This is a genomic window from Aromatoleum sp., from assembly GCF_035254505.1.
Lineage (GTDB): Bacteria > Pseudomonadota > Gammaproteobacteria > Burkholderiales > Rhodocyclaceae > Aromatoleum.
The window spans coordinates 1-113,559 of record NZ_DATFAO010000051.1 but is presented as its reverse complement, the minus strand read 5'-3'; the positions used below and the strand labels follow the sequence as shown (position 1 = coordinate 113,559).

The window sequence follows — 113,559 nt, the reverse complement described above, 5'->3', positions numbered from 1 at the left end:
ATCAGCCCGCCGTAGAACACCGACAGGCGACCCATGAAGGGCACTTCGAACCACTGGGTCGCGATCAGCAGGATCACCGTCGCCTGGATGATGCCGATCACGAGGCCGGGCACGGTCTTGCCGATGAGGATTTCGGCGGGCCGCAGCGGGGTGACGAGAAGCTGGTCGAAGGTGCCTTGCTCGCGTTCGCGCGCGACGGTCAGCGCCGTCACGAGCATCGTCACCATCAGGGTCAGCATGCCGATGATGCCGGGGATGAAGAACCAGCGGCTCTCGAGGTTCGGGTTGAACCAGTCACGGACCTCGATGCGTGCCGGCGGCCCGCGCAGACCTCGCGCGGCGATCCAGTCGTCGTTGAAGCGGTCGACGACGCTGCGTACGTAATTGAGCGCGATCATCGCCGTGTTCGAGTTGCGGCCGTCGATGATGACCTGCAAGGGGGCAGGGCGGCCGGCCTCCAGGTCGGCGCCGAAGCGCGGCCCGAGGTGGATCGTCACGAGCACGTCGCGCGCGTCGACGAGAGGCGCGATTTCGGCTTCGGACCGGATCTCGGCCACCTGACGGAAGCTGGGGGCGCCGGTGAAACGCGCCATCAGCTCGCGCGAGGTGACGCCGCGGTCCTCGTTGTAGACGGCGTAATGGATCTGCTTGAGGTCGAAGCTCGCGGCGTAGCCGAACACGAGCAACTGGATCAGCGGCGGCACGATGAGCACCGTGCGGCTCTTCGGGTCCTTGAGCAGCGCCAGGAACTCCTTGTGGATGAGGGCGAGAATGCGTTGCAGCATCAATCGAGCCGCTTTCGGGAATTGCGCCAGGTGACCGTCAAAAAGATCGCCGCCATCACGATGAGCGCCAGCGCGTTGGGAACGATCACCGACCACACGTTGCCGGCGAGGAAGAGGGTCTGCACGATCGAGACGAAATAGCGGGCCACGATGAGGTGCGTGATCGCCTGCACCACGGGAGGCATGCTGCCGATGTCGAAAATGAAGCCCGAGAGCAGGAAGGCCGGGAGGAAGGTGGCGATGATGGCGATCTGTCCGGCGACGAACTGGTTGCGGGCGAGCGTCGAGATCGTCAGCCCCATGCCCAGCGCGGCGAGCAGGAAAAGGCTCGAACACAGCCACAGGACCCAGAACGAGCCGCGCAAGGGCACCTCGAAGACCCACACCGCGAGCCCGACGGTCAGCAGCATCCCGCCGGTGCCGAGGATGAAGTAGGCCGCGAGCTTGCCCACTAGCACTTCCGTCATGCTGACCGGCGTCACCATCAGCCCTTCCATCGTCCCGCGCTCCCACTCGCGGGCCATGACCAGGGCCGTGAGCAGGGCGCCGATCAGCGTCATGATGATGGCCACGAGCCCCGGCACGAGGTAATTGCGACTGCGCAGCTCGCTGTTGAACCAGATCCGCGGACGCAGATCGACAGGCATCTCCAGCTCTTCGCCGCGTGCGGCCGCGAGGCTACCCAGCCAGCTTCCCCATGCGCCCTTGACGTAGCCCTCCACGAGACGGGCGGTGTTCGCATCGACCCCGTCGACGACGAGCTGGATCGGCGCCCCTTCGGTCTGGCGCATCCGGCGCGAGAAATCCGCCCGCAGGCGGACAACGGCCCTGATCTCGCCGGCCCGCAGCGCCTGCTCGGCCATGGGCATCGAATCCGCAATCCGGGTCGCGAAATAGTGGGAGCCCTGCAGCGTGGCAAGGAAGTCGGCACTGTCCTGCGAAGGGGCTTCGGCGACCACGGCGATCGGAACGTGGTCCGCGTCCAGCGAGACGCCGAAGCCGAACAGCATCAGCAGGAAGATCGGCATCAGGAAGGCAATCGCGATGCTGCTCGGATCGCGCATGATCTGCAGGAACTCCTTGCGGACCAGACCGCTGACGCGCATTGCGGCGCCGCCCCGCTCCGCGCTCATGCGGCCTCCTTGGAGGACGAGGCCTCGATGAGCTCGATGAAGGCATCCTCGAGACTGGGCTCGGGGTGCTGCGGGCTTCTCGCGTGGGCCTTGATCGCCGCGGGCTCGTCGGTCGCGAGGATGCGGCCCGCAGCCATGATCGCCAGCCGATCGCAGTATTCGGCTTCCTCCATGAAATGGGTGGTCACGAGCACCGTCACGCCCTGACGGGCCAGCGCGTTGATGCGTTGCCAGAACTCGCGTCGCGCGAGCGGATCGACGCCCGAGGTCGGCTCGTCGAGAAAGAGGATCTCGGGCCGGTGCATCAGCGCGCAGGCCATTGCGAGACGCTGCTTGTAGCCGAGCGGCAAGTCGCCGCTGATCTGGTCGGCGGTCGTGCCGAGCGCAAACTCTTCGAGCGCCCAGGCGATACGTTCCGCGCGGGCGGCACCAGTGAGGCCGTAGGCGCTGGCGAAGAACTCGAGGTTCTGGGCGACGCTGAGGTTCGCGTACAGCGAGAACTTCTGCGACATGTAGCCGATGCGTGCGCGGGCCGCGGAAGCCGCGCGGCGAAGGTCGAGCCCGGCGACCTCCAACTGCCCGGCACTCGCCGGCAGCAGGCCGCAGAGCATGCGGAAGGTCGTCGTCTTGCCGGCGCCGTTGGCGCCCAGCAGGCCGAAGATCTCGCCGCGGCGGATCTCGAAATCGACGCCATCCACGGCCCAGAAATTGCCGAAGCGGCGCTTCGCCCCCTTGACCCGAATGACGGGCTCGTCGCCGTTGGAGCGCTCTTGCGGCACGGTGCCGTTGATGTGCGGCGAACGGACGCGCCCGTCCTGGCCGCCGCGCAGCAGGTCGATGAAACAGTCCTCGAAGCGCGGCGGCACCTCGCGCGCGACAGTGCCGGGTACTTCCGCAATCGCCTGCGGCAGGGCAGTGCCGGTCGTCACGACCCGCACATGCTCCCCTTGGACGAGCGCGTCCACGATGCCCGCTTGGCCGTCCAGTTCGGACTGCAGGTCCCGGTGGTGCGTGCCCGGTCGCGACACGGCCCAGGTGCGTCCCTTCATCCGCGCACTCATTGACGCGGGCGGGCCTTGTTCGAGCACCTTCCCGTCGTGGAGAAGGATCACCTCGGCGCAACGCTCGGCTTCGTCGAGGTAGGCCGTGGAGAGCAGCACGCTCATGCCTTCGTTTTGCACGAGCCGATCCAGGATGGCCCATAGCTCGCGGCGCGACACCGGGTCGACGCCCACCGTCGGCTCGTCGAGAAGCAGCAGACGTGGCGCGCGCACGAGGGTGCAGGCGAGGCCGAGCTTCTGTTTCATGCCGCCCGAGAGCTGGCCGGCGAGGCGCTGGGTGAATCTCGCGAGGCCGGTCATATGCATCAGTTCCGCGTAGCGTTCGGCGCGCGCCGGCGGCGGGATGCCTTGCAGGTCGGCGTAGAGATCGAGGTTCTCCTGGACCGTCAGATCCTCGTAGAGGCCGAAGCGTTGAGGCATGTAGCCGAGCGCCGCCTGAACCTTCAGCGCATCGCGCGTCGAGTCGAGCCCGAGCGCACTGACCTGCCCGGCGTCGGGAACGAGCAGGCCGGCCGCGAGCCGCATGAAGGTGGTCTTGCCGGCGCCGTCCGGGCCGATCAGCCCGGTGACGGATCCGGCGGCCACGCGCAGGCTGACCCCATCGAGGGCGGTTACGACACGGCCGCCGGCGCGGAAGGACTTGCGCAGATCCTCGGCAGCAAGGACGGCGTCGGCGGGCATCACTGGCCCTTCGCGCAGGGTCTCCCCTCGGGGGGCGGCTGGTCGTAGTCGACGGTCACCGTCACCGGCATGCCCTGACGCAGCTCCTCCTTGCCGTCGCACACGAACACGCGCGCCTGATAGACGAGGCTGGTGCGCAGTTCCGGCGTCTCGACGTTCTTCGGCGTGAATTCGGCCGTCGGCGAGACGAAACCGACCCAGCCCTCGTACTTGCGGTCTGGGTGGCTGTCGGTGGTGATTGTGGCGCGGGCGCTCGCGGGGACGCGGCCCAGGGCTTTCTCGGGGAGATAGACGCGGGCCCAGACTGGGTCCGTCAATGCCATCGTGAGCACGGTTTTTTGCGGCGAGGCCATGTCCCCGGGCTGCAAGACACGGTTTTCGATCACGCCGTCGTCGGAAGCGTACAGATCGCCTTCGGCGATGTCGTGCATCAGGCCCGCAATCGCCGCGTCCTGAGCGGTGAGGGTTGCTTGGGCCGTGACCAGGTCCTCCTTGCGCGGACCGAGGACCGCGAGCCGGTAGGCTTCCTCGGCCGCTTTCACCCGCTGCAGGGCGCCATCCAGCGCGTTCTTCGCGCTATCGGCCTGTTGCTGGGAAACGAAGTGCCTGGCGACCAGATCTAGCTGGCGCTCGTGGAACTGGCGGGCGTCGTGGGCGGCGGCCTGGGCAGCGTCGCGTTCGGCGGCCGCCCGCCTGATCTCCTCGGGACGCGAACCCGTCTTGAGTTTCGCGACCTGGCTGCGCTGGGCCTCGGCAAGCGCCTTCGCCTGGTCGAGGGCGAGCCCGGTGCGGGTGGTGTCGAGCTTCGCGAGCAGCTGTCCCTTGAGCACCCGGTCGCCTTCATGAACGACCACCTGCTCAATGCGACCGCTGGCGTTGAAGGCGAGATTGACCTCGCGGATATCGACGTTCCCGTGGAGCACCAGGGCGCTTTCTTTTTCGGGATGGTCCCGCCGCGCCAACCAGACGGCGCCGGCGAGCGCAACGAGGACGACGGGTATCGCAAGCAGCTTCTTGTTCATTCTGGATTCTTCTTCTCGCGGATCCGTGACCCGGCGGCGAACATGACGGACAGCTCATGCCAATGGTACGCCCCGGGCATCCCGTCGGGAAGTCGCTACTGGCTGGATGCGAGCTTCGCCCCGAAGCCGAGCAGCATCACGCCCGCGATGCCGTCGAGGCTGCGCGCGACGCGAGGCTGCGCCAACCACAGGCGCGCCCGGTTTACGAGCACGACGAGCAGCCCCTGCCAGACGTTTGCGATGGTGAAGTGCAGACCCGCCATGAACAGCGATTGGCCCAGCGGCGATTGCGCCGGGTCGATGAACTGAGGCAGGAAGGCCATGTAGAAGACGATCGGCTTCGGGTTGAGCACGTTCGACAGGAAGCCTTCGCGCAAGGACACCCAGGGGCTGACCGCCTTGGCCGCCACGTCGGGAATGTTCATGCCCTTGGCTTGCCACGCCGACTTCAGACTCTGAAAGCCCAGCCAGGCCAGATAAAGCGCGCCGGCGAGCTTCAGCGCGATGAAGGCCTGGGCCGAGCCGAGCAGGATCACCGACAAGCCCGCCGCGGAAATCGTCGCGTGGACGAAGAGACCGCAGCAGATGCCGAAGCTCGTCAGGAAGCCATCGCGCCAGCCACCGCGAGCCGCGTTACGGATCACCATGAAGGTGTCGACTCCCGGCGTCATCGTCAGCAGGGTGATCGCAAGCAGGAAGGGGATCCACTGGAAGTGCTCTAGCATTGCTCGGCTCCGGATAGCTTGGGTTGCAGCTTACGAATGTTCGCACTGCGACTGCGTCGGCGTCGAGTACGTCGTCGCACGCCTTGCATGCCAGCGCGAAAAGCCCGGCCATGCGTGCCTTCCCGGCCAGCGCGCATTCCTTGTTGCGACGTCCGCCACTCGTCATTTTTATGCGAATGGCCGCTCAACCTGGATGGCATCTCCGGCCCTGTCGCCACGACAAGGTCAAGTTGGTATAGTCCGCGCCGCCGGCGTGGCGAGCAAGAACGCGAAAAGGGGAGGAATGATGACTGAAGCGGCAGGCGGATTCGGAGAGCAGCGAGCCTGGGGTCTGGTGTTTGCGGCCTGGCTGATCGCCACGGTCTCCACGCTCGGTGCCTTGTTCTTCGGCGAGGTCATGCATCTGCCCACCTGTGTTCTGTGCTGGTACCAGCGGATCTTCATGTTCCCGCTTGCACTGATCCTGCCGCTCGGCCTGTTTCCTTTCGACCGCAAAGTGATCCGCTACGGACTGGTCCTGGCCGTCCCCGGCGCACTCGTGGCGCTGTTTCATCAACTGCTTGTTGCGGGCGTCGTGCCAGAGAGCATCAAGCCCTGCGTGCAAGGCGTGCCCTGTTCGCAGACGGTGATTTCCTGGTTCGGTTTCCTGACCATTCCGCTGCTGTCGGTCGTGGCGTTCTCTGTCGTCGTCGCACTGCTGGCGGCAGCCCAATTGCGGAGTTCTAATGAATAAGAAGACGGTTTTCCTGGCAAGCTTGACGGCGCTCGTGCTCGCTTTCATCGGAGCTGTGTGGTTCTACTCGGCGCAGCAGGAAAAGACGGCGGCAGACCGTGCCGCGGCGAATATGGCCTCGCTCATGCGCGACCATGCGCCCACCCTCGGCCCTGCCGACGCCCCGGTCGTGATCGTCGAATTCCTGGACCCCGCCTGCGAAACCTGCCGCGAGTTCTATCCGCTCGTAAAGCAGATGATGGCGGCGAATCCCGACAGGATCAGGCTCGTGATGCGCTACGCGCCCTTCCACAACGGGTCGGATAAAGTCGTTGCCGTTCTCGAAGCCGCACGGCGTCAGGGAAAGCTTTGGCCCGCGCTCGAGACGTTGTTCGCATCGCAAGAACAATGGGTCGTCCAGCACACGGCTCGCGTCGACTTCGCCTGGAAAGCCATCGAGGGTCTGGGCCTCAACATGGAGCAAATGGCGTTCGACGTGACCGACCCGCAGATCGCCCGGCTGATCGAGCAAGATCTGGCGGACGCCCGGACCTTGAACGTGACGCAGACGCCCGAGTTCTTCGTCAATGGGAAGCCGCTGCCGAGCTTCGGTGCGGAGCAGCTCAAGAAACTTGTGGACGACGCACTCGCCAGCAGTACCGCTCACCGTAAGTAAGCAAAGTCTTGCCCCGCGGGAGCCGAAAAGCGCCACGCCACGCGACCGCTGCCGGCTCTCCTGTCTTCGGGAAGGAGCCGGTCGGTTTGAAGAACGTCGACCAGAACGCCCGCTCCCCGGCCAAAGCGCAGCCCGAGGCGGATCGCGGCCGCTTCCATGCGCTAATTTGCCGGCGGCAGCGCCTCGATTGGCAGGCCGCTGGCCGCCCAAACGGTGACGCCGTCGGTGATTTTGAAGGCGGTGTAGCCTCGCGTCCGGAGGAGTTTCACGGCCTCGTCGGACATCAGGCAGAACGGCCCCCGGCCATAGGCGATGGCGCGATCCCGTGGCAACTCGGCCAGCGCCTCTCCAACAAGCGGCAGGGACCGGGCATTGGCAGATGGCCGGCGGCGAACTCGCTGTCGGGCCGCACATCGATGACGATCACCTCGCCGCGCTGAGCCTTGGCCAGCACCGACTCATCCAGAACTGCGAGGCGAGCCGGAAGGAGATGCGGGATTCCGTCCCGATCCGCGCGCCGATATGTTTTGCTGCGATGCAGCACGAATTTCCTGCTGATAGCGGATACCGCTCCCTGACCTTGTCTCTTTAGTCTCCTCATCACGACTCGCCGACGAGCGAGCGACAAGAATGGGCTGATGCATCCAAGCGAGAGCCCCGATAGAGGAGACAAAATTCAATGGGCAAGCCATTTCTCGGCCGGTCGACCGATGTCGGCGGCAGCGCTGCGACGGCTTCGAATGCCGGAGCCAGACGAAATTTTCTCGAGGTCGCGCCCGCGGCCGCGGCAGGCAGCGGCAAACCGGACCTTGTTTGTCATCTCTGGCGACTTTGCCGGTGTGACGGCCGCGCGTGAACTGACTCATGCCGGTGCATAGGCGCTGTCGAGTTGGGCGGCACCCGGGTGCATTGCGGGGATCTTTCACCCTTACAAAATTTCAACGCTGAAAGTGAGCGAACAATGAGAGTGCTTAAATTAATTCTTCGGGCGATGCTGGTTATGGCAGGTGCTTCTGCCGGAATGGCAGGTGCGGCCGTCGATAATCCAAATGAAATGGCCAATGAGTACATTACCATTGGAGACATGGCCAAAGGTTTTAGTGAATACAATCTGCCGCAAATAAACTCACTGAGCGGAAAGAAGATAACGCTCTATTTTGGCGACGGCGAAGGCGGTTTTGCAGTTGAACACGATTTTGTCAGCGATAGAGTTCTGCAATGGAAGGTGATCGCCGGGCCGGAGAAGGGAGCCTCCGGCTACAGTGAGTATATCGCCACGAACCCGAAAGACGGTTATTACTATGTGGAATTTATTACGGGATCCAACCAAGCGAAGATGGTGGCCCTTGTACTGGATACAAGGCGCAGTATTGCAACCGCGGTGCTAGGACATTTCCCGAAAGAAAAGGATGACCAGCTGTCGATGTATCAGCGTTCATCAAAAAAATTGCCTCTCGCTGCTTCTCGCGTACAAATCCTAAATGCCAGCATTGGGGTGCCAATGAGCAAGAACACTGCGCGCCACGACCTTGACAGCAAGGATTTGGTCGGGAAACGTAAGCTTTACCAATACAGTGCGAATGATGCCTATGAGCACATCTATCACGACAACAACAATTTCTCATGGCATTGCGTATCTGGCAATGAAAAAGGGTTGGCGGATACGGACTACTCCAGAATCATAAAATTTGAAGATAATTTCTATATGATTGTCTGGGTGGAGAAGGTCATGCATGTCGTGTCGGCGATCACGTTGAATTTTGACACCATGCGCAGCAGCGGCGCGATGGCTTCATTTTCGGAATGGGATTATGGGGAAGTTGTAAATGTTTCTTCTGGAGCGATCATCAAGAACCTTCCGGGTGTTACCTCAAAGGATCTCGAACTGCCAGGAAAGAAATAGGGCTGGGTGTATAGATCAAGTATCCATATGACACCGGCCCCGAGCCGGTGTTGTTGTATGCGCTTTGGTCAGGATGGTGCTGCGGGGATGCGACTCCGCCGTCGAGTTGTTGGGATTGCAGAGAGGAGCAGCCTCTAGAATGGGTTGTTGCGCGGTGCGTGTTGGGCGTACGATGGATCTGTTTTTCCCTTCAGTCCTGATTCGCCGACGTTATTCGCAACAACGATGAACGTACAGGTCTCTTCAACTACTTTGTCCCCCGGCGGGCTTCGTCTTGCCCACGTCGAGGACGTGACTGAATTCGGGGCGGGGTTGGAGGCTTGGAACGTCGTCTACGAGCAACTTTCGCCCGGGCGCTTCGAAGGGCAGATCAGGGAGATCTGGATCGACGAGGGCCTCGAGATCTTGCGGGAGGCCGGCAGTCGATCGGTCTGGACCTCCGGTTGCAACATCGACGGTGTGGTGTCCTTCGGTGCGCCGATTGCGAACGGCGGCGCGGGCCTTTACTACGGCGTGCCTCTAGACGACGGTGCGGTGACCTACCTTCCCGGTGGCGGAGAGTTCGAAATCTTCTGTCGTGGCACCATGGACATGGTGTCGGCCACGATATCCGAGCAGTTGCTGCAAGGCTTTGCTTCGGCCGATTCGCCACAGCTCTCGGAGAAGCTTTTCCGTCAGCCCTTGATCCGTCAGCGGCCGCAGGAGGCCGCGAGATTTCGTCGTGCGCTCACGGAAATCGTTCAAGCTGTCGAACGCCACCCCGACCTGCTTAGCATCGAGGCGAGCCGGAAGGCGATGCGCGACTGTGTACTCGCGATCGCGGTTGAAACGCTCGATCCAGGTACGCGGAAGCTCGCCTGGAGCCTTCATCCGAGCGCCAAGGCGTGGATTGTGCGTTCCGTGCGCGAATATGCGCTCGATCACCCGCAGGACCCGCTCAATATCGCCGACTTGTGCCAGTTGTTCCGTGTCTCTCGACGCTCGCTCCAGTACGCCTTTGAGGATCTCACCGGGATGGGCGCTGTGCAGTTCCTTCGCAACGTTCGCCTGAATGCAGTGCGTCGTGAGATTCGGCGTCTCGCCAAGAACTCCTCCGAATCGATCGCAAATATCGCTGCGCGTTGGGGATTCTGGCACTTGCCCCGTTTCGCCGAATACTACCGTGCCTTGTTCGGTGAACTGCCTTCTGAAACGCGACAGCGCGATTACGGGTGCAATCTGATCAGGCCCACTGCCGACGATTGATAGCGTGATGCGGCTCAAGGATTGCTGCGACGCAGCATCAATTTTGTGCCGATAGCGGATACCTCCATCTGAACGTCCCTCTTTAGTCTCCTCATCACGACTCGCCAACGAGCGAGCGACAAAAACGGGCTGATGCGCATCCATGCGCGAGTCCCGATAGAGGAGACAAAATTCGATGGGCAAGCCATTTTTCGGCCGTCCGACCGACGTCGACGGTAGTCCCGCATCGGCTTCGAACGCCGGATCCAGACGGAATTTCTTCAAGGTCGCGTCCGCGGCCGCAGCGGGTTCGCTGTTGCCCGTTGGCAGCTCGGTCGCAGCGACAACAGGCGGCAAGCCGGACGTGGTCGTCATTGGCGGGGGCTTTGCAGGTGTCACGGCGGCCCGCGAGCTCGCACATGCCGGAGCCCGCGTGCTGTTGCTCGAAGCGCGCAACCGGCTCGGCGGCCGAACGTTCTACACCCGCTTCGGCGACAAGAAAGTGGAGCTGGGCGGCACCTGGGTGCATTGGTCGCAGCCGCACGTGTGGGCCGAGATCATGCGCTACAACCTGGATCTCGCCGAAACGCCGGGAGCCGCCAATCCGCAGCGCGTGATGTGGATGTCCGGCGGCAAGGTCCAGGAGGTGCCGATCGACGAGAGCCTGAAGCTTCTCGTCGACGCGAACAACCGCTTCCATGAAGGCTCCGAAAAGGTCTTCGCGCGGCCTTACCTGCCTTACCTGTCGGAAGAGGGCGCGAAGCTCGACGGCATGTCGATCGCGGACCGCATGAAGCAGCTCGATCTGCCGCCGCTGCGGCGCGACCTGCTCGGCGGCCTGATGGCGACGAACTGCCACAACCGCACGGGCGAAGGCGCGTACACCGAAATGCTGCGCTGGTGGACGCTCGCCGATCGCGATCTGATGCGGCTATTCGATGCCTGTGCGCACTACAAGCTGAAGGACGGGACCTCGGGGCTGATCGAGCGCATGGTCGCGGACGGGGGCTTCGAGGTGCGCCTGTCGACGGCGGTGTCCGAAGTGAAGCAGAGCAGCACCGGGGTCAGCATTACGACGGAGTCGGGTGAAAGGATCGATACCCGCTTCGTCGTGATGGCGGTGCCGGTGAACACGGTGAACGCCATCGACTTCCAGCCGGCATTGCTCGCGGGCAAGCAGGCGATGGCGCGCGAGCATCATGCCGGGGCCGGTCACAAGGTGTACATCAAGGTCAAGGGCGAGCTGGGCTCGGTGATGATGCTGGCCCCGGACTCGGAGCCCTTGAACCTCATCTTCACCGATCACGAAGGCAAGGATGGCGGCACGCTGATCGGCTTCGGCGTCCCGGCCGCGCAAGGTTTCGACGTCCACGACCCGAAATCCGTCGAGCCCTTCATCCGCAAGTTCCTGCCCGACGTCTCGGTCACCGATGTCCTGGCCTACGACTGGCACCTCGACCCGTACTCGCTCGGCACGTGGTGCACCTACAAGCCGCGGCAGTTCAGCCGCTACATGCACGACCTCAGGGCGCGGGAGGAGCGTCTCTTCTTTGCGGGCTCCGACATCGCCTCCGGATGGCGCGGTTTCATCGACGGCGCGATCGAATCCGGCTTGCAAGTGGCGCAAAGCGTCGCGGCCGCGCTGCGCCAGAACGCGTGAGGGGGTCACATGAAGGCAAGAGCAATTTCCCGTGCCGTACTGGCGCTTCTCGCGCTGAGTGGCGCATCGGCAGTCTGGGCGCAGGCGGCCTCAGGCGTGTTTGCACAATGCGTCGCGTGTCACACGGTTGAAAAGGGTGCGGCCCACGCGGTCGGTCCCAACCTGAACGGCGTGTTCGGCAGTCCTGTCGCCGGCGCAGCGGGCTACGTGTACTCGAAGGCCCTGCGCAACCTCGGCGGCGTCTGGACCGAGGAGACGCTGCACCGATGGCTCGAAGCGCCGCAGGCGTACGCCCCCGGCACCAAGATGGCCTTCGCCGGCCTGAAGGATCCGGCGGCCCGCCAGGAAGTCATCGACGCGCTGAAGGGGCTGCATTGATGGCCCGCCTCGAATCCCGCACATCCAAGGAGAGACTCAGCATGAAGAGCAGGACCATCGCCGCAATGTTCGCGGCGTTCAGCGTGGCAACCGGCGCGCACGCAGCCGGTCAGCAGGACTTCGGCAAGGCGGTGGAGCAGCGTTACCGCGCGGTCGAAGGGACGATCAAGGCGCGCGACGGCGCCCGTTGGCTGACGGAGTTCTACAGCCCCGAAGCGGTCGTCGTCGGCGAAGGCTCGAAGGAGGCGCTGCGCGGGCATGACGCGCTGCGGCCGGTCGTGAACGGCATCGTGAAGGACACCCGTAGTTGCACGATCCGGCCGGACGCTGCGCGCCAGGCATCGGCCGACCTCGGCTATTCCTTCGTCACCTACCAGTGCAGTCCCGCCGACGCCGCGGCGGCGGACTATCAGGTGCGCGCCCTGTTCGTGTGGAAGAAGACCCCGGCCGGTTGGCGCGTCGTCGCCGAGAGCTACACGATGGGCAGCATGTAAGCCCGACTCGCGGGCGCCAAGGCGTCCGACCAAAACGACAAGTACGCACGAAGATGCGGAGGAGACAAAGATGAACCGATTCAACACCCTGAGTGCGCTCACGCTGGCCTTGCTGGCGAGTGGCGCGATTGCAGCGACGCAGGACGCCGAGCACCTCGGCAAGGACCTGACCCCGCTGGGCGGCGACAAGGCCGCCAACAAGGACAACGCGATTCCCGCCTGGCAGGACGGCGGCGCCCTCAACCCCGGCTGGACCTACGGCAAACCGCGCGTGCAGTTCTTCAAGTATCGCGACGACAAGCCGCTTTTCACGATCGACGCGTCGAACGCCGAGAAATATGCCGACAAGCTCAGCGAAGGACAGCATGCCCTGCTGAAGACGCTGAAGAACTACCGGCTCGACGTCTATCCGACCCGCCGCCACTGCTCGGCGCCGGACTTTGTCCAGGAGAACACGAAGAAGAACGCCGCTGCAGCGAAGATCGGCAGCGACGGCTGGAGCCTGGCCGAGGCGATGGTCCCCGGGGTTCCGTTCCCGGTGCCGAAGAGCGGCATCGAGGTATTGTGGAACGCCAAGATGAAGTACGCGGGCGTGGGCGTCACGATGCCTTCGCAATGGACGATGCTGTCGCCGCGCGCGAGCGGTGGCGACTGGATCGAGGCCAAATCGACGCAGAGCTACTACTACCCGTGGGGCCGTAAAGGCTCGCACAAGCTCTCTGAGCTGCCGCCCGTCGAATACAACACCTATTTCGCCTACGCATCGCCAACGGCATTGGCCGGCCAGGCGTTGCTCGTGACCTCCTACACCAGCAAGGCGAGCGACACCTTCTACTACTTCCCCGGTCAGCGCCGCGTCCGCCGCATGCCCAGCTATGCCTATGACGCCCCGCAGATCGGCTTCGAAAACCAGTACACGATGGACGAGCCGCGCGTCTTCAACGGCACCGCGGACCGCTTCGACTGGAAGCTCGTCGGCAAGAAGGAGATGTACGTCGCGTACAACGCCTTCGGCATGTACGACCCTGCCGCGGATCGTCGCAAGGTCGTCACGCCCGACGGCGTCGATTCGAAGGCGACGCGCTACGAGCTGCACCGCGTGTGGGTCGTCGAGGCCACGGTGAAGGAGGGCGTGCGCCACGTCGCGCCGAAGCGCCGCTTCTATGTCGATGAAGACTCGTGGGGCTTGATGGCCGCGGAGGACTACGACGCGCAAGGCAAGCTCTGGAAGGTCCGCGAGAGCTTCCTGATCCCGGTCGCCGAAACCGGCGCCTGCGACAACCCCGCCTTTGTCCAGTACGACCTTGCCTCGGGGCGCGTGCTGTACGACCAGGCATCGCTCGGGGCCGGCCAGGACATGATGTGGGCGACCGAGCCGAACGATCCCAAGTACCGCGACGACTTCTACACGCCGGATAACCTCCGCGCGATCAGCGACCGCTGACTCTTCCGCCTTTAGGGGCAATTCCGACATTCCTCCGCAGCGACTGGGGCAAGGGCCGCAGTCGCCGGGGATCCTTTCGAGGAAGAAAGATGAGCATGCAACTGAAGCGCACGGTGTCGAGCCTCGCCCTGGCGAGCCTCTGTGCCCCGGCGGCGCACGCCTTCCAGTTCGAGACCGGTTCCATCAAGGGATCTTTCGATTCGACCCTGACGCTCGGCTTCGGCCAGCGCGTCGAAAGCCAGCGTTGCGACCACATCGGCGACCCATCCACGGGCTGTGGCGCACGGGCCAACACCGTGCAGTGGGGCAACGCCGACGACGGCAACCTGAACTACAACAAGGGCGATTTCTTCACGACCCACCTGAAGGGCTCGCACGAACTGCTGCTGAGCTTCCCCGACGAGTGGAAGTTTATGGGGCGCGTCGGTTGGCTCTACGACTTCGTCGCGGACGACACCCAGCGCACCGATCTCGACAGCGAGGCGAAACGCGCGGTCGGGCGCTATGCGCGCCTCTATGACTTCTGGGTCAGCAAGGAATTCAACGTCGGCGACCAGCGGGGGAGGGTGCGCCTCGGCAACCAGGTCGTGAGCTGGGGCGAGAGCCTCTTCATGGTCGGCGGCATCAATTCCAACGTCGCGATGGACCTGCAGCGGCTGTCCTCGCCCGGCGTGCAGTTGAAGGAGGCCTTTCTGCCGTCTCCGATGGTGAGCGTCGCGAGCGGTCTCGGCCGTGGTGTGAACTTGGAGGCCTACTACCAGTTTCAGTGGAAACAGTACGAGTTCCCGCCGTCGGGCACCTACTTCTCGATGGGCGACACCTTCGACAAGGGACGCGACAATCTGCTGTATTTCACGCCGGATGCCGCGAGCCGCATCCGTACCCCCGGCGATCCGCTCTTTGGTCAGTCGCTGCAGGCGGCACGGGCAGGGATGCTCGCTTCCGGCGAGGCGATGCGCGTCGGGAAGGACATCGACCCGCGGAACGGCGGCCAGTACGGCGTGTCGCTGAAGATCCGGCCCGAGGGCTGGGACACCGACTTCGGCGTGTATTACCAGCGCTTCCACGACAAGACGCCGAACTTCCAGTACTGGAACGCGCAGAACACGACCAAGGTGTACTTCCTTGAGGATCGCGAGCTGTATGGCCTCAGCGCGAACACGTCGATCGGGAACTGGGCGGTCGGCGCGGAGCTGTCCTATCGCCCGAAGGACGCCGTGTCGACGAGTGTCTGTCTCGACCCGGCCACCGGGGGGCTGGCGGCCGTCGACCAATGCAACGGGTCGATCGACAAGGAACGCTATCAGTTCCATCTGACCGGCATCCTCAGCCTCACGCCGAGCGACCACGGGTGGTTCCTCGATCTCGTCGGCGCGCAGACCGGCACCTTTCTCGGCGAGGCGGTCGCGATCGCCTATCCCGGTGTGAATTCGAACAAGGTCTTCACCCGCAGCCGCAATGGCGTGACGTATCAGCAGTTGCCGGCGGCGGGGGCGTGGACCTACCTCGACTCCAACGGCGCCTTCAAGGGTGTCGGCGACGAGTTGTCCTGGGGCTACATGTTCGATTTCAGCCTGACCTACGACAGCACGCTGATTCCCGGCTGGCAGGTGATCCCCGGCGTATTCCTGTCGCATGCGGTGAAGGGCAATACCCCGAACTTCATGGCGAATTGGATGGAAGGCGCGAAGTCGGCGAACTTCTACGTGTTGTTCAACCGCAATCCGGCGACCTGGCAGGCGGGCATCGACTACACGAAGTTCTGGGGCGGCGACATGCCGGTCAGCTCTCCCTTCCGCGACCGCGACTTCATCGGTGGCTTCATTTCGCGAAATTTCTGACGACTACAAGATCATGTTGAATCCACTCAGCGTCGACGAGGTCGATGGCTTTCTCACGCGCAGTCTGCGGCGGCTGGAGGCGGTCTGCTTCCGGCATCGTCGCAGCATCCTCCTCCTGCTCGGATTATTCACCACCGTCATGGGCTGGTTTGCGCTGCAGTTGCGCATGGATGCCGGCTTCGAAAAACAGATGCCGGTCGGCCACGAATACATCCAGACCTTCAACCAGTACCGCGACGACGTGCTCGGCGCCAACCGGCTGAACATCGTCGTCAAGGCGCGCAAAGGCACGATCTGGACGCCGGCAGCGCTCGGCCGCCTGTATGAGGTGACGCAGGCGGTGAGCTTTCTGCCGAACGTCGACCGGCTGGGCGTGCAATCGTTATGGACGCCGAATTCCTTCGTCAACGAGATCACCGAGGAAGGCTTCCGGGCCGATCCGCTGATCGCCGGAACGATCACGCCGAAGGACCTGACGGCCGACGTCATCGCGTCGATCCAGCGCGCGGCGAGCCAGGGTGGCTTCGTCGGAACCCTCGTCGCCCGCGATCAGACGAGCGCGATGATCGTCGTCGAACTGCTCGAGCACGACCGTGACGGCCATCGCATCGACTATGTCGCCTACAACCACATCCTCGAAGAGCAGCTGCGCAGCAAGTTCGAGGACGGCGATTTCGAGATCCAGATCATCGGCTTCGCGAAACAGATCGGGGACATCGCCGACGGTGCATCTGCCGTGCTGGAGTTCTGCGCGATTGCGCTGCTGCTGACAGCGCTCGCGGTTTACTGGTACTGCCAGTCGGTGCGCTTCACGCTGTTGCCGATTGCGTGCTCGCTGACCTCGCTGGTCTGGCAGTTCGGGACGCTGAAACTGCTCGGTTACGGCCTCGATCCGCTGGCCGTGCTGGTGCCCTTCCTCGTCTTCGCGATCGGCGTCTCGCACGGCGTGCAGCAGATCAACTTCATCGTGCGGGAGCTCTCGCACGGCAGGACGACGGAGGACGCCGCCCGCGCGAGCTTCACCGGACTGCTGATCCCCGGCACGCTGGCGCTCGTCACGGCCTTCGTCTCTTTCGTCACGCTGGTGCTGATCCCGATTCCGATGGTGCGCGAGCTCGCGATCACCGCGTCGTTGGGCGTCGGCTACAAGATCGTCACGAACCTCGTGATGCTGCCGCTCGCCGCATCCATGTGCCATTTCACGAAGGACTACGCCGACCGGGCGATGCTCAAGCGCGAGCGTCGCTCGACCTGGCTGCGCGTGTTGGCACGAGTCGCCGAGCCGCGCAACGCGGCGGTCGTGATCGGCCTCACGGCGGTCGTGTTCGCATTGGCTGTCTGGCAGAGCAGCGACCGCGTCGTCGGCACGGTGCAACCCGGCGCACCGGAGCTGCGGCCCGAAGCACGGTTCAATCGCGATGCGGTGGCGATCTCGGGCAGTTACGACACGGGGCTCGACTGGCTGTCGGTGATCTTCGAGGCGCCGCCGGAGTCCTGCGAGAACGTCTCGGTGGGCCTCTATCAGGATCGCTTCGTCGCGGCGATGCAGTACGTGCCGGGCGTGCTGTCGGCGCTGTCGTTCTCGGGGCAGCTGCGCACCTATAACGAGGGCTACAACGAAGGCAATCCGAAGATGTCGGTCGTGCCGATCGATCCGGGCAACTACGCGTCGCTCGCGACCGAGATCGGGCGCGTGCGCGGCTTCATGAACAAGGACTGCAGCATGACCGCGGTGCACCTGTTCCTGACCGACCACAAGGCGACGACGATCGAGCGCGTGATCCACGAGGTCAAGGCCTTCCGCGATCGCGATCGGGAGGAGGGGATCAGCATTCGCCTGGCTTCGGGCAACGCCGGCGTGCAGGCGGCGGTGAACGAGGAAGTGCACAAATCGGAGCTGCCTATGATGCTCTACGTGTACGCGGCGATCGTGATCCTCGTGGCGCTCGTATATCGCGACTTCCGCGCCGTGATCGCGTGCTGCCTGCCGCTGACGGTCGGCACCTTCATCGGCTACTGGTTCATGAAGGAGCTGGAGATCGGGCTGACTGTCGCGACGCTGCCGGTGATGGTGCTGGCGGTCGGGATCGGCGTCGATTACGCGTTCTACATCTATAACCGCCTGCAACTGCACCTCGCGCAGGGGCAGAACATCGTGAAGGCGATCGAACACGCGATCCTCGAAGTCGGCACCGCGACGATCTTCACCGCGATCACGCTCGCGGTCGGTGTCGCGACATGGATGTTCTCGGAGCTCAAGTTCCAGGCCGACATGGGCAAGCTGCTCGCCTTCATGTTCATGGTGAACATGGTGATGGCGATGACGGCACTGCCGGCACTCGCGGTCTGGCTCGAAAGACTGTTCCCCCGTCGCGGAGCCGTGCGTGCGCCCGGCATCCTGGCGCACTGAGCGGAGAGACGTGATGATGAAGAAATATCGCATGCTGCTCGGGGCAACGGGGATCGCCATCGCCGCGTCCGCGGTGACTCTGCCGGCATGGGCGGCGGAAGGTGCAGGGGTCGTGCCGCGCGCGGCCGAACGCTCTGCGTCGGCGAGTCGATCGATGATCCTCGCAGCCACGCAGGCGGGGCAGCGCCTCGTCGCGGTGGGGGATCGGGGCGTCGTGCTGCTGTCGGACGACCAGGGAGGCAGTTGGCGGCAGGCGGCCAAAGTGCCGGTGAATGCGACGCTGACCGGCGTGTCGTTCGCCGACGAGCGCAACGGCTGGGCGGTCGGCCACTGGGGCGTGATCCTGCACACCGACGACGGCGGAGAAACCTGGACCAGTCAGCGCGTGGAGACCTCCGAGGATCGGCCGCTCTTCGCCGTGCATTTCAGCGATGCGCAGCACGGCACCGCGGTCGGGCTCTGGTCCTTGCTGCTCAGGACGGCGGACGGCGGCAAGACCTGGGACAAGGTCAGCCTGCCGCCCCCGCCCAACGACACGCGCGCCGACCGCAACCTGATGCACGTCTTTGCGGATCGACGTGGCGCGCTCTTCGTCGTCGGTGAGCGCGGCACGGTACTGCGCTCCAACGACCACGGGCAGACGTGGGCCTATCAGGCCACCGGCTATCGGGGCTCCTTCTGGAGCGGTACGTCCCTACCCGACGGCACCTTGTTGATCGCCGGCCTGCGCGGCAGCCTCTATCGCAGTACCGACGGCGGAGACAGTTGGCACAAGGTCGACACCGGTACGCAGAGTTCGATCACATCGATCCTCCCGCTCGCGGACCGGGTGCTGGCGGTCGGGCTCGACGGCGTGACGCTCGAAAGCCGCGACGCCGGTTCCAGCTTCGAAGCGCGTCAGCGTCCCGACCGCCTGTCGCTCACGGCCGGGGTCGCCACGGACCCGACCCATGTGGCCCTTTTTTCACGCGCCGGCATCGTGCCGCCACAATGACATGCGCCTGAAAGGCAGCGTCGCGGATGCCGATTTCGGCTAACGCCTTCCGCGAGCGCGCCCGTACTCTTCCCGCACGCGCCTTGAGGCGATGTGCAGGACTCGGCAAGACATTCGAAAAACGAAGCGAGGAGACGCAATGCAAGTATTCGACATGATCATCAACGGCCAGCCGGTGAAGGCTGGTGGTACGTTTGACGTCATCAACCCCGCGACCGGGCAAGCCTTCGCCCAGGTGCAGGCCGGCAACGCGACCCATGTCGACGCCGCGGTCGCCGCCGCCCGTGCGGCTTTCCCGGCCTGGAGCCGCACGTCCGACAAGCATCGTCAGGATCTGCTGCACGCGCTGGGCGTGGCGCTCGAAGAGGACATGCCGGCGCTGATGGAGCTCGTGACCAAGGAAAGCGGCAAGCCGCTCGGCGGCCTCAATGGCATCGGCTCGGGCATGGAAGTGGGCGGCGCGATCGCGTGGACGCACGTCACGGCGGACCTCGAACTGCCGGTCGAAGTGATTCAGGACAACGACGAGGCGCGCATCGAAGTGCATCGCAAGCCGCTCGGCGTCGTCGCGTCGATCACGCCGTGGAACTGGCCGCTGATGATCGCGATCTGGCACGTGATCCCGGCGCTGCGCGCGGGCAACACGGTCGTCATGAAACCCTCTGGCCTGACGCCGACGGCGACGCTGCGCTTTGCCGAGCTCGCCAACCGCATCCTGCCGCCGGGCGTGCTCAACATCGTCACCGGCGAGAGCGGCGTCGGCTCGGCGATCGCCAAGCACCCGGACATCAACAAGATCGTCTTCACGGGCTCGACGCCGACCGGCAAGAACATCATGCAGAACGCCGCCGGCAACCTGAAGCGGCTCACGCTGGAACTCGGCGGCAACGACGCCGGGATCGTGCTGCCGGACGTCGACCCGAAGGTGGTTGCGCCGAAGCTCTTCGGCGTCGGCTTCCACAACAACGGCCAGACCTGCGCCTGCCTCAAGCGCCTCTATGTGCATGACTCCATTTACGAGGAAGTCGTCACCGAGCTCGCCCGCATCGCCCGCCACACCGTCGTCGGCGACGGCCTCGCCGAAGGCACCCAGCTCGGCCCGGTGCAGAACCGCGCCCAGCTCGACTTCGTGAATGAACTCGTCGAAGACGCCCGCGCGAACGGTGCGCGCATCCTCTCGGGCGGCAAGGCGAGGGCGGGCAACGGCTACTTCTACGAACCGACCGTGATCGCCGACGCGAAGGACGGCATGCGCGTCGTCGACGAGGAGCAGTTCGGGCCGGTGCTGCCGGTGATCCGCTACTCGGACATCGACGAAGTCATCGCGCGCGCCAACGCCAACGAGAACGGTCTCGGCGGCTCGATCTGGTCGAAGGACCGTGCGAAGGCCGCGGCGCTCGCGCTGCAGCTCGAATGCGGCACCGCCTGGGTCAATGAGCACGGCGCGATTCAGCCCGATGCGCCTTTCGGCGGCGTGAAGCAGTCGGGCCTGGGGGTCGAGTTCGGGCGTTACGGCCTGGAGGAGTACACGTCGATCCAGACGCTAAAGGTGATGAAGAGCTGAGGCTTCGATTGCGCCAGGGCGGGGGACGGGAAGGGCACGCCTGTCCCCCGACGGCTGGGCCGTCCATTGACGTCGGTCGGCAGGAATGCTTGGATAGCCTCATGGCACCTCCTGACCGCCCCCCCATCGAATTCCGCGACATCCCTTTCCAGGGAATCATCGAGCAGTCCCTGGCGGGCGTGTATCTGGTCTTCGACGAACGCTTCCAGTATGTGAATGCCACCTTTGCCGAGATGTTCGGCTACACGCGGGACGAGTTCGTCGGCACCTCGATCCGCGACCTCGTGCTTCCGGATTTTGTCGGCGAGGCGATGGAGTACTACCGCCTTCGCGTTCAGGAGGGCGTGCCGTCGATCCGTTATTTCACGCACTGCAAGCATCGGGATGGCCACACGGTCCACATCGAGGTGCACGGCGCCCGGGTCGACTACCACGGTCAGCCCGCATTGGCCGGGGTCGTGATCGATGTCAGCGAGCGGGTCCGCCGGGATCAGGATCTCCAGCGTTCGCGCCGACGGCTGCGGGAGCTGGCGTCCTATCTCAACAGCTCGCGCGAAGAGCTGCGAGGCCAATTGGCGCGCGAGGTGCACGACGTCCTGGGCGGGATGCTCAGCTCGATCAAGCTCGACGTCTTCCGCATCCAGCGGCGGGTTTCCGATCCCGCACTGGCCGAGATCCGCGAGATCACGGAAGACCTCCTCCCGCTGATCCAGGATACGATCGATACCGCCCGACAGATTTCGGACGAACTGCGACCACGGATGCTCGACACGCTCGGTCTCGTCGCCGCGATGCGCAGTGAGCTCGAAGCCTTCGGCCGTCGTAATGAAATCGTGGTCGGATTCACTGTGGAGGGAGGCGAACCCGCGCTGTCCATGGAAACGGCCACCGAATGCTTCCGGGTGTTCCAGGAGGCGCTGACGAACATCGGGCGGCACGCAGACGCGGCAACCGTTGAGGTCTGCGTGCACAACCGGGACGGCCGCTTCGAGATGCAGGTTCGTGACGACGGGAAGGGGATCGACCGTTCCTCGATGCGGGAAGGGTCGATCGGCATGCTGAGCATGGCCGAACGCGCCCGCACCATAGGCGGATCGCTATATGTCAATGCACGCGCCGGCGGTGGTACGGTCGTGCTTCTCGCAGTACCGGGCTACATGGGGCGACGAAGCAATGATCGAACTGCTGATCGTTGATGACCATACGATCTTCCGCTCCGGTCTGAAGCGGATGATGTCGGACGAAGGGGATCTCCACGTCGCGGACGAGGCGAGCGACGGGGCGAGTGCGCTCGCGAAGATCCGCGCGGGCAAGTTCGACGTCGTGATCATGGACATCAACATGGCCGGCCGCAGCGGACTCGACACCCTCGAATCGATCCGCGCGGAGCGCCCGGACCTGCCAGTGATCATGCTGTCGATGTACCCGGAGGAGCAGTACGCCGTGCTCGCGCTGCGCGCCCGCGCGAACGCCTACCTGTCGAAGGACGTGGAGCCGCAGGAGCTGCTGGCGGCGATCCGGCACGTGGTCGGGGGAGGGCGTTACGTCTCGCCGCGCAGTGCGGCGAATCTGCTGATGCAGATGGACAAGGCACGCGAGGGGGCCCCGCACGAAAAGCTCACGGCGCGCGAAATGCAGGTGATGATGAAGATCGTGCGCGGCATGTCGCTGACGGACGTCGGCGTGCAGATGTGCCTGTCGGTGAAGACCGTTAGCACCTACCGCGTGCGCATCCTTGAGAAGCTCGGGCTTGCGAGCAACGCGGAGCTTGTGCAGTACGCGATGCGGAACGGGTTGCTGGATTGAAATGCCAATCGGGTCTTCGGCTGACAGCCTCATCCTTGGCCAATCGGGACTCTCGCAGGGAGATCCTGGAAACGAGAAAGCGGACTGCTTCGCGAAAAAATACTCTGGTTCCGACTCAGACCGGACACGGCTCGCGGCAACTCGGTAGTCCTAAGTCTGATAAGATTCAAAGTTCACGATAAACCCGAGAAACGCCGTTATGCTTACTCGAGCCTTGGAAAAGGAAGAAGCAATCTCCATTCTCATTCGTGGGGAGAGTCATTTCTTTGACAAAAAAATCATCGCGACTGTCGGGTGCAGCGTTACAGAAAATTGCAGTGGCACTGGCCAATGCCGATGGCGGCGATATATTGATCGGAATTGAAGATGACAAGACAACGGCGACGCCGGAGGAGCGTTGGCGCGGTCTTGCTTCAATTGAAGATTTCAACGGATTGCTCCAGGCATTGCATGAAATTTCGCCTCAAGTTCCGGCGGCCATGGAATTTTTGGTTGCAAGAAACCTCCCCGGTTATGTGTTAGCTATAACGATAGATAAGAGTCCTCAAGTTCACCAAACATCTTCAAAGGAAGTTTTCTTGCGAAAAGGAGCCCAGTCGCTCCCCATTAAGAATCCAGAGCATCTAGTGGCCCTCAAGTTCGCAAAAGGGTTAGCTTCTTTCGAAGACACCGCGGTAAACAATGTTCCAACGGAACTTATCGTTGAGTCCGATGAGATGCGCTCATTTCTGTCCGATTTTTCGCCAAAGACAGATGCATTGAATTTTTCGGTCAACGAGAATTTGATTGATCTGAAGACATGGGATCCCAAAGTCTGCGGACTCGTCCTGTTCGCCCCGAATCCATCTGCGGTAATTCCAACGCGCTCCGGTGTACGGATTACCCGTTACGAAACAAAGGATGATGACCCAGAAAGAGACCATCTTGCTTTCTCTGAATCGCTGGAAGGGCCCGCATACCAGCTAATTCAGAGCGTCGTAAATAGAATTGCTGCAATTATGTCCGAGATTAGCATTTGGACAGTGGATGGGCTCAAGAAGGTAACTTACCCGCCTGAAGCAATATGGGAAATCGTCGTTAACGCCATTATTCATAGGGACTACTCTATTGGCGATGATGTTCATATTCGCATCTTTGATAATAGAATCGAAGTCCAAAGCCCGGGGCGCTTGCCCGGATTTGTGACGGTAGAGAATATCCTTGATGTTCGTTACTCGAGAAACAAGCAAATTGTTCGGACGTTGGCGCGTTACAAGACTCCACCGAACAAAGACATGGGCGAAGGGCTTAATACTGCTTTCCAGAAGATGAAAGAATGGAAGCTCAAAGACCCGGTAATTGAAGAGGCTCAAAACACGGTAGTTGTTACCATACCGCACACATCTCTGGCAAAACCAGAAGAGCTTGTAATTGAATTCCTCGAAAAGAATGGAAAAATTAACAACAAACAGGGACGAGAAATAACCGGTATTAAATCAGAAAATGCAATGAAAAATGTGTTTTATGCGCTGCGGGACGATTCTGTTATCGAAATGATCCCTAAAGGCAACAAAACCGAGTGGATTCTGATTAGGAAATAAGCTGTAGCAGTATCAAGAGCGAAGACAGCGCCACTGCACGCGGTATTTCAGTTTGCTCAGCAAGGGCGTCCGATATTTTCGAAAGCTTCAAATTTTGGCGCATATGGAAGCGGACATTACTGAATTGCCGCTTCCGACGGCGAATGACTCGCTCCTTCGGCGAACGAATTGCCGGTCGATGTGATCGCGACGACGAGCAGGCTGACCGCCGGAGCGGTCGCTTGGTGAAGCGGAAAACGCAACGGGTACCGCTACGCTAAGCAGTCATCAGAACACTGTTTCTGGTAACACAGCGTTTAGCAGATATAGGGCGATTCACTCAGACCTCTCAGCTTCGAGCGTTCACCATGCCGGCACCGGCCTGCCGAGCGTCACTTGCATGACGAGTGAGTTAAGTTGGTGCTCAGATCGATTGGTCGACGAAGCTCTCCCACGCGAACTGTTCTCTTTCCTGCTGATGTTCTAGGTTCAACTCAATGAACGGTTGAAAGCCCAAAGTCATATGCAAATGCTCTGGCGCCTCTATGCCGGCAATGGTGTTTACAATCCGCAACAGTTCTTCAGTCCACACCACGCCCAGTTTTCCGTCGATGCCGTGCGCACATAGCGAGACCAACGCAGTATGTTGCTCACCACACATTTCTAAGACAGTCACGACGTGCTTGTGCTTGTTGATTGAGATGAAGTAATCGAAGGCTGCGTCGTCGAACGTGCCTAGGCTTTTGTTGCCCGCGGCCTCAACTCTGGTTGTTAACGCGTGTTCGCTTTCGCTTCGATGGGGCCATGTGATTAGCTTGGTGTTCCCGGTTTGGTTGTTTACGAGGCAAAGAACATCGTCGCGGACCATGGTGGCACACATGATCATATCTGCAGGATTCGGAACCGCGTCGTGAATCACATACAGATGATCACCCTGCCACCGTGCGCCGCTGGGTGTGACCCAAGCGGCGACAAACGCTCCACCGACCCCTCTCGGGAGCAGATAGTCATGGACGCTGTAGCTCTGCATTAATGCGACGAGCTGGGTAAAGATTCGTTCTGCGTGAAGCGGGTGAGGGCCAAATCGATTGAGCAAGTCTAAAAATGCAGAGACGTAGGAGGCCGTCCATTCGCGTTGACTGGGCGGAACACTTCCGAGCTGAACCAATCCCTCGACCTCTGAAATTGCGTTTCGAGCGGTATTGGCATGCAGCAGGCGCGGTTCGTTATCTTCATAGAAGCCAAACAGCACTTCGCTTTGCTCGGTGCATGGACATACGCTGTTTAGCGCTTGGCGAACACCATCACGTGCGCCACTCCCTGTTTCTCGCGCGACAAAGTATGCGGCGATCAGCGAGCGGGCGGTAGCTACGTCTCCCGCGAAACCGACAACGGAGTTAGCACCGACGGCGAGTTTTAAACCCTTTTCGTTCACATGCCTCCAAGGATGTTGCCCTACATCTCCTTGAAGCTCACCAAAGACGGTCTTAGTCTCTAAGGCGTGATCCAGCTTTGACGATGATAACGAGCTGATCGCGCTATCAGCAGCGACAAACACACCTCTAGCCGTTCGTAGGCCCAAACAGTAAGTCACTTCACACCGCTCCGCGAGAAAACAATGCCCACAGTATATTACCATTAACTTAAACTGTGGCGCTGTGTTCGCGGTAAGAAGTCGAACCGTAAACTTAGCCATATAGGCTCTTGAACTTGGGGCGCTATTCCATGACACTACTTACCTGTGGATTCCGCCGCAAAATTTCATTTGCCCCTGCACAAGAATGAACAATCAACTGATCGTCGTCGCACCTGATGAAGTAGTCGCTGCATCAAGAGCGGCGGAAGCTGCTGCACGAGAGCCCAAGAAAGGCATCGACTTCTACGATGTTGCGAAGATGGCTGTTCGGGCTCTCAACGGTTCAAGGCTTGTTGATTTGGTTATTGATGGAGCCGACACGTTAATCGCGTGGGGAAAGGCCCGTCAGAACGGGCTGGATATCACACAGGTAAGTCAGACCGAAGCTCAAACGTTGACATTTCCGCCCGGTCATCCACGTGACGGGATTCTGTATGTTGCGCACCCGGCGGCAAGTTCTGTTTATTTTACTGTCGCCACCTTTCATCGACTCGCTTTTGAACACAAATTCTCCGAAGCCATCGAACTACTGATGAGCTTGGGGGCTACCGAAATTAGGGTTGAACATGTCAGAGGCTGGTCACGTGAGTTCGCGGCGCACCTGTCGGTTCCAATGCCAGAGATGACGACAGGGATAGACGCATCCGGTAAGCAGGCGAGCGCTTCATCATTGCTGTATGAGGCACATCTTCGAGGAAGCGCTCAGCCTCGGCTACCGGATTCTCTAGTTTGGTATCCACACGAACCTACTTGGCAGTCAATTGCCAAAGGAAGACTCAACTTTGGACTGACGGAATTTTCGTTAACTGTGAATTACGAAGACGACTTCGGGATTAACGCGGGACTCAAGGTGATGGCAGGTAAGTCGGGCTTGGATTTAGGAGGATCGTTTGAGGACCACCAAGCCACTACTTGGAAAATCCAAGGAAAATTTCTCCCACAGTAGTAACGTTCTGAGGTGCGTTTGTTCGCTTGAGGTTGGCACTCCAACCGACTTGAGCGAAAGCTGTCAGTCAGCACCGCCGTGTGCCGAATGGCGGGACTAGCGCGCAATAGAGCCGTACAGAAGGTTGAAACCTGAACGGCCGTTCTGACCGAATAGCTCGCATTGGCGGACCGACAGGTTCCGGAACGAAGCTGTCGCCTGAACAGCGGCTATGCCGGGTGGGCGGCTGGCAGCGAGCTCGGTCGGCTGTCTCGTTCGGCCTGGGTCGAGGCGCTCGCGGCGTTCGAAAAACTGCCGTACGACTTTTTCCTTGCCAGCGCTATTCAGGGCGCCGGTGCCCCCTTTGCCGCCACCCACAGGGAAACGCAGCCGCGCCTACGGTTCACGACCGGGATCGCGCCGAATCTGAAACAAGTACGGCTTCTGTAGATAATGCTTTTGTATCACCAGCACTTGCTCATTCCCCTCATGTGTTTGTGGCATTGCGCTTTCTCGTTCTACCGTCCTTCCCGTTTCGTCGATCAGAAAATTCCTACAAGACGTCGAGAACCCACCGACAGTCACCCCTGATCCGCTCCCCTAGGATTCACTCCAACGCGCTCATGTCATGAGTCATCAGAGACAGACGACGCGCTGGAAAACGTATCACGTCTCGCGACGGATGCACGGACCCGGACAGAGGAGGAAGGACATGTACGCCCAGATGGTGGATACAGGGATGAAGCGGGTGCAGGGGCTCGACGAGATGTCGGCCGAGGAGCGCGCGTTTCAGGAGCGGATCGACGCGGGCATCAAGATCGAGGCGAAGGACTGGATGCCCGAGGGCTACCGTCGCACGCTGATCCGCCAGATCTCGCAGCACGCGCATTCGGAAATCGTCGGCCAGCTACCCGAAGGCAACTGGGTGACGCGTGCCCCGTCGCTCAAGCGCAAGGCGATCCTGTTGGCGAAGATCCAGGACGAGGCCGGCCACGGGCTGTACCTCTACAGCGCCGCGGAAACGCTCGGCGTGACGCGCGACCAGGTCTATGCGGACCTGCTGTCGGGCAAGGTCAAGTACTCCAGCATCTTCAATTACCCCACCACCAACTGGGCCGACATCGGCACGGTCGGCTGGCTGGTCGACGGCGCGGCCATCATGAACCAGATCCCGCTGTGCCGCTGTTCCTACGGTCCGTATTCGCGGGCGATGGTGCGCGTGTGCAAGGAGGAGTCCTTCCACCAGCGCCAGGGCTACGACCTCGTGATGGCGATGGCGAAGGGCACGCCGGAACAGAAGGCGATGGCGCAGGACGCGCTGAACCGCTGGTGGTGGCCGGCGCTGATGATGTTCGGGCCGCCGGACAGCGACTCGGTGCATAGCGCTCAGTCGATGCAGTGGAAGATCAAGATCCTGTCGAACGACGAGCTGCGCCAGAAGTTTGTCGACCAGACCGTGCCGCAGGCCGAATACCTGGGCCTGACGATCCCCGATCCCGACCTGAAGTGGAACGAGGACACCGGCCACTACGACTTCGGCGCGATCGACTGGGAGGAGTTCCGCCAGGTCGTCGCCGGCAACGGCCCCTGCAACCGCGACCGCCTGCGCACCCGTGTGAAGGCCTGGGACGACGGCAAGTGGTTCCGCGACGCGCTGCTCGCACATGCCGAGAAGAAATCCGAAAGACAAGCCGCGACCGCCAAGGCCGCCTGATAACGAGATCGAGAGGAGAAGAGAAATGAAGGAATGGCCCCTTTGGGAAGTGTTCATCCGCAGCCAGCATGGCCTCGCCCACAAGCACGTCGGCAGCCTGCATGCGCCGGATGCGGAGATGGCGATCAACAACGCGCGCGACGTCTACACGCGTCGCAACGAAGGGCTGTCGATCTGGGTCGTGCCCGCCGCCGAAGTGACCGCGAGCAGCCCGGCCGACAAGGAAGCGCTGTTCGAGCCCGCGAACAACAAGATCTACCGCCACCCGACCTTCTTCCCGGTTCCGGAAGAAGTGAAGCACATGTGACCGGCAGAGACGGAGACCGAGATGCTGCTTGATGACAAATTCATCTACCTGCTGCGCATGGGCGACAACGCGCTTGTGCTGTCGCAGCGACTTTCCGAATGGTGCGGCAAGGGGCCGGCGTTCGAAGAGGACATGGCGCTGACCAACACTGCACTCGACCTGATCGGCCAGGCCCGGATGTGGCTGTCCTACGCCGGCGAGGTCGAGGGACGCGGCCGTGACGAGGACGCGCTGGCCTTCTGCCGCGACGCCCACGATTTCACGAACCTGCTGCTGGTGGAACAGCCGAACGGCGACTACGCCGATACGCTGGTGCGCCAGTTCTTCTTCGACGTGTGGCACCACCTGACGCTGGATGCGCTGACCCGCTCGGCCGACGACCGCATCGCCGACATCGCGTCGAAGGCGATCAAGGAAGTGGCCTACCACCTGCGCCGCAGCAGCGACCTCGTCGTGCGCCTGGGCGACGGCACGGCCGAGAGCCGCCGCCGTGTGCAGGACGCGATCGACGAGCTGTGGATGTTCACCGGCGAGATGTTCAAGGCCGACGAGACCGAAGAGCTGCTGGCTGCCCAAGGCCTCGCCTGCGATCCGGCGAGCCTGAAGGACGCGTGGCTGGCGATGGTGGGCGAGGTGTTCGACGAGGCGACGCTGACGGTGCCGGCCGGCGAATGGATGCAGAAGGGTGGCAAGCAGGGGCGCCACGGCGAGCATCTGGGTCTGCTGCTGGCCGAGATGCAGTTCCTGCAGCGCGCCTATCCCAACGCGAGCTGGTGACAACGTGGTCAGTGAGGCGGTGATGACGGACCTGCGCGAACGCAACGAGAAGGTGTGGGGCTGGCTGGCCGATGTGCCCGATCCTGAAATCCCGGCCATTTCCATCGTCGATCTGGGGATCGTGAGGGAGGTGAACTGGCACGACGAGCCCGCCGGAGCGGTGTGCGAGGTGGTGATCACGCCGACGTATTCGGGATGTCCGGCGACGGAAGTCATCGGCCGCTCGATCGAGGAGGCGCTGCGCGAGCGGGGCGTGGAGCGGGTGCGGCTCGAAAGCCGCATCGCCCCCGCGTGGACCACGGACTGGCTGACCAGCGAGGGGCGCCGGAAGTTGAGCGAGTACGGAATCGCTCCTCCGGCCCGCCGCGCCGACGGACGCCAGGTGATCGACATCAGCGGGCTGCGGCGCCATGCGGCCGAGGATGCACCGGTCGCGTGCCCGCACTGCGGCTCTGCGCACACCGAGTCGATCAGCCGCCATGGTTCGACCCCGTGCAAGGCGCTTCATCGCTGCGTCGACTGCCGCGAGCCGTTCGACTACTTCAAGTGCCACTGAGAAAGGCACTCCGAGAGGAGCAAGAGACATGAGCAAGTTCCACGATATCCGGGTCGCCACCGTGCGCCCCGAAACCCGCGACGCGATCGTCGTTACCTTCGACGTACCGCCCTCGCTTGCGGAGTCGTTCCACTACACCCCGGGCCAGCACCTGACCCTGCGCACCGAGATCGGTGGCGAGGACGTGCGCCGCTCGTATTCGATCTGTTCGGGCGCCGGCGAGCGCGAACTGCGCGTGGCGATCAAGCGCGTGCACGGCGGCCTGTTCTCGAACTGGGCGAACGACTTCCTGAAGCCCGGTGTAAGCGTGCAGGTGATGCCGCCTTCCGGTCATTTCGGCATCGTGCCGGACGTCCACACGGCGCGTCGCTACGTCGGCTTTGCGGCGGGCAGCGGCATCACGCCGATCCTGTCGCTGATGAAGACGCTGCTCGCCGGTGAGCCCGGCAGCCGCTTCACGCTGGTGTATGGCAATCGTTCGTCGTCGAGCGTGATGTTCCGCGAAGAACTCGCCGACCTGAAGGACCAGTACGGCGAGCGCCTGAACCTGGTGCACGTGCTGTCCCGCGAGCAGCAGGACATCGACCTCTTCAACGGCCGCATCGACCGCGAACGCTGCGACGCGCTGCTGGCGAAGTGGATCGACCCGAAGCGCATCGACATGGCCTTCATCTGCGGGCCGATGGACATGATGGAAGCGGTGTCGGCGTCGCTGCAGGCGCACGACATCGAGAAGTCGGCGATCAAGATGGAGCTCTTCGCGACGAGCCTGCCGAAGGGCCCGCGCCCGGCGCACGCGCATCCCGTCAAGGGCACCGAGGAGTGCGAGGTCACCGTGATCCAGGACGGCCGTGTGCGTCAATTCACAATGCCGAAGAACCGCGACTCCGTGCTCGACGCCGGCCTCGCGCAGGGCATCGAGATGCCTTACTCCTGCAAGGGTGGTGTGTGCTCCACCTGCCGCTGCAAGGTCATCGACGGCGAGGTCGACCACGACACCAACTTCGCGCTCGAGGACTACGAGATCGCCCGCGGTTTCCGTCTGTCGTGCCAGAGCTATCCGGTCACCGACAAGCTGGTGCTGGACTTCGACCAGGAAACCTGAGGCCTTACCCGAAGCATCACCGGCAGCGGCCCGAAAGAGGCCGCGCCGAGCCCCCAATGCCCCTAGAGAGAGAATTCAGATGACCCACCCGATGTTTGCTCGCCATCAGGCGATGCTCGAGCGCGCCGTCCAGGCCGCCGCCGAGCGCGGCTACTGGAGCCCGTTCTCCGAAATGCCCAGCCCCAAGGTCTATGGCGAGAACGCGATGGCCGAAGGCCGCGCCGCTTTCGACGCCTATTGCGGCACCGACTTCCAGCTCGACCAGCCGGGCTGCACCGGCACCGCCGGCGCCGAGCGCTCGCCCTACGGCGTGCCGATGAACATCCGTTACCCGCGCTGCAGCGGCGAAGCGTTGATCGAGGCGTCGCAGGCCGCGCGCGAATCGCTGCAGGCGCTCGGTCCGCAGGGCCGCGTTGGCGCGCTGCTCGAAGCGCTGGTGCGTCTCAATCAGCGTAGTTTCGAGATCGCTCACGCCGTGATGTTCACGACTGGCCAAGGCTGGATGATGGCTTTCCAGGCCGGCGCCGCCCATGCGCAGGACCGCGCGCTGGAAGCCGTCGCTTACGCGTGGCGCGAGATGTCCGCCATTCCCGCGGAAGCCGTGTGGGAAAAGCCGCAGGGCAAGAACCCCGCGCTGATGCTGAAGAAGCGCTACGAGATCGTTGGACGCGGCACTGCGCTCGTCATCGGCTGCGGGACCTTTCCGACGTGGAACACCTATCCGGGCCTGTTCGCGGCGCTCGCGACCGGCAACCCCGTGATCGTGAAGCCGCACCGCAACGCCATCCTGCCGGCGGCGATCACCGTGCGCGTGCTGCGCGAAGTGCTCGCCGAAGCCGGTGCGGACCCCAATGCCGTGCTGCTCGCCGTCGATGATTCGCGCGAACTGACGCGCTTCCTCGCGACGCACAAGGCCGTGAAGTCGATCGATTTCACGGGCAGCAACAGCTTCGGCAACTGGCTGATCGAGAACTGCCGTCAGGCGCAGGTGTATGCCGAGCTCGCGGGGGTGAACAACGTCGTGATCGAATCGACCGACGACTATAAGGGCATGCTGCGCAACCTCGCCTTCACGCTGTCGCTGTACTCGGGCCAGATGTGCACGACCACGCAGGCGATCCTTGTGCCCGCCAATGGCATCGACACCGATCAGGGCCACAAGAGCTTCGACGAGGTCGCGGCGGATCTGGGACGTTCGATCGACAAGCTGCTGGGTGACCCCGCCGTCGCGGCCGCGGTCCTCGGCTGCATCCAATCGTCCGACACGCTCGGCCGGCTCGACGAGGCATCGCGCTGGGGCGAGGTGGTGCTGGCGTCGAAGCCTGTCGCGCACCCCGATTTCGCTGAAGCGACGGTGCGCACGCCGGTGCTGCTGAAGTGCGACGCCGCTGACGAGGCCGCCTACATGGAAGAGCGCTTCGGCCCGATCGCATTCGTCGTGCGCACGGCGGACGCCGCGGCAGCCGTGGCCTTGTCGGAGCGCATCACGACCGAACACGGCGCACTAACAGTCGGCGCCTACACGGCGAAGCCGGAATTCGCGCAGCAAGTCGTCGAAGCGACGCAGCGCGCAGGCGTGGCGCTGTCGCTGAACCTGACCGGCGCCGTCTATGTGAACCAGTCGGCCGCGTTCTCGGATTACCACGGCACGGGCGCGAACCCATCGGCCAACGCGAGCTATTCGGACAGCGCCTTCGTCGCGAACCGCTTCCGCGTAATCCAGCACCGCTTCGCCGCCTGAGCGGCAAAAAACCGTACCCGAACCAAGACGTACCCCAGAGACCGGGCGGCGAAGCGGATCCGGACAGGAAGATCCGCCGCCGTCCCAACCCAGCAGAGAGAGGACTAGGACAATGAACGCACGCATGGAACATGGCATCGGCTTCGACCCGATCGAGACCGCGAGCCGTGACGAACTGAGCGCGCTGCAGCTCGAGCGCCTGAAGAAGACGGTGCAGCACGCCTACGACAACGTCCCGCATTACCGCCGCAGCTTCGAGGCAGCCGGCGTTCATCCGTCGGACCTGAAGACGCTCGCGGACCTGTCGAAATTCCCCTTCACGGTGAAGAAGGACTTCCGCGACAATTATCCTTTCGGCCTCTTCGCCGTGCCCCGTGAGGAAGTCGTGCGCGTGCACGCTTCCAGCGGCACGACCGGCAAACCGACCGTCGTCGGCTACACACAGAACGACATCAACAACTGGGCCAACCTCGTCGCGCGTTCGATCTACGCTGCGGGCGGGCGCAAGGGTGACGTCGTGCACATCTCCTACGGCTACGGCCTCTTCACCGGCGGCATGGGCGCGCACTACGGCGCCGAGCGTCTCGGCTGCACCGTGGTGCCGATGTCCGGCGGCCAGACCGAGCGCCAGGTCCAGCTGATCCAGGACTTCAAGCCGAAGGTGATCATGGTGACGCCGTCCTACATGCTCAACATCCTCGAGCAGTTCGTGCGACAGGGGCTCGATCCGGCGGAGTCGTCGCTGAAGATCGGCATCTTCGGCGCCGAACCCTGGACTGAGGCGATGCGCCACGAGATCGAGGCGCGCGCCGGCATCGACGCGGTCGACATCTACGGCCTGTCCGAAGTGATGGGGCCGGGCGTAGCCAGCGAGTGCATCGAGAGCAAGGACGGTCCGGTGATCTGGGAAGACCACTTCTACCCCGAGATCATCGACCCCGAGACCGGTGAAGTGCTGCCTGACGGCGAGGAAGGCGAGCTGGTGTTCACCTCGCTGTCGAAGGAAGCGCTGCCGGTCATTCGCTACCGCACCCGCGACCTCACCCGCCTGCTGCCGCCGACCTCGCGCTCGATGCGCCGCATCGGCAAGATCACTGGCCGCTCGGACGACATGCTGATCATCCGTGGCGTGAACGTGTTCCCGAGCCAGATCGAGGAGCTGATCCTGAAGCAGAAGGAGCTCTCGCCGCACTACCAGATCGAGCTGACCCGCGACGGCCACATGGACAAGATGGAAGTCGTCGTCGAGCTCTCGCCCGAAGCGGCCGACCTCGGACCGGCGCGCCAGCAGGAGATCGGCAAGCTCCTGCAGCACAACATCAAGTCCTACATCGGCATCAGCACGAAGACGACGATGGCGCAGCCCGGTGCGCTGTTCCGCTCGGTCGGCAAGGCCAAGCGCCTGATCGACAAGCGCAACGTGACGGCCTGAGGAGGGGACGTCATGAACAACGCCTACATTTGCGACGCCATCCGCACCCCTTTCGGCCGCTATGGCGGCACGCTGTCAGCCGTTCGTGCCGACGACCTCGCGGCGCTGCCGATCCGCGCCCTCGTCGAACGCAACCCCGGCGTCGACTGGGCCGCGGTGGATGACGTCATCTACGGCTGCGCCAATCAGGCCGGCGAGGACAACCGCAACGTGGCCCGGATGGCAGCCCTCCTCGCAGGGCTGCCGCAGGATGTCCCCGGCACGACGGTGAACCGCTTGTGCGGCTCCAGCCTCGATACGGTCGGGATGGCCGCGCGCGCGATCAAGTCCGGCGAAGCCGACCTGGTGATCGCCGGCGGCGCGGAGAGCATGAGCCGCGCGCCTTTCGTGATGGGCAAGGCGGACACGGCCTTCTCGCGCAGCGCGAAGATCGAGGACACCACCATCGGCTGGCGCTTCGTGAATCCGCTGATGAAGGCCCAGTACGGCATCGACTCGATGCCCGAAACCGCCGAGAACGTCGCGACCGACTTCAACATCAGCCGCGCCGACCAGGATGCGCTCGCGCTGCGTTCACAGCAGCGCTGGGCGGCCGCGAACGAGGCGGGGGTCTTCCAGAGCGAGATCGTGCCGGTGGCGATCCCGCAGAAGAAGGGCGAGCCGAAGCTCTTCACGACCGACGAGCACCCGCGGCCCGAAACCACGCTGGAGACGCTCGCGAAGCTGAAGGGGGTCGTCCGCCCGGATGGCACCGTCACTGCGGGCAATGCCTCGGGGGTGAATGACGGCGCGTGCGCGGTGCTGCTCGCCTCCGCAGCGGCGGTGGATCGCTATCGCCTGAAGCCGCGGGGCCGTGTCGTGGCGATGGCGGCTGCAGGACTTGCGCCGCGCATCATGGGCTTCGGCCCGTCGCCGGCGACGAAGAAGGTGCTCGCGAAGGCCGGGCTGACGCTCGCCGACATGGACGTCATCGAGCTCAACGAGGCGTTTGCGGCCCAGGCCCTGGCCGTGACGCGCGACCTCGGCCTGCCGGACGACGCCCCGCACGTGAATGCGAACGGCGGTGCGATCGCGATGGGCCATCCGCTCGGCGCCTCGGGCGCCCGGTTGGTGACGACCGCGCTCAACCAGTTGGAGCGCACCGCCGGCCGCTACGCCTTGTGCACGATGTGCATCGGCGTGGGGCAGGGCATCGCGCTGATCATCGAACGGGTTTGAGCGGGAGACACGCGTGGCCAATCTCCACGATTCGAAGGACGTGCTGGCCGAAGCGCTGGTCCTGGCCGAGCGCCGGGGCCGCGTCGGGCTACTCACGCTGAACCGTCCCGCCCAGCTCAACGCACTGAGCGACGCGCTGATCGACCAGCTCGGCGACGAACTTGAGGCGATGGACGCCGACGAGAACATCGGCGCCATCGTCATCACCGGCGCTGGCAAGGCCTTCGCCGCCGGGGCCGATATCGGCGCGATGGCGACATGGAGCCACATGGACGTCTACAAGACGAACTACGTGTCGCGCAACTGGGACCGGCTCGCCCGCATCCGCAAACCCGTCATCGCCGCGGTTGGCGGCTTCGCGCTCGGGGGCGGGTGCGAGCTCGCGATGACCTGCGACATCGTCATCGCCGCCGACAACGCCCGCTTCGGCCAGCCGGAAATCCGCGTCGGCACGCTGCCGGGCGCAGGGGGGACGCAAAGGCTGCCGCGCGCTGTCGGCAAGGCGAAGGCGATGGATCTGTGCCTCACCGCCCGCTTCATGGACGCTCAGGAGGCCGAGCGCGCGGGACTCGTGTCGCGTGTCGTGGCTGCCGACCGCCTGCTCGACGAGGCGCTGGAAGCGGCCGCTCGGATCGCGGCCTTCTCGCTGCCGGTCGCGATGATGATCAAGGAATCGGTGAACCGCGCCTTCGAGTCGGGGCTCTCCGAGGGGCTGCTCTTCGAGCGCCGCAGCTTCCACGCGAGCTTCGGCTTGCAGGACCAGAAGGAAGGCATGGCGGCCTTCGTCGCGAAGCGCGAAGCCTCGTTCAAGCATTGCTGACCGGCGCGATCCGCCGCAGGCAACGCAGAAGACTGGAGACAAAAGTGAAAGATGCAGTGTCTGTAGAACGTCACGATGACGTCCTCGTGCTCGTGATCGACAATCCCCCGATCAACGCCGGCTCGGCTGCGGTCCGTCGCGGGTTGATGGAAGGGATCGAGCTGCTCGGCCGCGACGGCACGCTCCGCGCCGCGGTGATCGTCGGCGCCGGCAACACCTTCATTGCCGGTTCCGACCTCAAGGAGTTCGGGCAGCCGCTCGAACACCCGCAGCTTCCCGCGGTGATCGCGGCCATCGAGAATTGCGGCAAGCCGGTCGTCGCTGCGCTCGACGGCGCGGCCCTGGGCGGCGGTTTCGAATTCGCCCTCGGCTGCGACGCCCGCGTGGCGACACCGCGCGTTGTCGTCGGGCTGCCGGAAGTCACGCTCGGCATCATTCCGGGCGCCGGTGGCACCCAGCGTCTGCCGCGCATCGTCGGCGTTCCGCGCGCGATCAAGATGATCTGCAGCGGCGAGCGCATGTCGGGGGAGGGGGCCTTTGCGGCGGGGCTGGTAAACGAACTCGCGGCCGGCGATCTCCTCACCGCGGCGATTGCCTACGCCCGTCGTTTGAATGGCGCGAAAGCGCCGCTCCGCAATGTGGCCGCCCCGCAGGCCGAAGCCGCGGAGATTGAAGCCGCGACCCGTGACGCCCTTCGCGCCGGAAAGAACCGGCCGGCGGTCGTCGCCGCGATCGAATCCGTGAAGGCCGCCGCCAAGCTGCCGATCGACGAGGCGCTGGCCAGCGAGCGCGCTGCCTTCGAAAGCCTGCGCCTGTCCCGCGAAGCGCATGCACTGCGTTACCAGTTCTTCGCCGAACGGGATGCAGCCCGCCATCCGCGGCTGAAGGGCGTGGCTACGCGTCCCGTCGCCCGCATCGCCGTCATCGGGGCGGGTACGATGGGTTCCGGCATCGCGATCGCAGCGCTGGAAGGCGGCTACGACGTCCTCCTGCTGGAGCAGGACGAAGCCGCCCTCGGGCGCGGCGCGACGCGAATCGTCGAGCACTACCGCGGTCGCGTGAGCGCGGGCAAGCTCGATGCCGCGCGCGCCGATGCGGCGCTCGCGCGTCTCGAAACCAGCGTCGATTGGGATCGCGTCGCCATGGCGGACCTCGTCATCGAGGCCGTGTTCGAGGATCTCGGCGTCAAGCAGGACGTCTTCCGCCGCCTCGATCGCCTCGCACGCCCGGGCGCCGTCCTCGCGACGAACACGTCCTACCTCGATCTCGACGCGATCGCCAACGCGACCTCCCGACCGCAGGACGTCGTCGGCCTGCATTTCTTCAGCCCGGCGCATGTGATGCGGCTGCTGGAGGTCGTCAGCGGGGCCGCGACTGCACCCGACGTGCTCGCCACCGCGTTGGAGGTGGGGAAGCGACTGCGCAAGATCTCGGTGCTGGCAAGCAACGCGTTCGGATTCATCGGAAACCGGATCTACGCGGCCTATCGCAAGCAGTGCGAGTTCATGATCGAGGAGGGCGCCTACCCCGAGCAGGTGGACGCCGCGCTCGAAGCTTATGGTTTTGCCATGGGTCCGTTCGCCGTCGCCGACCTATCGGGGCTCGATATTGCTTGGCGAATGCGCCAGAACACTGCGGGCAGCCGCGACCCGGCGCACCGCTACGTGCATATTCCCGACCTCCTGTGCGAAGCGGGGCGGCTCGGGCGGAAGACCAGCGGCGGCTACTATGCGTATGACCCGGAAGGCCGGCGCAAGCCTGATCCGGACGTGGGCCGGCTGATCGACGAGGCCAGCGCCGCCAAGGGCATCACACGACGCGAGCTCGATCACGACGAAATCCAGCGTCGCGCAGTGCTGGCGATGATGAACGAAGCGGCACGACTGCTCGCGGAAGGCATCGCACAGCGCCCCAGTGATGTGGACGTCGTTCTGGCGAACGGCTACGGCTTCCCGCGCTGGGAGGGTGGAGTCGCGTTCCATGCGCGGGAGCAGGGGGAGGCCGCCTTGGGCAAGGACCTTGACTGGCTTGCGGAAGTCAGCGGACCGGGCTTCGTTCGCGGCGATCTGCGCTATCTGGTGGACTGAGGCTAGCCGCACGCGCATCCAGGGCGAGCGCCTGCGGCTGGTGCTGGCCAGCAACAGCGTGATGGTCGTGCTCTACGGGGACATCGGCGGGCGCATCCTGCGGGAGCAGGCGGAGCAGGGTTACGGCGCCCGCGCCTCGGCACGTAGAGGTGGGCGAGCATCGGGGTGCCCATCACCGTTGTTCTATCACTCCTCTGCCATTGATCTGTATGATGTACAAAATCATGCACAATCAGACGGTGAGACTCATCATGTCGATCTCTGCCCGTGACGTCATCCCTTTCTCGCAGGCCCGCGCCAACCTCTCCGACTTGGCTGATCAAGTCAAAGCCGGTGCCGAAAAGATCATCACAAAAAATGGTGAAAGCTACGTTGCGCTGATCGACTCGGATCGGCTGGACTATTACCACCAGTTGGAGCGGGAACGCATCCACCTGCTACTCATCAGCGAAGCAGGCAAGGGGCTGGACGATATTGCGGACGGGCGTTCCAGCGACGCGCGTACGGCTTTGCAATCCATCAAGCGTCGCCGCAAGGGCGGCGCCTGATCGTGCCGCGCCAGGAATCCCCGAAGGCCACCGTCAAGCTCACAGCCAATTTCGAACGCAACCTCGAAGAGATCGAACGCTTCCTGACCGGAGCCGAAGCTCCCCAGGCCTTCGATGCACTGCTCGATGAGCTGACGGACACCGTCATCCCCAACCTCGAACGCTTTCCTGCCATGGGGCGCTCGTTCCTGAGTCGCTCGATCCGTTCGGTCGAGGCCAGTAATGGCGTCGACATCCTTCGGGGCAAACTAATAAAAATCGGTGAAAACGCTGAAATTCGTGAATACGTGCTTCAGCACTACCTGTTGCTGTACGCCTGCATCGAATCGGAGATCCACCTGCTCTCCATCCGGCATCACAAGCAATTGTCGTTCGACTTTCAGCATCTCTGGACAGACCGTTAGATTAGGTCTCTCCGACCGGAGAAAGCATCGCGACCGCCTCCGCGACGAGCGGGGTGATGCCGAGGTGTGCCGCGCCGCCGGCGCTGACCCGCTCGATCAGCGCCGTTCGCAGTCGTGGCTCCCAGAAGCGGGTGAGGTGGTCCGCCACCTCCTGGCGCGCCGCAGCGCGGTCCGGCCAGGCTTCGAAGAAGCGGCCGATCTGGTTGGCCATTTTGACGAGATTGTCGATGTCCATCGATCAGGTTCCGATGAGTTGATCCGGGTGGGTGTAGGCCGTCAGGCGTCCGGGACGGGCGAGCCCGATCAGCGTGACATGGGCGGCGTCGGCGACGCGCACCGCGTAGGCGGTCGGGGCCGAGATCGCGGCGAGGACGCCGATGCCGGCGCTGGCAGCTTTCTGCACCATTTCGTAGCTGGCGCGGCTCGTCACGAGGGCGAAGCCGGTCGCGGGATTGATGCGGCGGGTGGCGAGCGCGCCCGCGAGCTTGTCGAGAGCGTTGTGACGGCCGACGTCTTCGCGCACGAGTTGTAGTTTGCCCTCATTGTCCGCCCAGGCGGCGGCGTGTGCGGCGCCGGTCGCGCGATGCAGCGGCTGCCAGGTGCCCAGCTCCGTGAGGGCGCGCTGGATCGCGGAGGCACGCACGGCGCTGCGGGGTGCGACGGGGGCGGGCGTGCGCACTGCGGCGTCGAGGCTGTCCACGCCGCACAGTCCGCAGCCGGTGCGGCCCGCAAGGTTGCGCCGTCGCTCCTTCAGACCGAACATTCGTTCCGTGGCGATATCGAGGCGCACTTCGATGCCGCTTGCGCCATGGACGACTTCACAATCGTACAGTTCGCCGGGGGTCTGCAGGATGCCTTCCGACAGGCTGAAACCGAGCGCGAAGTCCTCCAGGTCGGCCGGGCTCGCGAGCATCACCGCGTGTGAGATGCCGTTGTAGACCAGCGCGACGGGGACTTCCTCGATCACGTTCTCCACGCTCGCGAGCACTTCGCCGTCGAGGAGCCTGCATGCCAGGACGGTTGCGCGGGCGGGCCAGGGCGCGGCATCCAACACAGGGCAGGCCTCGACTTTCGCCTGGGCGTTCATTGGACGACCCTCCTGTCGCTGCGCGACGTTCTCCCCAAGGGAGGGCGAGCGCCCCCTTCGGACGGCCGCGCGGGCGCGCTCACGTGCGTTCTCCGCTGCCGGCCAGCGCCCGCGCCGCTGCGTCACCGCCAGGCAGCAACCCTGTCTGCTTGCGGTGGTGCTGCCGGTAGCGCTCCTGCCATTCGGAGGGCTGCGCAACTGGCATCACCTCGACGGCGGTGACCTTGTACTCGGGGCAGTTCGTCGCCCAGTCCGAGTTGTCGGTGGTGATGACGTTCGCGCCGGACTCGGGGAAGTGGAAGGTCGTGTAGACGACGCCCGGTTGCACGCGCTCCGTGATCGTCGCGCGCAAGACGGTCTCGCCGGCGCGGCTCGCGATGCCGACCCAGTCGCCGTCGCGGATGCCGCGATCCTCGGCATCCTGCGGGTGGATCTCCAGTCGGTCCTCGCCGTGCCAAGCGACGTTGGCGGTGCGCCGCGTCTGCGCGCCGACGTTGTACTGCGACAGGATGCGGCCGGTGGTGAGGATCAGCGGATAGCGCTTCGTCACCTTCTCCTCGGTCGGCACGTACTCGGTCGGCATGAAGCGGCCCTTGCCGCGGACGAAAGCGTCGATGTGCATGATCGGCGTGCCTTCGGGCGTGGCGTCGGTGCAAGGCCACTGTACGCTGCCGAGCCGGTCGAGTTTCTCGTAGCTGACGCCATGGAAGGTTGGGGTCAGCCGCGCGATCTCGTCCATGATCTGGGAGGGATGCGCGTAGTCCATCGGGTAGCCCAGCGCGTTGGCGAGATCGACCGTGACTTCCCAGTCTTCCTTGCCGGCGAGCGGCGGCATCGCCTTGCGGACGCGCGAGATGCGCCGTTCGGCGTTGGTGAAGGTGCCGCTCTTTTCGAGGAAGCTCGCCCCGGGCAGGAAGACGTGCGCGTATTTCGCGGTTTCGTTGAGGAAGATGTCCTGCACGACGACGCATTCCATCGCTCGCAGCGCCGCCTCGACGTGGTGCGTGTTCGGGTCCGACTGCGCGATGTCCTCGCCTTCGCAGTACAGGCCGAGGAAGCTGCCGTCGAGGGCCGCTTCGAACATGTTCGTGATGCGCAGCCCCGGCTCGGCGTCGAGCGTCACGCCCCAGGCGTTTTCGAAGAGGCCGCGTACCGAGCCGTCCGAGACGTGGCGGTAGCCCGGCAGCTCGTGCGGGAAGGAGCCCATGTCGCAGGAGCCCTGCACGTTGTTCTGACCGCGCAAGGGATTCACGCCGACGCCGGAGCGGCCGACGTTGCCCGTCGCCATCGCGAGGTTGGCGATCGCCATGACCATCGTCGAGCCTTGGCTGTGCTCGGTGACGCCCAAACCGTAATAGATCGCGCCGTTGCCGCCGCCGGCATAGAGGCGTGCCGCGCCGCGCACCGCTTCGGCGGGGACGCCGGTGATGTCGGCGGTTGCCTCGGGGGAATTTTCCGGGCGGGCGACGAACTCGCGCCACATCGCGAAGGAGGCGTCGTCGCAGCGTTCGGCGACGAAATCTTCGGCGACGAGCCCTTCGGTGACGATCACGTGCGCGAGCGCGTTGGCGATTGCGACGTTGGTGCCGGGCCTGAGCTTCAGGTGGTGGGCGGGTTCATAGTGCACGCCCTTCAGGAGATCGATCTCGCGCGGGTCGATGACGACGAGCTTCGCGCCCTGGCGCAGGCGGCGCTTGAGCTGCGAGCCAAACACGGGGTGGCCGTCGGTGGGGTTCGCGCCGATCACGAGCACGACGTCCGAGTCCATCACCGAATCGAAAGTCTGCGTGCCGGCCGACTCGCCGAGCGTCTGCTTCAGGCCGTAGCCGGTGGGCGAATGGCAGACACGGGCGCAGGTGTCGACGTTGTTGTTGCCGAAGGCCGCGCGGACGAGCTTCTGCACGAGGTAGGTCTCTTCGTTCGTGCAGCGCGACGAGGTGATCGCGCCGATCGAGCTGCGGCCGTGCTTTGCCTGGATACGGCGGAATTCGGAGGCGGCGTGGGCGATCGCTTCTTCCCAGCTGACCTTGCGCCACGGCTCGTCGATACTCGCGCGGATCATCGGCGTCGTGATGCGGTCGGGGTGCGTCGCGTAGCCCCACGCGAAGCGGCCCTTGACGCAAGAGTGGCCGTGGTTCGCGCCGCCGTCCTTGTGCGGCACCATGCGCACGACTTCGTTGCCCTTCATCTCCGCCTTGAAGGAGCAGCCGACGCCGCAGTACGCGCAGGTGGTGATCAGGCTGCGCTCGGCCTGGCCCATTTCGATGACGGTCTTCTCCATCAGCGTCGCGGTCGGACAGGCCTGGACGCAGGCGCCGCAGGAGACGCATTCGGAGTCCATGAAGCTCTGACCCTGGCCGGGGCTGACGCGCGATTCGAAACCGCGGCCGGCGATCGTCAGCGCGAACGTGCCTTGCGTCTCTTCACAGGCGCGCACGCAGCGGTTGCAGACGATGCATTTCGACGGGTCGTAGGCGAAGTAGGGGTTGGAGGTGTCGACAGGGGCGCGGCTGGCTTCGTCGAAGTGGTTCTTGTTATGGATGCTGCTCGGCGTGGTGTAGCGCACCTCGCGCAGGCCGACGACGCCGGCCATGTCCTGCAGTTCGCAGTTGCCGTTCGAGGGGCAGGTGAGGCAGTCGAGCGGGTGGTCGGAGATGTAGAGCTCCATGACGCCGCGACGCAGATCGGCGAGCTTGGGCGTCTGCGTGCGCACGACCATGCCGGGTTCGACGGGCGTTGTGCACGACGACGGGTAACCGCGGCGGCCGTCGATCTCGACGGCGCACAGCCGGCACGAGCCGAAGGGCTCGATGCTGTCGGTGGCGCAGAGCTTGGGGATGGCGATGTCGATTTCCTGGGCGGCGCGCATCACCGAGGTGCCGGCCGGCACGGTGATCTCGACGCCGTCGATCGTCAGGCTGACCATTTCGTCGGACTCGCGTTTGGGCGTGCCGTAGTCCGTGTCGCGGGGAAGGGACATGTTGTTCTCCTGGGCGGCTTCAGGCTGCCGCCTGGTCGTTGGCGCGCGGGACGCCGAAGTCTTCGGGGAAATGCTTCAGCGCGGACTGCACCGGGTAGGGCGCCATGCCGCCGAGCGCGCACAGCGATCCGGCGAGCATCGTGTCGCACAGCGAGCCGAGCAACGCGATGTTCTTTCCGCGCTCTTCGCCGGCGATGATGCGGTCGATGACCTCGACGCCGCGCGTCGAGCCGATGCGGCAGGGCGTGCATTTGCCGCAGGATTCGACGGCGCAGAATTCCATCGCGTAGCGCGCCATCCCGGCTATGTCGACCGTGTCGTCGAAGGCGACGATGCCGCCGTGACCGATCATCGCGCCGATGCCGACGTAGGCTTCGTAGTCGAGCGGCACGTCGAACTGCGACTCGGGCACGTAGGCGCCGAGCGGCCCGCCGACCTGCACCGCGCGGATCGGCCGTCCGCTCGCGGAGCCGCCGCCGTAGTCGTACAGGAGTTCGCGCAGCGTGAGTCCGAAGGCGCATTCGACGAGGCCGGTGCGCTTGAGGTTGCCGGCGAGCTGGAAGGGCAGCGTGCCACGCGAGCGGCCCATGCCGTAGTCGCGGTAGAAGGCCGCGCCGCGCGCGAGGATCACCGGCACCGAGGCGAAGCTCATGACGTTGTTGATCACCGTCGGCTTGCCGAAGAGGCCCGCGATGGCTGGCAGGGGCGGCTTCGCGCGCACCGTGCCGCGCTTGCCTTCGAGGCTTTCGAGCATCGAGGTCTCTTCGCCGCAGATGTAGGCGCCGGCGCCCATGCGGACTTCGAGCTCGAAGGCCTTGCCCGAGCTCATGACGTTGGAGCCGAGGTAGCCCGCGTCGCGCGCGCAGCTGATCGCCGCCTGCAGGGTGCGGAAGGCATGCGGATATTCCGAACGCAGGTAGATGTAGCCTTGCGTCGCGCCGACCGCGACGGCGGCGATGGTCATGCCTTCGATCAAGCAGTAGGGGTCGCCTTCCATCAGCATGCGGTCGGAGAAGGTCCCCGAATCGCCTTCGTCGGCGTTGCAGACGACGTACTTGCGATCGGCCGAGGCGTCCGCCACGGTGCGCCACTTGATGCCGGTCGGGAAGGCCGCGCCGCCGCGGCCGCGCAGGCCGGAGTCGGTGACCTGCGCGACGGTATCGGCGCCGGCCTGAGCAAGCGCGCGGGTGAGGCCTTCGAAGCCGCCGTACGAGCGGTAATCGTCGAGCGACAGCGGGTCCGTGAGGCCGACGCGCGAGAAGGTCAGGCGCTGCTGGCCGGCGAACCAGGGCTGGTCTTTGACGCAGCCGATCGCGAGCGGGTGGGCGGCGCCAGCGAGGAAGTCAGCTTCAAACAGTCCGGACACGTCGTCCGCCTGCACCGGGCCATAGGCGACGCGGCCGGCCGGGGTCTCGACTTCGACCAGCGGTTCGAGCCAGAACATGCCGCGCGAGCCGTTCCGCACGAGGGTGACGTCGAGGCCGCGCTTGGCGGCTTCCGCGGCGATTGCGCGGGCGACGCGTTCGGCGCCGAGCGAGAGTGCGGTCGAGTCGATCGGGACGTAGATGCGGGTGCTCATGCAGGCTCCTTCGCGGCACGCAGCGCGGCGATCTCGGCGTCGAAGCGCTTCGCGTCGACGCGGCCGACGATCTCGTCGTCGATGCGGATCGAGGGCGAACAGGCACAGTTGCCGAGGCAATAGACCGGTTCGAGCGTTACCGCGCCGTCTCCGGTGGTCTCGTGGAAATCGACGCCGAGGCTCGCCTTCGCGTGTTCTTCGAGCGCCATCGCTCCCATCGAACGACAGGACTCGGCGCGGCAGACCTGCACGACGTGACGGCCGGCCGGGCGAGTGCGGAAGTGGTGGTAGAAGCTGATCACGCCGTGCACTTCGGCGCGGCTCAAGTGCAGCGCTGTGGCGATGGTCGGCACCGCGTCGTCCGGCACCCAGCCGATTTCGTCCTGGATCGCATGCAGGATCGGCAGCAGCGCGCCGGGCAGCGTGCGCCGGTCCTCAACGATGCGTCGGATCGTCTCCGCCGTGGTTTCGTCCGCCATGAAGGGTCTCCGTCGGGGGCAAGTGAGGCGATGAGAAACCGATCGGAGCGCGAGGCGACTCGGGAGGGAGGGAGGGTGAGACGGTTCGCGTCATCCGATCGGGTGACGCGAGCTTAGGCGCGGGCTGCGGCGAGGGAAATCGGGAAATTTTGGACGCATATTCGCTTTTTCCGAACACACGTCGAGATCACGCAGATTCGCGCAGTCCCGCCTTCAGATATCGACGGAAAGTCCGACCTTGACCCGATCGAGCACGACAAGGCTGCGATAGGTCAAGACGCTTTCGTTGTCGGCGAAGAGGCGACGTGCCAGCGCTTCGTAGGCTTCCATATCCTCCACCAGGACGACCAGGATGAGTCCGCCGTTGCCGGTGACGTAGTAGCACTGCTGAATCTGCGGCACGCTCTTGAACAAGGCCTTGGCGGGATTCACGACAGAGGATTGGTCGCTCTTGAGATGCACTTCGACGATGACGGTGATCGCCTGACCGGCTGCTTTCGGATTGATCACCGAAACGTTCTTCTCGATCACGCCGCTCTTCTCCATCTCTGCGATCCGTCGCTGGACCGAGGCCGCAGACAGATTCACCTGGTCGGCAATCGAGCGTTGCGGTGTCTTGTTGTCCGCCTGAAGTATCCGCAGGATCGTCCGGTCAAAGGCGTCGAGCTCTGCCCGCTTTGTCGTCTGGCTGGCCATTTGCCTTCCGTTTTCGAGTGGTTGTTTCATTCTTGCACCGCAAATCGAGAAAAATCATCCGAGTTCCGATTTTATGATTCGATTCATGACTCGGAGCAATTCAACGTTCGAATCGCCTGCCTGGATGGGCCCAGCGATCGTATTTCTGTCCCTGGCGATTCAGAACCTCGGCGCGGCATTCGCGAAGTACCTCTTTCCCTTGGTCGGCGCGGCGGGGATGACGACTCTTCGTATCGGGCTGGCAGCCATGCTCCTGCTGCTCATTCGACGCCCGTGGCGATCAGTGCCCGGACGCGAGCACGTCGGCGCAATCCTTCGCTATGGCGCGATGCTCGGCTTGATGAACCTCGTCATCTATCAGGCGTTTGCAAGAATTCCGATCGGGATCGCGGTTGCGATCGAAGTCCTGGGACCCTTGGCGGTGGTTCTTGCGGGTGCGAAACGTCGAGCCGACTTCGTGTGGCTTTTCGCAGCCTTGCTGGGGCTGGGACTGTTGCTGCCGCTCAAGGCTCAGACTTCCAGCCTGGATCTTCTGGGCATCGCATTCGCGCTCGCTGCTGCGGCTTCGTGGGCGCTCTATATCGTATTCGGCAAACGACTCGCGGGCGCATCGAGTGTCGACGGGGTCGCCTGGGGAATGCTCGTTGCGGCCATTTTCACCGCACCGCTGGGGATATGGCAGGCGGGCAGCACCTTGCTGACTCCCAACATTCTGCTGATGGGACTGGCGGTCGCCGCACTCTCGAGCGCGCTGCCTTATTCGCTCGAAATGATCGCATTGCGACGAGTCCCGGCGCACGTGTTTGGCATTCTTGTCAGCTCTGCACCTGCGGTGGCTGCGCTCGCAGGCTTCCTCGTGCTCGGAGAGAGTCTGCAAGCCGTTCAGTGGCTGGCGATCTGTCTCATCATGGTCGCCGTGGCCGGAAGCACCCTGAGTGCCCGTCGAAAAGCGTGACCGCGGTTCGGTGATGCCCGCTCTTTAAGGAAAACCGCGGGCGGGGTGCGTCACTCGCGTGACACAGTGTCCCGCCGCAAGGCCGGTAAGCCGCGCGATGCCTTGGTTTTCGGGGCGGACAGCGCCGTGGCCCGGAGCTTGCTGTGAATGTCGCAGACCTCTCTGCCCCGGCAGGGAGCCCGTACTCGACAGGAGCACCGATGACGATCGCCTCATTCGCAACCCCGGTGTCCGCGTCCGCCGTCGCGCTCGTCGATGCGCCGGCGCGGCTGCACCTCGGTTTCCTCGATCCGAACGCCTCGCTCGGCCGCCGTTTCGCGAGCCTGGGGCTGGTGATCGACGGAATGAGCACGCGGCTAAGCGTATCGGCGTCGGCGCGCGACGCGATTGAAGTGCCGGCCGACTGCGGCGACGAGATTCGCGAGCGCCTCGCCCGGCACCTCGCCACCTTGCGGAACGAGACTGGTATACAAACGCCGGTGCGCCTGACGCTGCATCGCAGCCCGCCGGCACATGCCGGTTTTGGCTCCGGCACGCAGCTCGCGCTCGCCGTGGGGCGCGCGTTCTGCGCATGCCATCACCTCGATCTGGACACCGCCCGCCTTGCCGCCTTGCTCGGCCGTGGCGGGCGTTCGGGGGTCGGCATCGCCGGCTTCGACCGCGGCGGCCTGCTGCTCGACGGCGGACCGGGCGCCGACGGCGCGACGCCGCCGCTGCTGGCGCGTATTGCGTTTCCGCCGGCATGGCGGGTGTTGCTGGTGCTCGACGAGCGGCAGGACGGGCTGCACGGTGCCGACGAGCGTGTCGCGATGGATTGTCTCGCGCCCTTTCCGCGCGAGCTCGCGGCGGAGCTGTGTCATCAGGTGCTGATGCGCGTGCTGCCCGGTGCAATGGAGAGCGAATTCGAGCCCTTCGCGGAGGGCGTGTCGACGCTGCAGCGGCTCATCGGCGACTACTTCGCGCCGGCCCAGGGGGGCTCGATGTACACGAGCCCGGCCGTCGCACGCGTCCTCGAATGGATTCGCCCGCGCTATTGCGCCGGTATCGGGCAGAGCTCGTGGGGGCCGACCGGCTTCGCGATCGTGCCCTCGGCCGAACGTGCCGCCGAAATCGTCGCTGCCGCGCGCGCGGCCGGGGTCGTCGATCCGGCGCTGCGTCTCGCCGTCGTCACCGGGCGCAACCACGGTGCGCGGCTCGACGACCAACTGTCTTCTCCTTGGGGCGGCCGCGGAAGCGTCTGACGACGCTTCCCGCCGTTCCCTTTTTCTATTTTCCTTCGCCCACGGACGGAATCCATGTCAGCCCGATACATCCTCCACATGTTCACCCCCTCCGGCCAGATGAGCCCCTTCGACATCAATATGGCGGTCGATGCCGGCTATGACGTAGTCGTGCCTTACTGCGGCGTGAAGGCCGAGGAAATTCGTGGTCTGACGCAGGACGCGATCTTTTCGCGCGGGCCGAAGGGCGTGAAGGCCACCGGCATTTTCATCGGCGGGCGCAGTGTGATCGCCGCCTCCGACATGCTGGAGACTGCGCGCAAGGCGATGGTGCCGCCCTTCGAGGTGTCGGTGATGGCCGATCCGAGCGGTTCGTACACGACCGCCGCGGCCCTCGTCGCCTGCGTCGAGCAGCAGTTGAAGCGCGCGCACGACACGAGCTTCGCCGGCAAGCGGGTGCTCGTGCTTGGCGGCACGGGCACGGTGGGGCGCATCGCCGGGGTGCTTGCGGCCGGTCTCGGCGCGGAAGTGTCGCTCGGCCATCACGCCAAGTTGTCGTCGGCCGAGGCCGCGGCGGCGGAGACCGGCGAGCGCTTCGGTTGCCAGCTCTCCGGCGCAGACGCCAGCACGCCCGAGGCGCGCCGCGCGGCACTCGCCAAGGCCGACATCGTGCTCGCGGCAGCGGTTGCGGGCGTTCAGGTCGTCTCCGCGGAGGAGCGCGCCGCGGCCGCGCAGCTCCTCGTCGCCGCGGACGTCAATGCGGTGCCGCCCGAGGGGATCGCCGGCGTCGGCGTCATGGACGACGGCAAGCGGCTGCCTGAAGGCAAGGGCGTGGGCATCGGCGCGCTCGCGATCGGCAACGTCAAGTACCAGACCGAGCACCGCCTGCTGCGCACGATGCGTGAGACCGAGAAGCCGGTTTATCTCGGCTTCCGCGAGGCTTTCGCGATGGCGCGCGAGGTCATCGCCGAGAAGGCCGCCCGCTGACCTGCCAAACGCGCCGCCCGCCGACCCAGGAGGAAACATCATGGACCCGCTGCTCGCCGTTGCCGCGCTGTCTGCGCGGATGCTTGCCGAGGTCGCTCGCGGTAGCGGGTTCCGCACCGTCGCGCTGGACCTCTTCGGCGACCGCGACACGAGGCGTGCGGCGGAGGCGTGGTTTCCGATCGGCGAAACGGCGCGCCTCGTGATCGACTGCGAAGCGCTGACCGACGCCTTGCGCCGGTCGCGCGAGGCGGGTGCCGAAGCCTGGGTCGCAGGGAGCGGTTTCGATGGCTGTCCGGAGCTGCTCGCGGCCGGGGCTGAAGTGCTGCCGCTCGCCGGCAACACGGCGGAAGTCGTCGCACGCGTGCGCAATCCGGCGCTGTTCTTCGGCCGCCTCGCCGCGCTCGGCATTCCGCATCCGGAAACCCGCTGCGACTGTCCGCCCTCGCCGCTTGGCTGGTTGCGAAAGAACGCGGCGAGCAGCGGCGGCTGGGACGTTCAGATCGCACGTGTCGAGAAGGCGGGCGTCGGATTTCCGGCGGGCGGCGATACCTCCGGGCCGGCACCGGGCAGGGCGTCACGCATCTATTACCAGCGCATCGCCCCCGGCGTGGCGATGTCGGCCCTGTTCTTGGCTGACGGCCGCCGCAGCCGGCTTCTCGGCGTCAATCGCCAGACCGTGCGTCCCTTCGGCGACCGGCCCTTCATATTCCGCGGCTGCATCGGGCCGATCGGCGTCGCGCCGGCCGTCCAACGGACGCTGGGAGCGATGCTCGATGCGTTGACCGCCGACTTCGGCCTGCGCGGCTTGAATGGTCTCGATTTCCTGCTCAATGGCGACGAGATCCGCGTGATCGAACTCAACCCGCGACCGCCGGCGAGCGTCGCCTTGTACGGCAAGGCGCTGCCGGAAGGCTTGTTGCGGGCTCATGTCGAGGCGAGCCTCTACGGCCGTTTGGACGGGATCGCGCCGGCGGCAGGTTCAGCACGTCCGCGCGGCTTCGAGACCGTGTTCGCCAAGCGGGAGTGGGAAATCGACGCGTGGGCGTCCGACGCCCTCCTGCAGCGGACGTGGTGCCACGACGTGCCGGTCGCCGGGACGCGCATCGCACGGGGGGAGCCGCTATGCACGGTGTCCGCCGTGGGCGACAACCCGGCCGAGGTCGAGGCGCAACTGAGGCGGCGCCGACAACAGATTCCCTTTGTGATGGAGCAGTTCGATGAACGAAGCAGTGAAGGCGCTTGCGAGCGAGCGCACGAGTGTCAATGAACTCGCAGCCCCGCTCGTTGCCCGGCTGATCGGCCGCGCCGCCGAGTGGCGGCTCGACGTGCAGAAGACCGAGACCGGCGTCACGATCGTCGACGCGGGTATCTCCACGCGCGGCAGCGTCGCTGCGGGACTCGCGGTCGGCGAGATCTGCATGGGCGGGCTCGGGCGCGTGCGGCTCGCCTCCGAGGGCGGCCACGATGGCTGGCCGACCTGGCTGGAGGTTACGAGCTCGCAGCCGGTACTGGCCTGCCTCGCGAGCCAATACGCAGGCTGGAGCCTGTCGGCGAGCAAGGAGGAGGGCGGGGGCAAGAAGTTCTTCTCGCTCGGTTCCGGTCCTGCGCGCGCACTCGCATGCCGCGAACCGCTGTTCGAAGAACTTGGATACCGCGACCGCGTCGGCCCGGCGGCGCTCGTGCTTGAGGTCGACCGCGTGCCGCCGCCGATCGTCATCGACAAGATCCTGCGCGACTGCGCGCTCGAACCGTCGCAGCTCACGCTCGTGCTGACGCCGACGACGAGCCTCGCCGGCTCGACCCAGGTCGTCGCGCGCGTGCTCGAAGTCGCGCTGCACAAGGCGCACGAACTGGGCTTTGCGCTCGGCGACATCGTCGACGGGAGCGCCCGCGCGCCGCTGCCGGCGCCGAGCCCCGACGCGGGCGTCGCGATGGGGCGCACCAACGACGCGATCCTGTATGGCGGCCAGGTGCATCTGACCGTCGCCGGCGACGACGATGCGGCACGCGAGCTCGCGCTGAAGCTGCCATCATCGACGTCGCGCGACTACGGCCGCTCCTTCGCGGACATCTTCCGCGACTACGACTACGACTTCTATCGCATCGACGGCGCCCTGTTCGCGCCGGCCGAGGTCTGGGTCAGCAGCCTCGCGAGCGGACGCACGTGGCACGCCGGCAAGGTCGACATGGGCCTGCTGCGACGCCTGTGGCTGGACGAAGCATGAGCGCCGTGGCCCGGCCCCGCGTCGCGATCCTGACCGACGAGACCGGTTGGCACACGAGCCGCCTGCGGCGGGCATTGGCACGCCGCGGCTTCGACGGCCGCTGTGCGGATCTCGAGGACTGCCGCTTCGACACGGCCCGCGGCGGCTCCGGCGTCGTAATCCCGGGCTTCGGACGTTCGCTGCCGGTCGCCGCGATCGTTCGGGGGATCGCAGGCGGCAGCCTGGAGCAGGTTACGAAGCGGCTCGGCATCCTGCACGCGCTGCGCGAGCTGGGTGTGCCGGTCTATAACGACGCGCGGGCGATCGAGCGCAGCGTCGACAAGTCCATGACGAGCTTCCTGTTGCACCGCGCCGGCATCGCCTCGCCGCCCTCGTGGGCGATGGAGTCCGAGGCCGAGGCGCGGCGGCTCGCGATGGCCGAGACCGCGGCGGGGCGCTGCCTCGTGCTCAAGCCGCTGTTCGGATCGCAAGGCAAGGGCTTGCAGCGCGTCGGCTGCGTTGATGGGAACCCGGTGCCGCTCCCCGAGCTCGCCGACTACGGACGGCTCGCGTATCTGCAGCGTTTCGTGCCGCAGCCCGAAGGGCCCGGGGCGCCCGGCTTCGACTGGCGCGTGCTGGTGGTCGGCGGGCGGGCGGTCGCGGCGATGCGGCGCGTGAGCGCGCACTGGGTCCGAAACGTCGCGCAGGGCGCGCGGTGCCGGGCTGCGCCGATCACGCCAGCGCTCGCGACGCTCGCCGAGGGCGCGGCCGCGGCGCTCGGCATGGACTACGCCGGCGTCGACCTCGTACCTGACGCGACGGCGCCGCTCGGGGCGCAGGTGCTCGAAGTCAACGGCGTCGCCGCGTGGCGGGGGTTGCAGTCGGTGACCGGTTTCGATATCGCGCAGGCGATGGTTGACGACCTCCTCGGCCGGCGCTTGGGCATCGCGCTCGCGCCGGATGACGAATTGTGCGCGGGTTAGCCCCGATGGATGCGATCGACGCGCGGCTCGCCCATGGGCGGGCCGCTTTTCTGTGGGCCTGCGGCCTCGACGTCGCGGTGCGCAAGCCCGGCAACGTCAGCCGCCACTCCGCCGGCCACGGCATGCAGGCGCAGGCCTTCCTCGCGAGCGCAGAGGTCTCGGCGGGACCGCTCTTCGCGCGCGGGGTGCCGGTCGGTGAGCGCATCGAGGCGGCCGTCGCGGCGACGCGCGCGGCGGTCGGCTGCAACACCAATCTCGGCATCCTGCTGCTGTGCGCGCCGCTCGCGTCGGCGCTGGAGCGGCTGAAGGACGGCGCTCAGGACGGCATTGTGGCCTTCGATAGCAGGGGAGATCCCCCAAGCGCCGCGCCCCTCGCCGGCGCGTTGCAGGCGGTGCTCGCAGACCTCGACATCGACGACGCGCGAGCCGCGTACCGCGCGATCGCGCTAGCGAATCCCGGCGGCCTCGGGCGCTCGCGCGAGCAGGACGTCGCCGCCGCGCCGACCATCGACCTGCGTTCCGCGATGGCGCTCGCCGCCGACCGCGACAGCATCGCGCGCCAGTACGCCGACGACTATGCCGGCGTGTTCGACTGCGGTCTCGCCGCACTGCGCGTTGCGCGGCTCACGAGTGCCGGTCTCGCAGCCGCGGTGCAAACCGTCTTCCTGGCATATCTCGCGGCCTGGCCCGATACACACATTGTTCGAAAACTCGGTTTCGCCGCGGCGCAGACTGTCACCACCGAGGCCGCGGCCTGGCTCGCACGCTTCGATCGAGACCCTGCCGCAGGCGAATCGCCGGCCTTTGCCGAATGGGACGAAGGCCTGAAAACGACGGGAATCAATCCCGGAACGACCGCAGACCTCACTGTTTGCACGCTTTTCGCGGGTGCGCTGCTGCGACCGGAGGTAATCGGGCTGCGTGTGGCGGAAAGCTGGCATGGATCGTGAGTTCACCTCTTGAGACATCGGTCCATTCCGACGTCCCGAACTGCGGCGTCACTCCGGTGAGGGAGGCCGCGTGAAAATCAAAGGAGAAACAGACAATGGCAAAAATCGATCGCATGATGGTGGGTGAGTCGCTGGTCGGAGACGGCAACGAAGTCGCCCACATCGACCTGATCATCGGGCCGCGCGGCACGCCGGCGGAAACGGCCTTCGCCAACGCGCTGACGAACAACAAGGACGGCTTCACCTCGCTCCTCGCGGTGGTCGCGCCGAACCTGCTGACGAAGCCGGCAACCGTGATGTTCAACAAGGTCACGATCAAGGGCGCCAAGCAGGCGGTGCAGATGTTCGGGCCGGCGCAGCGCGGCGTCGCGATGGCGGTCGCCGACAGCGTCGAGGACGGCACGATTCCGATGAGCGAGGCGGACAACCTCTTCATCTGCGTCGGCGTCTTCATCCACTGGCTCGCCGAGGATGACAAGAAGATCCAGGACTACAACTACCAGGCGACGCGCGAAGCGATCCAGCGTGCCGTGACCGGCCAGCCGAGCGCGGAAGAGGTCGTTGCGAAGAAATCCTCGATGGCGCACCCGTTCGCGGCGCACGTCTGAGGATGCAGTCGGGCTGCGGGAAACCGCGGCCCGTACCCTGCAAATGGAAAGCCGAAGGAGTCCTTCGGCTTTTTGCGTTGGTGGCGCCCCTTATTTGCTGGGCGGATGCGGCACGAGCCCGGAGCCGAGCAGATGCAGGACCTCGGCGGCGCGCCGCGGTCCGTGGTCGGATGCCGGGCGGGTGCGCTCGATGACGACACCGACGCCCTCGACGTCGTCGAACTTGTCCGGCTTCGTCACCGCGACGCGCAGCCAATGGGCGCCGAAGCGCGTCAGCAGCAGGTTCGAGATGGCCTCGGCGAAGGCTTCAAGGAGCTGGAAGCGATGCGACTGCATCATTTCGCGCAGCGCGGCGCGCACCTCGGCGTAGTCGATCGTGTCGCCGATACGATCGGTGCTGCACGCCATCGCGCGCGGCACGCCGGCAGCGAGATCGATGCGCACCGGCTGAGGGGCGTGCAGCTCGTCATCGCAGATGCCGATGATGGTGTTGCCCCGGAAGCCATCGATAAAGATGACGTCCATCGTGGCGGCGGAAGGCGCGGCGCTCGTCGGCAGCCGCTGCAGTGGATGGGTGGCATGCAAGATGGCGCGCTCCTGCGGAAGAGGTTTCGATGCGGGAAGTGGAGGTGGCACGTTCGATGCACGTGTTTCGTGTCACCCCTCCCGGAAAAGCGAGAAGCGGGCCATGTCGCGATGCTGCAGTGCGGAACGTAACAGGTCGCGATTGCATCGTCCTCGCAACCGGCGCAGGCTTATACTCGGTTAGTTATACGGGGTGATCCGCCGGAGATAAAAAAGGCGGTCGCCGTGGCAGACGGGGCGCATCAGACGCCCTGCGCCGGCAGCGGAAGGGACACGCTTTGAAGGAGGAGACCGTAGTGATGTCGTCGATGATGCTGGAGCCCCGGGGCCATGCGCACCGGATCTACGAGGTGGTCGAGGGCCGCGACAGCGGCACCACCGATCTGGTGACGAATTCCTGGGCCCGCTGCGTCAAGGATTACCGCCTCGACCCCGACAGGCCGACGCGTCCGACGGTCCTCACCGACCGCGCGCTCGAAGAGCGACGCACGCGGGCGGCGGACGTCATCGACTGCGCTAAGCTCGAGATGACCACGCTGTACCAGCAGCTTGGCGATCGCGAATCCGCAGTCGTGCTGGTGGATACCGAAGGGACGATCCTGCACATGGTCGCTGCGCCCGAGTTCGCGCGCGACATGGGGAAGGTCGGCTTCTGCCCGGGCGCGGTGTGGAGTGAGTCGGCGGTCGGCACCAACGGCATGGGCACCTGCCTCGTCGTCGGCGAGCCGGTCGCGGTGCGACAGCACGACCATTTCTTCGGCGCCTATACGGGGCTGACCTGTTCGGCGGTGCCGATCTTCGACCCGGACGGCGCGCTCGTCGCGGTGCTCGACGTCACCAGCCGCTCGCAGCTGATGCAGCAGCATTCGCTGGTGCTGCTCAGCATGACCGCCCAGATGATCGAGAACCGCCTCCTCGATCTGCGCTTCCGCGACGCCTGCCCGATCCACTTCCACAGCCGCCCGGAGTTCGTCTACACGCTGCACGAAGGCAAGATCGTCGTCGCCGACGACGGCAGCATCCGCGCGGCCAACCGCAGCGCGCTATTCCAGCTCGGCATCGCGTCCGTGCAGGAGATCCGCGGCAAGAAGATCGACGAGGTCTTCCAGACGACGCTGCCGGACATCCTGCAACGCAGCGCCCGCAGCTCCTTCCATCCGGTGCCGACCTTCTGCACCCAGCGCTCGAACCGCTTCTTCGTCGTCGCGCAGGAGCCGGCGACGCTGTACGCGCTGAACGCCGAACGCGGGAGCGCGAAGCAGCTGACGGTCAATGCGCGTGCGGTCGCCGCCCCGGACACCGAATTCGGCGACGACCGCATCGCCCAGCAGTTGAGCGTCGCCGCGCGCGTCATCGCAAAGCGCATCCCGGTCCTGCTGCATGGCGAGACCGGCGCGGGCAAGGAGGTGTTCGCCCGCGCGCTGCACAAGGGCAGCCCGTTCGCGAACGGCGCCTTCGTCGCGGTCAACTGCGCGTCGCTGCCCGAGAGCCTGATCGAGAGCGAGCTCTTCGGCTACCGTGCGGGCGCGTTCACCGGCGCGCAGCGCACCGGCCGGCGCGGCAAGATCCTGCAGGCCGACCGCGGGACGCTCTTCCTCGACGAGATCGGCGACATGCCGCTCGCGCTGCAGGCCCGGCTCTTGCGTGTACTGGACGAGCGCCAGATTTCGCCGCTCGGCTCCGAGGAAACGATCCCGGTCGATTTCCAGCTCGTGAGCGCGAGTCACCGCAACCTGCCGAAGCTCGTCGCCGAAGGGATATTCCGCGAGGATCTGTACTACCGGCTGTCCGGCCTGGAGGTGTCGCTGCCGCCGCTGCGTGAGCGCGCCGACAAGCGCGAACTGCTGTATCGCGTCCTGCAGGAGGAGGCCGCGGGGCAGCGGATGGCGATCGACGCGGATGCGGAGGCCTTGCTGCTGAGCCACCCGTGGCCGGGCAATCTTCGCCAGCTGCGCCATGTGCTGCGGACTGCCGTGGTGCTGGCGGGCGGCGACCGGCTAAGGATGGAGGATCTGCCGCCGGCTCTACGGCAACGTGTCGCAGCGCGGCCGGAGCCGATCGCACTGCCTGCGATGGCCGTGCATGAGCCGGAGGGAGTGGCGGGAGGCGGCAGCGCGGTCGGTAGCGACTGCGCGGACGACGAACTGGGGGCGCTCAATCCGGTTCAGGCCAGCGAGCGTGCGGTGTTGCTCGGCCTGCTCGAACAACAACGCTGGAACGTGAGCAATGTCGCCAAGGCCCTCGACATCAGTCGCAACACTCTGTACCGCAGACTACACAGACTGCGCATCCCCCTCTCCAACAGCGACTCCTCGATGCAGTGACTCCGTGGGGACTGCTCCGCCGCATGAGGCAGAGCACGTCCCTACCGGCGGCACCGCGGGCGATGCCGCACGGCGCGACCGCTGGGCCTGGACCATCACGGGCTCGGGCCATTTCCTCACCGAATCGCTGGAACTGGCGTTCCGGCTTCCAAACGTCGACTTCTTCCTGTCGCCCGCAGCGGAGGAAGTGCTGCCGCTCTACGGCTACCGCATCGAAGAGTTGAAGGAACGCTTCCGCGTGTTCCGCGACAAGACTGCGAGCTCGGTGCCGGTCGGCATGCTGTACGACGACGTCTACCACACCGTCGTGATCGCGCCGGCCACCAGCAACACGGTAGCGAAATGCGTCGTAGGCATCTCCGATACCTTGCCGACCAACATGTTTGCGCAGGCGGGCAAGCTCGGCATACCCGGCATCGTATTTGCGTGTGACAGCGAACCCGTGGTCGTCACGAAGAGCCCGCGGGAGTGGGTCGAACTGCGTCCGCGCAACATCGACCTCGAGAACGTGGCCCGGCTGAAGACGATCGACCACTGCCGGGTCGTCGAATCGCTCGCCACGCTGGAGCAGGCCCTGAATGCACGTCTCGCGGAGTTGTCGCTGAAATGGAGCACATTGTCCTCCTGACGGGACGCCTTGCGCAGCCCGCCCTCGAACGTGTGCTCGCCGGAATGGCGCCGGCGCCCTTCACCTGGGAAGTGCGCGAGATCGGGCTGCAGGTCGCGGGGCTGATGACGGCCGACATGATCCGCCGCCGCGTCCCTGCACCGATCGTCGCCGACCGCATACTCGTGCCCGGCCGCTGCCGCGGGGACCTCGATGCGTTGTCGGCCCATTTCGGCGTGCCCGTCGAGCGCGGCCCCGCCGAGCTGAAGGACATTCCCCGCCACTTCAACCGCAGTGCCTCCGCGGGACGGCTCGACGCCTACGACATCGATATCTTCGCGGAGATCGTCGACGCGCCGCGCCTCGATGTCGTGGAGATCGTCGAGCGCGCTCGGCGCCTCGCGGCGGACGGCGCGAACGTCATCGACATCGGCTGCCTGCCGGCGACGCCCTTCCCGCAGCTCGAAGACGCGGTCGCTGCGCTGAAGGCCGAAGGCTTTCGCGTCAGCGTCGATTCGCAGGACGCCGACGAGCTGCTGCGAGGCGGACGTGCTGGCGCCGACTACCTGCTGAGCCTGACCGTCGACACGCTGTGGATCGCGGACGAGGTCGCCTCGACGCCGGTCCTGATCCCGCGCGAACCGGGCGACGAGGATTCGCTGTACGCCGCGATCGCGACGCTCGCGCGCCACGGCCGGCCCTTCCTCGCGGACGCGATCCTCGACCCGATCCCCTTCGGGCTGCTCGGTTCGCTATGTCGCTACCAGCGCCTGCGCGAGCGCTTCCCGGACGTCGCGATCATGATGGGCATCGGCAACGTCACCGAGCTCACCGAGGCCGACACCAGCGGCATCAACGCGGTGCTGTTCGGCATCGCCGCCGAGCTGCGCGCGAGCGCAGTGCTGACGACCCAGGTGAGCCAGCATGCGCGCCGCGCCGTGCGCGAGGCCGACGTCGCGCGCCGCGTGATGTACGAGGCGCGCGAGAGCGGCTCGCTGCCCAAGGGCATCACCGACGAACTGATGACGGTGCACGCCAAGCATCCCTTCCCCGACACGCCCGAAGAGATCCACGCGACGGCCTGCGCGGTGCGCGACCCGAGCTTCCGCGTGCAGGTCTCGCCCCTCGGGCTGCACATCTACAACCGCGACGGTCATCACGTCGATACCGACCCCTTCGCGCTCTACCCGCGGCTCGACCTCGAAGGTGACGCCGGCCACGCCTTCTACCTCGGCGTGGAACTCGCGCGCGCCGAGATCGCGTGGTCGCTTGGCAAGCGCTACGCCCAGGACCAGCCCCTCGACTGGGGCTGCGCGACCGAGCGCCGCGCCGACGACCTGATGCGCCAGTGCGCGCCGGGCCCGACGAAGAAGTCGCGCGCTGCCGCAGCGCAGGCCGTCGATCCGACCCCCAACCCCTCTCACCGCGCGCCGGAGGTCGCATCCCAGTGATGATCTTCGAGACTCTCGTCACTACCGTCGGCGCCGACGCGCGCGTTCATTGCGCGCCGATGGGCGCGCGCTACGCGGCGGGCGAAGTCATCCTGATGCCCTTCAAGCCGTCGGCGACGCTCGACAACATCCTCGCGACCGGCGTCGCGGTGATGAACCTGACGACCGATGTGCGCGTGTTCGCCGGCTGCGTCACAGGGCGGCGCGACTGGCCGACGGTGCCGGCCGAGCGCATTGCCGGACGCCGTCTCGTCGGCACGCTCGCGCACGTCGAGCTGCAGCTCGAAGCCTGCGACGACGATGCGCAGCGTCCGGTGCTGCACTTCTCACGCGTCTGCGAGCGCACCCATGCGCCGTTTCCCGGATTCAACCGCGCCCAGGCCGCGGTCATCGAAGGGGCGGTGCTCGTGAGCCGGCTGCGGATGCTGTCGGCCGAAAAGATCGACAGCGAGATGGCCTACCTGCAGATCGCCATCGACAAGACCGCGGGTCCGGCCGAACGCGAGGCGTGGCAGTGGCTGACGGAGGCCGTTGCAGCGCATCGCGCGACCTTGGACCAGGGCAGGGCCGCCGCATGATCCGCCTGCTTGCGAGCGTGCGCGACTGCGACGAGGCCTTGGCGGCCGCAGCTGCCGGCGCCGATTTCATCGACCTGAAAGAGCCGCGCGACGGCGCGCTCGGCGGGCTCGCCATTGCGCAGATCCGCGAGATCGTCGCGCTGCTGCGAGACAGATATCCCCTGTTGCCGATCAGCGCGACGATTGGCGATCACGCGGCCGACGCGCTCGCCGAGATCGACGCCGCTGTCGCCGCAGTCGCGGCCTGTGAGGTCGATTACGTCAAGGTCGGCATCGCCGGCGGTGGCGGTCAGGCGCAGCGCACACTGCTCGTGCGCCTTGCCGAATCGCCGTGCCCCGTCGTTCCGGTCTTCATCGCCGACCACGGCCTCGATTTTGGCGTCGTCGACGTGGCCTGCAGGCTGCCCTTTCCGGCCGTCATGGCCGATACCGAGGACAAGCGGGCCGGGAGTCTGTTTGATTGCGTAACGGGTGCGGAGCTCGCGCGGTTCGTCGGGTGCGTGCGCGGAGCGGGCAAGCTCGTCGGGCTGTCGGGGGCGCTGCGTGCGCAGCATCTATCGTGGCTCGTGGCGCTGGGGCCGGATTTCGCGGGGTTCCGCGGTGCGCTGTGCGACGGGGCTCGCACGAGCGTACTCGATCCGCACAAACTGCGATCGCTGCGCGGCGCGCTGTATGAAGCGACTTGCGCGCCGGCCGTCGAACTGTGCGCGGGGTGAAGCGCAGGCTGATACTCGCCGGCCCGATACTCAGGCCACTGGCCGCTTGAAGATCCAGTTGCGGTTGGTCGTCACATCAGGCGCTTTCACCAATTCCCACCCCAAGGCGCCAAGCTTGTTTAGTTCGGTCGCCACCACGTCGGTGTAGGCTTTCAGCCGTTCGCGTTCCCGGCTCCCGAAAGGGCGGGCAACGTCTTCGGCCATATCGTGAAGGTCGCTACGGACCAGGTATTCAAAGTACTGCATCGGAGGCTGACCTCAAGGAAATGCAGGCGCTGACTGCGATGTGAGCCGCGCGAGCGTTGCCTGCACTGGGTTCAGCGGGGAATCAGCGGCATTTGATCGTTCGCGTGTTTCTTCGCGTGCTTCGCGTCCCGCTTTTCCTTCGGGGTCATGAGAGGTTGCTTCTTCTCTTCCTTGTTGCTCTGTCTCTGTTTGCCCATGATCTTGCTCCTGACAAGTACCGACGAAGGGCCGGTACCGGTTCAGTATAGGCCGATGGGGAGTGCGAAACCGGGTCGCAAAAGATAAAGTTGCCGGCCGGGCGACGGCCCCGACTTATCGGCAGTCGCCCGGCCTCAAACTACGGTTTCGTCGAGCAGCAGTTCGCGCAATCGCGCAAGCTGGGTGCGTTCGAGCAGGTGGATCGGGTAGGCGGCGTCGGACGCGAGCGCCGGAAAATGGCGGTCGACGATGCCGTCGGCGGCGAGCACCGGCCATTCTTCAGGCGCTGGCGTCGTCGCGGGAATGGGGCAGGACTTCACGAGGATCACGCGCTCCGCGTTGAGCCGGTTCGCGAGCCACAGGGCGAGGCTGTCCGAGGTCACGTCCCAGTTCGTCAGCTCGTCCGCCTCGCGGCGAAGCATCTGCAGCGGCATCCACAACGCGACGCGTCCGCTGTGGACGGTCTTCTCCAGCTCCCGCTCGTCGGCGCCGAGCACGAGGTCGGGGCACAGGCCCTGCAGCATGAAGGCGAACTGGCCCATGCCGAGAATCGCCATGTTGTGCGCGACGACGTCGTCCAGGTGCCACTCGGCCTGCGCGTGCCGCACACCGTCGGCGTAACTGCCGCCGCCAGGCACGATGACGACGCGCCCGCCGCCGAGGTCGTTGAGGTGTTCAAGCCAATCGACCAGCAAGGGATCGCTGGCCAGACTGCCGCCGATCTTGATTACCCACATGATGGACTCCAGCGGTCGAGGAGGAGGGCGACGGCGACGCTCGGCGCGCAGGTGTCGGCCCATCGATGGACGGTGTCGGCGGCCGAGGGGGTGAGGCCGGCGACGGAATGGAAGGCGACGAATTCGCGGCTGCTGTGGTGCGCGAGTTCGCGTGCGAGGAACAGGCCGCAGCCCGCGGCGACGATCGGTGCGCTCGCCGGCAAGCCGGCTTGCGCCGCGACGCGTGCGAGATTGGCCGCGACTTCGGCGAGCATCTCGGCGCGCCAACGTACGGCGAGTTCGATCCAGTCCAGCACGTCGGCATCGCGGGCATCCATGCCGATCATGCGCGCGATGCGGCGGCAGCTCGCCGCCACGCTCTTGTCGCCGCCGTCGGCGGCAGGATGCTGGTCGTGCTCGGGGTCGAGCTCGCCGGTCAGGCGGAACACGTCGGCGGTTGTCGCGAAGTATTCGTTCATGACGTTGTAGCGGCGGCCGGCGAAGGACATCTGGCGGGCGAGCGCGCATAGCGGGGTGCGCACGGCGCCGACATAGACGAGCTCGCCGCTCGCGAGCCGCTCGGCGTCGCTGCGGCCCCGGGGGCACGGTGAGCCCCCGCGGATCGGGATCAGGTCGGTCGTCGTGCTGCCGATGTCGACGAGCAAGGCGGTGGGATAGCGGGCGGCGACCTGGAAGGCGGTCGCGAGCCAGTTGGCCGATGCGACGTCGCGCCAGCGCGCGGGACCTTCCTCGGCGCTCGCCCAGTCGGCGCGGCCGGCGAAGAAGTGGGTCGTGTCGCCGAGGCGTTCGGCGAGCCGTCGGACGAGCGCCTCCACGCCGGCCTCGCGGTCGGGGAAGAGATCGGTCATCTCGGCTGTCATCGTGACGGCGTGGCGCGCCTGGTCGAGACCGGGCCAGCGCTCGGCCGCTGCGTCGATTGCCGCGTCTAGGTGATCGAGTCCCTGCCACAGGGGTGCCGCCCACTGCGCGACGTCGCGCACGCCGCCATCGACCAGCAGGCTCGCCTTGACGTGGGCGCCGCCGATGTCCCAGCCAACCACTGCCGGGCGGAGGCGAGGATCAATGGAGGCCATGCTGCGCAGCCTCCGTGACGTCGGCAGCCAGGATCTCGCCCGCGAGGTTGCGGCCGAGCGCCGCCGACAGCCCGACGTAGGCGCAGGTGACCCTCGGGTTGATCTCGATCACGACCGGCGCGGCATTGTCGGACAGCGACGCGGCGGGCCAGACGACGTCGACGCCGACGTAGCCCGCGAGGCCGGGCAGCGCGGCAGCGATTTGCTGCGCGAGCGCGGCGAGCCTTCGCCCAGCCGAACCGCCGACCGGCGCGACGCCGATGTCGACGCCTTGATAGACGACAGCGCCGCCGGGCGGTGAGACGATGTGCTGACGGTTGATCGCGAGCAGCTCCGCACGACCGTCGCAGCACAGCAGCGACAGGCTCAGCGGGATGCCGTCGATCCAGGCCTCGAGCGTGCTCGCGACCCCGCCGCCGAGCCGCGCGAGAAAGTCATCGCGCGCCGTGTCGAAGTCCACGTAGCGGTATGCGCCGACGCTGCCCGCGCCGTCGTCGGGCTTGACGATCCAGCCAGCGTCCGCGGCCGGATCGGGATCGCCCGGGCACCACGCCGCCGGTACGGCGATGCCGGCGGCGGCGAGGCAGCGGCGCGTCGCGGATTTCGAGCTCGCGACGCGGATCGCGGGCGTCGAGCAGCCGACCCAGCGCTCGGCCCCGACACAGGCGGAAAGCTGCGCGAGCAGGTCGTCGCACTCGGGGGCGACGACCCACACGTGGTCGTGAGCAGGAATCTCACGGGCGAGGAAGTCTGCCGCAGTCTGTCCGCCCTCTCCGACGTCGAGGCAGCGAACGCTCGCGAGCGCGGCCGGCAGCGGAGCATGACGACTTGCGACGCAACTGACGACGACGTCGCCGAGCCGCTGCAGATCGGCAGCGAGCGCGTCACGCATCGCGACGCCCTGCGCGAGCAGGTCCGGGTCCGGCCCCTCGCCCTCGGGCGATGCCAGGCCCTCGCCTTCGAGCGACGCGAAGCCTCCGCCGCTGATACATTCGTATACCAACACTTTCTTCTTTCCGCTCATGCAAGTCGTTCCTGTCATCGATCTGCTCGCCGGCCAGGTCGTTCGCGCCGTCCGCGGCGAACGCAGCACCTACCGTCCCATCCGTTCCGCGCTCTGCGCCGGCAGCGAACCGCTCGACGTCGCGCGCACGCTGCTCGACCACACCGGCTCCAACATCCTTTACATCGCCGACCTCGACGCGCTCACCGGCGGCATCCCGCAGGCCGGCGTCCTGGCCGCCTTGCTCGCCGCGCTGCCTGCCACCACCGTCTGGCTCGACGGTGGCTTCCGCGACGCGTCGGCCTTCGCCGCCCTCCTCCGGCAGCTCGGCGCCGACGGCGCACGCGTCGCACCGGTCTTCGCCAGCGAGTCGCTCACCTCGCCGCAGGCCGCCCGCGATGCCTTCGCGAGCCACCCCGGCGCAATCCTTTCGCTCGACCGGCGCGGCGAGGAGATCCTCGACCCGGCCGGCTGCTGGACCGACGCGTCCCTGTGGCCGGCACGTCTCATCGCCATGACGCTCGAGCGTGTCGGCGCATTCGCCGGGCCCGACCTCGAAGTCCTCGCGTCGATCCGCCGCCGCGCGCCCGCCGCGATGCTGATCGGTGCTGGTGGCATCCGCGATGCTGCAGACCTCGACGCCGCGGCGGCGGCCGGTGCCGATGCCTGGCTCGTCGCGTCGGCGCTGCACGACCACCGGCTCCTTCCTCTTCCCTGAAACACAATCCATGCCAAGACCCCGATGCCCGCGGGGCCTGCGGATGACGCGCGTGGCATTGCATCGCGGCTGGCGACTGTGTGCCATCGGGACCACTGTGTAACGGGACATTCTGTAATCGTCCCGCTGCGCGCCCGGGCCGCCCGACGCGGCCCGCGATCAAAAAAGCTGATGCGACCTCTGTTTTCCCATTTGCGACGGGCCGGGCGCCCATGCGAATCGTGTGTGCATTGCACCATGGCACGTCGTTTGCGTCGGCCATCGTCGGGACAGAAATAAACGCTGTTCCGCCCTCCCGACTTCCCGCCAGTCCGACGGGTCCCCAGGGACGGCGACTAGGCATCGATAGTGGCTGGCCGGTCGCGCTGGACGAGACCCGGCAACGAAACGCTCGAAAATAAGAGGAGACATTTCATGGATATGGCCTTCAAGCATCGATTGATTGCCGGGGTCGTTTTCGCATGGGCAGGCTTCGCGCACGCCGACGCGCAACTCGACCGCGCCATGCAGGACCCGGGCAACTGGGCCGCGCAGGCGGGAGACAACTACAACCAGCGGTACAGCTCGCTCAAGCAGATCAACGCCTCCAACGTCGGCAAGATGCAGGCCGCCTGGACGTTCTCGACCGGCGTGCTGCGCGGTCACGAGGGCTCTCCGCTGGTGGTCGACGGCATCATGTACATCCACACGCCGTTTCCGAACAACGTCTTCGCGATGGACCTGAAGACGCAGGAGATCCTGTGGAAGTACGAGCCGAAGCAGGATTCGGCGGTGGTCGCGCAGATGTGTTGCGATACGGTCAACCGCGGCGTCGCTTACGGCGACGGGAAGATCTTCCTGCAGCGTGCCGACAGCGTGCTCGACGCGCTCGATGCGAAGACCGGCAAGGTCGTGTGGTCGGTCAAGAACGGCGATGCCAAGCTCGGGGCGGTCAACACCAACGCGCCGCACGTGTTCGGCGACAAGGTCATCACCGGCATCTCCGGCGGCGAGTGGGGCGTGCGCGGCCACCTGACCGCCTACGACATCAAGACCGGCAAGCTCGCCTGGCGCGGCTACAGCAACGGGCCGGACGAAGAGATGCTGATGGACCCGGACAAGACGGTGACCTGGACCGACGGCAAGCTCGCGCCGGTCGGCAAGGACTCGTCGCTGAAGACCTGGAAGGGCGACCAGTGGAAGACCGGTGGCGGCACAACCTGGGGCTGGTACAGCTACGACAAGGAGCTGAACCTCGTCTACTACGGCACCGGCAACCCGAGCACCTGGAACCCCTCGCAGCGGCCGGGCGACAACAAGTGGTCGATGAGCATCTGGGCGCGCGACCTCAACACCGGCAAGGTGAAGTGGGTCTACCAGATGACGCCGCACGACGAGTGGGACTTCGACGGCATCAACGAGATGATCCTCGCGGACATCGACGTCAAGGGCAAGAAGACCAAGGCGCTGGTGCACTTCGACCGCAACGGCTTCGCCTACACGCTCGATCGCACGACCGGCGCGCTGCTCGTCGCCGAGAAGTTCGATCCGGCGGTCAACTGGGCGACGCACGTCGACATGAAGACCGGGCGGCCGCAGGTCGTGGCGAAGTACAGCACGCAGCAGAACGGTCCCGACGTCAACACCAAGGGCGTCTGCCCCGCGGCGCTCGGCTCCAAGGACCAGCAGCCCGCGTCCTTCGATCCGAAGACGGGCCTGTTCTACGTGCCGACCAACCACGTCTGCATGGACTACGAGCCGTTCGAGGTCGAATACACCGCCGGCCAGCCGTACGTCGGCGCGACACTCGCGATGTACCCGGCGCCGCAGAGTCATGGCGGCATGGGCAACTTCATCGCGTGGGATGCCGGCAAGGGCAAGATCGCCTGGTCCAAGCCCGAGAAGTTCTCGGTGTGGAGCGGCGCGCTGACGACCGCGGGCGACGTGATCTTCTACGGCACGCTTGAAGGCTATCTGAAGGCCGTAAGCCTGAAGGACGGCAAGGAGCTGTGGAAGTTCAAGACCCCGTCCGGGATCATCGGCAACGTGTTCACCTACATGCACCAGGGCAAACAGTACGTCGGCGTGTATTCGGGCATCGGCGGCTGGGCCGGCATCGGCATGGCGGCGGGTCTCGAGAAGGACAACGACGGCCTCGGTGCAGTCGGCGGCTATCGTGACCTGCAGAAGCACACGGCACTCGGCGGCTCGCTCACGGTGTTCGCGCTGCCGGACTAAGACGGCATCAAACTCGTCGTACCAGACGCCCGCCCGGCCTGCGATCGGGGCCGGGCAGGGCGCAGAGACTTCGATATCGGAGGAGACACTCGATGAAACCCGCACTTCTTTGTTCGCTCACGGTTTTGTTGGCAAGCGTCGCCGTGCCCGCGACGGCGCTGAGCGAAGGCCCGTTGTATACGGTCGTCGAAGGCTACAAGGTCGACGCGAACACGATGCAGGGCTTCCGCACCTGGCGCTCGGCGGCGTGCGACCGCTGCCATGGCCCCAACCAGGAAGGCCTGGTCGGCCCGTCGCTGATCGAACGGTTGAAGGTGCTGACCCCGGAAGAGTTCAAGACCACCGTCCTTGGCGGGCGCATGGCCAAGGGCATGCCGAGCTTCGGCGAAAACACGAAGGTGACCGAGCACATCGACCAGCTCTACGCCTACCTGAAGGGGCGCTCGGATGGTGCGATCACGCGCGCAAAAGTTGTCGAAATCGAGCAGTAGCATCATGACGCGCTCACCGTCCTCCCCGTCATGGCTGCGTGGCAGCCTGTGCCTGCTCCTCGCGTTTGCGCTCGGTGGTGCCGCGGTCCCGGCGTCCGCCGAAGACGCTCCGTCGCGCAAGGCCTTCCGCGTCTGCAAGGACCCGAACAACCCCCCGTTCACCGATGCCCGCGGCGAGGGCTTCGAGGACAAGATCGCCGCGCTCTTCGCCGCCAAGCTCGGCCTGCCGGTCGAGACCTACACCTTCCCGCAACGGCTCGGCTTCGTGCGCAACACGCTGCGCTACAAGCTCCCGGGCAAGGACTATCCCTGCGATATCGTCATGGGCGTGCCGGCCGAGTTCGGGCAGGTCCTGTCGACGAAGGCCTATTACCGCTCGACCTATGTGCTGGTGCTGGCGCCTGGAAGGGGGCTCGACGGCATACGTAGCGAAGACGACTTCCTCGCGCTGCCCGCGGACAAGCTCGCCCACCTGAAGATCGCCGTGTTCGACCGTTCGCCCGGTTCCGCGTGGCTCGCGCGCCACGAGCTGGTCGATTCGGGTGTTCCGTACAAGACGATGAATCCGGATCCCGGCGAGGTTCCCGGCGAGCTCATCGCGCGCGACCTCGCCAGTGGCGCGATCGACGCCGCGGTAATGTGGGGGCCGATCGGCAGCTACACGGTGCGCCAGGCGAAGGATGCGGGGCTGCGTGTGGTGCCGCTCGCGTCCGAGCCGGGCGTCAAGTTCGATTACGAGATGGCGATGGGCGTGCGCTTCGGCGAGAAGGCGTGGAAGCAGCAGATCGAGACGCTGATCGACGAGAACCAGGCCGAGATCGCGAACATCCTGAAGGAGTACGGGGTGCCGCTGATCACGCAGCCAGTGGTGCTGCCGCTCGCTTCGCCCGAGCCGGTGCGGCACGCGGTCGCGTCGCGGTGAGCGAACGATGATGCGACGCTTGCTGTGGCCGCTCCCGCTGGTCGCTGCGCTGCTCGCGGGGCCGGCAGCGTCCGCGGTCGAGACCGCCGCGCCGATCTCCGAGGCCGAGCAGCGGGTGTTCGAGGACGCGCATCTCGACAACCTGCCGGCCACGGCGAGCCTGCACTACCGCTACCGCCGCACGGAGGCCGGCCAGCCGGACGTCGATGACGAGGTGGTTCTCAACGCGCGCCGCGACGAGCGGAAGGAGCTCGCCGTGCAGGTCGAGTATCTGCACGGCGAGCGCCATCTCGTGCTGCCCGACGTGGAGCATCCGGTCAGCAATCCGCTGATCCTGTACTTCCTCGAAGCCGACGTGCGCGACATGCACCGCCGCCTCGGCGGACAGGAGAACTACTTCCGCCATCGCATCCGCCTCGCGCTCGCTGAAGGCGCGCAAGTGTCGAACGTCGTCGTCAGCTACGGCGGCAAGACGGTGCCCGCGACGCGCGTGGAGATCCGACCGTATGTCTCCGATACGCAGCAGGAGCGCATGCGAGGAATGGGGAGCAAGACCTATCGCTTCACGCTGTCGCCACAGGTGCCCGGCGGCGTGTACGAGCTGAGCACGCAGGTCGCCCCGGCGGCCGGCGGTCAGCCGCTAATCGAAGAAGTCGTGACGCTTCGCAGCGAAGCCGGCGGCAAGGGCGGGGACGAAGGGCCGCGGCAGGCACCGGGCTACATGACGGAGGGAAAATAGCGATGATCAGGAAACTGCTTTGCACACTCGCCTGCGGCCTCGTGCCCTGGGCGCCGGCGGCCGTCGCCGCGACCGCGAACGACTACCCGACGCTCGACCGCGTCGAATACGTGCTCGGCTGTGCCCGCGACGCGCACGGGCCGGCGCAGGAGAACATCTACAAGTGCACCTGCATGATCGACTCCATCGCGCAGCGGCTGCCGTACGACCAGTACGTCGAGTACTCGACCTCGGCCAATGCGCTGAGCATCGGTGGCGAGCGCGGCGAGACGATGCGGTCCTACACTGCCGGCAAGGAGATGGCGTCCAAGTTCCGCGCCATGCAGGCCGAGGCGCGCAAGGCGTGCCTGATGGGAGCTTGAGGCCGCGCGCTGTGGCCGCGGCCCGCCGCCTCATGGCGTGGGCCTGCGCTGCGTTGTCGTCGATCGGGTTCGCCTGGGGTGGTGACGAGCCCCCGTTTGAACTCGTCGAGGCCGCGCCTGGCTTCTTCGTCCACGTCGGTCGTCACGAGGAGACCTCGCGAGCGAATCTGGGCGATATCGCGAACATCGGCTTCGTCGTCGGCGAGCGCTGCGTCGCAGTGATCGACACCGGCGGCAGCCTCGCGGTCGGTCAGGCGCTTGCGGCCGCGGTACGGCGGAGGACCGACCGGCCGGTGTGCTACGTGATCAACACGCATATGCACCCGGACCACGTGTTCGGCAACGCCGCGTTCGCCGGCGGCGGCACCCGCTTCGTCGGCGCCGCGAGCCTGCCGGAGGCCCTTGCCGCGCGTGCCGGCCATTACGAGGCCCGGCTTGCCGACGCGCTCGGAGATGCGGCGGCCGGCAGTCGCGTCGTCACGCCGGACCTGCTCGTCGACGACCGCCTGCGGCTCGATCTCGGCGGCCGCACGCTGGTGCTGCAGCGTTGGCCGACAGCGCACACGAACAACGACCTGACGGTGTTCGACGAGGCGAGTGGCACCCTGTGGCTCGGCGATCTGCTGTTCGAGGAGCGCATCCCGTCCGTCGACGGCAGCATCAAGGGCTGGATCGAGGTCGACGCGCGGCTGCGCGAGTTGCCAGTGTCGCGGGTTGTTCCCGGGCACGGCCGCATCGCGCCGCCCTGGCCGGCAACTCTCGATGCGCAGTCGCGCTATCTCGGACGGGTCGTGACCCGCGTGCGCGAGGCGATCGCGGCCGGCAAGACGCTGGGCGAAACCGTCGACGCCGCCGATCCGGCCGATGCCAAAGGCTGGGCGCTCGCCGACGCTTATCACCGGCGCAATCTCACCGCTGCGTATGCGGAACTCGAATGGGAGTAGCGGCCATGCTTGGACCCTTGCTGTGGATTCTCGTGTGCTGCTTCGCTGCGAGCGGGTCGGCGTTTGCGGGTGAGGACGACGCCGAAGCGAACGCCGTCTGGCGGCAACTGCGCGCGGCCCTGTTCGGTGCCCGTCCGATCGCCGTGGCGGACGAGGACACGCTCGCGCTCGAAGCGCCTGCGCGCGCCGCGGATGCCGCGATCGTGCCGATTGCCGTCCGCAGCCGGCTGGACCCATCCGCCGCGCATCACGTGAAGACCGTGTGGCTCGTGATCGACGGCAACCCGTCTCCCGTCGCCGCCACGCTGCACTTCGGCCTGGAGAGCGGGCGTGCGGATGTCGAGACGCGCGTGCGGATCGAACAGTACGGCTTCGTGCGCGCGATCGCCGAGCTCGACGACGGCTCGCTGTACATGGCGACCCGCTTCGTGAAGGCGTCCGGTGGCTGCTCGGCACCGGCGGGCAAGGACCCGGCCGCCGCAGCGGCGAATCTCGGCCGCATGCGGCTAAAAGTCGACGACGCGGGCGGCGAGTGGCGGCGCGCGCAGTTGATGATCAGCCACCCGAACACGTCGGGTCTGGCGATGGACCAGATCACGCGCTTGTACCCGAAGCCGCATTTCGTGCGTCAGGTGACGGTGCAGTATCGCGGCCGCCCGGTGCTCGTGGCCGAGGTGGGTTTTTCGATCAGCGAGAATCCGAGTTTCCGCTTCATGTTCCGCGGCGAGGGCGGTGGCGAACTCGCGGCGGAAGTCGTCGACACCGACGACCGGAGTTTCGAAAGCCGCGTTCCGGTGACTGCGCGCGCCGACGGAATCTGACTGGTGGCGGCGGTATGAAACGTCCCTGGGCGGGGTCGTGGCTCTGGCTGGCCGCTCTGCTGATGCCGGTCGTAGCCGCCGGCGCCGCGGAGTTCGAGATGGTCGCGCCCGGCGCGTACGTGCTGTCCGGCGCGGCGCTGGCCGCCGAAGGCGTGCCTGCGGAAGTCGGTAATGTCGGGCTGCTGGTCGGCGAGGATGCCGCACTGCTCTTCGACACCGGCGCGTCGTACCGCCAGGGGCATGCGGTCCTCACCGCACAGCGGCGCGTGACCGACCGCCCACCGCGGCTCGCGCTGATCTCGCATCCGTTGCCCGAGTTCCTGTTCGGCGCCACAGCGTTGCAGGACGCCGGCATCCGAGTCGTCGCTCATCCGCACTGCGCAACGCTCATCGCCCAGCGCTGCCACACCTGCCTGGAGCACGCAATCGAGTCGTACGGCGCCGACGCGATGGCCGGTACGCGCGTGCCGGTGCCGGACAGCGGCGGCGAGGGGGGCTGGACGGTCGATCTCGGCGGGCGACAAGTCGAAGTGCTCGATTTTGGGTGGGCGAGTGCGCCCGGCAATCTGGCGGTGCTCGATCGCGCGAGCGGCACGCTCTACGCGGGCGGGCTCATCGCGGTCGATCGCGTGCCGATGCTCCGGGACGCGGACTTGGACGGCTGGGTCGCCGCGCTCGACCGGATCGTGAGCTTGCCGGTGCGACGTATCGTGCCCGGGCACGGGCCGGTCGTCACCGTCGAGGCCGTCGCGGCGCTTCGCGCATATCTCGTCGCGCTCGACGCCGAAGTGCGCCGCTTGTACGCGAACGGGGCGAGCCTATCCGAGTCGGTAGATGTTGCAGCGCTACCTGCTTATGCAGGCTGGGCGGGCTACGCAGAGGTTCATCGGCAGAACGTGCATTACCGCTACCTCGCGCTCGAACGGGCGGATTTCGATGCGGCGACGCGACGGCCGCCTAGGCGATCCGGGTCGGGAAACGGCCGGCGGTGTCGGCGTGCGATATTCGGCGGAATAGAAAAAAGGCCGCGATCGCGGCCTTTGTCTCACTGCTCGGAGAGCGCGGCGCTTGTCAGCAATTCGCGGCTGTCTCGGGCGCGCAGTTCGGCGAGCACCGGCGAGTCGTCCTGCACCTTGCGGGTGAAGGTCCAGCCCGTAGGCGTATGCACGAACGCGAAGCCGGTCGGCGCATCGATGTAGACGTCGAAGGAGCCCGCGCGGGACTGCGCGACGGCTTCGGTCGAGGTCAGGTGCTTGCCGTAGGGGGCGTCGTCGGTCGGCTCGGCCAGGGCGCCGAAGCTGGCGGCCAACAGCGCTGCGGCGCCGAGAGCGATAGCGGGTTTCAGTTTCATGGGGGGCTCCTTTCAGGTCATAAAAGGTTGGCCGGGGTTGCGGCGTGCCCTTGTACGGCACACTTGTTATCCGCGGAATCAATCTTGAACCCCCACATGTTACGCGCAGATGTTGCGGTGCAGCAAGACAAGTCTATTTATGGGCGCATACGAACTTGCTTCGCCGTCCTTTCACCTTTCGGTTAGACCGCCATCCCCTGGATGCAGGCTTGCAGGGCGTCGATCTGCAGCGGCTTGTGTTGCACAACAACGCCGCGGCCGGCCATGCTGCGGATCAAATTCGGATCGGTATCGCCGGTGATGAGAACCGCCGGAAGATTCTCGCCGAACTCGGCCCTAACGCGCGTAATCACGTCGAATCCGGTTTCCCCGCCCGACAGCCGGTAATCCGAGATCAGGACGTCGGGGGTCCAGCAGTCGAAGCGGGCGAGAAGCGAGCGGCAGTCCGCAGCCGACACGACCTCGTGCCCGGCGGCGCGCAACGCGAGATCGAGTGCCTGGCGAACGTGTTCGTTGTCTTCCACCAAGGCGATGCGAAGCGAGCGGTGCCCGGCTGGCGGCAGGGGCCGCAGGCTCGCCTCGACGCCGATCGGTGCTTCGATCGCGAACATCGATCCCCGGCCCGGGGTCGATCGCACCCGCACGTCAAGACCGAGCAGCTTCGCCGACCTGTCGACGATCGCGAGGCCCAAGCCGCTGCCGCGAGTCCGCGCTTCGTCGAGTTGCTTGAACTCCTCGAAGATCTCTTTCGTCTTGGCTTTAGGGATGCCGATTCCCGTATCCCACACCTCCACCCAGGTTTTCCCGTGCCGCCGCCGACAGCCGATCAGCACCGTGCCACGCTCGGTGTATCGGATCGCGTTCGAGACCAGATTGCAGACCATTCGCCGGAACATGACCGCGTCGGTGCGGACGGTCAGGCCGGATTCGACGCAACGAAGGCGCAAACCCTTCAACTGCGCGTCCGGGGCATGGACGGATTGCAGATTGCTCAGGATATCGGCGATCGGAAAATCGACGATGCTCGGCGTAACGACACCCGCGTCGAGTTTGGAGAGATCGAGCAGGTCGGTCAGCAATACGTTCAGGCTTGCGACGCATTCTTTCAGATTGACCAACAACGGCCGGTCGGCGGCAGAGCTCTTGGCCCGAAGGACATCGATGTAGAGGTTGAGGGCCGAAAGCGGCTGTCGCAGGTCATGACTGGCCGCGGCCAGGAAACGGGACTTGCTGTTGTTCGCCCGTTCGGCATCGATTCTCGCAGCCTCCGCCACCTTCGTCGCCGCGGCGAGATCGGTCGTGCGTTGTTCGACCAGCATTTCCAGGTGCCGTCGGTGCTGCTCGAGTTCCGCTCCGACCTGAGCCAACTGCTGACGCTGCTGCTCCAGGTCAAGCATCGCCTGATGCGTGCGCAACGCGGCATAGACCGACACAAAGATCTTGTCGGCGGTCAGTTCCGACTTGAGGCGATAGCCGTCGATCTGGAAGTTGGTAATCACCTCGCGTTGGGGCGCATAGCCGGGTTGCCCGGTGACCAGCACGATCTGCATCCAGCGGTTGGAAAGTTCCTCGCGGATGTGGCGCACGAGGTCGAGACCCGCGTGCTCTGTTTCCATCACGACGTCGAGAAGGACGAGCGCGATGTCTGGGTGTTCGTCCAAGCGGGCCTTGGCTTCATCGCCGGATCGCGCTTCCAGCAATTGCAGTCCGCGCCCGTCGATGACGATATTCTGCAGCGCGAGGCGTAGTACCGCATGAATCGCCGGCTCGTCATCGACCATCAGCACCTTCCACGGCGGCCGGGCGAGCCCTTCGGGCTCGGGCAACTCGGGCGCGAACAGGTCGGCAAAATTGTCAGGGGCGCTCATTGGGGAATCTCGATGACGAAGTGAACCCCCTGGCCGCGTCGGCTGTCGCATTGAATGTTGCCGCCCATGCGATGCGTGACCAGGTTGTATACGAGGTGCATGCCGAGCCCCATGCCGCGCTGGAGATCGGTGGTGAAGAAGGGATCGAAGATGCGGGCGAGCGTCGTCGGGTCCATGCCCGCACCGTCGTCTCGGTAATCCACCCGCAGTCGTTTTGCATCGCTGACGATGCGCATGGCGATGCTGCCCTGGCCGGAATCCTTGAAGCCGTGCTTGAGGGAGTTGACGACCAGGTTTACGAAGATGCTGACCCAATCGCCGGCGACGCCTTCGATTTCCAGCCCCCGATCGCAGTCGATGTGCACAGGGATGCCGGCTGCGACGAGCTGGTCGCCGAGGCTGCGAATCACGTCGTCGAGGCACTCCCACAGGCGAAACCGCGTCTTGTCCGGCGTCTTGCTATCGACTGCCACCTGGCGAAAGGCATCGACGAGGTCGCCGATCCGCTCCAGATTCTGGCACAGCAGATCGGTACCGGCCTGGGCCGTCTCGAGGTATTGGGTCAGTTCGGAGTGCGTCATCGTGCGCGCAGCGAAATGCCCGGCGAGATGACGGGAGCGTTCACGCAGCGTGCTGGCAGCCGCCAGCCCGACACCGAGTGGGGTGTTGATCTCGTGGGCGACGCCGGCAATGAGTACGCCGAGCGCGGCCATCTTCTCGGACTCGATCAGGCGCTTTCTATTGCGCGCGTTGTCGATCACCAGGCCGCAGACGCCGGTGAGGGCCAGTGCGATGTTGAGGGAGTGCTCGTTCCATTCCGAGGAGGCGACCTCCTCGAGGGCGATGACGCCCAGCGTTTCCTCGCCGCTGGCGATGCGCAGGAGAAAGCCTCGGCCGTCGGGGCTCCGGGCGTGGCTACCGCGCAGGGCCAACATGGCGTCAATCAGCGGGGCAGGAATCTGCCCGTCCGGCACGGGGACGTCGTTCACCATGCGCAGGTAATGAAGCGCGCCCGGTGCGAAGAGCACGCGGAAGAGATCCTCGATCGCTATGATCGCTTCCGTTTCAATTTGCGTCCTCGCCAGGCGCACCAGGATGTCCATGGAGGCGAGGTGATCCGCCAGTTCTCTGGCATGGCGCTGCGCGTATTCCCTGCGGGCCTGCTGCTCTTGCGCGAGCCGCCATTCGAGTACCTGCCTGGCGAGTTTCAGTCTCAGGGTCTCGAGCCCGACTGCGATGCGCCGGACCGGCAACTGCACCGTCGCTTGCAGCTCGGCCAACCGGGCGTCGGTGTCGGCGTCGTGGTGTGAACTCCGTCCCGTGTCGAGCAGGACCATTGCGCTGGCGGATTCACGGAAGAAGTCTGCGAGCTCGACGGAATTGTCGGGATCGAAGCCCAGCGCACGGATCCGACCGCGCCAGTCGGCGAGCCAGGACAGTGTCATCAAGTAGCCGCCGGCACTGATGGTTTCATCCACCAGGGTTTCCCCGGCAACCCAGTGGAAGCACTGCTTCGCGGAGAGGATGCGGGCCGTCTGAAAGCCGGCGGGCGGCGCGCCCAGCCCATGCAGGCAGGCGCTGCCGAGCACGAGAGTCTGGGTGCTCCCGTCCGGCAACAGCGGGCGCAGTTCGTCCCAATTCAGCGGCGGACGCCCGCAACGAGCTGGAAAGGCGACAGGGACGACGTCGTCCCAGCCCTCTTCGGCGATGGCCGCTGCGACTTCGGGGTGGAAGGTGTGGCAATAGAAAAGGCAGAGTTTGCCGGCCATCGGAGATCGGCTTTCAGGCACTGTCGGTCCACTCGGCGACCCAGTCGAGGGGATAGCGCCCCCAGCGCTCGACGGCGTCGCCGATGGCGAGCAGCACCTCGTCGGGTACCTGCCATGGCACCTCGCCGTGGTTCTCGCCGAGCAGGAAGCCGCCCCCGCGCCCGGCGGCTGCGATCGCGCGCTTCACCTCCAGTTCGGCCTGCGCGGGCGTCCAGCGCCGCATCTCGACGGTATTCAGATTACCGAGCAGGCTGACCCGTTTGCCGGTAGCCGCCTTGAGATCGGCGAGGTTTTCCAGCGTACTGACGCCGACGATCGCAGTCCCCGTCTCGGCAATGTCGCCGATGATCGGCAGGCAGCGTCCCGAGGCCATGTGCGTTGCGGTCGGCCCTTTGATCTGGGCAATCGCCCGCTTGGCGACCCGCTGGCCGGTCTTCGAATAGAGCTCGGCCGGGAGGTTGGTGGTCGAGGACAGCGGGTCGAAATAGCAGATCGCGGTCGCACCTGCCGCCAGTTGGGCGTTGGCCCAGGCGACGGAAAATGCGATGTTGACGTCCATCAGCTTTTCAAAGCGCGCCGGGTCTTCGTAGATGAGCTCGATGTACTTGTCGAAGCCCATCTGCATCACCGGCAGCGAGAACGGCGAGATCGCCACGGCGATGATCGGCACCGTGTCGCTCACCGCCGCCTTGAGGCCGCGCAGCGTGGCCAGCACCCGCTGCAGGCCCGTCGCCACGGCAATATCGGGCACCTGCAGCGCATCGATATCCTCGCGCCTGACGATGACCGGCCGCCCGTTCTGCGGCGGGCCGTCGGGCAGGTAGATCGTGCTGCCGCCCCACGCCTCCATTTCGATCGAGGCATGGTAGAAGCCATAGAGACAATCGGCGCGATATTTCCGCCACAGACGCAACTGGCCCTCGATGACGTGCTCGGCGCGACTGAAGTATTCCTCGATCGACATGCCGAGTTCCTTCGCGCCGTGCAGCGTGGTGAGGAGGAAGAGCGGTACGCGGTCGGGTTCCTGCTGACTCAGTGCGGTCAGCGTGCGCTGCATGGAATTCATTGCATCTCATCCATCCAGCGGTCGACGATGGCGACGGCCTCGGCGGCGCTATAGCCCACGGCATCGGCGCCCACCTCCTGCCACAACTGGTCGTCGAACAGAAAGGGCGCGCCGCCGACCAGGACCCTGACGTCTGCACCGCTCGCCTTCAGCCGGGCGCAGACTTCCTTGATCTTGAGCGCGGAAGGCAGGATCAGGACCGAAATCAGCAACACGCGGATCTTGTCGGCCAACGCGCGCTCGACCAGTCGCTCGACATCCAGGCGGCCGTAGTCCAGCAGCGGGTGTCCGCTCGCGCGCATGACCGAATAGACGATGCGCTTGCCGAGCATGTGATTGTCATTGAGTACGACGATGGCCGATGGCAGCGGGTTCTTGCGGGCCGGGTCGCCCGGCGGCAGCACGCGCTCGACGAGTTCGACGCACGCCCGTCCGCTCATGTACACCTGCGACAGCGCGATATTTCCTTCGTGCCAGTCCTGGCCAATCAATTCCAGGGCCGGCACCACCAACTGCTCGACCGCGGCGAGCGGGGATTGGGAGGCCAAGGCTTGCTGGAAGATCCTCTCAGCACCGTTCCGATCGAGTGTTACGAGTGCATCGCGGAACGGTGTGATCAACGCATCCATGGCTTCCCATTGATTTCAGTGAAGGCGGGACTTTTATCCTGCCCGCCGATCGCCCCGGAATCCGTGGACGCCTTCGAGTCTCGTCGAGTAGCGGCAATGTCATGATACAAATTGCGCCTGGCGTCCATGTTGATCTAAGGCAAAAGTCATAATGACGGCGTGAGATGAACCGTCAATCAATGAACCGCCGGATACGTGATCCCTATGTCCCGTGCTGTAGGAGGGAGGCGCCGCGAGGCGGCTGCGAGGAGGGAGGGTTTTCGGGCCGTCGAGCTGACGGCCACGACGGCGGTAGAACCGCTCCATCGTCCCTGCGGGTTTGAAGCGATTGAACGCGTCGAAGACGATCGATGCGGCGCTGCCGTGCGTCTGCGAACGCGCAAGGCGCTGTGATGCGGCAAGAAGGAATTCGTTTGGATGACCCCTCAGGCCGGGAAAGCCGCTGTTCCGCGCCCTCGGCTCCCGAGGGGCGCGGATGCGTTCATTTGCCTTCGGCAAGTTTCTTCAGGTTGTCCAGGCCCGTCTTGTAGATGCCGGTGATGGCCGCTATCGCGGCGTCGTCGTTACGTTCGGGAGCCGGATTGCCGTTCGGGTCGCCACGATAGAAGCCACCTTTCCACTCGACGACGCTCGTTCCGCCGTCACCGGGCGTCACGCTCAGCGTCGAACTGTAGTTCGTGACGGGGATCGGGCCGGGGTCGGTCATCTTGTACCCGAAGCGGTGTTCTTCGGCGGAGTAGCGCGTGAGCTCCTCGACGACCTTGCCGCCGCCTTTCAGGTTGAGCGTGCGCACGGAGCCGACCTCGTTGCCGGCGGTCGCCTGCGAGGATTCGACAGCCGGATGCCAGTTCTGCATCGCGGCGAAGTCCTTGAGGCGGTCCCATACGGCTTCCGGCGGCGCCGCGATGGTGACGGTCTCGGCGACTTTCTGGCGCGTCGGGCCGTGGGCCCAGGCGGCGGTGGCAGCGCATAGCAGCGTCGCGGCGATCAGTGTCTTGCGCATCATGGTGTCGCTCCAGGAAGGGAATAAAAAGAACTCCCCTGCCCGGAAAGGGATGGGCGGGCAGGGGAGGGCGCAGCCGTTCCGCGCTTGCGGTCGGTCGCCGAGAGGGAGAGGGTGAGCGTGGGGCGTGGGGCGGGCGAGCGGCGTCATCGGGCGGCCTCGCTGCGGCTTGTCGTGGCGAGGAAGGCGCCGAAGCCACGCGGATTGCGGCCGACGGCGACGTCGCGCAGGCGCTGGCCGGAGGCGATGTCATGGATCGCGACAACGTCGTCCATCCAGCCGACGACCCACAGCCGGCCGGCGTCGTATGCGATGCCTTCGGGGTATTCGGCGGTCGTCCAGGTCGCGGCGACGCGGGGCGGCTCGGCGTCGAGGTCGATCACCGACACGCTCGCCGCCTGCTGGTTGGTCACGAAGGCGCGCCGGCCGGTGTCGTCGAAGGCGACGCCGTAGGGGGCGCGGCCGACCGCGAGGGTCGCGAGCGGGGTGCGGCCTTGCGCGTCGATGACGGTGACGTCGTCGCCATAGACGTTGAGTGCGAGCAGATGCCGGCCCGAGGGGCTCGCGCCGAGTGCGAAGGGATGGCGGCCGACGGGGATGGTCTGCGTGACCGTGAGTGTCGCGGCGTCAATGACCCCAACGGTGTCGTCGTCGCGGTTGGCAACGAAGACCGTTGCTCCGTCGGGCGACAGGGCAATGCCGGCGGGCGAGCGGCCGACAGCGATGCTCGCGAGGCGCCGGTAGTCGTCGGTCGCGAACACGTTCAGCCGGTCGGTCTGCCAGGCGGCGACGTAGAGGCGGCTGCCGTCGGGCGAGGTGGCGATGCCGAGCGGCACGCCCTCCATCGGGATCGTCGCAGTGACGCGGTGGGAGGCGAGGTCGATGACGCTGACCGTCGCGCTGTCCGGATTGCTGACGAAGGCCTTGCCGCTTGCCGTGCTGACGGCGATCCCCGCGGGAGAGCGTCCGACGGCGATCCGATCGACGACCGCGAGGCGCTCGCCGTCGATGACGCTGAGGTCGTGCGAGCCCTGATTCGTGATGTACGCGGTCGGCGCCGCGCCCGCCGGCAGCGCGAACGCGGCCAGTGCCAGCACGGTGCGGCGGGCGACGGTGCGGCGCGGGAGGCAGCTTGCGAGACGGCAGACGGACATGGCGACGATGGCGATTCGGACCGGACGGGCCTTGGCCTCTCAGGATTCGTGCCAGCCGCCGCAATGGCAGGGGCGGCGGGGATGTCGTGGGCCAAGGTGTCGGTGGTCCGGGCTTTGCGTGACACAGTGTCCCGTGCCGCCGTGGGCGGCGCTGACACACTGTTGAGCCAGGTGGCGCATTGGTACCGATTCGGCGGTGCAGACCGCGTCGTCGCAGGGAAGCGGATGGGTGGCATATCGCTTGCCTTAGCTCTGACCATGACTGCCACCACCGCCTCCTCATCTTCCACCGCCGCGACGGGCCGGTCCTGGACTTGCCCGTTCTGCCCGCTGTCTTGCGACGGCTTTTCGGTCGAAGCCGCTCCCCGACCGACGCTGGTCGGAAGCGACTGCCCGCGTGCGGCCGCTGCGCTGTCCCATTTCGCGGCCGGGCCGTCGTCGGCGACGGCACGGATCGACGGGCGCCCTGCCGACCACCAAGGCGCCGTCGCTGCCGCCGCCGCAATCCTCGCCGCGAGCCGTCAGCCGCTCTTCGCGGGGCTCGCGACCGACGTCGCCGGCATGCGCGCGCTTTACCGGCTCGCCAACGGCTGCGGCGCGATCCTCGACCACGCGAACGGCGACGCGCTGATGCACTCGACGCGCGCGCTGCAGGACCGCGGCGTGTTCTACACGACGCTCGCCGAGATCCGTAACCGCGCCGACCTTGTGGTCTGCCTCGGCACGAACGCGACCGATCACTATCCGGAGTTCTTCCGCCGCACCGCCCCGGCGGTCGATGCGCCCGAGCGGCACGTCGTCTTCGTCGGTGCCCGAGTAGCGGCTTCCGCGTCGGGACTCGGCGCCTGCACGACGGAGGAGATCGGGCTTGCCGGTGACGTCTTCGACACCGCCGCACTCCTCGCCGCCCGGCTCGCGGGCCGTCGCCTGGCCGGCAGCGATCCGGCAATCGAGGCGCTCGTCGCCCGCATGCTGACCGCGCGCTACACCGTCGTCGTCTGGGAATCCGCGAGCCTGCCGGCGCACGGCGCGCTCGTCGCCGAGACGATCCAGCGCATCGTCAATACACTGAACCGTACGACGCGCGCCGCGGCCTTCTGCCTCGGCGGCGGCGATGGCGGCTACACGGCGAATCAGGTCACGACCTGGCTGTCCGGCCTGCCGCTGCGCACCGGCGTGCACCGCCGCGGGCTCGTGCATGAGCCGCAGCGCTATGCGACGGCGCAGCTCCTCGCGGGCAGGACGGTCGACGCGCTGCTGTGGGTGTCGGCGTTCTCGCCCGAGCTCGCGCCGCCGGCCACCGACCTGCCGCTCGTCGTGCTCGGCCACCCGGGGCTCGAAACCGCCGCGACGCGGCCGAATACCGTCTTCATTCCGGTGTCGACGCCGGGCATCGGCTCGGCCGGGCATCTCTTCCGTGCCGACGGCGGCATCGTGCTACCGCTCGCGCCGATCTACGAGGACACACTGCCCGGCGTTGCGGAGGTCGCTGCCGACATTGCCGCGGCGCTGTCTGTCGTCAGCTCGGAAGGGGGTGCGCGATGAGCACCGTGCGTCTCAAAGGCGGCCGAGTCGTCGATCCGGCCAACGGCATCGACGGGGAGATCCGTGACATCGGCGTGCGCGACGGGCGCATCGTCGCGCTGCATCCGGCCGAGAAGGTCGATCGCGAGTACGACGTCTCTGGCATGGTCGTCATGGCGGGCGGCATCGACATGCATACGCACATCGGCGGCGGCAAGGTGAACCTCGCCCGCATGCTGCTGCCCGAGGACCACCGCGCAAACCGCGCGCCGGACAATCCGCTGGAACTCGCCTCCGCCGGCTGCTGCACGCCGGGTACGCTCGCGACCGGCTACCGCTACGCCGAGATGGGCTACACGGCGGCCTTCGAGCCGGCGATGGCGGTGTCGAACGCGCGCCACGCACACATGGAGATGGGCGACACGCCGATCCTCGACCATGGCGCCTATGTGATGCTCGGCAACGACGAGCTGATGCTGCGCATGCTCGCGGAAGGCCAGGACTTCGAGCGCATCCGCGACTACGTCGGCTGGACGATCCATGCGACGCGCGCGATGGGCGTCAAGGTCGTCAATCCGGGTGGCATCTCTGCGTTCAAGTTCAATCAGAGGAAGCTCGACGTCGACGAGGACCACGTGCATTGGCGCATCACGCCGCGGCACGTCGTGCAGACGCTCGCGCGTGCGCTGCACGAACTCGGCGTGCCGCATCCGCTGCACATCCATGCGAGCAATCTCGGTGTGCCCGGCAACATCGGCTCGACGCTGGCGACGATCGCGGCGCTCGAAGGGCTGCCGGCGCACCTGACGCACGTGCAGTTCCACGCCTACGGGACCGAGGGCTCGCGCAAGTTCTCGTCGGCGGCGCGCGAGCTCGCCGACGCGGTGAACGCGAACCGTAACGTCAGCATCGACGTCGGCCAGATCATCTTCGGCCAGACGGTCACGGCGTCCGGCGACACGATGCGGCAGCACGCGAACGCCGACTTCGGCAGCCCGCGCAAGTGGATCGGTGCCGACATCGAGTGCGACGCCGGCTGCGGCATCGTGCCCTTCCGCTACCGCGAGCAGAGCTTCGTCAATGCGCTGCAGTGGGCGATCGGGCTGGAGCTCTTCCTGCTCGTCGACGACCCGTGGCGCGTCGTGCTGACGACCGACCACCCGAACGGCGGTCCCTTCACGAGTTATCCGCACCTGATCCGCCTGCTGATGGACAAGTCCTTCCGTGATGAGCAGCTCGCGAAGCTGCACCCTGAGGTCGCCGCGGCCGCGCCGCTGCGCGAGATCCGCCGCGAGCTGAGCCTGTACGAGATCGCGATCATGACGCGCGCGGCGCCGGCCCGGCTGCTGGGGCTCGCCGACCGTGGCCAGCTCGGCGAGGGGGCCGCGGCCGACATCGCGGTGTATCGCGAGGACGCCGACCGCGAGGCGATGTTCGCGACGCCCGAATACGTGTTCAAGGACGGCGAACTCGTCGCCCGGAACGGACGCATCGTCGCGACGCCGGTCGGCGGCACGCATTTCCTGGAGCCGGACTTCGATCCGGCGATCGAGCGGGACCTCGCGAAGTACGCCGACGAGCATCTGTCGACGAGCTGGCGCCATGCTGCGATCGGTCGCGACGAGCTGTGCAGCTGCGCGAACGGCGGACGTCTGTTGCAGTGTCCGATGCACGGTGGAGGCCGGAAATGAGCGCGCAAATGAGGAGCGCCGCGACGATCATGCAGATCAACGGCATCACCATCGACGATACCTTCGCCGAGGCCTTTCCGATGAAGGCCACGCGGCTCGTCATCACCGCGCACAACGCGACCTGGGCGAACCATGCGGCGGTCGCGCTGACCGGATTCGCGACCTCGGTGATCGCCTGCGGCTGCGAGGCGGGCATCGAGCGGGTGCTGGGCTCGGATGAGACGCCGGACGGCCGTCCGGGTGTGTCGGTGCTGCTGTTTTCGATGTCCGGCAAGGAGCTCGCGAAGCAGATCGAACGGCGCGTCGGGCAGTGCGTGCTGACTTGCCCGACGACGGCGGTTTTTTCCGGGCTCGACGCCGGGCCCGACGCGGATCGCGCGGCCCTCGGCAAGAACCTGCGCTTCTTCGGCGACGGCTGGCAGATCTCGAAGGTGATCGACGGGCGGCGCTACTGGCGCGTGCCCGTGATGGACGGCGAGTTCGTCGCCGAGGAGACGACGCCAGTCGTGAAGGCGGTCGGCGGCGGCAACCTGTTGATCCTCGCGCGCGACACGGACGCGGCGCTCGGCGCAGCCGAAATCGCGGTCGCGGCGATGCGGGCGTTGCCGAACGTGATCCTGCCTTTCCCCGGCGGCGTGGTGCGTTCGGGCTCGAAGGTCGGCAGCAAGTATGCGTCGCTGCCGGCGTCGAGCAACGATGCGTATTGCCCAGCCCTGACGCCGCTCGCGAAGCGGACCGAACTCGCGGCCGAACCCGGTGAGGAAATCAACTGCGTGATGGAAATCGTCATCGACGGCCTCACCGACGGCGACGTCGCCGCGGCGATGCGCATCGGCATCGAAACCATCGTCGGGCGGGGTGCGGCGGCCGGGGTGCGGCGCATCTCCGCAGGCAACTACGGCGGCAAGCTCGGGCCCTACCTGTACCGGCTGCATGCGCTGCTCGGCAAGGAGGCTTCATGAACGGGAACGATCGCGCCACGGGCGCATTCCGCCTGCGGCTGCGCACACAACCGGTTCTGCGGCTGGAGTTGGCCGGCCTCACGCCGCTCTCGCTCGCGGGCGAGTCTTCGGTCGAGGTCGCGCGCAGGATGCTGTGGCACGGCAATGAGCAGTTGCCGCTCGGCGAATTCTTCGATGTTGAAGCGCTTGCCGCCGACAGCGCCGAAATCGTCTTCGAAGGCGACCTGTCGCGCTGCGACGGCGTCGGTCGTGGGATGGATGGCGGACGCATCCGCGTCGAGGGCGACGTCGGCGATTACGTCGGCGCCGAGATGCGCGCCGGCGAGATCGTCGTCACGGGCAGCGCCGGGATGCTTGCTGCGTGTGAGATGGCAGGCGGGCGGATGGAGGTCCGCGGTGACGTCGGCGACTACGCGGCGAGCGCGCTGCCCGGCGACATGGACGGCATGCGCGGCGGACTGCTTCTCGTGCGCGGCAATGCCGGTGCGCGCTTCGGCGACCGCATGCGGCGCGGGAGCGCGATCGTGTTCGGCGACGCGGGCGACTTCCTCGCCTCAAGGCTCGTCGCCGGCACGATCGCCGTCGCGGGCGAGGTCGGCGCGCACTGCGGCTACGGCATGCGCCGCGGCACGCTGATCTTCGCCGGACCGCAGCCCGAGCCGCCGCCGACTTTCGTGCCGACCGGCCACGATGTGCAAGTCATCTGGACGCTGCTCGCGCGCAGCCTCGTCGCGCTCGGCGGCCCGTTCGGCGCGCTCGCGGCCAGCCATCCGCGCCGTTTCGTCGGCGACCTCGCCGCGGACGGCAAGGGCGAATGGCTGCTGCCGGCCTGATCCGGCCGCCGCCGACCCCAAGCCCGAATCCAAAACCCCAACCCCTTTTTCAACGGAGCAGTTATGAGCGATTACACCTTTCACGCCGGCGAAGCGACCATGCTGGCGGCCGAAGGCCAATACACCGACGCGATGCCGGAGATCCTGATCGGCCGCACCGATGGCCCGGTCGGCCAGGCCTTTGCGAACATGATGGCGCAGAGCAAAGGCCACACCGCGATGTTCGCGATCCGCGCGTGCAACCAGCTAGTCCGCCCGGCGACGATGATGGTCCCGAAAGTCACGCTGAAGGACAGCGCGAACATCGAACTCTTCGGTGGCGTCGTGCAGTCGGCCACTGCCGACGCAGTCGTCGATTGCCTGATCGAAGGCGTGATCCCGCGCGACGAGGCGAACCGCCTCTGCATCATCAGCCTCGTGTGGATCGACCCGCGCTGCGCGACGCATGCCGAGCTCGACAAGAAGGACATGTACCGCACGAACTACGAGGCGACCAAGCTCGCGATCCGCCGCGCGCTCGCCAACGAGCCGAGCGTCGACGAGTTGATCGCGAACCGCCACACCATCCGTCACGACATGGACGACTGGAGCTGACGCGAGGCCGACGGCACGGCCTTCGGAACCGATCGCCTGGGTTGAGCGCAGCGAGGCTCAACCAGGTCGGTTCCGACTACGCCGAATGTTGGCTTAGTTGGCAAAGTCGGCTTCACCTCAAACCTACGCAGGAGACCTCCATGGCCTGCTTTGCCCTGCTCGACGACTGCAATTCCTCCGCGATCCACCCGACGAGCCGGCTCTACACCGGCTTCGTGCGAGAGCATCGCTGCGACGACCCCGCGACGCTGGATGCCGTATGGCGCGCAGTCGAGCGTGATCAGCGCGCGGGCGGCCATGCCGTCGTGCTCGCCGATTACGAATGGGGCGCGCGCCTGCAGCGCATCGATACCCGGCCGGGTGGGCAGGGCGGTGCGCTGCGCGTGTTGATCTTCGCCGAGCTGTCGCTGCTCTCGGCCGCAGAGGTGGAGGACTGGCTGCTCGCACAGGATGCCGACGGGCGAGCCGGCTACCCGTACGACGTGGCTCACGACGGCCCGGCAACCATCCTCGCGCCGCGCATGAGCGTCGACCGCAAAGCCTTCGACGACGCGATCGCGCGCATCCACCACGCGATCGGCGAGGGCGAGACCTACCAGGTCAATTACACCTACCGCCTCGACTTCGACGTCTTCGGGTCGCCGGTGTCGCTGTACCGCCGCCTGCGCGAGCGGCAGCCGGTCGCCTACGGCGCCTTTATCGCGCTGCCGCCCGGGCCGGGCGCGAGCCACATCCTGTCCTGCTCGCCCGAGCTCTTCCTGCGCCACGAAGGCGGTCGGCTCGTCACGCGTCCGATGAAGGGCACCTCGCGCCGCGCATCCGTCGTCGAAGTCGACAGCGAGCTCGCGCGGCAGCTCGAGGAGGACGTCAAGAACCGCGCCGAGAACCTGATGATCGTCGATCTGCTGCGGAACGATCTCGGACGCATCGCGAAGGTCGGCAGCGTGCGAGTGCCGGCGCTGTTCTCGATCGAGCCTTACACCACGGTCTTCCAGATGACCTCCACGGTCGAGGCGGAACTCCCCGACGAGGTCGGCTTCCCGGCGATCCTGCGCGCGCTCTTTCCCTGCGGCTCGATCACCGGTGCGCCGAAGCATCGCACGATGCAGCTCATCGGCGAACTCGAAAACACGCCGCGCGGGCTCTACACCGGCAGCATCGGCTGGATCGACGCGCCGGGGCCGGATCGCAGCGACGCCGCGTGCGGCGACTTCTGCCTGTCGGTCGCGATCCGCACGCTGACCCTCGGCGCGGCCCACGGGCATTTGCGCCGCGGGCAGATGGGCGTCGGCGCCGGGATCGTCATCGACAGTACTGCGCCTGAGGAATTCGCGGAGTGCGCGCTGAAGGCCCGCTTCCTGACCGGGCTGGTTGTCGATCACGTCGACCGTGCCGAGGCACCCATACCGGCGAAGGTGCCTCGAGCGGCAAAGCGGCGCCACCACGCCGCCGACGAGGCGCCGCGCCGCGCGGTGCGCACGGCATGAGAAGCGCCGCTGCCCGATCGCCCGCATCCGGCCCCCGGCTCGCGCTGTTCGACCTCGACCTGACGCTGATCCCCTACGACAGCGGGATGGCCTGGCTGCACTTCCTCGTCGATCGCGGCGCGCTCGAAGCGGCGGTCGCCGAGCGCTACTTAGACGGCTGCCACCGCTATGTGCGCGGCGAACTGCCGGTACGGCTGCTGCACGGCATCGCGATGGCGCCGCTCGCGCGCTTTTCGGTGGCCGAGCTCGACGAGTGGGGCAGGGCGTTCGCCGAGACCATCGCCGGGACGATCCCCGCGGCGGCCCGCGCGCTCGTCGCGTCGCATCGCGAACGCGGTGACCTGTGCGCGCTCGTCACCGCGACGAACGACTTCGTCGCCGCACCTTTCGCGCGCCTGCTCGGCATCGATCAGCTGCTGTCGAGCCGTGCCGAAGTGCGCGACGGCCGCTTTACCGGCGAGGTCGAGGGCGAGTTGTGCCATGGCGCCGAGAAGGTCTCGCGCGTCGAAGCGTGGCTCGCGGGACTCGGCCTCCGGTGGGACGATCTCTCGCACTCGACGTTCTATTCGGATTCGGCGAGCGACCTGCCGCTGCTTGCCCGCGTCGCCGAAGCAGTCGCGGTCCGGCCCGATCCGCGGCTGCGGGTCGAGGCCGCCGAGCGCGGCTGGCGCATCGTCGAGGAGCTTGGCGATGCGCGTTGAGGCTTACTCGTCGGCCGACCGCGGACCGAGTGTTGGTGTCGTTGCGTGCGCCGACCCGCTCGATTGCCGGTCCGCGCAGGCAGCGAGCCCCTCGGAGGGCAAGCGATGAAGGACTTCCTCCCCGCCTTGCTGCAGGACTGGCGGCTCGGGGACGCCTCTGGCGCGTCTGCGCTTGAAGCGTTCGCGCAGCGCCACGGCACCCCGCTGTATCTATCCTCCGCGCCGCTGATCGAACGCCGTATCGCCGCGCTACGTGCTGAGCTGCCGGCGGGACTCGCGCTGCTGTACGCGCTGAAGGCGAATCCGCACCCCCCGGTCGTCGCGCACGTCGGGCCTTTGGTCGACGGCTGCGACGTCACGTCCGCCGCAGAGATTGCCATCGCACTCGACGCCGGCATCGCGGGGAACACGCTGAGCGTTGCCGGCCCGGGCAAGAGCGACGAGGACCTGGCAGCCGCCGTCGCCGCGGATGCGCTCGTCGTCGTCGAATCGCTCGGAGAGGCGCGGCGGCTCGCGGCGCTCGGCGAGGCTCATCGACTCGCGCGGGGCCGTCGCCCGCGCATCGCCTTGCGCATCAACCCCCCGTTCGGCCTCGCCGCCGACGCCCGCATGGGCGGAGGCCCGCGCCCCTTCGGTGTCGACAGCGAAGCCGCGCCCGAGGTGCTTGCCGAGATCGGGCGCCTGCCGCTCGCGTTCGAAGGCTTCCATGTCTATGCCGGCTCGCGTTGCCTCGACGCGCTCGCGATTGCCGAAGCCCAGCGCGCGACACTTCGACTCGCCTGCGAGCTCGCGCCCTTCGCCCCTGCGCCCGTGCGCCTGCTGAACCTCGGCGGCGGACTCGGCATCCCGTGCTTCCCCGGCGAGGCCCCGCTCAATGTCGCGGCCCTTGGCGACGCGCTGCGGGCGACTGCCCGCGAGGCCGCGCATCTGCTGCCCGATGCGCGCCTCGCGCTCGAACTCGGCCGCTATCTCGTCGGCGAGGCCGGCCTGTACCTGACGCGCGTCGTCGAGCGCAAGGCATCGCGCGGCCGCGTCTTCCTGATTCTCGACGGCGGCGCTCACCACCACTGGCATGCGACAGGCGCGCTCGAAGGTCGGCGCCATCTGCATTTTCCGATTGCTGTCGTCGGTGGCACCGGTCGCCCCACCGAACGCGTCACCGTGTGCGGCCCGTTGTGCGCGCCGCACGACATCTGGGCCGAAGACATCGAACTGCCGATTGCCGCACCCGGCGACCTCGTCGCGGTGTTCCAGTCCGGCGCCTATGGCGCGAGCGCGAGCCCGCAAGCCTTTCTCGGCCGGCCCCCGGCCGCCGAACTACTCACCGAGTGGCCCGCCCGACGAGCGGCCACCGTGCCTCATTCCCACCCGCAGTTGCAGGAGACAGAACATGCTTGACGAGCGCGACACCGACGGCGCCTGGATGCCGACCCCTTCGATCGAACCCGCAGCGTCCCCCGCCCAATCGACGGCGAAGCCGCCGCGGCAGGCGAAGACGACGAAAGCCGCCAAGGACTTGCCGCGCCCGACGCGCAAGGAAGCCGAAGCTGCGGTGCGTACGCTCTTGCGCTGGACCGGCGACGACCCCACGCGCGAAGGCCTGCGTGACACACCGCGCCGCGTCGTGCGCGCCTACGAGGAGTTCTTCGCCGGCTACGACGTCGACCCCAAGGCGCTGCTCGCGCGCACGTTCGAGGAGGTCGAGGGCTACGACGAGATGATCGTGCTCCGGGACGTGCGTTTCGAAAGCTACTGCGAGCATCACATGGTCCCGATCATCGGCCGCGCCCACGTCGCCTATCTGCCGCGCCACCGCGTCGTCGGCATCTCGAAGCTCGCGCGGCTCGTCGATGCCTACGCGAAGCGGCTGCAGATCCAGGAAAAGATGACGGTGCAGATCGCCGACACGCTGCAGGAAGTGCTGCAGCCGAAGGGCGTCGCCGTCGTCATCGAGGCGGCGCATCAGTGCATGACGACACGCGGCGTGCATAAGCCGGGTGTCGCAATGATCACGAGCCGCATGCTGGGCGCGTTCCGCGAGAACGCGACGACGCGCCGCGAGTTCTTCGCGCTGGTCGGCGGCGCGGGCGCGCAAGCGCCGATCTATGGCTGAATGCCGGGCGGCGCGCGCACCGCTAGCCTTCGCCGCCCAGCCTGCGCGCTTCGGCGACGAACGCTGCGACCATCGGCGGGCTGGGATCGCGCGCGAGCGTGACGACGCTGGTCTCCCACGCGACCGCGGGGTCGGTCAGCGGCAGCACCTCGACGTCGCGCGGTGCGCCGATCAGGTCGAGCACGCTGCGCGGCACGATCGTCGCCCAGGGGCCGGCGCAGACGTGCGCGAGCAGCGTGATGATCGAGTTCGTCTCAAGGCTCACCTTGGGCTGGCAGTCGAGCGACGCGAACACCGCGTCGATCGTCTGGCGGTTCTGCATGTCGCGCGTCAGCAGGCAAAGCGGGAAATGCGAGGCCTCTCGCCAGCTCACCGCGTCGCGCCCCGCGAGCGGTCCGCCCGGCGCGGTCAGGAACACGTGGTTCTCCTGCCAGACGGGCGTCGCGAGCAGGTCCGCAGCGCTGACCGAGGCCGAATAGACGATGCCGGCGTCGAGCTCGAAGGCCCGCAGCCGCGCGAGGATGTCGCCGGTCGCCAACGCGAGCACCTCGATGTCGACCCGCGGATGTTCGCGCGCGAACGGCGCGGTCAGCGACGCGACGACCGTCAGCGCGGTCGGGATCACGCCGATGCGCAGGCGTCCGCTCAGCCCGCCCTTCAGGCGCGCCATCTCCTGCTTGAGGCCCTCGGCACCGGCCGCGAGGCGCTGTGCATGTTCGACGACGCACATGCCTTCGGGCGTCAGCCCGGCGAAGTGCTGGCTGCGCTCGACGAGCACGACCCCGAGTTCGTCTTCGAGGCCGCGGATCGCCGCCGACAGCGTCGAGGGGGAGACGTGGCAGCACGTGGCGGCGCGCCCGAAATGCTTTTCGCGGGCGAGGGCGATGAGGTAGAGGTATTTGCGGGCGATCATGACGATGGATCTTCGGCGCTCGGGTAAGGGAAGGCAAGGGGGAGGGGAAGGCGCCTCACGCCGCGAGCGTCCGCAGCTGCTCGGCGCCTTCGGCCTGGAAGTAATCGAGCAGCGCGACCATCGCCGGCGTGGGTGCGCGGCCTTCGGGCACCAGCACGTTCCATTCGCGAACCACCGGCGTCCCCAGCACGTTCAGCCGCACGAGGCGCCCGGCGGCAAGCTCCATCGCCAGGCACTGATGGGACAGGAAGGCGATCCCCATGCCCGCCATCGCCGCCTGCTTGAGCGTCTCGTTACTGCCCATCTCGTCGGCGCGCACGGCCTTGACGCCCGCCTGGCGCAGGAAGCGTTCGAGGTGCGCGCGCGTCCCGGAGCCCTGTTCGCGCAGCAGCAGGCGTTCGCCGGCGAGCGCGCTCGGGGGGATTCGCTCTCGGGCGGCGAGCGCGTGGTCCGGTGCCGCGACGAAGGACAGCGGATGCGGCGCAAACGGGATGCGGCGCAGCGGCAGTCCGCTCGGCGGCTCGCCGGTGATTGCGAGATCGGCGCGCTGCTCGCGCAGCATCTTATGCACGACTTCGCGGTTCGCGACCGTCAGCCGAAAGCCGACGTCCGGGTAGCGGCGCCCGAATTCGGCCAGCAGGTAGGGCACGAAATACTCGGACGTCGTGATCGCCGCGACCTCGATCGTGCCCGCCGGCATGTCGCGCTGCGCCTTCAGCTGCAGCTCGGCCATTTCGATCGCTTCGAGCGCGACGCGCGCCTGCCGCACCAGGATCTCGCCGGCAGAAGTCAGGTGGATCTGGCGCCGGCCGTCGACGAGCACTTCGCCGACGACCTCCTCCAGTTCCTTCATCTGCATCGACACCGCGGGCTGCGTCACGTGCAGCAGATGCGCGGCCGCCGTGAAGCTGCCGGAGTCGGCCACGGCCACCAGGGCGCGCAGCTGACGCATGCTCAATCGCTGAACGAGTCGCATCAGGATTCCTTATCTCAAAATCGGTGTTTATTCGATTGGAGCTTATTTTCAAATCGCCTTAATGTCTATCCACCGGCAACGGATTTCGAACCGAACGAGAGGAGACGAGACATGGGCGCACTGGAAACTGCCGAAGCGATCATCGACCCGAAGCAGCGCTATCGGGCGGGCGTGCTGAAGTACGCACAGATGGGCTACTGGGACGGCGACTACGAGCCGAAGGAAACCGACGTGCTGGCGCTGTTCCGCGTCACGCCGCAGGAGGGCGTCGATCCGATCGAGGCCGCAGCGGCGGTGGCGGGCGAATCCTCGACCGCGACCTGGACGGTCGTGTGGACCGACCGCCTGACCGCCTGCGACCGCTACCGCGCCAAGGCCTACCGCGTCGACCCCGTTCCGGGGCAGCCGGGCCAGTACTTCTGCTACGTCGCCTACGAACTCGATCTCTTCGAGGAAGGCTCGATCGCGAACCTGACCGCATCGATCATCGGCAACGTCTTCAGCTTCAAGCCGATCAAGGCGGCGCGCCTCGAAGACATGCGCCTGCCGGTCGCCTACGTGAAGACCTTCCGCGGCCCCCCGACCGGCATCGTCGTCGAGCGCGAGCGCCTGAACTGCTTCGGCCGTCCGCTGCTTGGCGCGACGACGAAGCCCAAGCTGGGCCTGTCGGGCAAGAATTATGGCCGCGTCGTCTTCGAGGCGCTGCTCGGCGGCCTTGACTTCACGAAGGACGACGAGAACATCAACTCGCAGCCCTTCATGCACTGGCGCGACCGCTTCCTGTACGTGATGGAAGGCGTCAATCGCGCGTCGGCCGCCACCGGTGAGGTCAAGGGCCACTACCTCAACGTCACGGCCGGCACGATGGAGGAGATGTACGCCCGCGCCGAGTTCGCGAAGTCGCTTGGCTCGACGATCGTGATGGTGGACCTGATCATCGGCTGGACCGCGATTCAGTCGATGAGCAACTGGTGCCGCGCCAACGACATGATCCTGCACATGCACCGCGCCGGCCACGGCACCTATACGCGGCAGAAGAACCACGGCATCTCGTTCCGCGTGATCGCCAAGTGGCTGCGGCTCGCTGGCGTAGATCACCTGCACGCCGGCACCGCGGTCGGCAAGCTCGAAGGCGATCCGATGACGGTGCAGGGCTACTACAACGTCTGCCGCGAGATGAAGAACGCGGTCGACCTGCCGCGCGGGATCTTCTTCGAGCAGGACTGGGCGAGCCTGCGCCGTGTTATGCCGGTCGCGTCCGGCGGCATCCATGCGGGTCAGATGCACCAGCTGCTCGACCTCTTCGGCGACGACGTCGTGCTGCAGTTCGGCGGTGGCACGATCGGCCACCCGATGGGCATCCAGGCCGGCGCCACCGCGAACCGCGTCGCGCTCGAAGCGATGGTGCTCGCACGCAACGAAGGCCGTGACATCGCCGCCGAAGGCCCGGACATCCTCAAGGCCGCCGCACGTGACTGCGCCCCGCTGCGCGCCGCGCTCGATACCTGGGGCGAGGTCAGCTTCAACTACACCTCGACCGACACGTCGGACTTCGTGCCGACCGCGAGCGTCGCCTGAACCGCCAACGAATCCGAGGAGACACGACATGAGAATCACCCAAGGCGCCTTTTCCTTCCTGCCCGACCTCACCGACGCGCAGATCTCCAAGCAGGTCGAGTACTGCCTCGCCCAGGGCTGGGCGGTCAGTATCGAATACACCGACGACCCGCATCCGCGCAACACCTACTGGTCGATGTGGGGCAACCCGATGTTCGACCTCGCCGACCCGGCGGGCGTGATGGTGGAGCTCACCGAATGCCGCGCCGCCTACCCGCAGTACTACATCCGGGTCAACGCGTTCGACTCGACCCACGGCTGGGAGACGATGCGCATGTCCTTCCTCGTCAATCGCCCCACGGAGGAGCCCGGCTTCCGGCTCGTACGCCAGGAAAGCGAAGGGCGGGTCGTGCGCTACACGCTGGAGAGCTACGCCGTCGCGAGAGGTCCCGAAGGCCAGCGCTACACCGCCTGACCGGTGCAGGAACGCGCCGCATCGACGGCGCGCCGCACCCCCAACCCACGAGGAGACAACACGATGAACGCCGCCGACCGGCAGGCCGCGGGCCTGCCTCCCGCTTCACCCGAAGGGCTCTCCGAGACGGTAGACCTCGCGGCCGAATACCGCGAGGCCGGCATCGGCGAGGTGCTGGAAGGCCTCGACCGCGAGCTGGTCGGCCTCGTGCCGGTCAAGCGCCGCGTGCGTGAGATCGCCGCGCTCTTGCTCGTCGATCGCGCCCGCCGCCGCATCGGCCTCGCGACCGAGCCCCCGTCGCTGCACATGAGCTTCACCGGCAACCCCGGCACCGGCAAGACCACGGTCGCGCTGCGTATCGCGCAGATCCTGCAGCGCCTCGGCTACGTGCGCCGGGGTCACGTCGTGGCGGTGACCCGCGACGACCTCGTCGGCCAGTACATCGGCCACACCGCGCCCAAGACCAAGGAAGTCTTGAAGCGCGCGATGGGCGGCGTGCTCTTCATCGACGAGGCCTACTACCTCTACCGGCCCGAGAACGAGAAGGACTACGGCCAGGAGGCGATCGAGATCCTGCTGCAGGTGATGGAGAACCAGCGCGACGACCTCGTGGTGGTGCTCGCCGGTTACGCCGACCGCATGGAGCGCTTCTTCGAGTCGAACCCCGGCCTGAAGTCCCGCATCGCGCACCACATCGACTTCCCCGACTACTCAGACGGCGAGCTCGGCGAGATCGCCGGGAAGATGCTCGCGCAGTGGAACTACCGCTTCGATGCCGCCGCGCGCCGCGCCTTCGACGAATACATCACGCTGCGCCGTCCCCTGCCGCACTTCGCGAATGCCCGCAGCGTGCGAAACGCGCTCGACCGCATGCGGCTGCGCCAAGCGCTGCGGCTCTTCGAAGCGGGCGCGACTGTCGATGCCGAGGCGCTCACGACGCTGACCGAGGCCGACGTACGCAGCAGCCGCCATTTCCGGCCGGCGCCCGCGCTCAGCGTCATCAATGCCGCCGAAGCCGCAACCTAGGCCGCCGCCATCCGCACCGAATTCTGACCACCGGGACTCGCCATCATGTTCGACATCGAACGCACGACTTTGACCGAATACCTGATCGCCCAGCGCCGCCTGCATCCGGGCGCGACGGGCGAATTCAACGCACTGATCCTGCAGGTCGCGCAGGCCTGCAAGGCGATATCGCGTGCCGTCGCGCTCGGCGCGCTGGGCGGCGTGCTCGGCTCGCTCGACACGGAGAACGTCCAGGGCGAGACGCAGAAGAAGCTCGACGTGCTCGCCGACCGCATCTTCCTGCGCGCGACGCACTGGGGCGGCGAGCTCGCCGGCATGGTGTCGGAGGAGAACGACGCGCCGATCCCGCTGCCTGCGGGCGGCACGCGCGGCAAATACCTGCTCGTGTTCGACCCGCTCGATGGCTCGTCGAACATCGACGTGAACGTGTCGGTCGGATCGATCTTCTCGGTGCTGCGCGCGGCGACGCCGGGCGAGGACGCGAAGCCCGAGGATTTCCTGCAGCCGGGCACGCAGCAGGTTGCCGCCGGCTACGCGATCTACGGTCCCTCGACGATGCTCGTGCTGACCGTCGGCGACGGCGTCGCGGGCTTCACCTTCGACCCGATCATCGGCGAGTTCTTTCTGACCCACCCCGAGATCGGCATCCCGACCTCGACGCGCGAGTTCGCAATCAACGCCGCCAATTCGCGCTTCTGGGAGCCGCCGGTGCGCCGCTACGTCGATGAGTGCTTCGCCGGCAAGAGCGGCCCGCGCGAGGCCGACTTCAACATGCGCTGGGTCGCGTCGCTCGTTGCCGAGACGCACCGCATCCTGATGCGCGGCGGCGTGTTCCTGTACCCGCGCGACCGCAAGGATCCGGCCAAGCCCGGCCGGCTGCGCCTGCTCTACGAGTGCAACCCGATCGGGATGATCGTCGAGCAGGCCGGCGGCCGCGCCTCGACCGGCGAGCGGCCGGTGCTCGAAGTCGAGCCCACGAGCCTGCACCAGCGCATCGGCTTCGTCTTCGGCTCGCGCGAAGAGGTCGAGCGCATCGAGCGCTACCACCGCGAACCCGCGCCGCTCCTCGCTCCAGACGCCGGCGCCGACCTGCCGCTATTCCATTCGCGCAGTCTCTTTCGTCAAAACTGAGCCGGCAGAACCGATTTCTCAAACGCAAGGGGGACATCATGTCCGAACGCCACCCAATCGTCGCCATCACCGGCTCGTCAGGGGCCGGAACCAGCACCGTGCAGCGCACCTTCGAGGAGATTTTCCGCCGCGAGAAGGTCACCGCGGCCGTCATCGAGGGCGACAGTTTCCACGCCTTCGATCGCCTCGAGATGCGCAAGCGCCTCGCCGAGCTCGAAGGCGTGCCGCACAACCATTTCAGCCACTTCGGCGACGAAGCGAATCTTTTCGCCGAACTTGAGCAGTTGTTCCGTAGCTATTCCGAAGCCGGACGAGGCATGCGGCGCAAGTACCTGCACAGCGCCGACGAGGCCGAGCCTTACGGCCAGCCCGCGGGCACTTTCACCGCATGGGAGGAGATCCCGGCGGGTAGCGATCTGTTGTTTTACGAGGGTCTGCATGGCGCGGTGGTCACGGACAAGGTCGACATCGCGCGCTTTCCGGATCTGTTGATCGGGGTGGTGCCGGTGATCAACCTGGAGTGGATTCAGAAGCTGCATCGTGACAAGAGCACGCGCGGTTATTCGACCGAGGCGGTCACGGACACGATCTTGCGCCGGATGCACGACTACGTGCATTACATCTGCCCGCAGTTCGCGCGCACGCACGTGAATTTCCAGCGTGTGCCGATGGTGGATACGTCGAACCCCTTCATTGCGCGCGCGGTGCCGACCCCCGACGAGAGCATGGTGGTGATCCGCTTCGCCGATCCGAAGGGGATCGATTTCGCGTACTTGCTGAACATGATTCACAACAGCTTCATGAGCCGCGCGAACACGATCGTGGTGCCGGGCGGAAAGATGGAGCTTGCGATGCAGTTGATCTTCACGCCGTTTATCTGGCGGTTGATGGAGCGTCGGAGGAAGTTGCTGTGAGGTTCTGTCGTGCTTCCGGTTCGTGCCGCTCGGGGCCTTTGTTCCGGCGGCTGCCGCGTGGCGTGGCTAAGGAGCGCAGCCCGGTGTGACAACCGTGCCTGCGATTCGTGGCGAGCGGGGCATTCGCTCCGTCGGGCTGCGGAACTCGCTCGCTGCGCTCGCTCAGACAGTCCTCGCCCGCTCCGCGAACGCCCCACTCACCACTGGGCCTGTACCAGCTCCGACTGCGCTTGATTGACCCAAATTTGGAGAGACCCCTATGAACATGAGACTCGAATCGCCGACCCTCGAGTCGGCCGCGCTCGACACCCAGTGTGCGAACGCCCTGCGCTTCCTCGCGATCGACGCCGTCGAGCAGGCCAATTCCGGCCATCCTGGCATGCCGATGGGTATGGCGGAGATTGCCGTCGCACTATGGCGCCGCCACCTCAAGCACAATCCGTCGGACCCGAGCTGGGCCGACCGCGACCGCTTCGTGCTGTCGAACGGCCACGGCTCGATGCTGTTGTACGCGCTGCTGCATCTCACGGGCTACGACTTGCCGCTCGAGGAGTTGAAGCGCTTCCGCCAGTTGCACTCGAAGACCCCCGGCCACCCCGAGCACGGGCTGACGCCGGGCGTCGAGACGACGACCGGGCCGCTGGGGCAGGGGCTGACCAACGCGGTGGGCATGGCGCTCGCCGAGAAGCTGCTGGCGCGGGAGTTCAACCGGCCGGGGCACGACATCGTTGATCACCGCACCTGGGTGTTCCTCGGTGACGGTTGCCTGATGGAGGGTGTGAGCCACGAGGCAGCGTCGTTCGCCGGCGTGCAGCGGCTGTCGAAGCTCGTTGCGCTGTGGGATGACAATCACATTTCGATCGACGGCGACGTCGGCGGGTGGTTCGGCGACGATACGCCGCAGCGCTTCCGGGCCTACGGTTGGAACGTCATCGAGCACGTCGACGGTCATGACGTCGCGGCCGTTGACCGGGCGATCCATGAGGCGCTTGCGAACGCCGACAACGATGTCGGCCCGACGCTGATCTGCTGCCGCACCGTCATCGGCCATGGCAGTCCGGCGCGTGCCGGCACGGCCGCGGCGCACGGCGCGCCGCTCGGAAAGGACGAGATCGCGGCGACGCGCGCCGCACTCGATTGGCCGTATGCGCCCTTCCAGGTGCCCGCCGAGGTGCGCGCGGCCTTCGATGCGCGTGATGCCGGCGCGGCTCGCCATAACGCATGGAACAAGCGCTTCGCTGCCTACCGTGCGCAATGGCCGGACGCCGCCGCCGAGTTCGCACGCCGCGTGGCCGGTGAACTGCCGGTGGGCTTCGACGTGCTCGCCGACGCGCTGCTGCGTGGCGTGCAGAACGAGAGCCCGAACGTCGCGACGCGCAAGGCGAGCCAGCAGGCCATCGGGCGGCTCGCGCGTGCGCTGCCGGAACTGCTCGGCGGTTCGGCGGACCTGACGCACTCGAACCTCACCGACTGGCCCGGCTGCGGGGCGGTGCGCGCCGACGCGGGCGGGCGCCACATCAATTGGGGCGTGCGGGAGTTCGGCATGGCCGCGGCCCTGAACGGCGTCGCGCTGCACGGCGGCTTCCTGCCCTTCGGCGCGACCTTCCTGGTGTTCTCGGACTACTCGCGCAATGCCATACGCATGAGCGCGCTGCTCGGGCAACGGATCATCCACGTGATGACACATGACTCGATCGGCCTCGGGGAGGACGGCCCGACGCACCAGCCAATCGAGCACATCCCGTCGCTGCGCCTGATCCCGGGTCTCGACGTCTGGCGCCCGTGCGACGCAGCCGAGACCCAGGCCGCATGGAACGCCGCGGTGATGCGCGCCAATGGCCCGAGCCTGCTCGCGCTGTCGCGTCAGAGTCTGACGAACCAGCCGCGCAGCGCCGAGCAGCTGGCGGCGATTGCGCGCGGCGGCTACGTGCTCGCCGAAGCCGACAACGGCAAGCCGGCGATCGTGCTGATCGCTACGGGCTCTGAAGTCGAGCTCGCGATGGCCGCCCGCGCGCGCCTCGCTGATGACGGCATCCACGCCCGCGTCGTGTCGATGCCTTGCACGAGCCGCTTCGATGCGCAGGACGCCGCCTGGCGCGACGCGGTGCTGCCGTCGGGCGTGCCGCGTGTCGCGGTCGAGGCGTCGCGGCCCGACGGCTGGTGGAAATACGTCGCCGGGCGCGATGGACGCACGCGGGGCGATGTCGTTGGCATAGAGCGCTTCGGCGAATCGGCGCCCGCGGGCGAGCTCGCGGCCCTCTTCGGGATGACGCCCGAGCGCGTCGCCGATGCCGCGAGGCGCCTCGTCGCCGGCTGAGCCAAGGAATTCGTAACACCATCCGAGGAGACTGCAGTGACCATCCGAGTCGCAATCAACGGCTACGGCCGAATCGGGCGCAACGTGCTGCGCGCCTTTTACGAAGGAGGGCGTCGCCAGCCGATCAGCATCGTCGCGGTGAACGCGCCGCGCGGCAGCGCCGAGGCGAACGCCCACCTGACACGCTACGACAGCCTGCAGGGCCCGTTCCCGCACGCGATCGACGTCGACGGCGACGACTGGATCGTCGGCGACGACCGCATCCGCGTCATCAGCGAGCGCGATCCGGCGAAGCTGCCGTGGCGCGAGATGGGCGTCGATGTCGTGCTCGAATGCACCGGCCGCTTCCGTTCGAAGGCGGGCGCCCAGCCGCATCTCGACGCTGGCGCCGGTAAGGTGCTGATCTCGGCGCCGGGCGGGTCGGATGTCGACGCGACCGTCGTCTACGGCGTTAATCACGGCACGCTGCGCCGCGAGCATCGCGTGGTGTCGAACGCGAGCTGCACGACCAACTGCCTTGCGCCGATCGTCTATGCGCTACACCGTCCGCTCGGCATCGTGCGCGGAAAGATGACGACCGTGCATTCCTACACCAACGACCAGGTGCTGCTCGACGTCTATCACGAGGACGCCCGCCGCGCCCGCAGCGCGACGCAGTCGATGATCCCGACCAAGACCGGCGCCGCCGCCGCGGTGGGACTCGTGCTGCCCGAGCTCGCGGGCCGGCTCGACGGCTACGCGATCCGCGTGCCGACGCCGAACGTGTCCTTCACCGACTTCACCTTCATCGCCGCGCGCGAGACCACGAAGAACGAGGTGAACAACCTCGTCCGCGAAGCCGCGCACGGCGCGCTGAAAGGCATCCTCGCGGTCAACGACCTGCCGCTGGTGTCCTGCGACTTCAACCACAACCCCCATTCGAGCATCTTCGACGCGACGCTGACGCGGGTCGACGGCGACCTCGTGACGGTCACCGCGTGGTACGACAACGAATGGGGCTTCTCGCACCGGATGCTCGACACGACCGTTGCGATGATGGAGGCCAACTGACATGGGGACCAGCAAACTCGACACGACCCGGCGTGCGACCGGCGACTTCCTGCGGCTCGAACACGTGTCGCTGATGGGGCGCCGCGTGTTCATCCGCGCCGACTTCAACGTTCCGCTGACTCCGGACGGCCGCGTCGCCGACGACACGCGGATCCGCGCGACGCTGCCCGGCATCCGCCAGTGCCTCGACGCCGGCGCGACCGTCATGGTGACTTCGCACCTCGGCCGGCCGAAGGAAGGCGCGCTCGGGGCGGAGGACTCGCTCGCACCGGTCGCCGAATGCCTGTCGCAACTCCTCGGCCGCACTGTGCCGCTCGTGCGCGACTGGATTGACGGCGACTTCCCGATGCGCGCCGGCGAGCTCGTGCTGCTCGAGAACTGCCGCGGCAATCCTGGCGAAAAGGCCGACGACCCGGTGCTCGCGGCCCGCATCGCGAGCTGGATCGACGTCTATGTCAACGAAGCCTTCGGCACGGCGCATCGCAAGGAATGCACGCTGCATGCGCTCGCGCTGACCGCGCCGGTTGCGTGCGCGGGTCCGCTGCTCGCAGCCGAACTCGACGCGCTCGGCCGCGCGCTCGCGCAGCCCGCACGTCCGCTGGTCGCGGTCGTCGGCGGCTCAAAGGTATCGACGAAGCTGACGATCCTCGAAAGCCTCGCCGACCAGGTCGACGCGCTCGTCGTCGGCGGCGGCATCGCGAACACCTTCCTCGCGGCGCGTGGGCTTTCGGTCGGCACCTCGCTGCACGAGCCGGATCTGCTCGATTCCGCGCGCGAGATCGAACTCCGCCTCGCGGCGCGGGGTGCTCGGCTATGGCTCCCCGAGGACGTCGTCGTCGCGGACCGCTTCAGCGCCGATGCGCAGGTCGAAGTACGCTCGGCCTGCGACGTGCAGCCCGAACAGATGATCCTCGACATCGGCCCGCGCGCGCAGGCGGGTCTCGGCGAGGTTCTCGCGAACGCCGGCACGATCGTCTGGAATGGCCCGGTCGGCGTGTTCGAACTCGCGCCCTTCGCGGCGGGTACGAAGGCGCTGGCCGCCGCGGTCGCGGCGAGCCCCGCCTACTCGATCGCCGGCGGTGGCGACACGCTCGCGGCGATCGCGGCCTTCCGTGTCGGCAAGCGGATCGACTACATCTCCACGGGCGGCGGCGCCTTCCTCGAATTCCTCGAAGGGCGCGAGCTGCCGGCGGTCGGGGCGCTGCGCGCGCGTACCCGTGCGGCCGGCCCCCGCGCCGTCCCTGTGCCGGCCTACGAGCACGAGGCGCAACCGGGTTGAAGCGACATTCGTAAGCCTTCCGACTCGGCGGTCCGCGTTGATGTGCCCGCCGAGCCACCCCGATTCTTCCCTTTCGAGGAGACAGCAATGGCGATGATCGCCCTGAGACAACTGCTCGACCACGCCGCCGAACACGGCTACGGCGTGCCCGCATTCAACATCAATAACATGGAACAGATCCAGGCCATCATGGCCGCCGCCGAGCGCACCGACAGCCCGGTGATCCTGCAGGCTTCGGCCGGAGCGCGCGGCTACGCCGGCGAGGCCTTTCTGCGCAAGATGGTCGAAGCCGCCGCCGAAGAGTGGCCGGACATCCCGATCTGCCTGCACCAGGACCACGGCGCGAGCCCGGCGGTGTGCCAGCAGTCGATCCGCTCCGGCTTCACGAGCGTGATGATGGACGGCTCGCTGCGCGAAGACATGAAGACCCCGGCGAGCTATGACTACAACGTCGCCGTTACGCGTCGCGTCGTCGAGATGGCGCATGCGGTCGGCGTGTCGGTCGAGGGTGAGCTGGGCTGCCTCGGCTCGCTCGAAACGGGCCAGGCTGGCGAGGAGGACGGCGTCGGCGCTGAAGGCACGCTGGACCACGGGCAACTGCTGACCGATCCGGCCGAGGCCGCCGACTTCGTCGCCGCGACCGGCGTCGACGCGCTCGCGGTCGCGATCGGCACGAGCCACGGCGCCTACAAGTTCACACGCCCGCCGACCGGCGACATCCTCGCGATCGAGCGCATCGCCGAGATCCACCGCCGCATCCCCGACACCCACCTCGTGATGCACGGATCGAGCAGCGTGCCGCAGGAATGGCTCGCGATCTTCCGCGAGTTCGGCGGCGAGATCGGCGAGACCTACGGCGTGCCGGTCGAGGCCATCGTCGCCGGCATCCGCAACGGCGTGCGCAAGGTCAATATCGACACAGATCTGCGGCTCGCGATGAGCGCCGCGATCCGCCGTCTCGCGGTGAAGTCGAAGGGCGAGTTCGATCCGCGCAAGTTCTTCAAGGTCGCGAAGGAGGGCGCCGAGGCGATCTGCGTCGCGCGCTTCGAAGCCTTCGGCACCGCGGGGCGGGCGAGCAGCATCAAGCCGTTGCCGCTGGCGAAGATCGCGAAGCGCTACGTCTGACTTTGTGCGACAGCCGCGGCCGTAGAACAGCAGTGGCGGGCGGTCGCCCGTCACGAAAAAGGCTCCTTTCGGAGCTTTTTTTGTCATTCTGGTTGTTTAGGGGGCGCGCATCTCAGCTTCTGGCGAGCCGAACGCCTGCTCTCAACCAACTCCGGCCTGTCAGGTCCACAGGACTTGAACAGCAAGTATCGGAGCCGGCCAGTTGCCCTGTGCGTCGTTCCCATTGTCGCGATGTCGGCCAATGCCGACCTTGGGCCTGACGCCGACGTCGGGCGGCAATGCGTCGGTCACCTGCCGCACACCTGCTTGCGGCGGCGAGCGACCGCTTCCTTTGTCGGGCTATAGCCGGACCCGACCCTTTCCCGACATTCGCGCCGACAGCACTTCCACGGCCGGCACCCGGGTGGAGCGGTCGCTGTGGAAGCTGCATTGAACTGTAGGGTGTCAGCCGACGCCCCGCGTCAATTCTTCTCGTGAAACCTCACACCTCGCTGGACCGGCCCAGTCTTGGGCGACAATGAACACCGCATCGATCTACACACCGGTGGAGGTGGACAGCGCTGATCGCTCGCGCCGTCGCGGTGAACTGCCCGGGTGGCATTGTCTGCACACGACATGACGAACAAGGGGGCACTCGCTCACCTACGCCATCGTTTCGGCCCATTCCGAAGTTGTGCAGGCGTAGAGTGCTACATCGATAAAACGATCATAGAGCCACTCCGCTTCGCGCAGAGTACCCTCGAGACGGAATCCCAATCGTTCTGGAATTGCACGACTGCGCGCGTTGCCAATGGCGCAGCAGATGGTGACCCGATGCACGCCTATTACCCCGAACGTGTGTGCAATGACCGCCTTGCAACAGCGCGTCATGATTCCCCTGCCTTGCCACTCCTGCGCAATCCAATAGCCCAAGCCGACACTGCGATTCTTCCAATCGATCGGATGATGGCCCACTAGACCGATCAGATCCCCGCCTCGCTCGATACCCGCCACGAACCCCCTTCCATCCGCATGTTGTCGCAGCGTGAGTTCGATAAAAGCCAGTGAATCGTCCTGTCCCTTGACCGCGTTCAACCAAGGAAGCCACTGCCGGAGATGTGCGCGATTGAGGTCGGTAAGGCTATACAGCTGGGCCGCGTCGCCATGCCTCAGCAGTCGAAGTCGAAGATCTGTGTCGACAGGATAAAAGAACATGATGCGAGTGGATATTCAAGACAACCAGTCGTCGAGCGCCGCGAGGCGCTTGGCGTTGGCCAGGGTTTCGACGTCTTTAAGCAGAATGCTCACGAAAGAGCGTCCATATTCCCTGCACAAGTCCCGCGCCCGAATAGGCAAGTGGCAAACATAATCGAATCGCGCATCTTCGCGAATGCCGTATTTTTGTGCCAGGGCCGTGGGCGAGAACGCGCTCGCGATTGTCCGCGCACTGCTTCCGGAAAGGCCGTCGCGGGCGATGGTGCGCAAGCGGGGGGAGAGGGGCAATCGGTAATGCCGCCTGAAAAGACGATTGACGCCAGCGCGCAACAGCCCCGGGTCAAAGTCCTTCGGCTCAAGTTTCGACAAGGTTTTCATGGGGACCCGGGCACCGCAAACGACCGTGGCGAGGCTGAGAGAAAAGTGCAAATGCTTCACTGCCCCGGCCTCAATTGCCAGCTGCCCGAGCACGTCCCAGTCGATGTGGACATCGGGGTGGTTGATTAACGTGGCGATGTCGCACGCCTGCCGCAGTCCGGCGGACCTGAGTCGGTCCTGCTGTGTGTTGTGAAGCGCCAAGTGAAGCAGCATATCTTCCGGAGCAAGCATATGCGCGCATGGCCCTGCGCCCATTCCCCTGGTGGCGCGCGCCCACAGCGCCTTGATGTCCACGTGGACGCGATCGGAGGGCCTGTGGATGTGCCAATGGACCTCGAGGCTGTGGGGGAATTGATCGTGAATCAACGGAAACAGATGGAAGTGCGACTTGCGCCACTGTCCCCTTTCGGCCTCGCCTCCGAGGGATCGATATCCCAGCGACAGCAACATCGCTTCAATCGCGTCAAGATCTTCGCGCGGCACCAGCAGATCGATGTCCGTCATGGTGCGAAGGCCAGGGGTGACGTATACATACTCGGCTAGATACGCACCCTTCAACAACGCACACTTGCCAATGGCATGGATGGGTTGGAGATGTTCCAGTTGCGCTCTCACCGTGGACGCCGCGATTTGAGAACACACATATTCCCGGTAGAGCGAATGAATCGCGCCGCGCATCGTCTCTGACGACAGCGAACCCACGGCTTCCGCACCAGTGCCCAGGCTCCGCGTTGCCCAATAGACGAGCGGTGCTACATGGAGTTGCTTCGCCTCGCGAGCGAACACCCCCCAGTCGACTTCGTCTCGGGCCGCGAGCACCGCACCGTCCGCAGCGGCCGTCCCCCCGCAGGCATGTGTTAGCAACCGGGCTAGCATGCGCCCATGAGGTCCAAGGTCCGCGAAGAAATCGACCTGCGTTCTCATTGCGGGGTCACTTCCATGATGCGCTCCAGGGTGTCATCGAAAGCACCTAAGTCCAACCGATAGACGCTTGCATGTCGCAGCATCGTGGTGATGAATTCGAGCTGCGGATCCTGAGCCAGCACGTTAGACTGTTTTGCCAGGAGCCGGATGGTTTCGGACAGCGTGAGCGGCTGAACCCCAGCACTGACACCCGCGTGTTCACGCGTCAGGAAGAAGACATGAACTCCGCGGACGGGGCAATCAATGGGTGCCAAATGGAGATGCCGCGCCGGCAATACTACATAACGGCCACGCAGCGTCGCGCGTTCGAGGAGGTGGAAGCCGCTGTTCCGCAGAGCGCCAAGGGCATTGCCGCGTATCCGTGGGCAGCGTGGGAAGGGCATTAGTTGCCCCATCTCCAGATCGAACAGGGTCACATCGTCCGTGGCCAGGACGTACCCGCGGTCCAATAGCGCCAAGCTCAAGGTCGTTTTTCCCATTCCCGAAGGTGCGATCAGCAACACTAGAGAACTATTCTTGTACAGGGCGGCGGCGTGAATCCAAAGGTGCCGTTGCAGATGAGTTACCACGTAATTGGAGATGAGTTCTTCCGCGCGCTCGAAAAACGAAAGAAGATCCGAGCCCGCGCGCTCCAAAATGTGCAGCCCGACGTCGAGCACTTTGCCGCGCCGGGTGACCCACATTAGAGGCTGAGAGGTTGTCCGCTCGCGGAGCAGTACTTCGGTGTGATCCTTCGGCAACTCCCCGAAACAGCGGGTCCCTGTCTGCTCCCGCTTCGCGGTTACCAGGACACGGAATGGACGAAAGACGTCCTCGAACCAGTTCCGTGCTTGCCGTAACGCACCAGCGTCCTGTCCTTGGAAGCCAACGTCGACCAGAAAGGTGGCCATTTGGTAGAGAGCCATATCCGTACCGATCCCGAGTCATGAGACTATTGGGTGCTCGTCGACGTGCGTGCCCCAGACCCTGCGCGGGAACGCATCGCTGTCAAACACCTGCTTATGCCAGCCGGGCTCCGCAAGGTCGCCGATTAAACCGTTGACAAGGAGGGCGGTCGCCTGCCCGGCCAATTCAAGGTTTAGGGGACCGTAGCTGGGTGCGATACCATTCGGCGCCTTGGTCCAGTGTGTCGGGCCTTCCGTGCGCGCCGTATACACGTCCGCCTGACGCCCCCAACGTAGCACGCCTTCGCCCCTCAGCGTGTACCCCGCGAATACCATGAACGCCGAACTCCTGCCGGCTCGATCCCGCAATACTTTGTCGATGCCCAGAGGTTCGTCCGCGGTAAAGAGCATGGCGTCCTTGCCCGCTATCAATTCTCCCAATTGCGCAATGGTATCGAGCCGCTCCCGGCACGTATCAATCTTGACATCCGGGAAGCGGTCGGCGATCACCTCACCTAGTACCTCCACCTTTAGACGCCCCTCATCGGCCCTGCGCCAAAACAACTGGCGATTCAAGTTGCTGATCTCCACTAGGTCCGGATCGCACAAATGCAGGGAGCGCACCCCAACGCCACCCAGTGCCACCGCCGCCGTGGCCCCAATACCTCCACACCCCACGATCAATACGCGGGCTTGAGCAATGGTATCGAGGGCTTGGTTTACCAAGTCGCAGGATGACAGCAGGCAGCACAGGTAGGCGGCCGTGCGGCTGGTGCGTGCGCTGTCGAGATGTGCAGCAAGGGTGTGCGCCGCCTCGGGTGTTTCGCTCAGCAAGAGAACCCGCGCGCTGACGAGGCGGCCAATCTCCTCGTGAAGGCTTAGGGATCCATTTAGCGCGGCCGTACCGCCTGGCCCGGCCGCCGAGAAGATGCCATCTGTCCCTTGGCCAACTACCGTGGCCGGGTTGAGCAAACCAACCACCTTCCCTTGCGCGGCTACGCAATGCCTCCACACAGTAAGATGACGCGTCGGAAGGACCTGCACCATCTGCGCGTAAACTCCGCGATTCTAGTTTTGAACTAAGCTCACCGCGTGGGCGGGCATGCCATTGACGCCGATTATCGGACCGTCGAATGAATCGATGACCGACATCCCGACGTAAGCACCCGCGCTGCGCTTGAGCGCCTTCTTGATGAACTCGCGCCTGCGCATTACCTGAGGAGAGGGGGTGGTCGCAGTGACATCACATTGACTCCCGCCTTGGGCTGCGTCATCTGCCTGTATAGACATTAGCTGTTCCTCGTTCAGTTAAACATCGTTAGCTGCCTTCATCACGCCTAGGCTGATCAGCTGTTGGCACAAAGCCAAGGCGTCAGCCTGAATCGTGTCGTCGGACTGCAACGGGTAATACTCCCTTAGCTCTCTCAGGAGCTCCAGGGTGACTGTTTTTCCGTCGCACAGCTCCCAGAAAATAGCTGCGGGTGCCGTCAACACGACCGTCTTTCCGGTGGACGAGTTGAACAGGATGCAGCTCCCGTCGGGCAACACGGTGGATGCGTATTCCCCATTCTTCGTTAGACATTCCATTGGATGTATCACATATTCGGCGCCCGAGATCGAAACCCGCTCCATACAAGGACCGGCCGCCGTCGGCTATTGATAACGCTCGATGCGAAAAACCGGGGCGGCCGCGGATAGAGCGAACGCATAACGACAACCATGATCGGATGCAGGGGCCGCCGAATCTTAGTGTGCTCATTTCGATCCTCCGTCCTAAGCATCGGTCCTGAGAAACCGGCGTCCGAGGTGCGTGGGGCGCGCGTAGGATGGAAGGTGCATTATTTGTGCCAGCGCAGCATTTCTCCTTACTAATTAGTATCTTGAAGAGAGGTCCCCCAAGGCCGAAATACGACTGTGTAAAGCACCGCGACAATACTCGGAGTCACTCGCTCTTCCCGAAGCTCACCAACTCCGGTTTGTACAGGTCCGATTACGCTATGACTCTGACAAATGCCGCCAGAGCGGCAGGGGTATTGGACGGCGGCATTTACGGTGCCACCGCTCGGCCTTGATTGGACCTCGTGACAAAAGGAACCCTTTTACGTGGCGGAGTCCCCCCACTGCCAGCACGGGTTCACGTCAGTTCTCTAGAGCGAAGCTTGGAAAAGATGGCGGAGCGCAGCAGACCGATTGGAGCGAACATTCCGGTGACCGCTCTTGACGCAGACCGAAAGACCGCTTATGGCCGATACGCCCCTCCCGGCGTCGCGCCCAGAAGCGGCCCCTGGAGCCCGGACGTTCGATCGCTGCCGTCCGTGCAGGAGGGATCGTCAGCGATTTCCGAAACTCGCCCGCCCAACCGCGGGGCCAAGGATCTCCACGCCATCGACGACGTTCGCGTCCGAATCGACCACTCTATGCAAGAAGTCGTAAGAGACTCGCCATTGCTGGTGCTCGCATTCGAGGGTCACCATTTTGTCGTTGAGGCGAATGATGCGACCGCAACGCTCCTTGTGGTCGCGGCCGACAAAGCCCACACGATCACCTATGGCCACTTCATTGCGACCGAGGCCCTGCCGCGGCTTTTCGCAGATCTCGACGTCGGCACCGTCAAGATTGATCGCGGCATAGGAAATCAGCCAGCGCTGCCCCGTCGTCTTGTCAAGTACGACCGCTTGCTTGCGCCGTAACTCGAGAACTTGCCCGGTATGCGAAGCGTTGGCCTGCGGATCAAAGTAGTCGACGCACTGCCCGACACGGAGCCCCGCCTGGACTGCGACCATCCAGGCCGGCGCGTCGAGCGCACGATCGATCGCTGCACGCAGCCGATAAAGATCGAAGGCGGATGCCCCCTTCAACTGCGCCAGTATCTCGGAGTAGTTCATCAGCGGTTGGTCGTTGTTGCGCGGCCGACCGGCAACAATTGGGTTCCGATCAACAGCCAAGGAGTCTGAAATGGAATCCTACGAGCATCGGGAACCCTGGAACAAGGGAAAGCTGGTGGGCCAGAAGGCACCGCTGAAGCCCAAGGACATCTGGGCGATTCGCATTCACCTTCAGAACGCCCACCATGTTCGCGATCTTGCGATGTTCAATCTGGCCATCGATAGCAAGCTTCGTGGATGCGACCTCGTCGCCCTGCGGGTTCGTGACGTCACGCATGGCAACCAGGTGCTGTCCCGTACGGCGGTCGTCCAGAAAAAGACCCAGCGGCCGGTCCAGTTCGAGCTAACCGAGCCGACGCGAACAACGGTGGCGAATTGGCTCGAGAAGGCGAAGCTGAAACCGGAGGACTTCCTCTTCCCAAGCCGGCTGCACGACTCGCCACATGTATCCACCCGGCAGTACGCGAGGATCGTCGAGCAATGGGTGACCGCGGCGGGGCTGGATCCGTCCGCCTACGGCACGCATTCGATGCGACGGACGAAGGTGACCCTGATCTACAAACGGACGAAGAACCTGCGGGCCGTCCAGCTGCTACTTGGCCACTCCAAGTTGGAGTCGACGGTCCGTTACCTCGGCATCGAGGTCGATGACGCCTTGGAGATCTCTGAGCAGATCGAGATCTGACAGTGGCGCGGCCGCCCGTCGCTTCGAGGACGTTCGGCGGGCGGCCGCTTTCGGGCGCGATGCTGGCAGGGTCGTTTCGGCCACAACCAGCCGGCAACCTTCTTTCCAGATCGGACGCCTGAAGGACTGCTTAACTTTGGAAGCTGCCGGAATGGCCAGTCCGGTGGCATTTCACCGATCGTGACCGATCCGGTGAAATGCACCAGCAGGCTCAGGCTTCCGTCAGTAATCGGTATAGCCCTTTTCTCCCGGCGTATAGAAAGTCGCGAAATCGGGCGCCACAAGTTCCTGCCCTGACCTCAGCTTGGAGACCAGGTCCGGATTTGAAATGAACGGGCGACCAAAAGCCACCAGGTCGCCACGCTGCGCGACGAGATCGGCATCGGCTCGGGCGACGTCATAGCCACCGGAAAGAATGTACTTTCCCTTGAACGCCGCGCGGATTGCGCCTTTCAGTTCCGGACTGACTTGCGGCGCTCCCATGGCGCTGTGGTCCACGATGTGGATATACAGCAGGCCGAGTGCGTTCAACTCGTCGATCAAACGCAGGTACAGCGTATCCATCTCTGCATCCGGCACTTGGGCATTGAATACGCCATAAGGCGAGATACGCATGCCAACACGGTCAGCGCCAATGGCTGCGACGGTGGCTTTGGCAACTTCGACGGCGAAGCGGATGCGGTTCTCGACGCTGCCGCCCCAGCGGTCGTTGCGCCGATTGGAGGCAGTATTGAGGAACTGGTCGATCAGATAACCATTCGCGCCATGCAGCTCGACGCCATCGAAGCCGGCCTCCATGGCCAGTCTGGCCGAGGCGGCATATTCGGCGATGCTCTCTGCGATGTCCGTCTCGCTCATTTCGCGCGGCACCGGATGCGGCTGCATTCCTTCCGCATCGGTCCACATCTCGCCCGGAACGGCGACCGCCGAGGGGGCCAGAACGCTGGCGCCGACCGGCATGTTGGCGGGATGACTGACCCGCCCCGTATGCATCAGTTGCACAAAAATCCGGCCACCGGCCTGATGGACGCCATCGGTCACGCGGCGCCAGCCCTGCACCTGTTCCTCGTTGAACAGTCCGGGAATGCGCGCATAACCTAGGCCATTGGGTGAAGGCGAGGTTCCTTCGGTGATGATCAGACCCGCCTCGGCACGCAAGCGGTAATACTGTTCCATGAGGGCATTGGGCATATTTCCGGTCGCCCGGCAACGCGTCAGCGGCGCCATGACGACGCGGTTTTTCAGCGACAAAGCGCCGAGTTGCGTGGGGGTGAATAGCGTGTTGCTCATAAAAATCTCCGGGAGGTAAGTTTCAGGTCGGGTCGAATTGCAAGAAGGGCGCTTCGCCCTGGCTGTTCAGAGGGTAAGCGAAGTCGCGGCACCGGCTCAGACCGGTGACCGATAGCGCTCGGCCGCGTGGGCCTGCCGAAGGTCCGACATCAGCCCTTGGCGTGCGCCATCCAGCGCGTCCCAGCGCCCGGCGACGTGCAGCGGCGGGATCGTGACCAGCTCGCGACGGTCGAAGCCGACCAGTGCCGCATCGACCAGTTCACCGACATCCATCACCTCGGGGAGGGTGTTGACGTCAATGCCGGCGCGCTCCCAAAGTTCGGTGCGGGTCGATGCCGGCAGCACCGCTTGTACATAGACGCCCCTGGGCGACAACTCGACGTTCAGACCCTGCGACAGAAACAGCACGAAGGCTTTGGTGGCACCGTAGATCGACATACCGAACTCGGGCGCGAAACCCACCACCGAGCCAATGTTGACGATCGCGCCATGACCGGACTGCGCGAAGCGCGGCGCGATCGCCGCGGCGAGCCGCGTCAACGCCGTGGTGTTGAGCGTGATCAGGCGTTCGATGCCCTCGGCGGTTTGGTCCACGAAGCTCCCGGCTTGAGGCACGCCGGCGTTGTTGATCAGGATGCCGATACGGGCGTCATCGCGCAGGCGAGTTTCGAGCGCCGACAGGGCGGCGGGGCGTGTCAGGTCGGCCGGCAGCACGTCGACGGCCACATTGCTTTCCGCACGCAGGCGTGCTGCCAAGTTTTCCAGGCGCGACTTGTCGCGCGCCACCAGGATGAGGTCGTGGCCACGGCGAGCGAAGCGCTCGGCGTAGGTGGCGCCGATGCCGCTGGAGGCACCGGTAATCAAGACAGTCGGAAGCGTGTTCATGGATGTTTTCCTTTGCTGAGGTTGTTCTGGTGGGGGGGTAAGCACGGGGCAGCTGCTATCTCATCCTGACGACAACCTTGCCCTTTGAACGTCCTTGGGCAAGGTATTCGAGCGCTTCCTTTGCCTGCTCGAAAGGAAACACCTTTTCGATCACGGGCTGGATGCGATCCGTTTCGAGGAGCTTGCCGATCTCGGCGAGTTGAGCGCCATCGGGACGCACGAAAAGGAACGAGTAGGCGACGTCCTGCTTTTTCGCCAGCCGCATGATCTTGCGGCTCATCAAGCCGAAGACGTACCTGATGACGAAGTTCAGGCCTCGCGCGCGAGCAAACGCGGCGTCCAGCGGACCGATCAGGGAGACGATCCGGCTCCCTGGCTTGAGGATGCCGATGGACTTTTCGATCACGTCGCCCCGGACAGTGCCCAGCACCGCGTCGTAGTCGCGCAGCACGTTCGCGAAGTCTTGCTGCTTGTAGTCGACCACCTCGTCTGCGCCAAGGCGACGGACCAGGTCAAGGTTGCTCGTGCTGGTGGTCGTGCCCACCTTGGCGGCAAGGTGCTTTGCCAACTGGATCGCAAAGGTGCCGATGCCGCCTGAGCCTGCCGGGATGAACACTTTCTGTCCGGCGCGAAGATTGAGGCGTTCCTTCAGCGCTTGCCACGAGGTGAGCCCGACCATCGGGATCGAGGCGGCCTGCACGAAGTCCAGATTGGCCGGCTTCAGCGCGGCAGCACTCTCCGGCACCACCGCGAGTTCGGCGATCGACCCTCGGCCCAGGTCGAAGATGCTGGCGAAGACGGCATCGCCCAGCTTGAAGCGCGTCACGCGGCTGCCCACCTCGGTCACCACACCGGCCAGATCGCTGCCCAGCGTGGCGGGCAGTTGGAAATGCAGGACCGGTTTGAACATCCCGGTCGGAATCATGTTGTCGATCGGGTTCACGCCGGCAGCGTGAACCTGTACCAGCAATTCGTCGGCATGCAGCGTGGGGCGGGGAACGTCGGCGAGACTGATTTCGGGTGATTTGCCGTAGCGTTTGAAGGTGAGAGCTTTCATGGTTTGGGTCTCATCGGTGGCCTCTCGTTGTTGTTCGATTAGTTGGCGAGGAAATCCAGGACCGCCGGTACAAAGGCCTGGTGGTGCTGAAAAACGCCACGTGTCCTGAACCCGGATGGATCGTCCGCCTGGCATCGCTCCAGATAGGATGGATCGCCCGATGTCAAAGTGTTACTATCGAATTGAAACTAACGATACTACTAATTTGAAAGCGAGTCACTACTAAAATAGTATGGACAACGAAAATATCTCCAGTGATTCATGCCCGATCGCGCGCAGCCTGGCATTTGCCGGCGACGCGTGGAGCATCTTGATCCTGAGGGACGCCCATGGCGGTCTCACGCGCTTTGACCAATTCCGGAAGAGCCTGGGCATCGCACCGACAATGCTGACTCGGCGGCTGGCGACATTGACTGAGGAGGGATTGCTGGAGAAACGGCGCTACTCGGAGCACCCGCCGCGTGAGGAATATCTGCTGACCGCTGCCGGTCGTGATTTTCTGCCGGTGCTGTTCATGATTGGCGCGTGGGGCCGCCAATACCGGGGCGGCGGCAAGCTGACTCGTTTCTTCGACGCGGAAACCGGCACAGAAATTAAAGCAGTCGCCGTGGATGAGGTCACCGGGGCGAAGATAGGAACTCGCCCTATGCGCATGGTCACGCCGGACGAAAGCTGACAGGAGATTTGAGCAACCTGATGGCTGCTCTGCGTATTAGTCGATGGTGGACGCAGCCCTTGGAGCACCAAACCTCACCTCAGTCAGCAATCTGCTACTTTGCTGACGTTGCTATCGAGACCACCCAACGGCAGCTAAGGCCGACTTCCAGAACGTCAAGCCAATAATCGGGCTGACAGCTTTATGATCAGTAAGCTGCCATCACCAATTTCTTTGCCATCGGGCCGCTGTGGTCGGTTCGGGTTATTCGTGTGACAGCACTGCAGCAGGGCAAACAGCTGGCAGCGGGCAAACGGACGTCGGGAGCAGAAGGGGAAAAAGCCATGGAGAGATCCATGGCCATTAGTACACTTACTCATGGTGAAAGTCTTGCCCTGATTCACTCACTCAC

The 113,559-nt window shown here is 65.7% G+C and carries 106 protein-coding genes and 1 pseudogene (1 of these 107 only partly in view); 71 read left to right on the top strand and 36 right to left on the bottom strand.

The genetic code is table 11. The annotated features are described in order from the left end of the window. From VJ673_RS09450 to VJ673_RS09430, 5 genes are all read right to left on the bottom strand, one after another. A protein-coding gene (locus VJ673_RS09450) for an ABC transporter permease (protein ID WP_324125830.1) crosses the window boundary here: on the bottom strand, window positions 1–785 show its 5' portion. The gene continues 325 nt to the left of window position 1, outside the view; 785 of the gene's 1,110 nt are visible here — the first part of the coding sequence; its start codon is at window positions 783–785; its stop codon lies off the left edge, out of view. Further along, on the bottom strand, window positions 785–1,918 hold the full coding sequence (locus VJ673_RS09445) for an ABC transporter permease (protein WP_324125829.1): 1,134 nt from the start codon (window positions 1,916–1,918) through the stop codon (window positions 785–787). The genes VJ673_RS09450 and VJ673_RS09445 overlap by 1 nt, the downstream gene beginning before the upstream one ends. Continuing rightward, window positions 1,915–3,660, bottom strand: a complete 1,746-nt coding sequence (locus VJ673_RS09440) for an ATP-binding cassette domain-containing protein (protein WP_324125828.1) — start codon at window positions 3,658–3,660, stop codon at window positions 1,915–1,917. Before VJ673_RS09440 ends, VJ673_RS09445 begins: the two co-directional genes overlap by 4 nt. Then, a complete protein-coding gene (locus tag VJ673_RS09435) occupies window positions 3,660–4,682 on the bottom strand; it encodes an HlyD family secretion protein (protein WP_324125827.1) in 1,023 nt (340 codons plus the stop codon). The genes VJ673_RS09440 and VJ673_RS09435 overlap by 1 nt, the downstream gene beginning before the upstream one ends. Window positions 4,683–4,777: 95 nt before the next feature. Next, the gene (locus tag VJ673_RS09430) at window positions 4,778–5,407 is read right to left on the bottom strand and encodes a LysE family translocator (RefSeq protein WP_324125826.1); all 630 of its coding nucleotides are present in this window, start codon (window positions 5,405–5,407) and stop codon (window positions 4,778–4,780) included. A gap of 286 nt (window positions 5,408–5,693) precedes the next feature. On the opposite strand from VJ673_RS09430, the gene VJ673_RS09425 reads away from it, so the two are divergent. The 16 genes from VJ673_RS09425 (at window position 5,694) to VJ673_RS09350 (ending at window position 24,093) form a co-directional block, all read left to right on the top strand. Continuing rightward, complete coding sequence (locus VJ673_RS09425; protein ID WP_324125825.1) at window positions 5,694–6,140, top strand: disulfide bond formation protein B; 447 nt, start codon at window positions 5,694–5,696, stop codon at window positions 6,138–6,140. Between the two features lie 22 nt (window positions 6,141–6,162). Further along, window positions 6,163–6,795, top strand: coding sequence for a DsbA family protein (locus VJ673_RS09420; protein ID WP_324125824.1), 633 nt, complete (start codon window positions 6,163–6,165; stop codon window positions 6,793–6,795). A gap of 86 nt (window positions 6,796–6,881) precedes the next feature. Further along, entirely contained in the window at window positions 6,882–7,235 is a 354-nt protein-coding gene (locus VJ673_RS09415) for a hypothetical protein (protein ID WP_324125823.1), read from the top strand. 449 nt (window positions 7,236–7,684) lie between these two features. Continuing rightward, on the top strand, window positions 7,685–8,698 hold the full coding sequence (locus VJ673_RS09410; protein ID WP_324125822.1) for a MoaF C-terminal domain-containing protein: 1,014 nt from the start codon (window positions 7,685–7,687) through the stop codon (window positions 8,696–8,698). 225 nt (window positions 8,699–8,923) lie between these two features. Then, entirely contained in the window at window positions 8,924–9,943 is a 1,020-nt protein-coding gene (locus VJ673_RS09405; protein WP_324125821.1) for a helix-turn-helix domain-containing protein, read from the top strand. 175 nt (window positions 9,944–10,118) lie between these two features. Next, window positions 10,119–11,582: a flavin monoamine oxidase family protein gene (locus VJ673_RS09400; RefSeq protein ID WP_324125820.1), complete on the top strand. Its 1,464-nt coding sequence runs from the start codon at window positions 10,119–10,121 to the stop codon at window positions 11,580–11,582. A 9-nt stretch (window positions 11,583–11,591) separates the two neighbouring features. Then, entirely contained in the window at window positions 11,592–11,960 is a 369-nt protein-coding gene (locus VJ673_RS09395) for a c-type cytochrome (RefSeq protein WP_324125819.1), read from the top strand. A gap of 41 nt (window positions 11,961–12,001) precedes the next feature. Then, a complete protein-coding gene (locus VJ673_RS09390; protein ID WP_324125818.1) occupies window positions 12,002–12,454 on the top strand; it encodes a nuclear transport factor 2 family protein in 453 nt (150 codons plus the stop codon). A gap of 70 nt (window positions 12,455–12,524) precedes the next feature. Next, a complete protein-coding gene (locus tag VJ673_RS09385) occupies window positions 12,525–13,898 on the top strand; it encodes a DUF1329 domain-containing protein (RefSeq protein ID WP_324125817.1) in 1,374 nt (457 codons plus the stop codon). 89 nt (window positions 13,899–13,987) lie between these two features. Then, window positions 13,988–15,739: a DUF1302 domain-containing protein gene (locus VJ673_RS09380; protein WP_324125816.1), complete on the top strand. Its 1,752-nt coding sequence runs from the start codon at window positions 13,988–13,990 to the stop codon at window positions 15,737–15,739. Window positions 15,740–15,752: 13 nt separating this feature from the next. Then, a complete protein-coding gene (locus VJ673_RS09375; RefSeq protein ID WP_324125815.1) occupies window positions 15,753–18,149 on the top strand; it encodes an efflux RND transporter permease subunit in 2,397 nt (798 codons plus the stop codon). Window positions 18,150–18,162: 13 nt separating this feature from the next. Beyond that, on the top strand, window positions 18,163–19,143 hold the full coding sequence (locus VJ673_RS09370) for a WD40/YVTN/BNR-like repeat-containing protein (protein ID WP_324125814.1): 981 nt from the start codon (window positions 18,163–18,165) through the stop codon (window positions 19,141–19,143). A 139-nt stretch (window positions 19,144–19,282) separates the two neighbouring features. Further along, window positions 19,283–20,707: an aldehyde dehydrogenase family protein gene (locus tag VJ673_RS09365; RefSeq protein ID WP_324125813.1), complete on the top strand. Its 1,425-nt coding sequence runs from the start codon at window positions 19,283–19,285 to the stop codon at window positions 20,705–20,707. 101 nt (window positions 20,708–20,808) lie between these two features. Next, a complete protein-coding gene (locus tag VJ673_RS09360; RefSeq protein ID WP_324125811.1) occupies window positions 20,809–21,903 on the top strand; it encodes a PAS domain-containing sensor histidine kinase in 1,095 nt (364 codons plus the stop codon). Next, window positions 21,881–22,513, top strand: a complete 633-nt coding sequence (locus VJ673_RS09355) for a response regulator transcription factor (protein WP_324125810.1) — start codon at window positions 21,881–21,883, stop codon at window positions 22,511–22,513. The genes VJ673_RS09360 and VJ673_RS09355 overlap by 23 nt, the downstream gene beginning before the upstream one ends. Before the next feature lie 248 nt (window positions 22,514–22,761). Next, window positions 22,762–24,093, top strand: coding sequence for an RNA/DNA-binding domain-containing protein (locus VJ673_RS09350; RefSeq protein WP_324125809.1), 1,332 nt, complete (start codon window positions 22,762–22,764; stop codon window positions 24,091–24,093). Window positions 24,094–24,496: 403 nt separating this feature from the next. Here VJ673_RS09350 and VJ673_RS09345 read toward each other — a convergent pair whose 3' ends face one another. Then, the gene (locus VJ673_RS09345) at window positions 24,497–25,507 is read right to left on the bottom strand and encodes a hypothetical protein (protein ID WP_324125808.1); all 1,011 of its coding nucleotides are present in this window, start codon (window positions 25,505–25,507) and stop codon (window positions 24,497–24,499) included. A gap of 346 nt (window positions 25,508–25,853) precedes the next feature. Between VJ673_RS09345 and VJ673_RS09340 the strand changes: the two genes are divergently transcribed. From VJ673_RS09340 to VJ673_RS09280, 13 genes are all read left to right on the top strand, one after another. Then, complete coding sequence (locus VJ673_RS09340) at window positions 25,854–26,654, top strand: hypothetical protein (RefSeq protein ID WP_324125807.1); 801 nt, start codon at window positions 25,854–25,856, stop codon at window positions 26,652–26,654. A 691-nt stretch (window positions 26,655–27,345) separates the two neighbouring features. Next, window positions 27,346–28,347: a 1,2-phenylacetyl-CoA epoxidase subunit PaaA gene (gene paaA / locus VJ673_RS09335; protein ID WP_324125806.1), complete on the top strand. Its 1,002-nt coding sequence runs from the start codon at window positions 27,346–27,348 to the stop codon at window positions 28,345–28,347. Between the two features lie 25 nt (window positions 28,348–28,372). After that, a complete protein-coding gene (gene paaB / locus VJ673_RS09330) occupies window positions 28,373–28,654 on the top strand; it encodes a 1,2-phenylacetyl-CoA epoxidase subunit PaaB (RefSeq protein ID WP_169208644.1) in 282 nt (93 codons plus the stop codon). A gap of 21 nt (window positions 28,655–28,675) precedes the next feature. Further along, a complete protein-coding gene (gene paaC, locus VJ673_RS09325) occupies window positions 28,676–29,431 on the top strand; it encodes a 1,2-phenylacetyl-CoA epoxidase subunit PaaC (RefSeq protein ID WP_324125804.1) in 756 nt (251 codons plus the stop codon). Window positions 29,432–29,453: 22 nt separating this feature from the next. Further along, window positions 29,454–29,987, top strand: coding sequence for a 1,2-phenylacetyl-CoA epoxidase subunit PaaD (gene paaD, locus VJ673_RS09320; RefSeq protein WP_324125803.1), 534 nt, complete (start codon window positions 29,454–29,456; stop codon window positions 29,985–29,987). Window positions 29,988–30,015: 28 nt separating this feature from the next. Further along, on the top strand, window positions 30,016–31,092 hold the full coding sequence (paaE, locus tag VJ673_RS09315; RefSeq protein WP_324125802.1) for a 1,2-phenylacetyl-CoA epoxidase subunit PaaE: 1,077 nt from the start codon (window positions 30,016–30,018) through the stop codon (window positions 31,090–31,092). 79 nt (window positions 31,093–31,171) lie between these two features. Continuing rightward, window positions 31,172–32,833, top strand: coding sequence for a phenylacetic acid degradation protein PaaN (gene paaN, locus VJ673_RS09310; RefSeq protein WP_324125801.1), 1,662 nt, complete (start codon window positions 31,172–31,174; stop codon window positions 32,831–32,833). Window positions 32,834–32,945: 112 nt separating this feature from the next. Beyond that, window positions 32,946–34,265, top strand: a complete 1,320-nt coding sequence (paaK, locus tag VJ673_RS09305) for a phenylacetate--CoA ligase PaaK (protein WP_324125800.1) — start codon at window positions 32,946–32,948, stop codon at window positions 34,263–34,265. Between the two features lie 12 nt (window positions 34,266–34,277). Further along, window positions 34,278–35,483 carry a 3-oxoadipyl-CoA thiolase gene (gene pcaF, locus VJ673_RS09300; RefSeq protein WP_324125799.1) on the top strand — a complete coding sequence of 402 codons (1,206 nt, stop codon included), beginning with the start codon at window positions 34,278–34,280 and terminating at the stop codon, window positions 35,481–35,483. A gap of 13 nt (window positions 35,484–35,496) precedes the next feature. Further along, on the top strand, window positions 35,497–36,303 hold the full coding sequence (locus VJ673_RS09295) for an enoyl-CoA hydratase (protein ID WP_414635643.1): 807 nt from the start codon (window positions 35,497–35,499) through the stop codon (window positions 36,301–36,303). A gap of 44 nt (window positions 36,304–36,347) precedes the next feature. Further along, on the top strand, window positions 36,348–38,390 hold the full coding sequence (locus VJ673_RS09290; protein WP_324125798.1) for a 3-hydroxyacyl-CoA dehydrogenase NAD-binding domain-containing protein: 2,043 nt from the start codon (window positions 36,348–36,350) through the stop codon (window positions 38,388–38,390). 251 nt (window positions 38,391–38,641) lie between these two features. Then, window positions 38,642–38,938 (top strand): type II toxin-antitoxin system Phd/YefM family antitoxin, encoded by a 297-nt coding sequence (locus tag VJ673_RS09285; RefSeq protein WP_324125797.1) that lies wholly within the window; start codon window positions 38,642–38,644, stop codon window positions 38,936–38,938. Window positions 38,939–38,940: 2 nt separating this feature from the next. Continuing rightward, complete coding sequence (locus VJ673_RS09280) at window positions 38,941–39,342, top strand: type II toxin-antitoxin system RelE/ParE family toxin (protein ID WP_324125796.1); 402 nt, start codon at window positions 38,941–38,943, stop codon at window positions 39,340–39,342. A 1-nt stretch (window position 39,343) separates the two neighbouring features. On the opposite strand, the gene VJ673_RS09275 is transcribed toward VJ673_RS09280, so the two are convergent. From VJ673_RS09275 to VJ673_RS09250, 6 genes are all read right to left on the bottom strand, one after another. Then, window positions 39,344–39,577, bottom strand: coding sequence for a formate dehydrogenase subunit delta (locus VJ673_RS09275; protein ID WP_324125795.1), 234 nt, complete (start codon window positions 39,575–39,577; stop codon window positions 39,344–39,346). A gap of 3 nt (window positions 39,578–39,580) precedes the next feature. Further along, complete coding sequence (gene fdhD, locus VJ673_RS09270) at window positions 39,581–40,429, bottom strand: formate dehydrogenase accessory sulfurtransferase FdhD (protein WP_324125794.1); 849 nt, start codon at window positions 40,427–40,429, stop codon at window positions 39,581–39,583. A gap of 79 nt (window positions 40,430–40,508) precedes the next feature. Continuing rightward, on the bottom strand, window positions 40,509–43,409 hold the full coding sequence (gene fdhF / locus VJ673_RS09265; RefSeq protein WP_324125793.1) for a formate dehydrogenase subunit alpha: 2,901 nt from the start codon (window positions 43,407–43,409) through the stop codon (window positions 40,509–40,511). Window positions 43,410–43,428: 19 nt separating this feature from the next. Next, window positions 43,429–44,988 (bottom strand): formate dehydrogenase beta subunit, encoded by a 1,560-nt coding sequence (locus tag VJ673_RS09260; RefSeq protein ID WP_324125792.1) that lies wholly within the window; start codon window positions 44,986–44,988, stop codon window positions 43,429–43,431. After that, window positions 44,985–45,467 carry a formate dehydrogenase subunit gamma gene (locus VJ673_RS09255; RefSeq protein WP_324125791.1) on the bottom strand — a complete coding sequence of 161 codons (483 nt, stop codon included), beginning with the start codon at window positions 45,465–45,467 and terminating at the stop codon, window positions 44,985–44,987. The genes VJ673_RS09260 and VJ673_RS09255 overlap by 4 nt, the downstream gene beginning before the upstream one ends. Before the next feature lie 213 nt (window positions 45,468–45,680). Next, complete coding sequence (locus VJ673_RS09250) at window positions 45,681–46,163, bottom strand: Lrp/AsnC family transcriptional regulator (RefSeq protein WP_324125790.1); 483 nt, start codon at window positions 46,161–46,163, stop codon at window positions 45,681–45,683. Window positions 46,164–46,248: 85 nt separating this feature from the next. On the opposite strand from VJ673_RS09250, the gene VJ673_RS09245 reads away from it, so the two are divergent. The 8 genes from VJ673_RS09245 (at window position 46,249) to fae (VJ673_RS09210) (ending at window position 54,070) form a co-directional block, all read left to right on the top strand. Beyond that, the gene (locus tag VJ673_RS09245; RefSeq protein WP_324125789.1) at window positions 46,249–47,118 is read left to right on the top strand and encodes an EamA family transporter; all 870 of its coding nucleotides are present in this window, start codon (window positions 46,249–46,251) and stop codon (window positions 47,116–47,118) included. A gap of 200 nt (window positions 47,119–47,318) precedes the next feature. Beyond that, on the top strand, window positions 47,319–48,359 hold the full coding sequence (locus VJ673_RS09240) for a beta-ribofuranosylaminobenzene 5'-phosphate synthase family protein (protein WP_324125788.1): 1,041 nt from the start codon (window positions 47,319–47,321) through the stop codon (window positions 48,357–48,359). A gap of 54 nt (window positions 48,360–48,413) precedes the next feature. Next, window positions 48,414–49,325, top strand: a complete 912-nt coding sequence (locus VJ673_RS09235) for an NAD(P)-dependent methylenetetrahydromethanopterin dehydrogenase (protein ID WP_324125787.1) — start codon at window positions 48,414–48,416, stop codon at window positions 49,323–49,325. A 40-nt stretch (window positions 49,326–49,365) separates the two neighbouring features. Next, window positions 49,366–50,592: an ATP-grasp domain-containing protein gene (locus tag VJ673_RS09230; protein WP_324125786.1), complete on the top strand. Its 1,227-nt coding sequence runs from the start codon at window positions 49,366–49,368 to the stop codon at window positions 50,590–50,592. Further along, a complete protein-coding gene (gene mch, locus VJ673_RS09225; RefSeq protein ID WP_324125785.1) occupies window positions 50,543–51,550 on the top strand; it encodes a methenyltetrahydromethanopterin cyclohydrolase in 1,008 nt (335 codons plus the stop codon). Before VJ673_RS09230 ends, mch begins: the two co-directional genes overlap by 50 nt. Beyond that, entirely contained in the window at window positions 51,547–52,512 is a 966-nt protein-coding gene (locus VJ673_RS09220; protein ID WP_324125784.1) for an ATP-grasp domain-containing protein, read from the top strand. Before mch ends, VJ673_RS09220 begins: the two co-directional genes overlap by 4 nt. Window positions 52,513–52,517: 5 nt before the next feature. After that, window positions 52,518–53,462, top strand: a complete 945-nt coding sequence (locus VJ673_RS09215) for a triphosphoribosyl-dephospho-CoA synthase (RefSeq protein ID WP_324125783.1) — start codon at window positions 52,518–52,520, stop codon at window positions 53,460–53,462. Window positions 53,463–53,557: 95 nt separating this feature from the next. Further along, the gene (fae, locus tag VJ673_RS09210; protein WP_324125782.1) at window positions 53,558–54,070 is read left to right on the top strand and encodes a formaldehyde-activating enzyme; all 513 of its coding nucleotides are present in this window, start codon (window positions 53,558–53,560) and stop codon (window positions 54,068–54,070) included. A gap of 90 nt (window positions 54,071–54,160) precedes the next feature. Here fae (VJ673_RS09210) and VJ673_RS09205 read toward each other — a convergent pair whose 3' ends face one another. After that, window positions 54,161–54,655: a dihydroneopterin aldolase gene (locus VJ673_RS09205; protein ID WP_324125781.1), complete on the bottom strand. Its 495-nt coding sequence runs from the start codon at window positions 54,653–54,655 to the stop codon at window positions 54,161–54,163. Between the two features lie 299 nt (window positions 54,656–54,954). Here VJ673_RS09205 and VJ673_RS09200 point away from each other — a divergent pair, with 299 nt between their 5' ends. The 5 genes from VJ673_RS09200 to VJ673_RS09180 are packed head-to-tail and all read left to right on the top strand — an operon-like array spanning window position 54,955 to window position 60,331. Next, on the top strand, window positions 54,955–56,979 hold the full coding sequence (locus VJ673_RS09200) for a sigma-54-dependent Fis family transcriptional regulator (RefSeq protein WP_324125780.1): 2,025 nt from the start codon (window positions 54,955–54,957) through the stop codon (window positions 56,977–56,979). 4 nt (window positions 56,980–56,983) lie between these two features. Next, window positions 56,984–57,607 carry a flavoprotein gene (locus VJ673_RS09195; RefSeq protein ID WP_324125779.1) on the top strand — a complete coding sequence of 208 codons (624 nt, stop codon included), beginning with the start codon at window positions 56,984–56,986 and terminating at the stop codon, window positions 57,605–57,607. Continuing rightward, entirely contained in the window at window positions 57,586–59,037 is a 1,452-nt protein-coding gene (locus VJ673_RS09190) for a DUF6513 domain-containing protein (RefSeq protein WP_324125778.1), read from the top strand. The genes VJ673_RS09195 and VJ673_RS09190 overlap by 22 nt, the downstream gene beginning before the upstream one ends. Then, complete coding sequence (locus VJ673_RS09185; protein WP_324125777.1) at window positions 59,037–59,615, top strand: DUF447 domain-containing protein; 579 nt, start codon at window positions 59,037–59,039, stop codon at window positions 59,613–59,615. The genes VJ673_RS09190 and VJ673_RS09185 overlap by 1 nt, the downstream gene beginning before the upstream one ends. Further along, window positions 59,612–60,331, top strand: a complete 720-nt coding sequence (locus tag VJ673_RS09180; RefSeq protein WP_324125776.1) for a (5-formylfuran-3-yl)methyl phosphate synthase — start codon at window positions 59,612–59,614, stop codon at window positions 60,329–60,331. The genes VJ673_RS09185 and VJ673_RS09180 overlap by 4 nt, the downstream gene beginning before the upstream one ends. A 30-nt stretch (window positions 60,332–60,361) precedes the next feature. Here the strand turns inward: VJ673_RS09180 and VJ673_RS09175 are convergent, their stop codons facing one another. From VJ673_RS09175 to VJ673_RS09155, 5 genes are all read right to left on the bottom strand, one after another. Continuing rightward, a complete protein-coding gene (locus VJ673_RS09175; protein WP_324125775.1) occupies window positions 60,362–60,577 on the bottom strand; it encodes a hypothetical protein in 216 nt (71 codons plus the stop codon). A gap of 71 nt (window positions 60,578–60,648) precedes the next feature. Then, window positions 60,649–60,774 carry a hypothetical protein gene (locus VJ673_RS09170; RefSeq protein WP_324125774.1) on the bottom strand — a complete coding sequence of 42 codons (126 nt, stop codon included), beginning with the start codon at window positions 60,772–60,774 and terminating at the stop codon, window positions 60,649–60,651. 135 nt (window positions 60,775–60,909) lie between these two features. After that, entirely contained in the window at window positions 60,910–61,512 is a 603-nt protein-coding gene (locus tag VJ673_RS09165) for an amino acid kinase family protein (RefSeq protein ID WP_324125773.1), read from the bottom strand. Further along, the gene (locus VJ673_RS09160) at window positions 61,503–62,585 is read right to left on the bottom strand and encodes a hydantoinase/oxoprolinase family protein (RefSeq protein ID WP_324125772.1); all 1,083 of its coding nucleotides are present in this window, start codon (window positions 62,583–62,585) and stop codon (window positions 61,503–61,505) included. The genes VJ673_RS09165 and VJ673_RS09160 overlap by 10 nt, the downstream gene beginning before the upstream one ends. Continuing rightward, the gene (locus VJ673_RS09155; protein ID WP_324125771.1) at window positions 62,572–63,609 is read right to left on the bottom strand and encodes an ATP-grasp domain-containing protein; all 1,038 of its coding nucleotides are present in this window, start codon (window positions 63,607–63,609) and stop codon (window positions 62,572–62,574) included. Before VJ673_RS09155 ends, VJ673_RS09160 begins: the two co-directional genes overlap by 14 nt. Between VJ673_RS09155 and VJ673_RS09150 the strand changes: the two genes are divergently transcribed. The 9 genes and pseudogenes from VJ673_RS09150 to VJ673_RS09110 all read left to right on the top strand — a co-directional run. Next, window positions 63,608–64,306: a HisA/HisF-related TIM barrel protein gene (locus VJ673_RS09150; protein WP_324125770.1), complete on the top strand. Its 699-nt coding sequence runs from the start codon at window positions 63,608–63,610 to the stop codon at window positions 64,304–64,306. The genes VJ673_RS09155 and VJ673_RS09150 overlap by 2 nt on opposite strands. A 414-nt stretch (window positions 64,307–64,720) precedes the next feature. Next, window positions 64,721–66,523: a methanol/ethanol family PQQ-dependent dehydrogenase gene (locus tag VJ673_RS09145; protein WP_414635642.1), complete on the top strand. Its 1,803-nt coding sequence runs from the start codon at window positions 64,721–64,723 to the stop codon at window positions 66,521–66,523. Window positions 66,524–66,615: 92 nt separating this feature from the next. Further along, window positions 66,616–67,014 carry a c-type cytochrome gene (locus tag VJ673_RS09140; RefSeq protein WP_324125769.1) on the top strand — a complete coding sequence of 133 codons (399 nt, stop codon included), beginning with the start codon at window positions 66,616–66,618 and terminating at the stop codon, window positions 67,012–67,014. Window positions 67,015–67,018: 4 nt separating this feature from the next. Further along, on the top strand, window positions 67,019–67,936 hold the full coding sequence (locus tag VJ673_RS09135) for a quinoprotein dehydrogenase-associated putative ABC transporter substrate-binding protein (RefSeq protein ID WP_324125768.1): 918 nt from the start codon (window positions 67,019–67,021) through the stop codon (window positions 67,934–67,936). Between the two features lie 7 nt (window positions 67,937–67,943). Continuing rightward, window positions 67,944–68,675, top strand: a complete 732-nt coding sequence (locus tag VJ673_RS09130) for a hypothetical protein (protein ID WP_324125767.1) — start codon at window positions 67,944–67,946, stop codon at window positions 68,673–68,675. 2 nt (window positions 68,676–68,677) lie between these two features. Continuing rightward, window positions 68,678–69,037 carry a hypothetical protein gene (locus VJ673_RS09125; protein WP_324125766.1) on the top strand — a complete coding sequence of 120 codons (360 nt, stop codon included), beginning with the start codon at window positions 68,678–68,680 and terminating at the stop codon, window positions 69,035–69,037. Window positions 69,038–69,069: 32 nt separating this feature from the next. Then, the gene (locus tag VJ673_RS09120) at window positions 69,070–69,981 is read left to right on the top strand and encodes a quinoprotein relay system zinc metallohydrolase 2 (protein ID WP_324125765.1); all 912 of its coding nucleotides are present in this window, start codon (window positions 69,070–69,072) and stop codon (window positions 69,979–69,981) included. Between the two features lie 5 nt (window positions 69,982–69,986). Continuing rightward, window positions 69,987–70,802: a quinoprotein dehydrogenase-associated SoxYZ-like carrier gene (locus VJ673_RS09115; protein WP_324125764.1), complete on the top strand. Its 816-nt coding sequence runs from the start codon at window positions 69,987–69,989 to the stop codon at window positions 70,800–70,802. Between the two features lie 14 nt (window positions 70,803–70,816). After that, a pseudogene (locus VJ673_RS09110) lies at window positions 70,817–71,512 on the top strand (MBL fold metallo-hydrolase); the annotation flags it as partial. 335 nt (window positions 71,513–71,847) lie between these two features. Here VJ673_RS09110 and VJ673_RS09105 read toward each other — a convergent pair. The 7 genes from VJ673_RS09105 to VJ673_RS09075 all read right to left on the bottom strand — a co-directional run bounded on the left by VJ673_RS09105 (window position 71,848) and on the right by VJ673_RS09075 (window position 79,642). Further along, window positions 71,848–72,153, bottom strand: coding sequence for a hypothetical protein (locus VJ673_RS09105; RefSeq protein WP_324125763.1), 306 nt, complete (start codon window positions 72,151–72,153; stop codon window positions 71,848–71,850). 182 nt (window positions 72,154–72,335) lie between these two features. Beyond that, window positions 72,336–73,934, bottom strand: a complete 1,599-nt coding sequence (locus VJ673_RS09100; RefSeq protein ID WP_324125762.1) for an ATP-binding response regulator — start codon at window positions 73,932–73,934, stop codon at window positions 72,336–72,338. 83 nt (window positions 73,935–74,017) lie between these two features. Beyond that, on the bottom strand, window positions 74,018–75,790 hold the full coding sequence (locus tag VJ673_RS09095) for an ATP-binding protein (RefSeq protein ID WP_324125761.1): 1,773 nt from the start codon (window positions 75,788–75,790) through the stop codon (window positions 74,018–74,020). Window positions 75,791–75,803: 13 nt separating this feature from the next. Next, the gene (locus tag VJ673_RS09090; protein ID WP_324125760.1) at window positions 75,804–76,856 is read right to left on the bottom strand and encodes a uroporphyrinogen decarboxylase family protein; all 1,053 of its coding nucleotides are present in this window, start codon (window positions 76,854–76,856) and stop codon (window positions 75,804–75,806) included. Continuing rightward, the gene (locus tag VJ673_RS09085) at window positions 76,853–77,485 is read right to left on the bottom strand and encodes a cobalamin B12-binding domain-containing protein (RefSeq protein WP_324125759.1); all 633 of its coding nucleotides are present in this window, start codon (window positions 77,483–77,485) and stop codon (window positions 76,853–76,855) included. The genes VJ673_RS09090 and VJ673_RS09085 overlap by 4 nt, the downstream gene beginning before the upstream one ends. A 481-nt stretch (window positions 77,486–77,966) precedes the next feature. Then, window positions 77,967–78,491 (bottom strand): SRPBCC family protein, encoded by a 525-nt coding sequence (locus VJ673_RS09080; RefSeq protein WP_324125758.1) that lies wholly within the window; start codon window positions 78,489–78,491, stop codon window positions 77,967–77,969. A gap of 143 nt (window positions 78,492–78,634) precedes the next feature. Then, complete coding sequence (locus VJ673_RS09075) at window positions 78,635–79,642, bottom strand: YncE family protein (RefSeq protein ID WP_324125757.1); 1,008 nt, start codon at window positions 79,640–79,642, stop codon at window positions 78,635–78,637. A gap of 258 nt (window positions 79,643–79,900) precedes the next feature. On the opposite strand from VJ673_RS09075, the gene VJ673_RS09070 reads away from it, so the two are divergent. The 9 genes from VJ673_RS09070 to folE all read left to right on the top strand — a co-directional run bounded on the left by VJ673_RS09070 (window position 79,901) and on the right by folE (window position 89,547). After that, the gene (locus VJ673_RS09070) at window positions 79,901–81,187 is read left to right on the top strand and encodes a molybdopterin-binding domain-containing protein (protein WP_324125756.1); all 1,287 of its coding nucleotides are present in this window, start codon (window positions 79,901–79,903) and stop codon (window positions 81,185–81,187) included. Next, window positions 81,184–82,857 (top strand): formylmethanofuran dehydrogenase subunit A, encoded by a 1,674-nt coding sequence (locus tag VJ673_RS09065; RefSeq protein WP_324125755.1) that lies wholly within the window; start codon window positions 81,184–81,186, stop codon window positions 82,855–82,857. The genes VJ673_RS09070 and VJ673_RS09065 overlap by 4 nt, the downstream gene beginning before the upstream one ends. Beyond that, window positions 82,854–83,819: a formylmethanofuran--tetrahydromethanopterin N-formyltransferase gene (gene fhcD, locus VJ673_RS09060; protein ID WP_324125754.1), complete on the top strand. Its 966-nt coding sequence runs from the start codon at window positions 82,854–82,856 to the stop codon at window positions 83,817–83,819. Before VJ673_RS09065 ends, fhcD begins: the two co-directional genes overlap by 4 nt. Then, a complete protein-coding gene (locus VJ673_RS09055) occupies window positions 83,816–84,652 on the top strand; it encodes a formylmethanofuran dehydrogenase subunit C (RefSeq protein ID WP_324125753.1) in 837 nt (278 codons plus the stop codon). Before fhcD ends, VJ673_RS09055 begins: the two co-directional genes overlap by 4 nt. A gap of 63 nt (window positions 84,653–84,715) precedes the next feature. Continuing rightward, window positions 84,716–85,246, top strand: a complete 531-nt coding sequence (gene fae, locus VJ673_RS09050; RefSeq protein WP_324125752.1) for a formaldehyde-activating enzyme — start codon at window positions 84,716–84,718, stop codon at window positions 85,244–85,246. Between the two features lie 140 nt (window positions 85,247–85,386). Further along, a complete protein-coding gene (gene pabB, locus VJ673_RS09045) occupies window positions 85,387–86,733 on the top strand; it encodes an aminodeoxychorismate synthase component I (RefSeq protein ID WP_324125751.1) in 1,347 nt (448 codons plus the stop codon). After that, complete coding sequence (locus VJ673_RS09040; protein WP_324125750.1) at window positions 86,730–87,434, top strand: HAD family hydrolase; 705 nt, start codon at window positions 86,730–86,732, stop codon at window positions 87,432–87,434. Before pabB ends, VJ673_RS09040 begins: the two co-directional genes overlap by 4 nt. 105 nt (window positions 87,435–87,539) lie before the next feature. Continuing rightward, window positions 87,540–88,832, top strand: a complete 1,293-nt coding sequence (locus tag VJ673_RS09035; RefSeq protein WP_324125749.1) for an alanine racemase — start codon at window positions 87,540–87,542, stop codon at window positions 88,830–88,832. After that, window positions 88,825–89,547, top strand: coding sequence for a GTP cyclohydrolase I FolE (gene folE, locus VJ673_RS09030; protein ID WP_324125748.1), 723 nt, complete (start codon window positions 88,825–88,827; stop codon window positions 89,545–89,547). Before VJ673_RS09035 ends, folE begins: the two co-directional genes overlap by 8 nt. Before the next feature lie 22 nt (window positions 89,548–89,569). Here folE and VJ673_RS09025 read toward each other — a convergent pair whose 3' ends face one another. Continuing rightward, window positions 89,570–90,460, bottom strand: a complete 891-nt coding sequence (locus VJ673_RS09025) for a LysR family transcriptional regulator (RefSeq protein WP_324125747.1) — start codon at window positions 90,458–90,460, stop codon at window positions 89,570–89,572. A 55-nt stretch (window positions 90,461–90,515) separates the two neighbouring features. Next, a complete protein-coding gene (locus VJ673_RS09020; protein WP_324125746.1) occupies window positions 90,516–91,436 on the bottom strand; it encodes a LysR family transcriptional regulator in 921 nt (306 codons plus the stop codon). A gap of 111 nt (window positions 91,437–91,547) precedes the next feature. Between VJ673_RS09020 and VJ673_RS09015 the strand changes: the two genes are divergently transcribed. The 9 genes from VJ673_RS09015 to fba all read left to right on the top strand — a co-directional run bounded on the left by VJ673_RS09015 (window position 91,548) and on the right by fba (window position 102,310). Continuing rightward, complete coding sequence (locus tag VJ673_RS09015; protein WP_324125745.1) at window positions 91,548–93,014, top strand: form I ribulose bisphosphate carboxylase large subunit; 1,467 nt, start codon at window positions 91,548–91,550, stop codon at window positions 93,012–93,014. Window positions 93,015–93,042: 28 nt separating this feature from the next. Then, window positions 93,043–93,468 carry a ribulose bisphosphate carboxylase small subunit gene (locus tag VJ673_RS09010; RefSeq protein WP_324125744.1) on the top strand — a complete coding sequence of 142 codons (426 nt, stop codon included), beginning with the start codon at window positions 93,043–93,045 and terminating at the stop codon, window positions 93,466–93,468. Between the two features lie 63 nt (window positions 93,469–93,531). Next, entirely contained in the window at window positions 93,532–94,494 is a 963-nt protein-coding gene (gene cbbX / locus VJ673_RS09005) for a CbbX protein (RefSeq protein ID WP_324125743.1), read from the top strand. 45 nt (window positions 94,495–94,539) lie between these two features. Further along, a complete protein-coding gene (locus VJ673_RS09000) occupies window positions 94,540–95,625 on the top strand; it encodes a class 1 fructose-bisphosphatase (protein WP_324125742.1) in 1,086 nt (361 codons plus the stop codon). Between the two features lie 38 nt (window positions 95,626–95,663). After that, window positions 95,664–96,539 (top strand): phosphoribulokinase, encoded by an 876-nt coding sequence (locus tag VJ673_RS08995; RefSeq protein ID WP_324125741.1) that lies wholly within the window; start codon window positions 95,664–95,666, stop codon window positions 96,537–96,539. A 265-nt stretch (window positions 96,540–96,804) separates the two neighbouring features. Beyond that, window positions 96,805–98,856, top strand: a complete 2,052-nt coding sequence (gene tkt, locus VJ673_RS08990) for a transketolase (RefSeq protein ID WP_324125947.1) — start codon at window positions 96,805–96,807, stop codon at window positions 98,854–98,856. 36 nt (window positions 98,857–98,892) lie between these two features. Beyond that, complete coding sequence (gap, locus tag VJ673_RS08985) at window positions 98,893–99,906, top strand: type I glyceraldehyde-3-phosphate dehydrogenase (RefSeq protein ID WP_324125740.1); 1,014 nt, start codon at window positions 98,893–98,895, stop codon at window positions 99,904–99,906. Between the two features lies 1 nt (window position 99,907). Continuing rightward, a complete protein-coding gene (locus VJ673_RS08980; RefSeq protein WP_324125739.1) occupies window positions 99,908–101,185 on the top strand; it encodes a phosphoglycerate kinase in 1,278 nt (425 codons plus the stop codon). Between the two features lie 87 nt (window positions 101,186–101,272). Further along, complete coding sequence (gene fba, locus VJ673_RS08975) at window positions 101,273–102,310, top strand: class II fructose-bisphosphate aldolase (protein WP_324125738.1); 1,038 nt, start codon at window positions 101,273–101,275, stop codon at window positions 102,308–102,310. A gap of 642 nt (window positions 102,311–102,952) precedes the next feature. Here fba and VJ673_RS08970 read toward each other — a convergent pair. From VJ673_RS08970 to VJ673_RS08950, 6 genes are all read right to left on the bottom strand, one after another. Next, entirely contained in the window at window positions 102,953–103,504 is a 552-nt protein-coding gene (locus tag VJ673_RS08970) for a GNAT family N-acetyltransferase (protein WP_324125737.1), read from the bottom strand. A gap of 15 nt (window positions 103,505–103,519) precedes the next feature. Next, on the bottom strand, window positions 103,520–104,806 hold the full coding sequence (locus tag VJ673_RS08965; RefSeq protein ID WP_324125736.1) for a nucleotidyltransferase domain-containing protein: 1,287 nt from the start codon (window positions 104,804–104,806) through the stop codon (window positions 103,520–103,522). Further along, the gene (locus tag VJ673_RS08960) at window positions 104,803–105,696 is read right to left on the bottom strand and encodes a phosphoenolpyruvate carboxykinase (ATP) (protein ID WP_324125735.1); all 894 of its coding nucleotides are present in this window, start codon (window positions 105,694–105,696) and stop codon (window positions 104,803–104,805) included. Before VJ673_RS08960 ends, VJ673_RS08965 begins: the two co-directional genes overlap by 4 nt. A gap of 33 nt (window positions 105,697–105,729) precedes the next feature. Continuing rightward, complete coding sequence (locus tag VJ673_RS08955; RefSeq protein WP_324125734.1) at window positions 105,730–106,662, bottom strand: HesA/MoeB/ThiF family protein; 933 nt, start codon at window positions 106,660–106,662, stop codon at window positions 105,730–105,732. A gap of 336 nt (window positions 106,663–106,998) precedes the next feature. Next, window positions 106,999–107,277 carry a PqqD family protein gene (locus tag VJ673_RS24630; RefSeq protein ID WP_414635641.1) on the bottom strand — a complete coding sequence of 93 codons (279 nt, stop codon included), beginning with the start codon at window positions 107,275–107,277 and terminating at the stop codon, window positions 106,999–107,001. 743 nt (window positions 107,278–108,020) lie between these two features. Next, window positions 108,021–108,575: a hypothetical protein gene (locus VJ673_RS08950; RefSeq protein ID WP_324125733.1), complete on the bottom strand. Its 555-nt coding sequence runs from the start codon at window positions 108,573–108,575 to the stop codon at window positions 108,021–108,023. Between the two features lie 70 nt (window positions 108,576–108,645). Between VJ673_RS08950 and VJ673_RS08945 the strand changes: the two genes are divergently transcribed. After that, window positions 108,646–109,260, top strand: a complete 615-nt coding sequence (locus tag VJ673_RS08945) for a tyrosine-type recombinase/integrase (protein WP_324125732.1) — start codon at window positions 108,646–108,648, stop codon at window positions 109,258–109,260. A 222-nt stretch (window positions 109,261–109,482) separates the two neighbouring features. Here the strand turns inward: VJ673_RS08945 and VJ673_RS08940 are convergent, their stop codons facing one another. From VJ673_RS08940 to VJ673_RS08930, 3 genes are all read right to left on the bottom strand, one after another. Continuing rightward, window positions 109,483–110,550 (bottom strand): alkene reductase, encoded by a 1,068-nt coding sequence (locus VJ673_RS08940; RefSeq protein WP_324125731.1) that lies wholly within the window; start codon window positions 110,548–110,550, stop codon window positions 109,483–109,485. Window positions 110,551–110,646: 96 nt separating this feature from the next. Continuing rightward, the gene (locus tag VJ673_RS08935) at window positions 110,647–111,435 is read right to left on the bottom strand and encodes an SDR family NAD(P)-dependent oxidoreductase (RefSeq protein WP_324125730.1); all 789 of its coding nucleotides are present in this window, start codon (window positions 111,433–111,435) and stop codon (window positions 110,647–110,649) included. A gap of 55 nt (window positions 111,436–111,490) precedes the next feature. Then, on the bottom strand, window positions 111,491–112,627 hold the full coding sequence (locus VJ673_RS08930; RefSeq protein ID WP_324125729.1) for an NADP-dependent oxidoreductase: 1,137 nt from the start codon (window positions 112,625–112,627) through the stop codon (window positions 111,491–111,493). Window positions 112,628–112,724: 97 nt separating this feature from the next. Between VJ673_RS08930 and VJ673_RS08925 the strand changes: the two genes are divergently transcribed. Beyond that, window positions 112,725–113,168 carry a winged helix-turn-helix transcriptional regulator gene (locus VJ673_RS08925; RefSeq protein ID WP_324125728.1) on the top strand — a complete coding sequence of 148 codons (444 nt, stop codon included), beginning with the start codon at window positions 112,725–112,727 and terminating at the stop codon, window positions 113,166–113,168. The last annotated feature ends 391 nt before the right edge of the window (window positions 113,169–113,559 follow it).

What these genes read in the sequence shown, in the direction of transcription:
- paaK (WP_324125800.1), top strand. Translation starts at nt 32,946, where the DNA reads ATGAACGCACGCATGGAACATGGCATCGGCTTCGACCCGATCGAGACC.
- VJ673_RS08970 (WP_324125737.1), bottom strand. Translation starts at nt 103,504, where the DNA reads ATGTTCTTTTATCCTGTCGACACAGATCTTCGACTTCGACTGCTGAGG.
- VJ673_RS09405 (WP_324125821.1), top strand. Translation starts at nt 8,924, where the DNA reads ATGAACGTACAGGTCTCTTCAACTACTTTGTCCCCCGGCGGGCTTCGT.
- VJ673_RS09190 (WP_324125778.1), top strand. Translation starts at nt 57,586, where the DNA reads ATGGAGCACATTGTCCTCCTGACGGGACGCCTTGCGCAGCCCGCCCTC.
- VJ673_RS09440 (WP_324125828.1), bottom strand. Translation starts at nt 3,660, where the DNA reads ATGCCCGCCGACGCCGTCCTTGCTGCCGAGGATCTGCGCAAGTCCTTC.
- VJ673_RS09020 (WP_324125746.1), bottom strand. Translation starts at nt 91,436, where the DNA reads ATGCGACTCGTTCAGCGATTGAGCATGCGTCAGCTGCGCGCCCTGGTG.
- VJ673_RS08980 (WP_324125739.1), top strand. Translation starts at nt 99,908, where the DNA reads ATGGGGACCAGCAAACTCGACACGACCCGGCGTGCGACCGGCGACTTC.
- VJ673_RS09355 (WP_324125810.1), top strand. Translation starts at nt 21,881, where the DNA reads ATGATCGAACTGCTGATCGTTGATGACCATACGATCTTCCGCTCCGGT.
- VJ673_RS09065 (WP_324125755.1), top strand. Translation starts at nt 81,184, where the DNA reads ATGAGCACCGTGCGTCTCAAAGGCGGCCGAGTCGTCGATCCGGCCAAC.
- VJ673_RS08940 (WP_324125731.1), bottom strand. Translation starts at nt 110,550, where the DNA reads ATGAGCAACACGCTATTCACCCCCACGCAACTCGGCGCTTTGTCGCTG.
- VJ673_RS09085 (WP_324125759.1), bottom strand. Translation starts at nt 77,485, where the DNA reads ATGGATGCGTTGATCACACCGTTCCGCGATGCACTCGTAACACTCGAT.
- pabB (WP_324125751.1), top strand. Translation starts at nt 85,387, where the DNA reads ATGGCCTGCTTTGCCCTGCTCGACGACTGCAATTCCTCCGCGATCCAC.
- VJ673_RS08945 (WP_324125732.1), top strand. Translation starts at nt 108,646, where the DNA reads ATGGAATCCTACGAGCATCGGGAACCCTGGAACAAGGGAAAGCTGGTG.
- VJ673_RS09185 (WP_324125777.1), top strand. Translation starts at nt 59,037, where the DNA reads ATGATCTTCGAGACTCTCGTCACTACCGTCGGCGCCGACGCGCGCGTT.
- VJ673_RS09150 (WP_324125770.1), top strand. Translation starts at nt 63,608, where the DNA reads ATGCAAGTCGTTCCTGTCATCGATCTGCTCGCCGGCCAGGTCGTTCGC.
- VJ673_RS09115 (WP_324125764.1), top strand. Translation starts at nt 69,987, where the DNA reads ATGCTTGGACCCTTGCTGTGGATTCTCGTGTGCTGCTTCGCTGCGAGC.
- VJ673_RS09245 (WP_324125789.1), top strand. Translation starts at nt 46,249, where the DNA reads ATGACTCGGAGCAATTCAACGTTCGAATCGCCTGCCTGGATGGGCCCA.
- VJ673_RS09235 (WP_324125787.1), top strand. Translation starts at nt 48,414, where the DNA reads ATGTCAGCCCGATACATCCTCCACATGTTCACCCCCTCCGGCCAGATG.
- VJ673_RS09075 (WP_324125757.1), bottom strand. Translation starts at nt 79,642, where the DNA reads ATGTCCGTCTGCCGTCTCGCAAGCTGCCTCCCGCGCCGCACCGTCGCC.
- VJ673_RS09025 (WP_324125747.1), bottom strand. Translation starts at nt 90,460, where the DNA reads ATGATCGCCCGCAAATACCTCTACCTCATCGCCCTCGCCCGCGAAAAG.
- VJ673_RS08965 (WP_324125736.1), bottom strand. Translation starts at nt 104,806, where the DNA reads ATGAGAACGCAGGTCGATTTCTTCGCGGACCTTGGACCTCATGGGCGC.
- VJ673_RS09435 (WP_324125827.1), bottom strand. Translation starts at nt 4,682, where the DNA reads ATGAACAAGAAGCTGCTTGCGATACCCGTCGTCCTCGTTGCGCTCGCC.
- VJ673_RS09275 (WP_324125795.1), bottom strand. Translation starts at nt 39,577, where the DNA reads ATGGACATCGACAATCTCGTCAAAATGGCCAACCAGATCGGCCGCTTC.
- VJ673_RS09375 (WP_324125815.1), top strand. Translation starts at nt 15,753, where the DNA reads ATGTTGAATCCACTCAGCGTCGACGAGGTCGATGGCTTTCTCACGCGC.
- VJ673_RS09015 (WP_324125745.1), top strand. Translation starts at nt 91,548, where the DNA reads ATGGGCGCACTGGAAACTGCCGAAGCGATCATCGACCCGAAGCAGCGC.
- pcaF (WP_324125799.1), top strand. Translation starts at nt 34,278, where the DNA reads ATGAACAACGCCTACATTTGCGACGCCATCCGCACCCCTTTCGGCCGC.
- VJ673_RS09390 (WP_324125818.1), top strand. Translation starts at nt 12,002, where the DNA reads ATGAAGAGCAGGACCATCGCCGCAATGTTCGCGGCGTTCAGCGTGGCA.
- cbbX (WP_324125743.1), top strand. Translation starts at nt 93,532, where the DNA reads ATGAACGCCGCCGACCGGCAGGCCGCGGGCCTGCCTCCCGCTTCACCC.
- VJ673_RS09365 (WP_324125813.1), top strand. Translation starts at nt 19,283, where the DNA reads ATGCAAGTATTCGACATGATCATCAACGGCCAGCCGGTGAAGGCTGGT.
- VJ673_RS09155 (WP_324125771.1), bottom strand. Translation starts at nt 63,609, where the DNA reads ATGAGCGGAAAGAAGAAAGTGTTGGTATACGAATGTATCAGCGGCGGA.
- VJ673_RS09260 (WP_324125792.1), bottom strand. Translation starts at nt 44,988, where the DNA reads ATGAGCACCCGCATCTACGTCCCGATCGACTCGACCGCACTCTCGCTC.
- paaN (WP_324125801.1), top strand. Translation starts at nt 31,172, where the DNA reads ATGACCCACCCGATGTTTGCTCGCCATCAGGCGATGCTCGAGCGCGCC.
- VJ673_RS09160 (WP_324125772.1), bottom strand. Translation starts at nt 62,585, where the DNA reads ATGGCCTCCATTGATCCTCGCCTCCGCCCGGCAGTGGTTGGCTGGGAC.
- VJ673_RS09055 (WP_324125753.1), top strand. Translation starts at nt 83,816, where the DNA reads ATGAACGGGAACGATCGCGCCACGGGCGCATTCCGCCTGCGGCTGCGC.
- tkt (WP_324125947.1), top strand. Translation starts at nt 96,805, where the DNA reads ATGAGACTCGAATCGCCGACCCTCGAGTCGGCCGCGCTCGACACCCAG.
- VJ673_RS09090 (WP_324125760.1), bottom strand. Translation starts at nt 76,856, where the DNA reads ATGAATTCCATGCAGCGCACGCTGACCGCACTGAGTCAGCAGGAACCC.
- mch (WP_324125785.1), top strand. Translation starts at nt 50,543, where the DNA reads ATGAACGAAGCAGTGAAGGCGCTTGCGAGCGAGCGCACGAGTGTCAAT.
- paaA (WP_324125806.1), top strand. Translation starts at nt 27,346, where the DNA reads ATGTACGCCCAGATGGTGGATACAGGGATGAAGCGGGTGCAGGGGCTC.
- VJ673_RS09070 (WP_324125756.1), top strand. Translation starts at nt 79,901, where the DNA reads ATGACTGCCACCACCGCCTCCTCATCTTCCACCGCCGCGACGGGCCGG.
- VJ673_RS09130 (WP_324125767.1), top strand. Translation starts at nt 67,944, where the DNA reads ATGATGCGACGCTTGCTGTGGCCGCTCCCGCTGGTCGCTGCGCTGCTC.
- folE (WP_324125748.1), top strand. Translation starts at nt 88,825, where the DNA reads ATGCTTGACGAGCGCGACACCGACGGCGCCTGGATGCCGACCCCTTCG.
- VJ673_RS09250 (WP_324125790.1), bottom strand. Translation starts at nt 46,163, where the DNA reads ATGGCCAGCCAGACGACAAAGCGGGCAGAGCTCGACGCCTTTGACCGG.
- VJ673_RS09430 (WP_324125826.1), bottom strand. Translation starts at nt 5,407, where the DNA reads ATGCTAGAGCACTTCCAGTGGATCCCCTTCCTGCTTGCGATCACCCTG.
- fdhF (WP_324125793.1), bottom strand. Translation starts at nt 43,409, where the DNA reads ATGTCCCTTCCCCGCGACACGGACTACGGCACGCCCAAACGCGAGTCC.
- VJ673_RS09080 (WP_324125758.1), bottom strand. Translation starts at nt 78,491, where the DNA reads ATGATGCGCAAGACACTGATCGCCGCGACGCTGCTATGCGCTGCCACC.
- VJ673_RS09175 (WP_324125775.1), bottom strand. Translation starts at nt 60,577, where the DNA reads ATGCAGTACTTTGAATACCTGGTCCGTAGCGACCTTCACGATATGGCC.
- VJ673_RS09100 (WP_324125762.1), bottom strand. Translation starts at nt 73,934, where the DNA reads ATGGTCGATGACGAGCCGGCGATTCATGCGGTACTACGCCTCGCGCTG.
- VJ673_RS09140 (WP_324125769.1), top strand. Translation starts at nt 66,616, where the DNA reads ATGAAACCCGCACTTCTTTGTTCGCTCACGGTTTTGTTGGCAAGCGTC.
- VJ673_RS09170 (WP_324125774.1), bottom strand. Translation starts at nt 60,774, where the DNA reads ATGGGCAAACAGAGACAGAGCAACAAGGAAGAGAAGAAGCAACCTCTC.
- VJ673_RS09040 (WP_324125750.1), top strand. Translation starts at nt 86,730, where the DNA reads ATGAGAAGCGCCGCTGCCCGATCGCCCGCATCCGGCCCCCGGCTCGCG.
- VJ673_RS08925 (WP_324125728.1), top strand. Translation starts at nt 112,725, where the DNA reads ATGGACAACGAAAATATCTCCAGTGATTCATGCCCGATCGCGCGCAGC.
- VJ673_RS09180 (WP_324125776.1), top strand. Translation starts at nt 59,612, where the DNA reads ATGATCCGCCTGCTTGCGAGCGTGCGCGACTGCGACGAGGCCTTGGCG.
- paaC (WP_324125804.1), top strand. Translation starts at nt 28,676, where the DNA reads ATGCTGCTTGATGACAAATTCATCTACCTGCTGCGCATGGGCGACAAC.
- fae (WP_324125782.1), top strand. Translation starts at nt 53,558, where the DNA reads ATGGCAAAAATCGATCGCATGATGGTGGGTGAGTCGCTGGTCGGAGAC.
- VJ673_RS09010 (WP_324125744.1), top strand. Translation starts at nt 93,043, where the DNA reads ATGAGAATCACCCAAGGCGCCTTTTCCTTCCTGCCCGACCTCACCGAC.
- VJ673_RS09095 (WP_324125761.1), bottom strand. Translation starts at nt 75,790, where the DNA reads ATGGCCGGCAAACTCTGCCTTTTCTATTGCCACACCTTCCACCCCGAA.
- VJ673_RS09380 (WP_324125816.1), top strand. Translation starts at nt 13,988, where the DNA reads ATGAGCATGCAACTGAAGCGCACGGTGTCGAGCCTCGCCCTGGCGAGC.
- VJ673_RS09425 (WP_324125825.1), top strand. Translation starts at nt 5,694, where the DNA reads ATGACTGAAGCGGCAGGCGGATTCGGAGAGCAGCGAGCCTGGGGTCTG.
- VJ673_RS09105 (WP_324125763.1), bottom strand. Translation starts at nt 72,153, where the DNA reads ATGAAACTGAAACCCGCTATCGCTCTCGGCGCCGCAGCGCTGTTGGCC.
- VJ673_RS09135 (WP_324125768.1), top strand. Translation starts at nt 67,019, where the DNA reads ATGACGCGCTCACCGTCCTCCCCGTCATGGCTGCGTGGCAGCCTGTGC.
- VJ673_RS08960 (WP_324125735.1), bottom strand. Translation starts at nt 105,696, where the DNA reads ATGGCCACCTTTCTGGTCGACGTTGGCTTCCAAGGACAGGACGCTGGT.
- paaD (WP_324125803.1), top strand. Translation starts at nt 29,454, where the DNA reads ATGACGGACCTGCGCGAACGCAACGAGAAGGTGTGGGGCTGGCTGGCC.
- VJ673_RS09145 (WP_414635642.1), top strand. Translation starts at nt 64,721, where the DNA reads ATGGATATGGCCTTCAAGCATCGATTGATTGCCGGGGTCGTTTTCGCA.
- VJ673_RS09120 (WP_324125765.1), top strand. Translation starts at nt 69,070, where the DNA reads ATGGCGTGGGCCTGCGCTGCGTTGTCGTCGATCGGGTTCGCCTGGGGT.
- paaB (WP_169208644.1), top strand. Translation starts at nt 28,373, where the DNA reads ATGAAGGAATGGCCCCTTTGGGAAGTGTTCATCCGCAGCCAGCATGGC.
- VJ673_RS09240 (WP_324125788.1), top strand. Translation starts at nt 47,319, where the DNA reads ATGACGATCGCCTCATTCGCAACCCCGGTGTCCGCGTCCGCCGTCGCG.
- VJ673_RS08950 (WP_324125733.1), bottom strand. Translation starts at nt 108,575, where the DNA reads ATGAACTACTCCGAGATACTGGCGCAGTTGAAGGGGGCATCCGCCTTC.
- VJ673_RS09360 (WP_324125811.1), top strand. Translation starts at nt 20,809, where the DNA reads ATGGCACCTCCTGACCGCCCCCCCATCGAATTCCGCGACATCCCTTTC.
- VJ673_RS09125 (WP_324125766.1), top strand. Translation starts at nt 68,678, where the DNA reads ATGATCAGGAAACTGCTTTGCACACTCGCCTGCGGCCTCGTGCCCTGG.
- VJ673_RS09370 (WP_324125814.1), top strand. Translation starts at nt 18,163, where the DNA reads ATGATGAAGAAATATCGCATGCTGCTCGGGGCAACGGGGATCGCCATC.
- VJ673_RS09215 (WP_324125783.1), top strand. Translation starts at nt 52,518, where the DNA reads ATGGATGCGATCGACGCGCGGCTCGCCCATGGGCGGGCCGCTTTTCTG.
- VJ673_RS09400 (WP_324125820.1), top strand. Translation starts at nt 10,119, where the DNA reads ATGGGCAAGCCATTTTTCGGCCGTCCGACCGACGTCGACGGTAGTCCC.
- fhcD (WP_324125754.1), top strand. Translation starts at nt 82,854, where the DNA reads ATGAGCGCGCAAATGAGGAGCGCCGCGACGATCATGCAGATCAACGGC.
- VJ673_RS08930 (WP_324125729.1), bottom strand. Translation starts at nt 112,627, where the DNA reads ATGCCAGGCGGACGATCCATCCGGGTTCAGGACACGTGGCGTTTTTCA.
- VJ673_RS09165 (WP_324125773.1), bottom strand. Translation starts at nt 61,512, where the DNA reads ATGTGGGTAATCAAGATCGGCGGCAGTCTGGCCAGCGATCCCTTGCTG.
- VJ673_RS09255 (WP_324125791.1), bottom strand. Translation starts at nt 45,467, where the DNA reads ATGGCGGACGAAACCACGGCGGAGACGATCCGACGCATCGTTGAGGAC.
- VJ673_RS09340 (WP_324125807.1), top strand. Translation starts at nt 25,854, where the DNA reads ATGAACAATCAACTGATCGTCGTCGCACCTGATGAAGTAGTCGCTGCA.
- VJ673_RS09445 (WP_324125829.1), bottom strand. Translation starts at nt 1,918, where the DNA reads ATGAGCGCGGAGCGGGGCGGCGCCGCAATGCGCGTCAGCGGTCTGGTC.
- fae (WP_324125752.1), top strand. Translation starts at nt 84,716, where the DNA reads ATGAGCGATTACACCTTTCACGCCGGCGAAGCGACCATGCTGGCGGCC.
- VJ673_RS09230 (WP_324125786.1), top strand. Translation starts at nt 49,366, where the DNA reads ATGGACCCGCTGCTCGCCGTTGCCGCGCTGTCTGCGCGGATGCTTGCC.
- paaE (WP_324125802.1), top strand. Translation starts at nt 30,016, where the DNA reads ATGAGCAAGTTCCACGATATCCGGGTCGCCACCGTGCGCCCCGAAACC.
- VJ673_RS09285 (WP_324125797.1), top strand. Translation starts at nt 38,642, where the DNA reads ATGTCGATCTCTGCCCGTGACGTCATCCCTTTCTCGCAGGCCCGCGCC.
- VJ673_RS08995 (WP_324125741.1), top strand. Translation starts at nt 95,664, where the DNA reads ATGTCCGAACGCCACCCAATCGTCGCCATCACCGGCTCGTCAGGGGCC.
- VJ673_RS09220 (WP_324125784.1), top strand. Translation starts at nt 51,547, where the DNA reads ATGAGCGCCGTGGCCCGGCCCCGCGTCGCGATCCTGACCGACGAGACC.
- VJ673_RS09000 (WP_324125742.1), top strand. Translation starts at nt 94,540, where the DNA reads ATGTTCGACATCGAACGCACGACTTTGACCGAATACCTGATCGCCCAG.
- VJ673_RS24630 (WP_414635641.1), bottom strand. Translation starts at nt 107,277, where the DNA reads ATGGAATGTCTAACGAAGAATGGGGAATACGCATCCACCGTGTTGCCC.
- VJ673_RS09395 (WP_324125819.1), top strand. Translation starts at nt 11,592, where the DNA reads ATGAAGGCAAGAGCAATTTCCCGTGCCGTACTGGCGCTTCTCGCGCTG.
- VJ673_RS09035 (WP_324125749.1), top strand. Translation starts at nt 87,540, where the DNA reads ATGAAGGACTTCCTCCCCGCCTTGCTGCAGGACTGGCGGCTCGGGGAC.
- fdhD (WP_324125794.1), bottom strand. Translation starts at nt 40,429, where the DNA reads ATGAACGCCCAGGCGAAAGTCGAGGCCTGCCCTGTGTTGGATGCCGCG.
- VJ673_RS09385 (WP_324125817.1), top strand. Translation starts at nt 12,525, where the DNA reads ATGAACCGATTCAACACCCTGAGTGCGCTCACGCTGGCCTTGCTGGCG.
- fba (WP_324125738.1), top strand. Translation starts at nt 101,273, where the DNA reads ATGGCGATGATCGCCCTGAGACAACTGCTCGACCACGCCGCCGAACAC.
- VJ673_RS09200 (WP_324125780.1), top strand. Translation starts at nt 54,955, where the DNA reads ATGTCGTCGATGATGCTGGAGCCCCGGGGCCATGCGCACCGGATCTAC.
- VJ673_RS08935 (WP_324125730.1), bottom strand. Translation starts at nt 111,435, where the DNA reads ATGAACACGCTTCCGACTGTCTTGATTACCGGTGCCTCCAGCGGCATC.